A 111,507-nucleotide genomic window follows, 5' to 3' on the forward strand; every position below is an offset into this window, starting at 1 on the left:
CGCCGCGGGCGACTGCTCGACCACCTCGGACCCGGTCGACTCGAGGTACCCCGTCGCCGCGAGCATGATCGTGAGCAGCGTCGCGCCGAGCGCCATGCCGGCCGTCTCCCCCGCCGTCCAGACACCGCCGAAGCTGCCGGCGCGGTCGCGCCCGGTCTGCCGGGCATCGTGCGAGATCACGTCGGGCAGCATCGCCATCGGCAACGACTGCATGCCGGCGTACGCGGCGCCCGCGACCGCCACGGGCAGGTAGACCCAGGGGCCGGGCGCCCAGACGAGCAGGCTCATGCTGAGGGTCGCGACGGCGAACACGACGCTCGCGATGCGGAAGCCGCGCTCCTTGCCGATGCGGCGCGCGAGCCGACCCCAGAGCGGCGCGAACACGAGCGCGGGGGCGATGAGCGCGACGAACAGCAGCGTGACCGCCGCCTCCGACTCGAGCACCCACGTCGCGGTGAACTGGGCCCCGGCGAGCATGAGGCCGGTCGCGAGCCCCTGCAGCACGAAGACGGTCAGCAGCACGCGGAACGCGCGGCTGCGGCGCAGCGCGTCGAATCCCTCGCGGTAGCCGCCCGGCGCGGGAGCGGGGTCGACCGCGGTCACGGGCGCCGGCGGGGCGTCCGCCACGATCGCCGGTGCACCGGCCGGTCGGCTCGCGCCCGAGGCATCCGCCCGCTTCGCCGTGCCCGAGGCGATGATCATGCCGACCCCGATGACGACGCCCGCGACGAGGGCCATCACGAGGTAGCCGAGGGCCTCGTCGTCGAACGCGTTGCGGATCTCTGGGCCGCCGGCGCCGAACAGCAGGATCGCGAACGTGAGCACGACGACGCGCCACGTGAGCAGGCGCGTGCGCTCGTCGTAGTCGGGCGTGAGCTCGGCGGGCAGTGCGATGTAGGGCACCTGGAACAGGCTGAACGCGGTCGCGGTCGCGAGGAACGCGATGAACACCCAGAACCCGGATGCCACGGTGCCGACGCCCGCCGGCACGGCGAACGTCAGCGCGAAGCCGACGGGCAGGGCGATCGCGCCCACGAGCATCCATGTGCGGCGGGTGCCCGTGCGGACGAGGGCGCGGTCGCTGCGCCCGCCGATCCACGGGTCGATCACGACGTCCCAGACCTTGGCCGCCGTCACCACGAGACCCGCGATGAGGGCGCTCACCCCGAGGGTGTCGGTGAGGTAGTACACGAGGACGAGCCCCGGCAACGTCGCGAACCCACCGGTGCCGAGCGAACCGATCGCGTAGCGGGCGACGACGCCACGGGACAGCGCGCCTCGAGAGGGTGGACGCTCCGCTGCGGTCATGGGGGAAGTGTACTCACTCGGCAGCCGACTGGGTCAATTGACCTAGACTGTGCGCATGCCCGCCCAGACCACCTCCTCCGACCTGTTCCGGAGCCTCGTCGACGACGTCGTCGCGAGCGGCTCCGACACGACCGCCGTGCCGACGCCCACCACGGGCGAGACGCTGCACGAACTGCCCCGCTCGAGCGCCGACGACGTGCGCGACGCGGTCGACCGGGCCCGCCTCGCGCAGCTCGCGTGGGCCCGCGCCGGCTTCGCCGAACGCCGCCGCGTGCTGCTGCGAGCGCACGACCTGCTGCTCGAGCGGCGCGAGGAGCTGCTCGACCTCATCCAGCTCGAGAGCGGCAAGACGCGGGGCCAGGGGTTCGAGGAGATCTACCAGGCCGCGTCGGTCACCCGGTACAACGCGATCGCCGCCCGCAGGGTGCTGCGCGGGCGCCCGGTGCGATCGGGCGTGCCGACGGTGGCGACCACGCGCGTGCGCTTCGCACCGAAGGGCGTCGTCGGCGTCATCACGCCCTGGAACTACGCGCTGAGCCTCGCCGCGATGGACGTCGTGCCCGCCCTCGCCGCCGGCTGCGCCGTCGTGCAGAAGGCCGACGACCAGGGCGCGCTGACGATCCTCGCGCTGCGCCGGGCGTTCGTCGACGCGGGGGTGCCCGAGGCGCTGTGGGCCGTCGTGACGGGCGAGCCCGCCGACGTCGGCGAGGCGCTCACCGACACCGTCGACTACATCTGCTTCACCGGCTCGACCGCGACCGGCCGCAGGATCGCCGAGAAGGCCGGACGCCGTCTCGTCGGCGCCTCCCTCGAGCTCGGCGGCAAGAACGCCCTGCTCGTGCTCGACGACGCCGACCCGGCCCGCGCCGCCGCGAACGCCGCGCACGCGTGCTTCTCGGCGATGGGCCAGTTGTGCGTCTCGATCGAGCGGATCTTCGTCGACCGCAAGATCTCGGGCGACTTCGAGCGCGAGCTCGTCGAGCGCCTGCGCACGGCGAAGCTCGGCGCCGCCGTCGGCTTCGGCGCCGACTTCGGCTCGCTCGCGAGCGCCGCGCAGCTCGCGCGCGTGCAGGCCCACCTCGACGACGCCGTCGCGAAGGGCGCGACCGTGCTCGTCGGCGGCCGGGCCCGCCCCGACCTCGGGCCCTGGGTGTTCGAGCCGACCATCCTCACCGGCGTCACGCCCGACATGCGCGTCTACGCCGAGGAGACGTTCGGCGCGATCGCCTCGCTCTACGTCGTGTCGGGCGACGAGGAGGCGGTCCTCGCCGCGAACGCGAGCGAGTACGGGCTCAACGCCGCCGTCTTCACCGGGTCGCCGCGCCGCGGCCACCGCGTCGCCGACGCCCTCGAGGCCGGCAGCGTCAACGTCAACGAGGGCTACCGGGGCTCGTTCGCGTCGGTCGCGGCGCCCATGGGCGGCGTGAAGCAGTCGGGCGTCGGCCGCCGCAACGGCGAGGCGGGCCTGCTGCGCTTCGTCGAACCCGTCACGGTCTCGCAGGCGACGGGGCTGCTGCAGCTGCCGCGCACGTCGGCGGAGTACGAGGCGCAGGCGCCGCTGCTGCTCCTGCTCGCCCGGGCGCTCAAGGCGATCCGCCGGGCCTGACCGGGCCCGACCCGAGGCCCCGCCGCGCGCGCTCTGCGCCCGCTTCACCGCGGCGCCCTGCGCCGCTTCACCGCGCCGCCCTGCGCCACTTCACCGCGCAGCCCTGCGCCACTTCACCGCGCTCCGCGCCACGTGAACTGGCGCAGAGCACGCGCATGTGGCGCAGCGACGAACGAGCACGGCGACGAACCAGCATGGCGGCCGGGATGCCTCGGCCCGAGGCATCCGCCCGATCAGGTCGCTTCGGAGTCGAACGGCGCTGGCTCGCCCGCGCCGAGCGCCTCCCGCTTGCGCTTGCGCTGCAGGTAGGCCGAGTTCTCGTTGACGCCCGCGCGCGCGACGACGGGCGCCGGTGCCGGCTCGTCGGCGAACGGGTCGGCGTCGGTGAGCGCCTCGCGGATGATGCGGCGCGGGTCGTACTGGCGGGGGTCGAGCTTCTTCCAGTCGACGTCGTCGAAGTCGGGGCCCATCTCCTCGCGCATGCGGTCTTTCGCCCCGTTGGCCATGTCGCGCATCGAGCGCACGAGCCGGCCGAGCTGGGCCGCGTAGTGCGGCAGGCGTTCGGGCCCGAGCAGGAAGACGGCGATCACCCCGATGATGAGGAGCTTCTCGAACGTCAGACCGAACACCCCTACAGGATAGTCGGCGGCGAGGCATGCGAACGCCACGCCGCAACGCCCCTAGGCTGGGGTGTCGAGAGAGCCGCCACCAGGGAGCTGAACCGTGTCCGAACACGACCTGAACTGGAAGTACGTCGACGAGTCGGTCGTCGAGTCCGAGCCCATCGCCAAGGCACGCCAGCAGTCGCTCGAACTCGGTGTCGATCCCGTCTCCCCCGCGGTCGGCGCGCAGCTCGCCGTCATCGCCGCAGCGTCGCGGGCCGGCTCGATCATCGAGGTCGGCACCGGACTCGGCGTGTCGGGGCTGTGGATGCTGCAGACCGCGCGGCACGCGATGCTCACGTCGATCGACACCGAGAACGAGTACCAGCAGCACGCACGCCAGCACTTCGCCGACGCCGGCGTCGCGGCCGCGCGCGTGCGGCTCATCGCCGGCCGGGCGAGCGAAGTGCTGCCGCGCATGAACGAGAGCTCGTACGACATCGTCTTCATCGACGCCGACGCCCCGTCGGTCATCGAGTACGCCGAGCACGGACTGCGCCTCGCGAAGCCCGGCGGCAGCGTGCTGGTCGCCCGCGCCCTCTGGAAGGGCCGCGTCGCCGACCCGGCCAAGCGCGACGAGGCGGCGAGCGCGTTCCGGACCCTCATCACGGAGCTCGCGTCGTCGTCGGCCGTCGCGACCGCGATCTCGCCGGCGGGCGAGGGCCTGCTGCAGATCGTCAAGCTCGGCGCCTAGCCCCGTCAACGCAGCGAGCCCCGAGAATGCTCTCGGGGCTCGATCAGTGCGTGTGCGTCTCAGGCAGGGTTCACGACGCCGCCGAGGACGTCGTAGAGCTCCTTGGCCTCAGCGTCGTTCACCGAGACGACGAGGCGCCCCCCACCCTCGAGCGGCACGCGCACGATGATGAGTCGCCCCTCCTTCACAGCCTCCATAGGCCCGTCTCCGGTGCGTGGCTTCATGGCCGCCATTGAGCTCCCCTTTCGCTGCTGAGATTCCATTATCGGACATCCCGAGCGTTGCTGTGAAATCGCCGCGAAGATGTGGATAACCGGTCGCACCGGATTCGCCCGGTGTTCACCGGGCTTCGCGCCACCGAATGGTCAGGATTCCTGCCCCGATCAGGGCGGCGTCCAGTCGTAGTCGTCGACGCGCCACACCCCGGCGATCCACCAGTACTGCAGCGCCACGAAGAGCAACACGATCGACCATCGGTACCATCGCGACCTCGGCACGGCGAGGGCACCCACGATCGGGAACATCGGCGCGAGGATGCGGAACGTCGACGACTGCGGGAAGAACACCGCGAACAGGTACAGGCCGTAGCTCGCGAGCCAGAACCGGATGTCGACGCCGAGCCGCCGCACCGCCGGCAGGAAGAGCATCGCGGCGAACGCGATGGCGAGCAGGGCGACCGCGACCATGCCGAACCAGGCCGGCAGCCCGTTCCAGGTCGCCCACCACGCCCCGCCCTGGAACCACGGCGTGAGCGGTACGAGCTCCTGTCGGCCGATGTACGCCGAGCGCCAGGCGAGCTCGGTCGCCGTGTAGCCGTCGAACTGCCCCGTCACGCCCCACACGATGAGCGGCCAGGCGAACCCCGCGACGGCGGTGAAGAGGCCCACGCCGATGACGAGCCATCGCTCGCGCACGGGGAACGGGTCCCGGTCGCGGTGCCACCACCGCCACACGAAGTGCATGCCGAGCGTGAGCGCGAAGGCGAGCGCCCCCGGGCGGGTGAACGCCCACGCGATGACGACCGGCACGAGCCATCCGTACCGTCGGTCGACGAGCAGCAGCAGTGCGATCGCGAGCCAGAGGAAGCCGAGCGATTCGGCGTAGCCGAACTGCATGATCGGCGAGACCGGCGCGATGCAGAACAGCACGACCGCGAAGAGCGCCCGGTCGGGCTCGAGTAACCGCGACATGAGCCGGTGCAGCACGAGCGCGGCGCCGTAGCCCGCGGCGACCGCGACGATGACGGCCGCGAGCTTCCAGGGCACGCCGAGCAGGGTCATCGCCTCGGTGGTGCCCGGGTAGAGGGGCAGGAACGCCCACGCGTTCTCGCCGATGTAACCGTCGTCGGTGAGCGGCAGCTCGCGCGGGTAGCCGCCGATGCCGATGATCTCGTACCAGCGGGCGTCCCACAGGTTCGCGAAGTCAAGGTAGCCGGGCTTCGCGCCCGTCCAGGCGTTCGGCCCCTGATGGCGCGCCACCTCGAGCACCATGATCGTCGTGAGCACCCGGGCGCCCGCGTACACGAGGGTGACCTTCAGCCACCACGGCAGCAGCCGCCAGCGCACGCGCGGCGACCGCCGGTTCGCCCGGAACGGGTCGGGCTCGCGCACGACCGGCCCCGAGTCCACGGGGCCGGCGCTCATGCCCCGGTGAGCCAGGCGCGCAGCGCCCGCTCGGTGTCGAGGATCTGCGCGACCTCGACCCGCTCGTCGTCGGCGTGCGCCTTGAGCGGGTCGCCCGGGCCGAAGTTCACGGCGGGGATGCCGAGGGCGCTGAAGCGCGCGACATCCGTCCAGCCGTACTTGGGGCGCGCCTCGGCGCCGACCGCGGCCACGAACTGCTGCGCGAGCGGCGCGTCGAGGCCGGGGCGCGCGCCCTCGGCGCTGTCGACGATGTCGACGTCGAAGCCCTCGAACACCTCGCGCACGACCGCGGAGGCCTCGGCGACGTCGCGACTCGGCGCGAACCGGTAGTTCACGGTGAGCACGGCCGCGTCGGGGATGACGTTGCCCGCGACCCCGCCCTCGACGAGCACGGCGTTGAGGCCCTCGCGATAGGCGAGCCCGTCGACCACGACCGTCTCGGCCTCGTACTCGGCGAGGCGGGTGAGCGCCGGGGCGAGCTTGTGGATCGCGTTGTCGCCGACCCAGCTGCGCGCGGAGTGCGCCCGCAGCCCGCTCGTGCGCACCTCGGCGCGCAGCGTGCCGTTGCAACCGCCCTCGACCTGGCCGTTCGAGGGTTCGCCGAGGATCGCGAAGTCGCCCTCGAACAGGTCGGGCCGGTTGCGCGAGAGCCGGCCGAGGCCGTTGAGCGACGCGGCGACCTCTTCGTGGTCGTACCACATCCACGTCAGGTCGACGATGGGGTCGGTGAGCTCGAGCGCGAGCTTCAGCTGCACCGCGACCCCGGCCTTCATGTCGACGGTGCCGCGGCCCCAGAGGTACTCGACGCCGTCGATCGTCTCGAACCGGGTCGGCAGGTTCTCGTTGATCGGCACCGTGTCGATGTGCCCCGCGATGACGACCCGGCGCTCGCGACCGAGGTTCGTGCGCGCGACGATCGTGTCGCCGTCGCGAATCACCTCGAGGTGGGATGCCCCGGCCAGCGCCCGTTCGATGAGATCGGCGAGCGGGGTCTCGTCGCCCGACACGCTCGGAATGTCGCAGATCGCCCGCGTGATGGCGACCGCGTCGGCGGTGAGGTCGAGCGAGGCGGGGATCGCGGAGGGCATTCCCCGAGTCTATTCGCGGGTGCCGGCCGCCACGGCGAGCCGTCGCGCGTCGATGACGAGCGCGAGCCCGGTGAGCGCCTGCCCGACGCCGAGGTGGATGACGAACGCGAGCCACGCGGTCGAGTCGAGCCCGCCGCCGCCGATCAGCACCACGCCGACGACGGTCATGGGCCAGCTCGCCGTGAGGAACGGCAGTGCCCGGGCAGGTCCGCGCCAGCGCCCCGCGGCGAGGATGCCGACGGCGGCGAGCCAGAAGACGCCGAGGGTGAGGGGCGAGATGACCTGCTCCGCCCGCTCGAGGCTCGCGGCGGGCATCAACGGACCGACGGCGAGGAACGCGGTGGCGCCGACGAGCGCCGCCAGCGCGACGGCGCCGACGGTCCGCCACGCGCGGCCCCTCCCGAAGGCGCTGCTCCGAACCGCGATGGCGATCACCGCGGCGAGGCTGGCCGAGTAGGCGACCGCCGCGATGTCATCGCCGAGGTAGGCGTCGCCGTCGGCCGGCCAGGGCAACGCGGTGAACAGCACGAACAGGGCCAGCAGCGCGAGGCTCGCCCCGCCGGCGATGCGGAACTGGGTCGGCGTGACGCGCGGGGTCGCCGCGACGGCGATCGGTCGGGTGTCGGTGCGCACGACTGGCGGGTTCTTGACGGTCGACATGGGTCGTCCTTCCTGGTTCGGTGACGGCACCGCATCCGATGCCGGTCCGAGCGTCTCGAGCGATCGTCCCGGGCGCCAAGGGCGCCCGTGCCCGGCTTCGACACGAGGATGTCCCGGGCGAATCGGGACACCGGCCCGGAGACAGACGGTGCCCGCCCTGCCACGATGGAGCCATGCGCCAGGGCCGACGACTCACCGCGGCGCGCGCGACCGCCGTCGCCGCGTTCGTGGTGATCGTCGTGTGCGCGGTCGCCGCGCTCGCACTCGACGTCCTCACCGACCGCACGGGCATCGAGATCCCGGCCGCGCCCGGATGGGTGGCCGCCTGGCGCGGGCTCGTCGTCGGCACCACGGGATGCCTGCTGCTCGCACGCCTCTCGTGGCATCCTGTGCCGCTGCTGCTCACCGCCGGCGGCCTGCTCACCGCCGTCGACGGGCTCGCGCTCGCATGGCTCAACCACGGCGTGCTGCTCTGGCCGGACGCGCCGCTGCTGGGCGCCGCGTTCGTGTTCACGCAACGGCTCTCCGTCGTCGGCTACCTCGCCGTGCCGATCGCACTCATCCTGTTCCCCGACGGGCGACTGCCGCGGGGGCCGATCCGCATCGTGGCGATCTTCGCGCTCGCCCTGAACCTCGGGATCGTCGCCGCCGACCTCGCGATGCCGTGGCCGGTGGCCCATTGGCTCATCGGGAGCCCCGACCCGCGGCTCATGCACTGGGCGCGCGGCGAGTGGGGTGTGATGCTGCCGACGTCGATCTGGCAGTTCATCGGCTCGGCGTGGATGCCGGCGATCATCATGAGCGTCGTGCTCACGGCGATGGTACTGCTCGGCCGAATGATCGGCGCCGACCACGAACTGCGCCGGCAGCTCAAGTGGATCGTCTGGGCCGGCATCGTCTACGCCGCCCTGTTCGCGGTCGCGGCCATCGCCCTGCCCTACCATCTCGGCCAGGTGATCGTCATCGTGGGCACCGCGGTGATCTGCGCGTCGATCATCGTCGCGATCACGCGGCACGGGCTCTACCGCATCGACCGGCTGCTGAGCTGGACGGTCGTCTACGCGTTCTTCGCGGTCGCCGTCGTCGTCGTCGATGTTCTGCTCGTGGCCAGCGTCGGCCGGCTGGTCGAGCACGAGGTCATCGCCGGGGCGTCCATGCTGATCGTCCTGTTCGCCTACCTGCCGCTCCGCAACCGTATGCTCGCCCTCGCGAACCGGCTCGTGAACGGGCGCCGAGGCGATCCGTACGGTGTCGTCTCGACGCTCGCCGCCCGGCTCGAGGTGTCCGCCGACGCGGGCGACCAACTGCACTCGCTCGCCGCGTCGATCGCGGCGGCGTTCGCTTCGCCGTACGTCGGCGTGGAGGTCGAGGCGCTCGATGGCGGCAGCCTGGTCGCGCGCCACGGAACACCGCGCGACGACGTCGAGTCGATCCCCCTCGTCTACCGCGGTGAGCGCATCGGCCGCCTCGAGATGTCGCCCGGCCGAGGTGCGCGCCTCTCGCCCGGCGACGAGCGGCTGCTCGCCGACCTCGTGCGGCACGCCACCTCGGCGGTGCGGGCGAGCACCCTGAGCGCCGAGCTCCAGCAGATCCGCGTCGAGCTCGTGAACGCGCGCGAGGACGAGCGGCGGCGGCTGAGGCGGGAGCTCCATGACGGGCTCGGGCCCGACCTCGCCGGGGTGCAGCTGCGCATCGAGGCCGCCCGCAACGTCGGTGCGGCCGACCCCGCCCAGGCCGATCGGCTGCTCGCCTCGGCCGCCGACGACCTGCGGCTCGCGGTCGGCGAGATCCGCCGACTGGCCCACGACCTCCGGCCGCCGAGCCTCGACGACGTGGGACTCGCGGGCGCGATCGAGCAGCTCTGCCGGCGCTTCGGCGGCGAGTTCGAGGTCGCCTCGACGAGCGACATCCCAGAACGGCTGCCCGCCGCGGTCGAGGTCGCCGCCTACCGCATCGCCGCCGAAGCCCTCGTGAACGTGCAGCGTCACGCGCAAGCTCGGCATGCCTGGGTGCGGCTCTCGCACGATCATGGCCGCCTGCTCGTCGACGTCGATGACGACGGCCGTGGCGTCGCCCGCGACGCACCGGCGGGGGTCGGCCTGCTCTCGATGCGCGAGCGCGCGGTCGAGCTCGGCGGTTCCCTCGAGGTGACCGACCGCCCCGGCGGTGGCACGACCGTCCACGCCGCACTCCCCCTCCCCAGTCCCGTCGAGCCCGAGGTGAGCGTCGATGCATGAGTCCGTCCCGCCGGAACCCGCTGCTCCCGAGCGGCCGCGCACCGCACCCTCCGACGCCGCACCCCTGATCCGGGTGCTGCTCGTCGACGACCACCCCGTCTACCGCGACGGCCTCGCCGTGCTGCTGCGCTCGATCGAGGGCATCGACGTCGTCGGCACGGCCGCCGACGGTCTCGAGGCGATCGCCGCCGCAGCGGCACTCGAGCCCCGGGTGATCGTGATGGACGTGCAGATGCCGCGCCTCGACGGCATCGAGGCCACCCGCCGCATCGTTGCGCATCGTCCCGACATCGGCATCATCGTGCTCACCATGTCGGAGTCCGACGAGACCGTGTTCGATGCGATGCGCGCCGGAGCCCGCGGCTACCTGCTGAAGGGCTCCGGCCAGGACGACATCTCGCGGGCCATCCGCGCCGTCGCCGGCGGCGACGCCATCTTCGGCCCGCGCATCGCCGCCCGCGTCGCCGAGTACTTCGCACGGCCGGTCGTCGCGACCGACGCCGTCGCGTTCCCGCAGCTCACCGTTCGCGAGCGGGAGATCCTCGAGCTCGTCGCGGCCGGCCGCTCGAACGGCGACATCGCCCAGTTCCTGTTCCTCTCCCCGAAGACCGTGCGCAACAACGTGTCGAACATCTTCGCGAAGCTGCAGGTCTCGGGGCGGGCCGAGGCGGTCATCGCCGCACGGGAGGCAGGGCTGGGCCGCAGGGCCGACGACGACCCGCCACGTCACACGCCCGGCGCCCCTCGCTACCCTTGAGACATGCCCGCGAACGACGACGCCATCACCCCTGCCCGCACGGCCTCCGCCGCCGGGCTCACGACGATCGCCGGCGACGGCACGGTGCTCGACGCCTGGTTCCCGAAGCCGGCGCTCGGCGCCGAGGCATCCCCCCTCGCCCCCGAGCACGCGGGGCTCGCGGGCGACGACGCGCGCCGCAACGTGCGGGTCGAGCTCGTCGAGCTGACGATCGACCTCGATGCCGCCCCCGCGGGCACCGCCGACGCGTACCTGCGCCTGCACGTGCTCTCGCACCTGCTCGCGGCCCCGAACACGATCAACCTCGACGGCGTCTTCGCGCACCTGCCCGCCGTCGTCTGGACGAACGCCGGCCCCGTGCACCCGGCCGACTTCGACCGGCTGCGTCCCGCGCTGCAGCGCGCGGGCATCCACGCGACGGGGCTCGACAAGTTCCCGCGGCTGCTCGACTACGTCACGCCCGAGCGCGTGCGCATCGCCGACGCGTCGCGGGTGCGCCTGGGCGCGCACCTCGCGCCCGGCACGACCGTCATGCACGAGGGCTTCGTCAACTTCAACGCGGGCACGCTCGGCACCTCGATGGTCGAGGGCCGCATCTCGCAGGGCGTCGTCGTCGGCAACGGCAGTGACATCGGCGGCGGGGCATCCATCATGGGCACGCTCTCGGGCGGCGGCACCCAGCGCATCGAGATCGGCGAGCGGGCGCTGCTCGGCGCGAACTCGGGCATCGGCATCTCGATCGGCGACGACTCGGTCGTCGAGGCGGGACTCTACGTGACCGCGGGCACGAAGGTCGTCATCGTCGGCGACGGCGGCGACGAGCGCACCGTGAAGGCGGTCGAGCTCTCCGGCCAGCCGGGCCTGCTGTTCCGCCGCAACTCGCTGAGCGGCCGCGTCGAGGTGCTCGCGCGCGACGGGCACGGCATCGTGCTCAACTCGGCGCTGCACGCGTAAGGCGCGGGCCCCGAACGCGGGTTTCGAGACGCGTCGACTTCGTCGGCGCTCCTCAACCAGCGGCGGGCGACGGCGGGTGGGTCATGCGCCCCACTCGCTCGGGGTACAGTGGTGCTTCCGAGGCCGCCGCGTGGCGGCCTCGTCATGTGCATCACGAAGGAGTGACGTGGGTACCGACGCCCCGAGAACCCGACGCCGTACGGGCCTGCGACTGCTCATCGGACTGCTCGTCACCGTCCTCGTGCTCGGCGTCGTCGGCGTGGGCGTCGGCTGGTGGACCGTGCAGCGCTCGTTCCCGGCGACGAGCGGTCGCATCGACGTGCCCGGGCTCACCGCGAACGTCACCGTCTACCGCGACGACGCCGGCATCCCCCAGCTCGTCGCCGAGACGAACCACGACCTCTTCTTCGCCCAGGGCTTCGTGCACGCACAGGACCGCTTCTGGGAGATGGACTTCCGGCGCCACGTGACGGCGGGCCGGCTCTCCGAGCTGTTCGGCGAATCGCAGGTCGGCACCGACACGTTCATCCGCACCCTCGACTGGCGCGGCATCGCCGAGCAGGAGTACGAACTGCTCGACGACGAGTCGCGCGCGTACTACGACGCCTACGCCGACGGCGTCAACGCGTACCTCGCCGAGCGCGAGGGCGCCGACCTCTCGCTCGAGTACGCCGTGCTGGGGCTGCAGAACCCCGGCTACTCCCCCGAGCCGTGGACGCCCGTGGACTCGATCGCGTGGCTCAAGGCCATGGCCTGGGACCTCCGGTCGAACCTCGGCGACGAGATCGACCGGGCGCTGCTCTCGACCGAGCTCACGCCCGAGCAGGTCGCGCAATTGCACCCCGACTACGCGTGGGGCGCGATGCCGACGATCGTCGGCGGCCCGATCGCCGCCGCGCCCGCGGCGACCGAGGTCACGCCGCTCGACGCCGACGGCGCGCCGATCGCCGCCGCCGCAGCAGGCACCGCCCCGGATGCCTCGATGCCGGCGTACGCCGCACCGCTCGGCGCGCTCGCGGCGACCCTCGACGACCTTCCGCACCTGCTCGGCCCCGACGGCGGCGACATCGGCTCGAACTCGTGGGTCGTCTCGGGCAGCCTCACCGAGAGCGGACAGCCGCTGCTCGCGAACGACCCGCACCTCGGGCCCGCGATGCCCTCGATCTGGGCGCAGATTGGTCTGCACTGTGCCGAGATCTCGAAGGACTGCGCCTTCGACGTCGCCGGGTACACCTTCTCGGGCCTTCCGGGCGTCATCATCGGCCACAACGAGCGCATCGCGTGGGGTTTCACGAACCTCGGCCCCGACGTCGCCGACCTCTACCTCGAACGGGTCGAGGGCGACTCGTACGAGCTCGACGGCCAGCTGGTGCCGCTCACGCTGCGCGAGGAGGTCATCGAGGTCGCCGGCGGCGACCCCGTGACGGTCACGGTGCGCTCCACGGGGCGCGGCCCCATCGTCACCGACATCGGGAGCGACTTCGCAGCCGTCGCGGATGCCGCGGCCGCGGCATCCCCCGATGACGGCGCCGACCTGCAGGTGTCGCTGCAGTGGACCGCCCTCACGCCCGGCACGACCGCCCAGGCGATCTTCGCGCTCGACCGCGCCCGCGATTGGGAGGGATTCCGGCGGGCGGCCTCGCTCTTCGACGTGCCCGCCCAGAACCTCATCTACGCCGACGGCGAGGGCAACATCGGGTACCAGGCACCCGGCAAGATCCCGGTGCGCAAGGCCGGCGACGGCACCGTGCCGCTGCCCGGCTGGACGAGCGCGAACGGCTGGAGCGGGATGCTGCCGTTCGACGCCCTGCCGAGCATCGAGAATCCGGCCGCGGGCTACATCGTGACCGCGAACAACGCGGCGGCCGGGCCCGACGGCCCCCTGCTGACGAAGGACTGGGACTACGGCTACCGCGCCACCGGCATCGACACCCGCCTGCGCCAGGCGCTCGAGGGCGGTGCGAAGCTCACGGCCGACGACATGACCTCGATCCAGCTCGACACGGCCGACGCGAACGCCGCCCGCTTCCTGCCGGTGATCGCCGAGCTCGACCTCTCGGGCGACGCCGCGCGCGGGGCCGAGCTGCTCGAGGGCTGGAACGCCCGCGCCGACGCCGACAGCGCCGAGGCCGCCTACTTCAACGTCTTCTGGCGCAGCCTGCTCGACGACCTGTTCGGCGACCTGCCCGAGCAGACGCGGCCGGTGGGCGGCGACCGCTGGTTCACCGTCGTCGGGACCCTGCTCGGCGAGCCGGACTCGGCGTGGTGGGGCGAGGCGGGCGGCGACGGATCGGCGCGTGACACGGCCATCGCGCGCGCCCTCGACGAAGCGTGGGGCGAGGCATCCGAGCGCATGGGCGAAGACCCCGACGGCTGGCGCTGGGGCGACCTGCACACGCTCACCCTGACCAACCAGAGCTTCGGCGAGTCGGGCATCGGCCCGATCGAGTGGCTGTTCAACCGCGGACCGTACGAGCTCGGCGGCGGTTCGGCGATCGTGAACGCGATCGGCTGGGACGCCTCGCAGGGCTACGGCGTCGACTGGGTTCCGTCGATGCGCATGGTCGTCGACCTCGCCGACGTCGACCGATCGACCTGGATCAACCTGACCGGTGCGTCGGGTCACGCGTTCAACGCGCACTACGACGACCAGGCGCCCCTCTGGCAGCGCGGCGAGACCCGGGCGTGGCCGTTCACGCACGAGGCGATCATGGACGCCGCGCGCGACACGCTGCTGCTCCGGGCGGTCCAGCCGGCCGAGTAGATGCTCAGATCCGGATCGAGTTGATCGCGAGCCCGAGCACCCGTGCGCGCTGGGCCTCGTCGTCGAACGACGAGACCGCTGCGACGCCCGAGACGAGCTTCACGACGTCGCCGACCGTGATGTCGGCGCGCACGACGCCGGCGGCCTGCGCCCGCTCGAGCAGCGGTTCGCCCGCCCCGAGCATGATCGCGCGGCACTCGCCGAGCACGGGCGACTCCCGGTTGAGGCCGTCGAGCAGGGCGTGCTTGGTGCCGACGTACGACACGAAGCGCTCGAGCCAGGCCTCGAGGGCGGGCCACGGCTCGAGGTCGGCGACCTCGTCGGCCGACTGGGCGAGCGCCTCGACCTCGCCGAGGTAGAGCGTCTCGATCAGGTCGTCTCGGGTCGGGAAGTTGCGGTACAGGGTGCCGATGCCGACACCCGCACGGCGAGCGATGTCCTCGAGCGACGCCGACGAGCCGTCCTCGGCGAAGGCCTGCCGGCCGGCCGCGACGAGCGCGTCGAAGTTGCGGGCGGCATCGGCGCGACGGGGCCTCCGGGCCTCGAGGGTCGGCACTCGCAGCACTTCGGACATGCGTTCGCGTTCCTCTCCTGCCCTCTCGTCGCGGGTCGCGACCCGTCGATGAGGGAAATCCCGATGCGGCCCTTGCAAAGCGGAGGCCCCCTCCGGTAGTGTCGTCGATGTCACAACCGGAGGCTTCCTCCACTCGGAGCCATACTCCACTTTACCTCGCTCCCCGTGTTCACGCACCTGACCGAAGGGTCCGCCGTGTCAACCACCTCACGCGCCGCATTCGCGGCCATCGCCGTGAGCGTCGCCTCGCTCGCGCTGCTCCAGAATCTCGTCATCCCAGTCATCCCGACCATCGCCGCCGACTTCGGCGTCGGCGCCGACACCGCCTCGTGGACGAACACCGCGTGGCTCATCGCTGCGGCCGTCGCCACTCCCCTGCTCGGCCGCGTCGGCGATCTCCGCGGGCGCCGCACCGCGTTCCTCGCCGTGCTCGCGGTCGTCGCCGTCGGCGACATCGTCGCCGCGGTCGCCCCCGACCTGACGACGCTCATCGTCGGCAGGGTGCTGCAGGGCATCGGCGGCGCACTGTTCCCGCTCGCCTTCGGCCTGCTGCGCGACGTCATGCCGCGCGAACGGCTCACCGGGTCGATCGGTGCGACGAGCGCCATCATCGGCATCGGCGGCGCGGCGGGCAGCGTGCTCGCCGGCCCCATCGCGACCGCACTCAGCTGGCGCGCGATCTTCGCCGTGCCCCTCGTCACCGCGATCGCGGGCATCGTGCTCGTGACCCTCCTCGTCCCCGCGAACGGCGCACGGGCGACCGGCCGGGTGAACGTGCTCGCCGGCGTGCTGCTGTCGGGCTGGCTCGTCGCGCTGCTCGTGCCGCTCAGCTCGGGCGCCCGCTGGGGCTGGGGTTCGCCGCTCACGATCGGCCTGTTCGCCCTCGCCGCACTGCTCATGGTCGCGTGGGCGGTCGTCGAGCTGCGGTCGGCCGAGCCGCTCGTCGACCTGCGGCTGCTCTTCGCCCGCGAGCTGTGGCCGGTCAACGCGGCGGCCCTGCTCATCGGCGCCGCGGCGTTCGGCTTCTGGGGCTACCTCCCCCAGTTCCTCGAGACGACCGCCGGCTGGGGGCTCGGGCTCGACGTGCAGAGCGCGGGACTCGCGCTGCTGCCCCTCCTCGTCGGGATGTCGGGCATCGGCTTCGCCGCCGGTGCGCTCAGCCGCGTCATCCCCCTCCGCCTCATGCTCGCCGGCGGTGCCCTCCTGATCGCCGTGGGCATCGGCTACGCGGTGCTCGACCACGACGCCGCGTGGAAGCTCGCGGTCGCCGGCGGCGTCTTCGGCGTCGGCATCGGCCTCGCGTACGCATCGGCGGCGAGCATCGTCGTCGAGAGCGTGCCCGCCGACCGCACGGGCGTCGCCACCGGCGTCAACGCCAACCTGCGCACGATCGGCTCGGCGATCGGCTCGGCACTCGTGAGCGCGATCGTGTTCGGCGCGGGCGGCAGCGCGTCGGCACCGACGCAGGCCGGGTACGACATCGCGTGGCTCACCGTCGCGCTCATGGCCGTGCTCGCCGGGGCGATCGTGCTCGTCGTCGGCCGCCCGGCGCGCACCGCGCGCGTCGTCGACCTGGCGGCCTCGCCCGCGACGGAACTCGTCGACGCCGCCTGAGCTCGGCGCTCGGCCGCACTCGGGCGACAGCGAACGTGCACTCGCCGCCCTGTTCCAGGGCGGTGAGTGCACGTTCGACGTGTTGAACGCGCCGGAGCTCAGGCCCCCGGATACCGGCGCTCGGCGGCGCCCGTGTAGAGCTGCTGCGGGCGGCCGATCTTCGTCTGCGGGTCGAGGTTCATCTCGCGCCAGTGGGCGATCCAGCCGGGCAGGCGGCCGATCGCGAAGAGCACGGTGAACATGCGCGTCGGGAAGCCCATCGCCTTGTAGATCACACCCGTGTAGAAGTCGACGTTCGGGTAGAGACGACGCTCCTTGAAGTAGTCGTCCTGCAGGGCGAACTGCTCGAGCTCCTTCGCGATGTCGAGCAGCGGGTCGTCGATGCCGAGGCTCTCGAGCACGGCGTCGGCCGACTCCTTCACGATCTTCGCGCGCGGGTCGTAGTTCTTGTAGACGCGGTGCCCGAAGCCCATGAGCTTCACGCCGTCTTCCTTGTTCTTGACGCGCTCGACGAAGCGGGCGACGCCCTCGCCCGACTCCTGGATGCGGCCGAGCATCTGCAGCACGGCCTCATTGGCGCCGCCGTGCAGCGGGCCCGACAGCGCCTGGATGCCCGCCGAGATCGACGAGTAGAGGTTCGCACCGGTCGAACCGACGAGGCGCACGGTCGAGGTCGACGCGTTCTGCTCGTGGTCCTCGTGCAGTATGAGCAGCCGGTCGAGCGCCTTCGCGAGCGTCGGGTCGATGCGGTACGGCTCGGCCATGTTGCCGAAGTTCAGCCGCAGGAAGTTCTCGACGAAGTTGAGCGAGTTGTCGGGGTAGAGGAACGCCTGGCCGACGCTCTTCTTGTGCGCGTACGCGGCGATGACCGGCAGCTTCGCGAGCAGGCGCAGCGTCGTCAGCTCGACGTGGTCGGGATCGTGCGGGTCGGACGAGTCCTCGTAGTAGGTCGAGAGCGCCGCGACCGCGCTCGAGAGCACCGACATCGGGTGCGCCGTGTGCGGCAGCGCCGAGAAGAAGCGCTTGAGGTCTTCGTGCAGCAGCGTGTGCCGGCGCACCTTCTCGTCGAAGTCGGCGAGCTGTTCGCCCGTCGGCAGCTCGCCGTAGATGAGGAGCCAGGCGACCTCGAGATAGGTCGAGTGCTCGGCGAGCTGCTCGATCGGGTACCCGCGGTAGCGCAGGATGCCCTGCTCGCCGTCGATGTAGGTGATCGCCGACCGCGTCGACGCGGTGTTGACGAAGCCGTAGTCCAGCGCGGTGAGCCCGGTCTGGCGGGTCAGCGTCGACAGGTCGATGCTCGAATTGCCCTCGACCGCGGGCCGGACGGGGAACTCGGCGGTGCCGCCGGGGAAGCTGAGGGTCGCGGTCTCGGGGTTCTGCCCCGCCGCGGGGTTCACGACGTCGCTCACGGCGCCTCCTGTGATCGTCACTTGCGCGGTCACCTGCCTTTCGGGCTCGCGACGTAGGGTTGGCCACGGCCCGACCTACAGCCTAGACGTGCCGGAGGCACACTGTCGCATCCGCCAAGAGATCGCTGTATACATTGGCGGCACCTGACACTGCCCAGCGCCCGGTGCGTGTGGGGATGCTACGAGCCGGCCGCCGCGCGCAGGCGCGACGCCGCCGCCGCGATGCGCTCATCGGTCGCCGTGAGCGAGAGCCGCACGTGCTCGGGGTGGTGCACGCCGTAGAAGTGACCGGGGCCGGCGATGATGCCGAGGTCGGCGAGCCTGCCGATCGACTCCCACGCGTCGCGTCCCTCGGTCGCCCAGAGGTAGAGGCCCGCCTCGCTGCGGTCGATGCGGAACCCGGCCGCCTCGAGCGCCGGCTTGAGCTCGGCGCGACGCGCGCGGTAGCGCTCCTTCTGCTCGGCGACGTGGGCGTCGTCGCGGAGCGCCGCGAGCATGGCCTGCTGCAGCGGCTGCGCGAGCATGAGCCCCGCGTGCTTGCGCACGTTCGTGAGCCGGCCGACGACCGTGCGGCAGCCCGCGATGAAGGCCGTGCGGTAGCCCGCCATGTTCGACTGCTTCGAGAGCGAGTAGGCGACGAGCGTGTTGCGGCGGCTGTCGCCGACGACCCGCGGGTCGAGGAGGCTCGGCACCGGGGTCTCGGCCCAGCGGCCCTCCCAGCCGAGCTCGGCGTAGCATTCGTCGCCGACGATGATCGCATCGAGTTCGAGTGCGCGCTCGCGCGCCGCGCGGAGCTCGTCGATCGTGAGCACGCGCCCGTCGGGGTTGCCGGGGCTGTTGAGCCACACGAGCTTCGTCGCCTCCGGCCACTCGGCGGGGTCGTCGCTCGCCATGGCCGTCGCCCCGGTGAGCACGGCGCCCATCTCGTAGCTCGGGTAGGCGGCCCTGGGGTGCACGACGACGTCGCCCTCGCCGAGCCCGAGCAGGAACGGCAGCAGCGCCACGAGCTCCTTCGAGCCGACCGTGGGCAGCACGTTCTCGCGCGCGAGCCCCGTCACCCCGCGACGCCGGGCGAACCACGCGACGATCTCGTCGCGCAGCACGTCGGAGCCGACGGTCTGCGGGTACGCATGCGCGTCGGTCGAGGCGGCGAGCGCCTCGCGCACGATCGCCGGCGTCTCGTCGACGGGTGAACCGATCGAGAGGTCGACGACGCCGTCGGGGTGCGCCGCCGCGCGCTCGCGGTACGGGACCATGAGGTCCCACGGGTAGTCGGGCAGCTCGCCCCGCGCCACGTCGTCGACCGCCGGCTAGTGGGCCTGCGGCGGGAGCGCGGCGATGATCGGGTGGTCCTTCGGGATGACGCCGACCTTCGCGGCGCCGCCGGGCGAGCCGATCTCGTCGAAGAACTCGACGTTGGCCTTGTAGTAGTCGGCCCACTCGTCGGGCAGGTCGTCTTCGTAGTAGATCGCCTCGACCGGGCACACCGGCTCGCACGCCCCGCAGTCGACGCACTCGTCGGGGTGGATGTAGAGCGAGCGCTCACCCTCGTAGATGCAGTCGACGGGGCACTCGTCGATGCACGCACGGTCTTTCACATCGACGCACGGGAGGGCGATGACATAGGTCACGGTGGTTCGTGCTCCTTCGGAGAGGCTGGATCTTCAGTCTATGCGCGGGCGGGGGCTCGTGACGGCAGCTCGGGCCACGCGACCACGAGCACGCCGATGAGCGCCGGCGCGAACGACCAGACGGTGCCGAGCAGGTCGCCGACGACGAGCACCGATCCGCCCGGGCCGGGCAGGTAGGTGAGCACGGCGATCATGACGACGAGGCCGGCCGCGGCCGCGGCGGTCACCGCGCGCCCGTGGGTCAGGAGCCGGAAGCCGACGAGCAGCGCGGCGACGCCGATGAGCGCGACGACGAGCCCCCACGGGATCACGGCGTCGCCGATGACGAGCACCTGCCGGTGGCCGACCGTCGCGACGGTGCCGTAGACGGCGCCGACGAGCGCGGCGACGAGGAGCGTGCCGACGCGGCCGGCGAGGGAGGTGGCCATGCGCCGAGTCTACCGGGGAGGCTCGCCGCCGATGCCGCCCGCCCGCCGCGCCCGACCGCCCGGTCGCCACTGCGGGCGGCCCCCGCTCCGCCGCCGTCGCGAGCCGGCCCGATGCCGTAGCGTGGACCGCACGCGACCGACGCACGAGAGGATCGACGATGACCGACGCCCCGACCGCGACCCCCGACGACGCTCCCGAGGTGCGCGTCGAGCGCGACGGCGACCTCGCGGTCGTGACGATCGACCGGCCGAAGGCGCTCAACGCCCTCTCCCCCGCCGTGCTCGCGGCACTCGAGTCGGCCTTCACCGGACTCGCGGCAGACGTCGCCGCCGACGGCACGTCCGTGCGCGGCGTGCTGCTCACCGGCGCAGGCGGCCGGGCGTTCATCGCGGGCGCCGACATCAGGGCGATGTCGGGACTCACTCCCGAGGAGGGCGAGGAGGCCGCGCGCGCCGGCCATCGGGTCGCGGCGGCGATCGAGGCCCTGCCCGTGCCGGTCATCGCCTGCGTCGACGGCTTCGCGCTCGGCGGCGGGCTCGAGATGGCGCTCGCCTGCGACCTCATCTATGCGACGGATGCCTCGGCCTTCGGCCAGCCCGAGGTGCACCTGGGTCTCATCCCGGGCTTCGGCGGTACGGTGCGGCTGCCCCGCGCGGTCGGCCTGGCCCTCGCGAAGGAGCTGATCTACACCGGCCGGCGCATCGGCATCGACGACGCCGTCGCCGCCGGACTCGTCGCCCGCCGGTTCGCCGACCGCGAGTCGATGTTCGCCGGCGCGCGCGAGACCATCGCCCTCGTCGCGCAGAACGCCGCACCCGCGGTGGGGCTCGCCAAGCGCGTGCTCGTCGCCGCGACGGGCACGCCGACCGCGACGGCCACCGAGCTCGAGATCGCCGGGTTCGGCGACGCGTTCCGCACCGACGACATGCGTGAGGGCGTCGCCGCGTTCATGGAGAAGCGCGAGCCGCGGTTCACGGGCGCGTAGGCGCGATCATCCGATGTGCGCGGCGAGCCAGGCGAACCCGTCGAAACGCACGCCGTCGGTGCCGAACATCTCGAGGTGCAGGTGCGGGCCGGTCGACTGGCCGGTCGTGCCGACGACGCCGAGCTGCTGACCCGCGGTCACGCGCTGACCGACCGAGACGGCGATCGAGCCGTACTGCATGTGCGCGTACGAGCTCGTGATGAGCTCGCCGCCGATGTTGTGCTCGACCTCGACGTTGACGCCGAGTCCGCCGCCGTTCTCGGTCGCCTTCACGACGACGCCGTCGGCGATCGACATGACCGGCGTGCCGTTGCCCGGCGTGAAGTCGACCCCGTCGTGGAAGGTGGAGCAGCCCGCACAGGGGGCGTCGCGCGGCCCGTACCCGCCGCTGCGGCGGTCGGGGCTCTGCACCGGCCAGACGACGGCATCGGACTCGATGATCGACACCGAGCCGAGCCCGGCGACCTGGGCGACGACGGGCGGCGGCGCCTTGACGACGTCGTACGACTCGGCCGCGAGTTCGGCCTCGACGGCGTCGGCGCCGACCTCGACGTGCTGCGGCGTGAAGGTCACGGTGTCCTCCACGGGCGCGTACACCGAGGCGCGGGCCTCGGCGTCGGTGGCCGTCACGGCGAGTGCGGGCACGCTCGTCGCGACGAGCATGGCGCCGACGAAGCCCATCGCGAGGGTCGAGAGCGCCTGGCGGGCGGACGGCGTGCGTCGTGCCGGTCGGGTGCGGGCAGGGGCGGGGATGGCCGCGCGGCGGCCGTGCTGGGGGGAAGTCATCACGCGTTACGTATCGAGGGGGTCGGGTTTCGTGGCAGAAACGGAAAACGTCTCGATGTCGAGACGATCTCAAGAACCGTACGCAGCGATTCTGGGAGAAACCTCCGATGCGCATGCAGAGAACCCGTGCGTGGTGATCACGCTCTCTCCCCGTGGGGTCGCGGAGACGACGACGCGGATGCCGCGGGGTCGACCCCGCGGCATCCGCGTCGTGTACTGCCGAGCGGTGCTCAGCCCTGCTTCTTGAGCCGCGACGCCGCGCGGGCGCGCGCCGTGGCGTCGAGCTCGACCTTGCGGATGCGAACCTTCTCGGGGGTGACCTCGACGCACTCGTCCTCGCGGGCGAACTCGAGGCACTCCTCGAGCGTCAGCTGGCGCGACGGGGTCATCGACTCGAAGGTGTCGGCCGTCGACGAACGCATGTTCGTGAGCTTCTTCTCCTTCGTGATGTTGACGTCCATGTCGTCGGCGCGCGAGTTCTCGCCGATGACCATGCCCTCGTAGACCTCTTCGGTCGGGTTCACGAAGAAGGTCATGCGCTCCTGCAGCGCGATGATCGCGAACGGCGTCACGACGCCGGCGCGGTCGGCGACGATCGAGCCGTTGTTGCGGGTCGTGATCGCGCCCGCCCACTCGTCGTAGCCGTGCGAGATCGCGTTCGCGATGCCCGTGCCGCGCGTGATCGTCATGAACTCGGTGCGGAACCCGATGAGACCGCGGCTCGGCACGATGAACTCCATGCGCACCCAGCCCGTACCGTGGTTCGACATGTTGTCCATGCGGCCCTTGCGGGCGGCGAGCAGCTGCGTGATCGCGCCGAGGTACTCCTCGGGGGCGTCGATCGTGAGGTGCTCGTACGGCTCGTGCGTCTTGCCGTCGACCTGCTTCGTGACCACCTGCGGCTTGCCGACGGTGAGCTCGTAGCCCTCGCGGCGCATCTGCTCGACGAGGATCGCGAGCGCGAGCTCGCCGCGGCCCTGCACCTCCCACGCGTCGGGGCGGCCGATGTCCTCGACCCTGAGCGACACGTTGCCGATGAGCTCGCGGTCGAGGCGGTCCTTGACCATGCGCGCGGTGAGCTTGTGCCCCTTGACCTTGCCGACGATGGGCGAGGTGTTCGTGCCGATCGTCATCGAGATGGCGGGGTCGTCGACGTGGATCGCCGGCAGCGGACGCACGTCCTCGGGGTCGGCGAGGGTCTCGCCGATCGTGATGTCCTCGATGCCGGCGACGGCGATGATGTCGCCGGGGCCGGCCTCTTCGGCCGGGAAGCGCTCGAGCGCCTTCGTCTTCAGGAGCTCGGTGATGCGCACGTTCGAGTGCGTGCCGTCGTGGCGCACCCAGGCGACCGTCTGGCCCTTCTTGATCGTGCCGTTGAAGACGCGCAGCAGCGCGAGGCGGCCGAGGAACGGCGACGCGTCGAGGTTCGTGACCCAGGCCTGCAGCGGGGCCTCATCGTCGTACGACGGCGCGGGCACGTGCTCGAGGATCGCGCCGAACAGCGGCTCGAGGTCGTCGTTGTCGGGCAGGGCGCCGTTGTCGGGCCGGTTGAGCGAGGCGCGGCCGGCCTTGCCCGAGGCGTACACGACGGGCACGTCGAGGAGCGCGTCCACGTCGAGGTCGGGCACGTCGTCGACGAGGTCGGAGGCGAGACCGAGCAGCAGGTCGTGGCTCTCCTCCTCGACCTCCTCGATGCGGGCGTCGGGACGGTCGGTCTTGTTGACGAGCAGGATGACCGGCAGGCGCGCCTCGAGCGCCTTGCGCAGCACGAAGCGGGTCTGCGGCAGCGGGCCCTCGCTCGAGTCGACGAGCAGCACGACGCCGTCAACCATCGAGAGGCCGCGCTCGACCTCGCCGCCGAAGTCGGCGTGGCCCGGGGTGTCGATCACGTTGATCGTGACGGGACCGTCGGTCGCGTGCACGCCGTTGTACTCCACCGCGGTGTTCTTCGCGAGGATCGTGATGCCCTTCTCGCGCTCGAGCTCGTTCGAGTCCATCGCGCGGTCGTCGACGTGGGCGTGCTCGGCGAACGAGTGGGTCTGCTTGAGCATCGCGTCGACGAGCGTCGTCTTGCCGTGGTCGACGTGCGCGACGATCGCGACGTTGCGCAGGGAGTTGCGGGTGGCCTTCGCCATGGATTTCGTCCTCGCGGTGAGGCATCCGCCGGTCTCGGCCGGCCGGCCCGGAAACGGGCTCGCCCGGGCCGCGCGGATGCGCTGGATGGGAGTCTGTGGGAGCGCGGACGACCGTGGATCGACGGTTCGCGCCATGTCAGCCTACCGTGCGCAGCCGTGTGAATGCCGAACGCCCGGCATCCGAGGTCGGATGCCGGGCGTTCGAGCGCTTTCAGGGCGGTGCGGATGCCGCGTGGCGGCCTTACGCTCCCAGCTCGATGTTCGCGCCGGGGATGGCGGCGAGCAGGTCGCGCGTGTACTGCTCCTTCGGGTTGCCGAAGACCTCGTCGGTCGTCGCGGCCTCGACGATGCGACCCTTCTGCATCACGCTGACGTGGTCGGCGATGACGCGCACGACCGCGAGGTCGTGGGTGATGAAGAGGTACGTGAGGTTGAGCTCGGACTGGAGCTCCGCGAGGAGGCGGAGGATCTGCGCCTGCACGAGCACGTCGAGCGCCGAGACCGCCTCGTCGAGGATCACGATCTCGGGCTTCAGCGCGAGTGCGCGCGCGATGGCGATGCGCTGGCGCTGGCCGCCCGACAGCTCGTTCGGGTACCGGCTCACGAGCGTGCGCGGCAGCGCGACCTGGTCGAGCAGCTCGAAGACGCGCTCGCGGCGCGACTTCGCCGTGCCGACCTTGTGCGTCTGCAGCGGCTCGGCGATCGTGTTGCCGATGTTGCGCAGCGGGTTCAGCGAACCGTACGGGTCCTGGAAGACCGGCTGCATGCGGCTGCGGAGCTCGAAGAGCTCCTTGCCCTTCGTCGCGGCGAGGTCCCTTCCGCCGACCACGATCTTGCCGCTCGTCGCCTCTTCGAGCTTCAGCAGCATCTTCGCGACGGTCGACTTGCCCGAGCCCGACTCGCCCACGAGCGCCATGGTGGTGCCCTTGGGGATCTGGAACGAGACGCCGTCGACCGCGGTGAAGTCACCGGAGCCGCGGATCTTGAACACCTTGGTGAGGTTCTCGACCACGATCGCCGGCGGCTGCGCGGCAGCGGCCTCGAGGGCCTCCGCGCGCGCCTCGGCGGTCGCGATGAGGTCGATCGCCTCGCCCGCCGCCGACGACGCGTCGCTCGCGATGGCCGTCTCGGCCGCCGAGATGCTGCCGGTCGCCTGGATTCGACGCGAGGCGAGGCTCGGCGCCGCGGCGACGAGGCGCTGCGTGTACGGGTGCTGCGGGTTCTGCAGGATCTCGCGCGACGGGCCCGCCTCGACGACCTGGCCCTTGTACATGACGAGCAGCTGCTCGGCACGCTCGGCCGCGAGGCCGAGGTCGTGCGTGATGAACAGCAGGGTCGTGCCGAGCTCGCGGGTCAGCGACTCGAGGTGGTCGAGGATGACGCGCTGCACCGTGACGTCGAGCGCCGAGGTGGGCTCGTCGGCGATGAGCAGCTGCGGGTTCGCCGCGAGGCCCATGCCGATGAGCACGCGCTGGCGCATGCCGCCCGAGAACTGGTGCGGGTACTGCTTGAGGCGCCGGTCGGCGTCTTGCAGGCCGGCCTCCTTCAGCACCTGGATCGCGCGGGCCTTGACCTCCTTGCGGCCGCTGGCGATGCCGTTCGCACGGATCGCCTCCTCGACCTGGAAGCCGATCGACCACACGGGGTTCAGGTTCGACATCGGGTCCTGGGGGACGAAGCCGATCTTGCGACCGCGGATCTGCTCCATCTCCTTCTGCGAGGCCTTGGCGAGGTCTTCGCCGTCGAGCAGGATCTGCCCGCCGGCGATGTGACCCGTGCCGGGCAGCAGGTTGATGATCGCGTGGGCGGTCGTCGACTTGCCCGAGCCCGATTCGCCCACGATCGCGAGGCTCGAGCCCCGGTCGAGGTTGAAGCTCACACCGCGCACGGCCTCGACGACGCCGTTCTGGGTGCGGAAAGCGACCTTGAGGTCTTTGACTTGCAGCAGGGGGGTGCTCATCGCTGTGCCCTCGCCTTCGGGTCGAGTGCGTCTCGCACGACTTCACCGAGCATGATGAACGAGAACACGGTCAGGGAAAGCGCGATCGACGGGTAGATCAGCACCTGCGGAGCGGTGCGGAGCGTCGTCTGCGCCTGGGCGATGTCGTTGCCCCAGGACATGATGTTCGTCGGCAGGCCGACACCGAGGAACGACAGGGTCGCCTCGGCGACGATCGCACCGGCGAGCGAGATCGTCGCGATGACGATCACGGGGGCGATCGAGTTCGGCACGACGTGGGCCCAGAGGATCTTGAACCGCGAGACGCCGATCGCCGTGGCGGCGGTGACGAAGTCGGAGTTCTTGACCCGCAGGATCTCGGACCTCAGCACGCGGGCTGTCGCCGGCCACGCGAAGATACCGATCGCGAGCGAGATGACCCACACGTTGCGGTAGTTCGCGAGCACCGACATGATCACGACGGCCGCGAGGATGTAGGGGATCGAGAAGAAGATGTCGCCGACGCGCGAGAGGATGCCGTCGGTCCATCCGCCGTAGTAGCCCGCGAAGGCGCCGAAGATCACGCCGAGGGTGAACACGAGGATCGTCACGATGATGCCGACCGACAGCGAGGTGCCGGCGCCGTGCACGATTCGCGACCACACGTCGCAACCCTGGCGGGTGAACCCGAGCGGGTGCCCGGCCTCGGGCGCGCCGTTGCTGTTGGCGAGCTGGCAGCCGTGGCTCGGGTCGACCGAGGTGAACAGGCCGGGGAACAGCGCGATGAACACGATGATGAGGATCAGCACGGAGGAGATCCAGAACATCGGTCGGCGACGCAGGTCGGCCCACGCGTCGATCCAGAGGTTCGACGGCTTGCCCTCGGTCTTGACCGAGTCGATGGCGCTGAGCGGCGTCTCCTCCAGCGGGGCGACGTAGTGCTCGATGGGGAGCTTCGATGAAGACTGGTCAGGCATAGCGGATCCTCGGGTCGAGCACGGCGTAGAGAAGGTCGATGAGGAGGTTCACGATGAGGTACAGGAGCACCATGATCGTGACGAAGGACACGACGGTGGGCCCTTCTCCTCGGATGACCGCCTGGTAGAGCGTGCGGCCCACACCCGGCACGTTGAAGATGCCCTCCGTGACCGTCGCGCCGACGAGCAGCGTGCCGAAGTCGGTGCCGAGGTAGGTGACGACCGGGATCAGCGAGTTGCGCAGGATGTGCACGGGCACGATGCGACGACCCGAGAGGCCCTTGCTGTACGCGGTGCGCACGAAGTCGAGCCCCTGCGTCTCGATGACCGACGAGCGCGTCAGTCGCGAGATCTGCGCGAAGCTGATCGTCGCCAGCACGATGGCGGGCAGGATCAGGTCTTCGGTCGGAGCGCCGGCGCCCACCGTCGGGCTGAACCAGCCCCACTGGATGCCCATGAAGTACTGCGCGACGAAGCCGAGCACGAAGATCGGCAGCGAGATGAGCACGAGGCTCACGCCGAGGCCGGTCGCGTCGAAGATGCCGCCCTTGCGCAGACCGCTGATGAGGCCGACGGCGATGCCGGCGACCATCTCGAAGAAGATCGCGAGGAGCGCCAGGCGGATCGTCACGGGGAAGGTGCGCGCCAGGACTTCGCTGACCGGCTGTCCCGAGTAGGTGACGCCGAAGTCACCCTGGAAGATGCCGGCGAGGTAGTAGAAGTACTGCACGATGAACGGTTCGTTCAGGTGGTACTGCTCGCGGAGCTGTTCGATCACACCGGGCGCCGGTGGCCGGTCGCCGAAGAGCGCCGCGATCGGGTCTCCTGGCATGGAGAAGACCATGAAGTAGATGAGGAAGGTGGCTCCGAGGAGCACGGGGATGATTTGGAGGAGTCGCTTTCCGGTGTACCAGAGCATCAGCGCTCCTCAGTGTCTAGTGCTGAGAGCATTTTGGGCCGCAATCACAGAGTTGTTCGGATATCAGCATGATGTCCGGGGCGGCGACGCCCCGGACATCATGCTAGACGGGATTATAGACGAGGTGTCGTCTTAACCCTGCGCCTTGGTGATCTCGTGGTACAGCGGAACCGAGTCCCAGCCGAACTCCACGTTGTCGACCGTGTCGGCCGAAACGCCGGTCACGTTCGAGTACCACAGCGGGATGGCGGGCAGGTCCTGCAGGAGGACCTCTTCAGCCTTCTGGTAGGTCGCCGTGGCGTCCTCGGGCGTCGCGGCGGTGGCGCCCTCCTTCAGGAGACCGTCGAACTCCTCGCTCGAGTAGCCCTCGTAGTTCGACCCGGCACCGGTCTGGTACAGCGGCGCCAGGAAGTTGTACATCGAGGGGTAGTCGCCCTGCCAGCCGGCGCGCGTGCCACCGGTCAGCTTCTTGTTCTCGCGGTCGTCGAGGGCCGCGGCGAACGTCGGGTACGGCTTGCCCACGGCCTGGATGCCGAGGGTGTTGGAGATCGAGTTCACGACCGCGTCGACCCAGGCCTGGTGGCCGCCGTCGGCGTTGTACGCGATGTCGAAGACCGTCTCGCCGTAGGGCGAGATCTTGTCGGCCTCGGCCCAGAGCTTCTTGGCCTCCTCCGGGTTGTACTGGAGCACGTCGGCGCCCTCGAGGCTGTCCGACCAGCCCGCGATGACCGGCGAGGTGAAGTCGCTGGCCGGGGTGCGGGTGCCCTGGAAGATCACGTCGGTGATCTCGTCGCGGTTGATCGCCATCGAGATGGCGGCGCGACGGAGCTTGCCCTCGTCACCGCTCCAGTGCTCGAGGTAGTACGGCATGTTGAAGCCCTGGAAGATGGCAGCCGGCTGGTTGACCGCACGGTCGCCGAACTCGTCCTCGTAGGTCGCGAACGCCGAGTCGGGCACAGCGTCGAGCACGTCGAGGTTGCCGGCCTGCACGTCGGCGTAGGCCGCGTCCTGCGAGGCGTAGAAGACGATCGTCAGACCGCCGTTCTTGGCCTTGCGAACACCGTCGTAGTCGGGGTTCGTGACGAGCTTGATGTTCTCCTCGTGGGTCCAGGCGTCGTCACCGTCGAGCATGTACGGACCGTTGCCGATCGGGTGCTCGCCGAAGGCCTCCATGTCGTCGAACGCCGACGCGGGGAGCGGGTAGTAGGCCGAGTAGCCGAGGCGCAGCGGCCAGTCGGCCTCGGGCGCGACGAGGTCGACCGTGAAGGTCTTGTCGTCGACGACCTTGAGGCCGGTCAGCTCCGAGTCCTCGGTGTAGCTGAAGCCCTGGATGTCGTCGAAGAAGTACGAAGCGCTCTGCGCGTTGCTGAACTTCGCGCCGTAGTTCCAGGCGTCGACGAACGACTGCGCGGTGACGTCGGTGCCGTCGGTGAACTTCAGGCCGTCCTTCAGGGTGACGGTCCAGTGCTGCTTGTCGTCGGACTCGATCGACTCGGCGGCGTCGTTCTCGATCTCGCCCTCAGCCGTGTACGACACGAGGCCCGAGAAGATCGAGGTGACGATCTTGCCGCCACCGGTCTCGGTGGTGTTCGTCGGGATCAGCGGGTTCTGGGGCTCGGAGCCGTTCGTCGTGATGATCGCGGTCGGGTCGCCGGCGGCCTCGGTGGACTCGCCCCCGCCGCCGCTCGTGCAGCCGGTGAGCACCAGTGCGCCGGCAGCAGCAAGAGCAATGGCGGCAGCGCCGATTCTCTTGTTCTTCAATGTTCCTCCTGTGAGATGTGCGCGGAACGGCACGGCTCTTGGCCGGGCTGTGCGCTTCGTGGTGCCAGACTACGAATCGTTCCCTGAGATGCAAAGTCGAGACGGAAACCGTTACCGAGGCGCAACCTAGCGACCGGGGAGGCGGCATATTCCGCCACGATCACGCACGATCGTTGCGCGACGACCGCCCGTGCGATGATTACGGCATGTCGGATGCACGACCACTGCACAGCCCGCATGCAGGCGAACCCAAGGTTCGTGGTCTCCGCGCCCGTTGGGCGTTCCGTCTGCGGGTCGAGATCGCGATCGTGCTCGGGCTCTCGCTCGGGGCGTCAGCGGTCTACTCGATCGTGTCGATCGTCGCCCGCATGACCGACGAGACCCCCCTCGCGAAGCAGTCGGCCGCCATCAACCAGTCGCGTTCGAGCCGCGAGTGGCTCGACTTCACGTACCAGTTCCTCGACGTGTTCTTCGGGCTGTTCGTCGTCGCGCTCGCGCTGTACCTGCTGTGGCAGCCGACCCGCAGCGGGTTCCGCCGGATCGGCTTCGACCTCACGCGGCCCGGGCGGGACGCGGCATCCGGTCTCGCGCTCGTGCTCGTGATCGGCGTGCCCGGCCTCGCGCTCTACGCCCTCGGCCGGGCGGCGGGCATCACCGTCACGGTCGTGCCGTCACCGCTCGACACGCACTGGTGGACGGTGCCCATCCTCGTGCTGGCCGCCCTCAAGGCCGCGCTCACCGAGGAGGTCATCGTCGTCGGCTACCTGTTCACGAGGCTGCGCGAACTCGGCGTCGGCCCGTGGGCGACGATCGTCTCGAGCGCGCTCCTGCGCGGCACGTACCACCTCTACCAGGGCTTCGGCCCGTTCGCGGGCAACGTCGCGATGGGCATCGTGTTCGGCTGGTGCTACACGCGCTGGGGACGCACGATGCCGCTCGTCGTCGCGCACTGGGTGCTCGACATGGCGTCGTTCATCGGGTATCCCCTGGCGGTCGCGTGGTGGCCGGGGCTCTTCGCTCCGCCCGCCTGAGCACCGGGCGCGCGCCGTGTGCGCGACGCCGCGTGACGATCAGGGCGCGGATGCCTCCGGCGAGCCGCCTGCGCGCCGCTGCGCGCCTCGGGGCGAGGTGCCGGCCCGTCGGGCCGGGAGGCGCCTCGGCGACGACGACGGGCGCGTCGACGACGGCCTCCGCCCGCTGCGTCGTCCGCTCGCGCGGCGACGGCGTCGACTCGGACTCGAGGTCGCCGGACAGGCTCATGCGACGGGACGGCGTGCACACGACGCCGAGGTAGCCGCCGCGCGCGTAGTCCATCACGTCCTGCGCATGACGCATGGCCTCCGCCGACTCGCCGACGCTGCCGCGGCGACGGATGCGCTGTTCGATTCCGGCCGTGTCGGCCGTCGCGACGCTCACGATGACGAAGGTCGCGATGATCGCGATGCCTGCGATGACGTCGATGCCCGGCATGCCGCACCTCCCCGTGCGAGTCCTTCGCGGGCCGCCCGAAACGAGAGGTCCGAGAGATTCTCAGTGTACTCCCGGGGCCCGCGTTCGGGAGGGCACTGATCCGCCGGGTCGCGCTGCCGACGAGCATGGGCGAACGCCCCGGCACGGGGCTCCCGCCGGCGCAGCCGGCCCGAGAGAGGAACCGAGAACCATGAGCATCGCCGCAGCCTTCGCCGCCGGCCGCCTCGCCGCCCGCGCGACCGACCGTCGCCACGGGGCGACCGAGGCCGAGGTGCGAGCCGCCGAGCGGCGCGTCGCCGCACGACGCGCCGCCGCCGCGCCGTCCGCCCGCGCGGGGCGCGAACTCACGGAGCGCGGTCGCCACCTGGCGCCGCGCCCCGCGTGAGCACGGCTCAGCCGCTGATCTTGTCGCCCGCCGGGCTCAGCACCCACCAGACGCCGCCGACGCCCTGGCCGTTCACGTCACCCGCGGCGCCGTCGCCCGCGTACGTGTAGAGCGGCCACCCGTTCAGCGTCACCTGCGTGGAGCCGTCGACACCCGTGATGGTGCCGACCTCGCCCGTGACGCCCTCGACCTCGGGCGTCGCCGAGTCGGTCGTCACCGCCGGCCAGTTCGTCGCGCACTGCCCTTCGCAGCTGCTCGAGTCACCGCCCTGCGTGTCGGTGTCGAACATGTAGACGGTCATGCCCTTCCCGTCGACGACGATCTCGCCGAGCGAGGAGTCGGCGGTCGCGAGCGCGGCCCCCGACGAGGCCGCCCCGGTGTCGGGCGCCTCCGTCTCGGTCTGGGCCGGAGTGGCGTCGCCGCCGTACATCGACCCGCCCGAGTCGGAGCCCGAACCCGTGCATCCGGCCAGGGCGGCGACGAGGCCGACGGCGGCGATTGCGGTCACGATGCGCAGTTCCATGCGGAGTCCCTCTCTCATCCGATCGGCCGCTGACGCGGCTCTCCCCTGAGCACGAGACGGAGCCGGGAACGGTTCACCACGGCGCCGTCCGCGCTCGCGCACCGGCGCACTCGAGCGCCGGCCGCACTCGAGCACCGGCCGCACTCGAGCGCCGGGCTCACTCGACGGCGCCGCGCATGAGCACGTCGCCGCTCCCGATCGCCCGGATCTCGAGCGAGGCGATCTCGTCGAGGTCGAGCGCGGCGCCCGCCGACAGCCGGGCGTCGGCACCCGGGCTCGCCTGCCAGCTCGAGACGTCGGCCCGTTCGCCGTCGCGGCCGACGACGACGAGGGCGTACGGCCAGCGATCGGTCGAACCGCCCGACGCCTCGGTCTCCGCGTAGCGGCAGTCGAGCTCGATCCTCGTGCCCCACGCGACCTGCGTGAGCTTCGCCGTCGCGACGAGCGGAACCTCGGCGACGGGTTCGAACGCGACCGACTCCGACGGGGCCGGTGCGCGGGTGAGGGCGACCGGAACCGCGATCGCCGCGACGAGCACGACGGCCGCGGCCGCCGACGCGAGCCACCACGTGCGGGCGCGGCGGCGCCGCCTGCGGCGGTCCTCGAGCCGGACGACGTCGAGGAGGTCGTCGCGGGGGCCGGATGCCGCGAGGCCGCCGGGGCCGTCGTCGAGCAGCGCCCCGGCCCGGTCGGGCGAGAGGCGTGCGAGCAGACCCGGCATCGGCGCGAGCTCGGCGACCGCTCGCCGGCATTGCTCGCACGACTCGAGGTGCTGCTCGTACTCGGCGCGCTCGGCGGGCGAGAGCGCGCCGAGCACGTACGCGGAGTCCCAGTCCGCGAAGCGCTCGTGATCCGGGTTCATCGCGTCACCCCCTTCTCCTGCAGCGCGAGGCGCAGCGCCCGAAGCCCGTAGTGCAGGCGGGACTTCACCGTACCCTCCGGGATGCCGAGGCGCCGGGCGACCTCGGCCACGCTGCATCCGCCGTAGTACGCGTGCACGATGACCGCCCGGTGCTCGAGCGACAGGGTCACGAGGGCCTCCTCGATCAGGAGGCTCTCGAACAGTGCGTCGGTCGCATCGCGCCCCGTCGGCTCCGGCGTCTCGGGAGCCTCGGCGACGCCGACCTCGTGTCGGCGTCGTGCGCTGCGCGCCTCGTCGATGACGAGGTTGCGGGCGACCGTGATCATCCACGACCTGGTCGACGCCGGCTCCTGGGCGAGGATGCGGGGCGTCCGCCAGGCGCGCAGCAGCGTCTCCTGCACGATGTCGTCGGCGCCGGCGGCGTCGCCCGTGAGATGCACGACGTAGCGCCACACCGACGGCCCGTGCGCCTCGTAGAGCGCGACCAGCCGGTGGTCGTCGTCGAGCGGGTCCTCGCCGGGTCGCATCCGTCACCTCCTGCCTGCTGCAGGAAGAACGAGACCGCGCACCGATCGGTTCACCGCGCGCACCGATGAACCCGTCGGCCGCGCACGACGTGTTCTCGGCATGGATCCCACCGCCGTCGCACCGCTCGCCGCACCCGTCGCCGCCGACGACCTCATCCAGGTCGCCGGCCTCCCGCTGCATCCGCTCGTCGTGCACGCGGTGGTGGTGCTCACCCCGCTCACGGTACTCGCACTGCTGCTCGGCACGTTCTGGCCGCAGGCCAGGCGCCGCCTCGGCGTCGTCACCGCGATCGGCGCGGCGATCGTGCTCGTACTCGTGCCGATCACCGTGCTCGCGGGACGCTCGCTCGCGGCTCGGCTCGGCCCGATCCCCGCGGTCGCCCGGCACCAGCAGTTCGGCGAGATGCTGCTGCCGTGGGCGATCGCGCTGTTCGTCGTCGCCGCGGGCCAGTGGGCCTGGTTCCGCTTCGCGGACGAACGCGTGCGGCGGGACTCGCCCGGCGCCGCACGCGCGGTGCGCATCGCACTCGCCGCGGCATCCGTGATCGTGGGCGTCGGCACGCTCGTGCTGCTCGTGCTGATCGGCGACTCGGGAGCCCGCGCCGTCTGGGGCGGGCTCACGAGCTGACCGATTCTCACTCGCGCGCGTGCGCGCGCGAGCGCTGCACCCGCGCGGATGCAGCGGGTGCAGCGCTTGATGCGGCGCTTAGGCGAAGGCCTCCACCGGCGGGCAGGCGCACACGAGGTTGCGGTCGCCGTACGCCTGGTCGATGCGGCGCACCGGAGCCCAGTACTTGTTGCGCGCGAGCGAACGCACCGGGTACACGGCCTGCTCGCGGGTGTACGGGTGGGTCCACTCCCCCGCGATCGCCGACTCGGCGGTGTGCGGGGCGCCCCGCAGCGGGTTGTCGTCGGCCGGCCACTCGCCTCGGCCGACCGCGTCGGCCTCGGCCTTGATCGCGACCATCGCCTCGACGAAGCGCTCGAGCTCGGCCAGGTCCTCCGACTCGGTGGGCTCGACCATGAGCGTGCCCGCGACCGGGAACGACATGGTCGGCGCGTGGAAGCCGTAGTCGATGAGGCGCTTCGCGACGTCGTCGACCGTGACGCCGGTCTCGGCCGTGAGCGGACGCAGGTCGAGGATGCACTCGTGCGCCACGAGCCCGTTCTCGCCCGTGTACAGCACGGGGAAGTGCTCGCGCAGGCGCGACGCGACGAAGTTCGCCGCGAGCACCGCCGAGGCGGTCGCCTGCTTGAGGCCCTCCGAGCCCATCATGCGCACGTAGGCCCACGAGATCGGCAGGATCGACGGGCTGCCGTACGGCGCGGCGGAGACCGGTCCGCCGCCGTGCACGAAGCCGCCGGCGTGGTCGGCGCGCTGGGCCATCGGGTGGCCGGGCAGGTACGGCGCGAGGTGCGCCTTCGCCGCGACCGGACCGACGCCGGGGCCGCCGCCGCCGTGCGGGATGCAGAACGTCTTGTGCAGGTTGAGGTGCGAGACGTCGCCGCCGAAGTCGCCGAACCGCGAGTAGCCGAGCAGGGCGTTGAGGTTCGCGCCGTCGACGTAGACCTGGCCACCGGCATCGTGCACCGCCTGGGTGATCGACTTGACCTCGTGCTCGTAGACGCCGTGGGTCGACGGGTACGTGATCATGAGGGCGGCGATGGATGCCGCGTGCTCGGCGATCTTCGCGCGCAGGTCGTCGAGGTCGACGTTGCCGAGCTCGTCGGTCGCGACGACGACGACGCGCATGCCGGCGAGCACGGCCGAGGCCGCGTTCGTGCCGTGCGCGCTCGACGGGATGAGGCACACGTCGCGCTCGCCCTCGCCGTTCGCGCGGTGGTAGCCGCGGATCGCGAGCAGCCCCGCGAGCTCGCCCTGGCTGCCGGCGTTCGGCTGCAGCGAGACGGTGTCGTACCCGGTGACCTCGGCGAGCCACGACTCGAGCTGCTCGACGAGCCCGAGCGAGCCGACGACGTCGGCCTCGGGCGCGAACGGGTGCAGGTTCGCGAATGCGGGCCAGGTGACGGCCTGCATCTCGGTGGCGGCGTTGAGCTTCATCGTGCACGAGCCGAGCGGGATCATGCCGCGGTCGAGCGCGTAGTCGCGGTCGGCGAGCAGCTTGAGGTAGCGCATCATCTGCGTCTCGGAGTGGTGCGTGTTGAACACGGGGTGCTCGAGGTACGGCGACGTGCGCCGCAGCGCCTCGGGGATCGCCGTCTCGCTCGGCACGCGCTCGGCGGCCGCGTCGGTCGTCGGACGCTCGTCGGGACCGCCGAAGGCGCGTGCGACGAGGTGCAGGTCGGCGAGGGTCGTCGTCTCGTCGACGGAGACGTACACCGTCGCCTCGTCGGCCTCCCAGAGCAGCACGCCGAGGTCGCGACCCCGGTCGACGACGTTCTTCGCGAGTCCGGGCACGTGCACGGCGAGCGTGTCGAAGTACGCGTCGTGCGCGACGTGCTGGCCCAGCTCCTCGAGCCAGCCCGCGAGCAGCCTCGCCTTGGCGGCGGTCTGGGTCGCGATCGCCCGGATGCCGCGCGGCCCGTGGTACACCGCGTACATCGACGCCATCACGGCGAGCAGCACCTGCGCGGTGCAGATGTTCGACGTGGCCTTCTCGCGGCGGATGTGCTGCTCGCGCGCCTGCAGGCTGAGCCGGTACGCGGGGTGGCCCGCGGCGTCCTGCGAGACGCCGACGAGGCGGCCCGGCATCTGCCGCTCGAGGCCCTTGCGCACCGCCATGTAGCCGGCGTGCGGACCGCCGAAGCCCATCGGCACGCCGAAACGCTGCGAGGTGCCCACCGCGACGTCGGCGCCGAGCTCGCCCGGGCTCGTGATGAGCGCGAGCGCGAGCAGGTCGGCGGCGACCACGGCGAGCGCGCCCTGCGCCTTCGACGCGGCGATGACGTCCGCCGGGTTCCAGACGCGCCCCGAGGCGCTCGGGTACTGCACGAAGATGCCGAAGTGCTCGCCGAGGGCGGAGACGTCCGTGCCCTCGGAGAGCTCGACCTCGAGGAGCTCGATGCCGACCGCCTCGGCGCGCGAGACGAGCAGCGCCTTCGTCTGCGGCAGCGCGTCGGCGTCGACGACGAAGCGGTTCGACGTCGACTTCGAGCCGCGGCGCGCGAGCAGCATGGCCTCGACGACCGCGGTGCCCTCGTCGAGCATCGACGCGTTGGCGATGTCGAGGCCGGTGAGGTTCTCGACCATCGTCTGGAAGTTGATGAGCGCCTCGAGGCGGCCCTGGCTGATCTCGGGCTGGTACGGCGTGTAGGCCGTGTACCAGCTCGGGTTCTCGAGCACGTTGCGCTGGATCACCGCGGGCGTCACCGTGCCGTAGTAGCCGAGGCCGATCATGGGCGTGCGCACGGTGTTCTGGCCGGCGAGCGCCGCGAGCTCGGCGAGCGCGTCGCGCTCGGTCGCCGCGGCCGGGATGGCCGAGTTCAGGACCTCGCCCATGCGGATCGACGACGGCACCGCCGCCGACATGAGCGCGTCGAGCGAGTCGTAGCCGAGCTCGGCGAGCATGAGCGAGTGGTCGCTCGGAGTGGTGCCGATGTGGCGGCGCCCGAAGGCGTCGAGATCGAAGGCCGACGAAGGCGAAGTCATCCGGGTGGTTCCTTACTCTCCGGTGAGGGCGACGTACTCGTCGCGGGTGAGCAGCTTCGGCAGGTCGCCGACCTTGACCTTGACGAGCCAGCCCTCGCCGAACGGGTCGCTGTTGACGAGCTCGGGCGCGTCGATGACGGCCTGGTTCGCCTCGACGACCTCGCCGTTCACCGGCGCGAACAGCTCACCGACCGACTTCGTCGACTCGATCTCGCCGACGACGGTGCCCTCGGTGATCGCGGTGCCGGCCGACGGCAGGTCGACGTAGACGACGTCGCCGAGCTTCTCGGCGGCGTAGTCGGTGATGCCGATCGTCGCGACGTCGCCGTCGACGACGACCCACTCGTGCTCTTCGGTGTACTGGAGGGCGTTGAGGTCGGTCATGGGGTGCTCCTTGTGGTGTCGGATGACTCGGGGTTGCGCCGCACGCCCACTCGGGCCGGCGGCGCCGGGATCAGGACGCGCGCTTGTAGAACGGCAGCGCGACGACGGTGGCGGGGATGCGCGTTCCGCGCACGTCGACGAAGAGGCCGGTGCCCTGCTCGCTCGAGGCGGGGTCGACGAAGGCCATCGCGACGGGGTGGCCGAGCGTCGGCGACAGCGCGCCGCTCGTGACGACGCCGACGCGGGTCGCGTCGGGCCCGGCTCCGTCGTAGACCTCGTAGTCGGCGCGGGCGGCACGGCGACCCTCCGCGGCGAGGCCGACGAGCACGGGGGCGCCGTCGGCCGGCCCCTGCTCGATCGCGGCGCGGCCGACGAAGTCGCCCTCCTTCGAAAGGGCGACGACCCGGCCGAGGCCGGCCTGCACGGGCAGGATGTCGCGGCTGAGCTCGTGGCCGTAGAGCGGCATGCCCGCCTCGAGCCGGAGCGTGTCGCGGCTCGCGAGGCCGCACGGCACGACGCGCGGGCCGCCGGTCTCGGTGAGCGCGTCCCACAGGCGCGAGGCCAGTTCGGGCGCGACGTAGAGCTCGAAACCGTCTTCGCCGGTGTAGCCGGTGCGCGCGACGAGCACCGGCTGGCCCTCGAACGTGGCCGGGAAGGCGCGGTAGTACTTGAGCGCGGCGATCTGCGCGTCGAAGTCGTCTTCATCGTTGCCGGGTCCGTCGACGCCGAAGCCCGGCGTCTCGAGCAGCACCGCGCGCGCGTCGGGGCCCTGCAGGGCGACGAGGGCGATGTCGTCGCTCTCGTCGGAGACGAGCGTGTCGAAGCCCGCGGCGCGGGTGCGCAGCTCATCGGCGACGACGGCCGCGTTCGACGCGTTCGCGACGACCATGTACCGGTCGTCGCCCGTGCGGTAGACGACGAGGTCGTCGATGATGCCGCCGTCGTCGGCGAGCAGGAGCGAGTACTTCGCCTGGCCGACCTCGATCGCCGACAGCTTGCCCGCGAGCGCGTGGTCGAGCGCGGCGGCGGCCTCGGGGCCGACGAGCACGATCTCGCCCATGTGCGAGAGGTCGAAGATGCCCGACGTGGTGCGAACGGCGTGGTGCTCGGCGAGATCCGACGAGTAGCGCACCGGCATCTGCCAGCCCGCGAAGTCGGTGAAGCTCGCGCCCGCCGCGCGGTGCACGGCGTCGAGCGGGCTGCGGCGCTCGTCGGCGGGGGTGGTGGTACCGGGGTCGTTCGTCACGAGTTCTCCAGACTGGCCGACGGGCGGTGTCGGCGCGGTCGCGATTCGTGCGGCGGATGCCGCATGAGAACTCCCCCTCTGTCATGAGCCTGAGAGTTTCACGCGATGACGCGCTTTCACCGTGGGCGGCCCCGCGCGCAATTCAGAGATCTCGAGACGCGTCGCCTGCGGCGGCGCTCGATCTGCTCCGCGCTCCGCGCGGAGCACTTTTCAGAGCGGCCTCGTCATCGCGGTGTGTGACCTGAGAGATTGGCAGGGAGGCTTGCTCCTTCGGTGCCGGGCGGCCTGTTCGATCGAACTGAACGAGGCTCCGGCTCTCCCGCGACGCGTCGATGGCCCGGTATGAGGTTGTACCGAGATCCTAGCAGCGACGGGCACAGCCGACCGATGCTGTCCCCCGCCGTCCCCCGTACGCGGTACGGACGGCCGAGGGCGCCGGGCGATAGCCTCATCGCAAAGGGCACGGTCGAGCTTGGGCGGGTGATGCTGGTGGCGCAGGAACGTGCGCGCGCGACGATCGAGGGCGACCGGACGGAGGTCGACCTCGAGGCGGCGCGCCCCGCTTGGCCCGGCATCGGCGACGGCACGTGGAAGCGGACCGCTCGCACGCTCTCGCTCCTCGCCGCCGTGCTGCTCATCGCGGTCGCGCTCGCCGAGCTCGATCGACTGATCGCGAGCGTTCCCGACCACCAGGGGCACAGCCACTCCCTGAACCTCCTGCTCGGCCCGCTCGGACCGTTCCAGCTCGACAGCTGGGCCGCCTGGGCCCGCATGCCCTGGCACGCCGATCTCGGCGGGTGGATCATCCTCTCCGCCGTGCTCGACCTCGTCATGGTCGCGGCCTACGCCACGCTCCTGCGCGGCCTCGTCCGGAAGGCGCCGGCGGGGGTGCGCGTCGTGCCGACGGTGGCGCTCTTCACGATCGTCGGCGCCGAACTGCTCGAAGACGTCCTGCAGATCGTCGCCGGCATCACCGTCGCGAACGGCCTGCAACCCGCTTCCGCCGCGGTCGGTTCGGTCATGGTCTGGGCGACGGCGCTCAAGGTGCTCGGGTTCGTCGTCTTCACGGTCGCGGTGCTGCGCATCCCGGCCTACCGCCGATGGCTCGGGAGCCGGACGGCACGGCTGGGCCGCGCGATCTGGGTGCACCGGCTCGCCGCCCTCGCGATCGTCGTGCTCCTCGTGCTCGCCTGCATCCCGGCGGCCGACCTCCTCGACCAGCTGCCCGACGTGCAGCGCCAATGGGCCGACGGTGCGGTCGGCGCATGGCACGCGTTCGCCGCGATCGTCGCGATGCTCGTCACCGGCGCCCTCGCGCTGGCGCTCGGCCGGCGCCGCACCCGGTACATGATCGAGACCCGTGTGCACGGCTGGGTCGGCCGGCCGACCCCGAAGCCGTTCGACGCTGCGCTCCCCTGGCTCATCGCTCCCATCGCGCAGGTCGGTCTCGCGATCACGACCATCGCGATCGTCGGCCCGATCGATCCCGACGGCGGGTTCTCCGTGCACCCGCCGACCTTCATCGCGGTGCTCGTGATCGAGCTCGCGATCGCGGCGTCGGCGGCGTTCGGCGCCCGCTGGGTCGACCGGCGACCGGAGCAGCCGCGCCCCGCCTCGGTCGAGCGCGCCGCCGACAGTTGGATCGTCGGCGACTCGCTCGCCGCCGTCGTGCTCGTCGTCGGCGCGGTCGGCGTCGTCCGTTCCTTCCTCGTGCCGCTCGTGCTCGGCGGCTCGGCGGCGGGGCTGCTCGGCTGGGCGCTCGTGCCCATGTCGGCGGGCGTCGCGGTGCTCGCCCCCTTCGCCGTGATCGCGTTCGCCGATCGCTCGGCGTTCGGCCGGAAGGCGATGCGCATCGGCCGGCTCGATCCGACGGTCCACCGGCCCGCGGGCGAGGGCCTGGTGTCGCGCGCCGGGCTCGTCGAGTGGATCGCCCTGATCTCCGGCTCCGCGGCGCTCGTCGCCGCGATGCTCTGGCCGGCTCAGCTCGGGGCGGCGCTCGGCGCCGTCGCGGTCGTCCTCCTCGCCCTCGGGGCATGGGTCGCAGTGCTCGGGGCGTTCACGCTGATCCTGCAGTCGCGCACGCTCGTGTTCCCCTTCCGGGTGCTCAACATGAAGGCGAGCCCCGTCATCGCGCTCGCGCTCGTGATGCCCCTCGCCGTGAACGTGGCCCTCTCCGCCGTGCCGTGGGGCTGGTCGGACACGGCGCTGCATCGCGTGCACGTGTCCGACGACGACCCCGACCCGAATCCCGTGAAGGCCGATGCGCTGGCCGCAGAGCTGCGCGCCATGCGCGCCGACACCGGGTGCGTCTACGTGGCCGAGGACGGCACGCGCATCAGGCCCGTCTTCCTCATCGCCGCCGAAGGCGGAGGCATCCGCGCCGCCTACTGGACCGCATCGGTGCTCGATGCCCTGCCCGGGTGCGCCGCGAAGTCGGGACTCGTCGCGAGCGGCATCAGCGGGGGCTCGGTCGGGCTCGCCCTCGCGAGCTCGGCGGGCACGAACCCGACCGGCACCGACTCCCTCGTCGACTCGGCGGCGCGGCTGTCGGCGCCGGGCGCCGTCTCGACCGCGGCGCTCGCCCTCGTCGTCGGCGACGCCGTGGCGGGCGGGTGGGGCGTGCACATGCCGTCGTACCTCGCGCCGTCGGACACCGAGGACGACCCCGGCTGGCGCTGGCGCGACCGGGCGGCGCTCATCGAGTCGTTCTGGGAGCAGGGCACGGCGCTCGGCGAGCCGTTCTCCAACACGATCGACCCGCGCACCGGGGCCCTGCTCATGAACTCGGCCGACGTCGTCACGAAGTGCCGGCTGCTCGTGCAGCAGGCACCGGTCACGGCCGAACGCGCCGCATCGGATCTCGCCCCCGCCGGCGGTGCCGTCATCGGGCCGTGCGACGGGACGGGCGGGCTGCCGTCGATGCTGCAGTTCGGCGAACTCCCCGGCGTCGCGGGCGCGAAGGACGCCGCGAAGTGCCTCGCCGGCCTCGACTGGTCGACGGCCGCGATGCTGTCGGCCCGGTTCGCGGTCATCACCCCGACGGGGAGCATGCCCGGGACGGGGCCGTGCGCCAAGGTCGGCGGGCGGGCGGGCGCCCAGTTCGTCGACGGCGGGTACGTCGAACCGACGTCGCTCGCGACGATCGCCGACATCGCCCCGGCACTCATGAAGGTGTTCGAGGACGTGAACGCGCAGTCGTCGTCGAGCACGAAACTCGTGCCGGTGCTGCTCTATCTCCGCAACTCGCAGGGCTACGACCTCGTCACCGACGTCACGCGCGCCGAGGCCGAGCCGCTCGCCCCGATCACCGGCAACGCCGCCCGCGTCCGCCTCACGGCGCAGGACGCCTGGATCCAGCGCATCGCGCTCACCCTTCCCGAAGCCTGCCCCGAGGACGACGACCGATGCCACGCCGCCGTCGACGCGCTGATCGGCGAGAAGGGCCGCATCGACGGCGGCGTCGTGGTCGTCGCACCCGCCTCCGAGCCCGCCGTGGTGCCCCCGCTCGGCTGGGCGCTCTCCAAGGCGAGCCGCGACCGGTTCACCGAGGCGCTCAGCACGGCGGCGCACTGCGGGCAGGACTCGGCCGGCGAACGGGCCGCCGCGAGCAGCCACTACCCCGGTCTCGACAAGCTGCCGCGGCTCTTCGAGAGCGACGACTCCGCGGCCGAGCTGGGAGCGGAGATGTGCGAGCGCATCGACGCCCAGCGAGTGACTTCCGCTCCCGGCGAGTGAGCGGCGGGCCGCGGCATTCGCGATCGAAGCCCGCCCGCGTCGCTCACTCCGGGCGGTTGCCGTGCGCGTCGTGCTCGAACGGGCTCGTGACTCCCGCGTAGGCGAGCGTCATCATCATGCCCTCGGCCGCGTGCTCGAGGTTGTGGCAGTGGTCCATCCAGATGCCGGGGTTGTCGGCGACGAGGAGCACCTGCCACACCTCGCCCGGCCGCACGTCGACCGAGTCGAGCCACAACGGTGCGCCGCTCGCGGCGACGCCGTCGCGCGAGAGCACGAGCACGTGGTGCCCGTGCACGTGCATCGGATGCGGTTCGAAGCCGCGGTTCACGATCGTGAGGCGCACGACGTCGCCCTCGTGCACGGCGATCGGGTCGATGTGCGGGAACACCCTGCCGTCGACCGTGTACGCGTACCTCGGAGCACCGCCGACGAAGCGCGGCAGGCGGTCGAGCACGAGCTTCGCGTCGACGTCGGGCGCCGTCGCGGCGAGGCGCGCGGCCTCCGGGTCGGGTTCGCCGTAGCCGAGCAGGTCGAGCTCGGGCACGGCCGACGGCACGGGCAGCGCACGGTCGGCGTCGCTCGCGGCCGACGTCGTGTCCGCGGCATCCGCCTCGCCGGGGACGAAGACGAGGCCGGCCTCGGCCGAGCGATCGATGCCGAGCGCGACGCGCGCGTCGGGCATCGTGAACTCGAGGTCGATGCGGCCGCCCGCCGGGAGCCGCAGCGAGCGGTCGGCGACGTCGACGCCCCCGGCCAGGTCGCGGCCGTCGACCGCGACCACCCGGAACGGCGCGCCCGCGAGACGGACCGCGAGCGGCTCCAGGTCGGTGTCGGCGATGCGCACGCGCACGCGGGTCCCCGGCGCGACCGTGCGCGACGGCGCGAGCGCGTGCTCGCCGACGACGACGTGCGATCCGAAGGTGTGCACGGGTGCCACGACGTCGAGCACGTCGGCTGCCGCGCCGTCGGCTCCGGCTGCATCGTCTCCGGCCCCGTCGGCCGAGCCTGCGGCGGCGCCGGCGGGTTCGACGACGAGCATGCCGTAGAGCCCCTTGCGCACGCCCTCGGCCGAGCCCTGGTGCGTGTGGTACCAGTAGGTGCCCGGTACGTCGGCGACGAAGCGGTACTCGAACGAGTCGCCGGGCATGACGGCGTCCTGGGTGACGCCCGCGACGCCGTCCTCGCCGTTCGGCACGTCGACGCCGTGCCAGTGCAGCGTGGCGCCGGCGGCGATGTTCTCGTTGCGCAGGGTGACCTCGACGAGGTCGCCCTGCCGCACGCGGAGCTCGGGGCCGGGCACCTGCCCGTCGAACGTCCACGCGTCGACCGTCGAACCGTCGTCGAGCACGACGAGCGAGCGCTTCGCGGTGAGCGTGAAACGGTCGGTGCGTCGGTCGGGCTCGGCGGGCGTGCGCAGGTCGGCGACCGAGACGGATGCCTCGCCCGGGGCGCCGCCCACGGCGCCGGTGCCGTCCGACGCGCCGGCGGCGAGTGCGTGGTGGCCCGGCGCGGCCTCGAGCGTCGGCGAGGCCGTGTCGGCGAGCCAGACCCAGCCCAGCGAGCCGGCGACGGCGATCGCGCCGAGTCCGGCGAAGCCGGCGATCGCACGTCGATCGCGCCGGGCCTCGACGGCCCAGGTCGTGCCGATCGCGAACGCGACGACGACGAGCAGCACGAGCGTCGGCACGACGCGAACGGGGCCGCCGACGAGCCACGTCTCGGCGGCCGCGGCGGTGGTCGCGATGACGGCGCCGATCAGTGCGACGCGCGCAGCGACGTCGTCGGCGTCGCGGCGACGACGCGCGAGCCCGATGACGCCCGCGACGCAGCCGGCGACCGCGAGCGGCAGCCCGACGAACAGCTTCTCGTCGGCGAACGCGAGGTCGCGCAGGGCGAGTGCGACGGCCGGCGCGACGGCGAGCGCGACGGCGAGGCATCCGCCGAGTGCGAGCCATCGCGGCGCGCGACCGCCGGTCGTCGCGGCGGCCGCCCACAGGCCGGCCGCCGCGATGATCGCGATGCCGTACAGGGCGAGGAGGGCTGCCGTGGTCATCGGGCATCCCTCCTCGCCGTGGTGGTTCCGCGGGTCAAGCGACGCTCGAGGCCGCGGACTCGGTCTCGGTCGCGGTGTCGGCGGCGGGCAGCGACGGCTGCGACGGCGAGCCCTCGCGGACGAGCTTGCGGGCCCGGAAGAACAGGGCGACGCCGAGCACGATGATGAGCGCGCCGTTGAGGCCGTGGAGGCTCACGGTGAGGATCGCCGGAAGCGGCACCGAGGAGCTCTCGGGCCCGACGCCGAAGATGACGCCGGTCAGGATGAAGATGAGCAGCTGCAGCACGGTCAGCAGGAAGACCGTGACGGCCATCCAGACGGTGCGCTTGCCGGCTCGCGCGAGCGCGGCGAAGACGATCAGGGCGAGGGCGAGCACGCGGAGCACGATCTGCCCGTTGATCGCGTGCAGGCCGAACGCCTCGTCGTCGCCGGCCTCCATGCCGAAGGTGCCGAACGCGGCGAGGTAGACCTGCAGCATCGCATCGACGACGAACAGGACGGTGGTCACGAGGAACGCCTTCTTCATGGCGCGCCTCCTTTCGGGTTGGGTGGGGTGGTTGATGGGACGCCTCGATCGTGCTCGCGCTGCGCCGGCCGGACATCAGTGCCGACCCCGAGTCGCGGTCAGCGGCGTCACCGAGTTCGCCTTCTGGTCAGATTGACTGTAAGCTGGCGTCGAATCGGGTTCGAGTCATGCTGACCTGAACCCGCCGATGCCGGGAGGGAGTGACCGCATGCCCCACGCGAACGACGCTCCGACGCGCCTCGCCGTGTCGACCGTGATCTTCGCCCTGCGCCCCGATGCCTCGGGCGGGGCCGTGCTGTGGACGCCGCTCGTGCGCCGTACCCGCGAACCGCAGCTCGGGCTCTGGGCACTGCCGGGCGGATGGCTCCCGGTCAACGAGGAGCTCGAGGTCGCCGCCGCCCGCACCCTGCGGGCGACCACCGGACTCGCGCCCAAGTACCTCGAGCAGCTCTACACGTTCGGCGAGGTCGACCGCTCCCCCGACGCCCGGGTCGTCTCGGTCGTGTACTGGGCACTCGTGCAGAGCGACGAGGCGGCCCGCGCCACCGCGGGACCGAACGTGCGCTGGGTGCCCGCCGACACGCTGCCCGGGCTCGCCTTCGACCACAACCGCATCGTCGAATACGCCCTGTGGCGGCTCCGCACGAAGGTCGAGTACACCGAGATCGCGCACGCGTTCCTCGGCGAGACGTTCACGCTCGCCGAGCTGCGCGAAGTGTACGAGGCGGTGCTGCAGCGGCCGCTCGACCCCGCGAACTTCCGCCGCACGATGATCGCATCGGGCCGGCTGCGCGAGACCGGCGAGCTGCTCGCCGGCGCGGCCCACCGGCCGCCGAAGCTGTACCGCTACGTCGCCTCGCCCCGAACGGGCGAGGCCCGAGAACCGTTCCAGAGCGAGAGGCCCGCCTCATGACCATCACGACACCCGACACCCGCCGCGCGGCATCCGTCGACCGCAGCCTGCAGCTCATCGCGACCGGTGCCGCCCGGGGAGCCAGCTGCGCGCCCGAGCTCGCGAAGGGTCCGTGGGAGTTCGACGCGGGCCCCGCCGGCTACGGTCCCGGCGCGTCGATGGGCGACGTCATCCCCACCGGGTCGCCGCGCCAGGGCGCCCTTCCCGAGGCGTACCGCCGGGCCTCCGACGAGGAGCTGCACGAGCGCATCCGCGCGGCGAAGGCGACGCTCGGCGACCGCGTCGTCGTGCTCGGCCACTTCTACCAGCGCGACGAGGTCGTGCAGCACGCCGACTTCGTGGGCGACTCCTTCCAACTCGCGAACGCCGCGCTCACGCGGCCCGACGCCGAGGCGATCGTGTTCTGCGGCGTGCACTTCATGGCCGAGACCGCCGACCTGCTGTCGCGGCCCGACCAGGCGGTCATCCTGCCGAACCTGGCCGCGGGCTGCTCGATGGCCGACATGGCCGACCTCTCGAGCGTCGAGGAGTGCTGGGAGCAGCTCGAGTCGGTCTACGGCCCGCTCGACGTCGAGGACGCCTCGGGACGGGTGCCCGTCGTACCCGTGACGTACATGAACTCCTCGGCGGCCCTCAAGGGCTTCGTCGGCCGCCACGGCGGCATCGTGTGCACCTCGTCGAACGCCCGCACCGTGCTCGAGCAGGTGTTCGAGCGCGGGCAGCGGGTGCTGTTCTTCCCCGACCAGCACCTCGGCCGCAACACCGCGAAGGCGATGGGCGTGCCGCTCTCGCAGATGCCGATGTGGAACCCGCGCAAGCCGCTCGGCGGCTCCTCGGCCGAGGAGCTCGCCGACGCCCGCGTCATCCTCTGGCACGGCTTCTGCTCGGTGCACAAGCGGTTCACGGTCGACCAGATCGCCGAGGCCCGGGCGACGCACCCCGGCGTGCAGGTCATCGTGCACCCCGAGTGCCCGATGCCCGTCGTCGACGCGGCCGATGCCGCCGGCTCGACCGACTTCATCGTGAAGGCGATCGCGGCGGCCCCGGCGGGCACGACGTTCGCGATCGGCACCGAGATCAACCTCGTGCAGCGCCTCGCCGCCGAGCACCCCGAGCACACGATCTTCTGCCTCGACCCGGTCGTCTGCCCCTGCTCGACGATGTACCGCATCCATCCGGGCTACCTCGCCTGGGTGCTCGAGGAGCTCGTCGCGGGGCGCGTCGTCAACCGCATCACGGTCCCGTCCGACGTCGCGGAGCCGGCGCGGCTCGCGCTCGAGCGCATGCTCGCGGCGAAGCCGCCGGCCGCCGCGCCCGCCCCGACGCCGGCGACGCCGGTCGAGACCGGAGCCTGAGATGACTCGCGTGCTCGTCGTCGGCGGCGGCATCGGGGGCCTCTGGGCCGCGGTGCGGGCCGCCGACGCCGGGGCGACGGTCGAGCTCGTCACGAAGACCGAGCTCGCCGAGACGAACACCCGCTACGCCCAGGGCGGCATCGCGGCTGCGCTGTTCCCCGACGACTCGGCCGATCGCCACCTCGCCGACACGCTGGCCGCCGGCGCCGGGCTCGCCGACCCCGACGCGGTGCGGGTGCTGTGCGACGAGGGGCCCGCGCGGGTGCGCGACCTCATCCGGTTCGGCGTCGCGTTCGACCGCGGCGAGTCCGGGCTCTCGCGCGGCCTCGAGGCGGCCCACTCGCGCGCCCGCATCGTGCACGCCGGCGGCGATGCGACCGGCGCGGCGATCGAGGCCGCGCTCGTCGCGACCGTGCGACGACGGGCCGTGCGCATCGACGAGCGCACGATGCTCGTCGACCTGATCGTCGAGCCGGGCGACGACGGCCGCCGCACCGTCGTCGGCGCCCGCCTGCTCGGCGTCGACGGCTCGATCGTCGAACGCCGTGCCGACGCCGTCGTGCTCGCCACCGGCGGCAGCGGGCGCCTCTACCGCCACACGACGAACCCCGACGTCGCGACGGGCGACGGTGTCGCTGCGGCCCGGCGTGCCGGGGCGGCCGTCGCCGACCTCGAGTTCACCCAGTTCCATCCGACGGCGCTCGCCGCGCCGGGCACGCCCCTCATCTCCGAGGCCGTGCGCGGCGAGGGGGCGGTGCTGCGCGACGCATCCGGGCGTCGCTTCATGCTCGACGTGCACCCCGACGCCGAGCTCGCGCCGCGCGACGTCGTCGCCCGCGCCGTCTGGCGTCGGATGGCCGGGCAGGGCGGTGAGCCGGTGCGCCTCGACGCCACCGCACTCGGCGCGACGTTCCTCGCCGCGCGGTTCCCCGGCCTCGACCGGGTGGTGCGCGAGGCCGGGTTCGACTGGGGCCGCGAGGCCGTGCCGGTGACGCCCGCTGCGCATTACGCCATGGGCGGCATCGTGACCGACCTCGACGGCCGCTCGAGCCTGCCGGGGCTCTACGCCGTCGGCGAGTGCGCCCGCACGGGCGTGCACGGGGCGAACCGCCTCGCCTCGAACTCGCTGCTCGAGGCTGCGGTGTTCGGCGAGCGCGCCGCGCGCGCGATCACGTCGAGCGAACCGCTGGGCGCCGGCCCTGTGCCGTCCGTCGGCACTCCGGGGCGCCTCGCCGAGCCGGCGCCGGTCGCGTCCGGCGTGTCGCGCCGCGGTGCCGACGGCGTGCACGGGCCCGTCGACCGCGCCGCCCTGCAGGAGCTCATGTGGAGTCGCGTCGGGCTCGAGCGCGACGCACGCGGACTGGCCGCGGCATCCGCACAGCTCGACGCGTGGACCGCACCCGCGCCGGTCGACCGCCGCACCGCCGAGGACCGCAACCTGCTCGACCTCGCCCGCCTGACGGTCGCCGCCGCGCTCGCGCGCCGCGAGAGCGTCGGCGCCCACTTCCGCACCGACGACCCGACCGCGGGCACCACGACCGCCGACGCCCCGGTCGCCACCGCCGCTCCGACCAGCCCCGCCCTCGAGGAGGCCGCCTGATGACCGACACCCGCGAGATCGACCGCATCGTCACCGCCGCCCTCGACGAGGACGCGCCCTGGGGCGACCTCACGGGCGAGACGCTCATCCCGACCGACGCGACCGCGACGGCCGAGCTCGTCGCGCGGGAACCCGGCGTGCTGAGCGGCATCGAGGTGTTCGCGGCGGCGTTCCGGCTCGTCGACGCGCGCATCGCGGTCGAGCCCCTCGCGCACGACGGCGAGCCGTTCGCCGCGGGCGCCGTGCTCGCCCGCGTGCACGGACCGGCGCGCGGCATCCTGCGCGCCGAGCGCGTCGGGCTCAACCTGCTGCAGCGCATGTCGGGCATCGCGACGCTCACCTCGCGCTACGTCGCCGCCGTCGTGGGCACCCGTGCGCGCATCGTCGACACGCGCAAGACCACGCCGGGCCTGCGCAGCCTCGAGCGCCAGGCCGTGCGCGACGGCGGCGGTCGCAACCACCGGCGTTCCCTCTCCGACGCGATCATGGCGAAGGACAACCACCTCGCCGTGCTCACCGCGGGCGGAGTCGACCTCGCGACCGCGCTGCGGGCGGCTCGAGACCGGATGCCGCACACGGCGCACCTCGAGGTCGAGGTCGACCGCATCGACCAGATCGCGCCCGTGCTCGACGGCGGGGCCGACACGATCATGCTCGACAACTTCACGATCGAGGCGCTGCGCGAGGGCGTCACGCTCATCGGGGGGCGTGCCGTCGTCGAGGCCTCTGGCGGGGTGAACCTCGACACGGTCGTGGCGATCGCGGCGACCGGGGTCGACGTCATCTCGGTCGGCGCGCTCACGCATTCGGTGCGATCGCTCGACCTCGGGCTCGACGTCGTCGTGGAGACGGGGGCCGACGCCGTCGCCCCGTCGGCGGGCGACGCGAACTCCGGCGCGATCGGCGTGGCTGCGGGGCATCCGTGATCTTCCTCGATCACGCGGCGACCACGCCCGTGCGCCGCGAGGCGCTCGAGGCGATGTGGCCGCACCTGACGGGGTCGTTCGGCAACCCGTCGAGTCGTCACGGACTCGGCGATGCGGCGGCGCGCGCGCTCGCCGACGCCCGAGCGACGGTGGCCGAGGTGCTCGGCTGCCGGCCGGGCGACGTCGTCTTCACGAGCGGCGGCACCGAGGCCGACAACCTCGCGGTGAAGGGGCTGGCGCTCGCGAACCCGCGCGGACGGCATCTCGTCGTCTCGCCCGTCGAGCACGAGGCCGTGCTCGAGTCGGCCGCGTACCTCGCACGACAGCACGGCTTCGACGTCGACGAGGTCGCGGTCGACGACCGCGGCCGCGTCTCGCCCGACGCCCTCGCGGCCGTGCTGCGACCCGACACGACGCTCGTGTCGGTGCAGCTCGCGAACAACGAGGTCGGCACGGTGCAGCCCGTCGCCGAGCTCGCCCGGCTCGCCCGCGGCGTCGGGGCGCTCGTGCACACCGACGCGGTGCAGGCCGCGGGCCGCCTCCGCCTCTCGCTCGACGCGCTCGGCGTCGACGCCCTCTCGCTCGCCGGGCACAAGATCGGTGCGCCGAAGGGAACGGGTGCGCTCGTCGTGCGCGGGCGGCTGCCGCTCGAGCCGGTGCTGCACGGCGGCGGCCAGGAACGCGGCCGGCGCTCGGGCACCGAGAACGTCGCGGGAGCCGTCGCGTTCGCCACCGCCCTGCGCCTGGCCGAGGCCGAGCGCGAGGAGGCCTCGGCGCGCATCGGGGCGCTGGGCGCCCGGCTCGCCGCGCGCGTGCTCGCGGAGGTGCCCGAGGCCCGGCTCACCGGCGACCCCGACGATCGCCTCCCCGGCACCGTCTCGTTCGTCTTCCCGGGCACGGGCGGCGAGGCCGTGCTGCTCGAGCTCGAGCGCGATGACGTGATCTGCTCGAGCGGCTCGGCGTGCGCGGCCGGCCGTGACGATCCGTCGCACGTGCTGACCGCGATGGGGATTCCCGCCGAGGTCGCGCAGACGGCGGTGCGCTTCACGCTCGGCTCGGCGACGACGGCGGCCGAGATCGAGGATGCCGCGGCCGCGGTCGGCCGCGCGGTGTCGGCGGTGCGCGCTATCGTGGGATCATGAGCGATTCCACTCCGACCCCTGCCGCCGACGACGCCGCCCGCGACCGCAGGCTCGAAGCAGAGCTCGCGCCTGAAGAGTCGCTCCTCGAGGGCTGGCTGCCCCGCGCCACGCCGACCGATGGTCCGGCCCCGGCTCCCTGAGCCGCGGTTCCGACACCTCACGAAACACGGTCGCCGAGCCGACCGTGTTCCATGCGTTCCGATCGATCTCGGCAATCGGGAATAGCGCGTCGCCCGCTGCGGGTTGACCCACCTGTTCCGTTTCTTCCGCACCTTCTCCGTCTCGACGCACGTTCCGGTGCTGCTCCAGCGCCGATCCCGATTGGAACCTTTGTGACCGAACGCGCCGTATCCGACCTCGACCCCTCGACCGCCTCCACTCCGGCGGTCGCCGCCGACGCCGCCGCCCAGGACGCCGCGGTCGTCGCCCACCAGCCCGCCCACGGCGCGAACAACACGCGCGTCATCTGGCTGCTGCTCGCCGCGACCTTCGTCGTCTTCCTCAACGAGACGATCATGGGCGTCGCGATCCCGCACCTCGTCGACGACCTGCACATCACCCTCTCCGCGGCGCAGTGGCTCACCACCGCGTTCATGCTGACGATGGCCGTCGTCATCCCGATCACGGGCTTCCTGCTGCAGCGGTTCCCGACGCGACCGATCTTCATCACGGCGATGAGCCTGTTCTCGGCCGGCACGCTCATGGCCGCGCTCGCGCCCGGTTTCGAGGTGCTGCTCGGCGCCCGCGTCGTGCAGGCGACGGGCACGGCGATCATGATGCCGCTGCTCATGACGACGCTCATGACGCTCGTCGCCCCGAGCGACCGCGGCCGGCTCATGGGGCGCGTCTCGATCGTCATGTCGGTCGCCCCCGCGATCGGCCCGACGATCTCGGGCCTCATCCTGAACTACCTGACGTGGCGCTACATGTTCTGGCTGGTGCTGCCGATCGCGCTCGTCATGCTCGTCATCGGCATCCGCAAGGTCGAGAACGTGAGCGAGACGCGTGAGCTCCCCATCGACGTGTTCTCGGTGATCCTGTCGGCCTTCGGCTTCGGCGGGCTCGTCTACGGGCTCAGCCTCGTCGGCGGGGTCGTGAGCGGTCGCAGCGCGGCCGACGCCCCGGCGATGTACATCGCGCTCGCGGTCGGCGTCGTCGGCATCGCCGCGTTCATCGTGCGCCAGCTGCTGCTGCAGCGGCACGACCGCGCACTGCTCGACCTGCGCACCTTCACGTCGCGCAACTTCGCGCTCTCCGTCGCGCTCATGGTCGTCATGATGGCGGCGCTGTTCGGCACGATCATCTTGCTGCCGATCTACCTGCAGGACGTGCTCGGGCTCGAGCCGCTCTACACGGGACTCCTGCTCCTGCCCGGCGGCCTCATCATGGGCCTGCTCGGCCCGACCGTCGGGCGACTGTACGACCGCTTCGGGCCGACGCCGCTGCTCGTGCCCGGCTCGATCGTCGTGTCGGGGGTGCTGTGGAGCCTCACCCTCGTGACCGACACCACGTCGCCGTGGCTCGTCCTCGTCGCGCACGTCGTCATGTCGGCCGCGCTCGCGTTCATGTTCACGCCGCTCTTCACCTCGGCCCTCGGTTCGGTGGAGCCGCGGTTCTACTCGCACGGCTCGGCGATCGTCGGCACCGTGCAGCAGGTCGCCGGCGCCGCCGGCACGGCGCTGTTCATCACCGTCATGACCTCGCGCACGGCCGTCGCCGAGGCGAACGGCGCCTCGATCGTCTCGGCCAGCGCGACCGGCATCAGCTCGGCCTTCATGGTCGGCGCGATCCTCTCGCTCGTCGCGATCGTCGGCGCGTTCCTCATCCGCCGACCCGCCGACATGGAGCACGGCGCGCCGGCCGGCCACTAGTCGACGCACCACGACGGAGGGCGAGGGAGCTGCTGCTCCCTCGCCCTCCGTCGTCAACGGCCGGTCGTCCGCTCAGCCGCAGTTCGGGCGGCAGCTGCGCTGCGACAGCGCGTCGACGAGCACGGTCGACAGGTCCTCGGGCTCGGTCGCGGAGTACGCGGCGCCCTTCGTGACCTGGGCGATCTTCTGCATCGCGGCGAGGTCGGTGTCGGGCCCGAAGCCGATCATGATGACCGGCACGGGCTTCGTCGGGTCGTCCATCTTCTTCAGCTCGGCGAGCAGCGTGTCGAGGTCGATGCCGTTCTCGTCCTCGTTGCGCCCGTCGGTGATGAGCAGCACCGAGTTGACCTTCTCGGGATCGTACGACTCGCGCACGCGCTTCACGGCCGCGAGCGTCGTGTCGTAGAGTCCGGTGGCCCCGCCCAGCCGCGACGGCAGCGACTGGATGATGCCCGCGATCTGCTGCGTGTGCGCGGCGTCGGCGAGCGGCGCGATCGGCGAGACGTCCTCGTAGTCGAGTTCGCCGTTGCGGGCCGTCGAGAACAGCCAGACGCCGAGCTCCACCTCGCCCGAGAACTTCTGCATCGCGCCCATCGCCGCCTGCTGGAAGACGTCGATGCGGCGCAGGCCGTTCGCCGCCGGCTCCTCCATCGATCCCGAGACGTCGATGACGGTGAGCATGCGCGAGCGGAGGGTCAGCACGCTCCAGGCGCGCAGGATCTCGAGCTGGGCCGCACCGTCGCGCGCGGGCTCGGCGCCGGGCCCCGAGGTGCCGACGCCGGCGAGGTCGAGCTTGCCGCCGCCGTCGGGGTCGCGGAAGCCGTGCGCCGCGAACGTCTCACGTGCATCGGCCAGCGCCTTGCCGAAGTCGGCGAGCAGCTTGCGCTTGTCCTTGTCGAGCGTGAGGTGCACGAAGGGGTAGTCGAGTGCGACGGTGCCGTCGGCCGGGTACGCGGCGACGAGCGGCTCGGGCGGGTCCTCCTGGTTGTACGCCGCCACCTGCGCCTCGGTCGTGATGACGACCGCGGGGGCTTCGCCGACGCCGAGCGAGCCGAAGGCGGCGCTCGTCGAGGCGGGGATCGACTTGCCGAGCGCGAGCATCGCGCCGGCGAACTGGCGCGGGTCGTCGGGCGAGGAATGACCCCGCAGCGCGAGCAGGCCGGCGAGGCTCGCGGCGGACGCCTCGGGGTCGGGCAGGATCGTCGGCAGCGCGCCGCGCAGCACGCGCGACCAGCTGACCGGCTCACTGGCGAGCGCCGTCGCGTCGGTCGCCGCTGCCGCGAACACGATCGGCGTCGAGGCCACCGAGTCGCCGGCGTCCACGACGGGCGCGGACTGGCCGAGCGAGGCGGCGGTCGCGTTCATGCGGTCGAGCCAGACGCTCGACTCGGGCACCCAGGCGTCGGCGTCGACGGCACCCGAGGCGAGCACGGCGGACGTGTCGGCCGAGTCCTGCGGAGTCACCTCCGTCGTGACGCATCGCTTCGCGGAGCGGTCGAACTGGTCGGCGACCTCGGCGACGGCGGGCGCGATCGACCGGTCGGCGACGACGACGAGCTGCTGCGGGGCGGTGCAGCCGTCCTCGGCCGAGGCGAGCACCGGATCGAGATGCCCGCCGATCCAGAGGAAGGCGCCGGTTCCGACGATCGCGACCACCGCGACCGCCCCGACGATGGACATGACGAATTTGCGGGCCGGCTTCTTCACCTGCACCGCGACGGTATGACGTCCCACGGGCTCTCCAAGCAGACGGGGTTGGGGGCCCGCCGAATCCTTGAACGGGTTCCCACGGGCCGGTGAGCCCGGGGGAAGGATTTGCACCAGTGTAAGCGACGCTTCGGAAAACACGAAGCCCCCTCGTCTTTCGGCGCCTCGCAACGGGGGTTGACGCCCCCGGCGCACCGGACTATCCAAGGAGTGAAGACACCGCCACGAGGCATCCGAGCCGTTCGTCATGGAGCACTTCGCGAATCGCATCGAAGCGGGCCGGCGACTCGCCGCCCGACTCCTCGAGGCGTCGCGCGCCGGCGCGGTCGATCCGCTCGACGCACCCGTCGTGCTCGGTCTGCCGCGCGGCGGCGTTCCCGTCGCGGCGGCCGTCGCCGAGGCGTTCGACGCGCCGCTCGACGTGCTCGTCGTGCGCAAGCTGGGCGACCCGGCCCGGCCCGAGCTCGCGATGGGCGCGATCGGCGAGGAGGGCGCGATCGTGCGCAACGACGACGTGATCGCGCTGTCGCGGGTCGATCGCCGCACGTTCGACCGGGTGCTCGCCCGCGAGCGGGCCGAGCTCGACGCGAGGGTCGCACGATTCCGCGGCGACGCCCCGCCCGTCGCGATCGGCGGACGGCTCGTGATCGTCGTCGACGACGGCATCGCGACCGGCGCGACGATGCGGGTCGCGTGCCGCGTCGCCCGTGCCCGCGGCGCCGAACGGATCGTCGTGGCGACGCCGGTCGCGTCGCCCGAGAGCCTCGCCGACCTGCTCGACTCGCCCGACGTCGACGAGCTCGTGTGCCTGTCGGCACCGCCGGGGTTCATGGCGGTCGGCATGCACTACCTCGACTTCACGCAGACGAGCGACGACGAGGTGGTCCGCCTGCTCGGCCGGCACCGAGGCGGCTGAAGCGGCCGCCGCGCCCGGCGGTGCCGCCCGCGGCCGCGTCAGGCGCGTGCGCGCCGCCCGACCACCACGATCGTGTCGTCGTCGAGGTCGTCGTCGGACACGAACCGCGGCTCGAGGCCGCCGGCGCGCATGAGTGCCGTGGCCGCCTCGGCCTGCCCCTCGCTCGTCTCGATGAGCAGGACTCCCCCTGGCGCGAGCCGGTCATGGGCGGATGCGACGACCCGGCGGTGCACGTCGAGGCCGTCGTCGCCGCCGTCGAGCGAGAGCGACGGCTCGTGCTCGCGCGCCTCGGGCGGCATGAAGGCGATCTCGGCGGTCGGCACGTACGGCGCGTTCACCGCGAGCACGTCGATGCGCCCCGAGAGCCCGCGCGGCAGCGCGTCGTAGAGATCCCCCTCGAACACCCGGCCGCCGCGCGGCTCGAGGTTGCGCCGTGCCGCGCGCACGGCGACGGGGTCGAGGTCGGCGGCGTAGAGCTCGACCGCGCCCGCGGTCTCGGTGACGACCGCACCGATCGCCCCGACGCCGCAGCAGAGGTCGACGACGACCGCCGGTCGGCCGAGCGCTCGCGTCGCCGCGCGCGCGAGCCGTGCCGCCTCCGCGGCGAGCAGCTCGGTGCGACGCCGGGGCACGAACGCACCGGGCTCGACGACGAGGCGGAGCCCGGCGAACTCGGCCCAGCCGAGCACGACCTCGAGCGGCTCGCCCGCGACCCGGCGCGCGACGAGCGACTCGAGCACGGCGCCGTCGCCGGCCGCGGCCGTCGACAGCAGGTCGGCCTCGGCCTCGGCGAACACGCAGCCCGCCGCGCGGAGGCGCGCCACGAGGTCGGGGTCGCTCGGCATCCCCGAATCGTAGTACGAGCGCGCAATCGGCGCCGCGCGATCAGGCGGGTTCGATGTCGCCCGGCTTCCACGACCCGTCGAACCACGTCTCGAGCGGGCCGTAGAGGCGCAGCAGCACGAACCAGCCCTTGCCGGCCACCGTCTGCACCCAGTTCGAGGCGAGCTCGGCCGGCTCCTCGGGGCCGAACACGAGGTCGACCGAGCCGTCGTCGTTGTACTGCAGCGCGTCGCGCTTGCTGTTGCGGCTCGGCAGCGGCTGGCCCGTCTGGAGTTCCGAGCGCGTCTGCGGGTCGTAGGCGACCACCGACCAGAAGTCGGCTGCTGGGGCATCGGCCGGCAGCCGCAGTCGGTACTGCTTCGCACCGTCGAGCGGCGTACCGTTCGCATCGAGCGCGGCGAACGCGTACTGCGAGCCCTTGCCGACCATCTTCAGCGCCATCGCCGGGGTGTTGACGGTCGCGACGTAGAAGAACGTGGTGCGCGCGTCGAGGAACCGGCCGCCGTTGCCGCCGTCGCGCCGGAACTGGTAGTCGCCGCCCGGCATCGGATTCATCCACTGGCGGTCGTCGTAGAGGAAGAACGCCCGCTCGCGACCGTGGAACGCCAGCGAACGCGCCGTGCCGTTGCCGACGGCGACGGCGTCGGTGAGGATGCCGCGCATGCGCTCGTCGGGCGCGAACGGCGTGCCCTTGACGATGCCGATCGACGCGAGCAGGCCCCGCGTCTCGTCGTCGACGACGCCGAGCGGCTCCTTCTGGATGACGTGGTCGACCTCCTCGTAGAAGCTGAAGTCATTGGCGTGGACCGTGTTCATGACCTCGCCCGAGAGCGACGTCCACTCCATCGCGGGCGGGTTCTCGCGCGTCGAGAACGGGTAGACCCTGACGCCCGACTCGAACAGCCGGGTCGAGTGGTCGGGCTTGCCGTCGACGAGGAAGCCGCGGATGATCACGAGGTTCACGGCGCTCGGGGTCTCGGCGACGAACCAGCCCTCGGGGCGCTCGCCGTCGTAGCCCGGCGGGACGATGAGGTACGTGCCGCCGGCACCGCGATCGGGCCCGGGCGCACCGAGGTCGACGACGAACCGGAACCAGGCGTCGTCGACGGTGCCGGGGCCGCACCCCGGCGGCACCTCGATCACGGTGGGGCCGTCGCGCTCGATGTCGAGCATCGAGATCGCGTACACCGTGTCGGTGTTGCCGGTGAGGAACAGCGGGTTCGCATCCATCAGCCGATCGGTGATGCCGCCCTTGTGGGCGGCATCGACGCCCTGGTCGGCGAGGCCACGACGGATCCCCTCGAGCGAGGCCGCGGGCACCGCGTTCAGGAACGCCTCGACGCCGCGGATGAAGTCGAGGTGGTCGTAGAGCTTCGCGGCCGTGTCGAGCGTGGGCACCCCGTCGACGAACTGCAGTTCGCCGAGGCGCGTCGAGACCCGGTCGGGCGTCGTGATCTTGGCGGGAATCGGCGTGTTGTAGCCGGGCTTCGCCTGTTCGTTCATGCTCTCCTCGTTTCTGCCGGACTCGTCGAGTACGCGGGACGCGAGCCCCCATCATCGATCGAACCTGCTCGAGTGCGTCTCGGCATCACGCCGATCGCGTGATTCGTCCCGCGCCGGCTCGCGGGCCTCCCCCGCGACCTCGTGAGTCGTCGCACGGTGGCGCGCCGGCGCGCGATGCCGTAGGGTGCTCGGCATGACCGCGTCGAACCGCAACTGGTGGCCCGCCTCCTAGGCGGCCCGCGTTTCGACGACTCACGACCGCCCGAGGGCGGTCGTTCCGTGTCTGCGGAGGGTCCATCCGAGGGCCCGACCCGGAGACACCCATGACGAGACTCCTCACCGCACTCACCGACGCGGGCGAGCCGCCCGCGTTCGCCGTCGTCCGGCGCGAGCACGACCTGACGCTCGACGTGCTCGTCGGCGACGTCGTCGACGTCGAGCGCCTCGCCGACATCCCCCTCGACGGCGCCGAGGTGCTCGCGCTCGTGCCGTTCCGGCAGGTGCGCGAACGCGGCTTCGCCGCCCACGACGACGATGCGCCGCTGCGCTGCCTCGTGGTGCGCGATCGCGAGACGGTGCCCGTCGACGACGCGATCGGGCTGCTGCCGCGGCATCCCGTCGTCGTCGACGACCTGCGGGTGGACGTCGACGACGCCGAGTACGCGGCCGTCGTGCGACGCGTCATCGACGAGGAGATCGGACGCGGCGAGGGCGCGAACTTCGTGATCCGGCGCGAGTTCACCGGTTCGACCGGCGAGCCCCCGGCGACGGCCGTGCTCGGCTGGCTGCGGGCGCTGCTCGAGCACGAGGCGGGCGCGTACTGGACCTTCGCGGTGCACACGCCCGGCCTGTCCGCGGTGGGCGCGACCCCCGAGCGCCACGTGTCCAGCGTCGACGGGCTCGTGACGATGAACCCGATCAGCGGCACCTTCCGCCACCTCGACGGGCCGCCCGACGACGACGCGCTCGCCGCATTCCTCGCCGACGTCAAGGAGCGCGAGGAGCTCGTCATGGTCGTCGACGAGGAGCTCAAGATGATGAGCGCCGTCTGCCCCGACGGCGGCCGCATCCGCGGGCCGTTCCTCAAGCGGATGTCGCGGCTCACCCACACCGAGTACGTGCTCGAGGGTCGCAGCGTGCTCGACCCGCGCGAGGTGCTGCGCCGCACCATGTTCGCGCCGACCGTGACCGGCTCGCCGATGGGCAACGCGTGCACCGTGATCGCCCGCCGCGAGACGACGCCTCGCGGGTACTACGCGGGTGTCCTCGCCCGGTTCACGCCGACCGGCGCGGGCTACGACCTCGACGCGCCGATCCTCATCCGCACGGCCTACCTCGACGGCGGCGGCGCGGTGCGGGTGCCGGTCGGCGCGACGCTCGTGCGCCACTCCGACCCCGACGGCGAGGTCGCCGAGACCCACGCGAAGGCGGCCGGCGTGCTCACGGCGCTCGGCGCGATCCCCCGGCAGGGCGACAGGCCGGGTGGATGCCTCGGAGCCGACGCGCGGTCCGATGCCGGCGCCGTCGGCGCCGACCCCGGGCCATCCGCCTCGATGTCGCTCGCGGCACGCAACGCGCACCTCGCACCGTTCTGGATCTCGCCGCAGCCCGGCGCCGCGCCGCGCGGGGTCTCCGCACTCGTCGTCGACGCCGGCGACGACTTCACGACGATGCTCGCGCACCAGCTGCGGCACCTCGGCATCGCGACGCGCATCACGTCGTGGGAGACGGCGCCGCTCGTGGCCGACGAGGACCTCGTGGTGTTCGGTCCCGGCCCGGGCGACCCGCGAGAGACGGGCGAAGCGCGCATGTTCCGGCTGCACGAGCTCGTCGCCGCGCGGCTCGAGCAGCGCGCCCCGGCACTGGCCGTCTGCCTCAGCCACCAGGTGCTCGCGCGACTCTCGGGCCTCGCCGTCGCACCGCTCGCCGCCCCGCAGCAGGGCGTGCAGCGCGAGGTCGGGGTCTTCGGCGCACGGGCGACGATCGGGTACTACAACACGTTCACCGCGTACGACGCCGGGCTCGGGACGACACCGCGTCATGGGCTCGAGATCGCCGCCGACCCGCGCACCGGCGCCGTGCACGCGCTCCGCGGTGCGGGCGTCGCCTCGGTGCAGGGGCACCTCGAGTCGGTGCTGTCGGTCGACGGGCTCGCGACGCTCGAGCGCCTCGTCGACGGGGTGCTCGGCACGAAGGGGGTCAGCCGCGAGAGCGCCGCGGCTCGAGGTGCAGCCTGACCATCGGGATCTCGGGATCGGCCTCGCCGGTCGCGTCGACGATCGCTCGGTGCAGTGCGGCCCACGCCTTCGGATACCGGGCGGCGTAGCGATCGAGCAGCGCGCGGCTCTCGGTCGCGCCGAGCAGCTCGGCGCGCGCCGGCACCCGGCGGCGCCACCCGACGCTCACGCCGCAGCGCGGCTCGGCCTCGAGGTTGCGGTACCACTGCGCCGACCGGCCGAAGCCGGAGGCGACGACGATGCGGTTGCGGGACTCGTGCTCGGCGGCCTCGATCACGACGTACCGGCGTTCACCGCTCACGCGTCCGCGGTGCTCGAGCATGAGCAGCCGACCGAAGAAGACGAAGCCGAACCCGGCTTTGAACAACGGGATCGGCAGCCGCACCGCCCAGCGGGTGGTCAGGATCTTCGCGCCGAGGTCCATACGGCTCCTTCCGTCGAGAGGTCAGCTCGCGACGGCGCGATCGCCGGTCGCCGGCTCGGCGAGTCGGTTGGCGCCCCGCTCGGCCGCCCGCCGCTCGCGCCACTCGTCGGCGAGGATCGCGTACGTGTACCCGTCGATCCAGCCGAGCTCGGCGTGCCACGAGTCGCGCACCCCGTGCTGCTCGCGCCGCATGCCGAGCCGCTCCATGACCTTCCACGAGGCGATGTTGTCGGCGAAGCAGCCCGCGGTCACGCGGTGCACGCCGAGCTCGTCGACCGCGAGGTCGATGAGTGCGCGGGCGATCGCGGTCGCGTAGCCCCGGCCGGCGTGCTGCGGGGCGACGCCGTAGCCGATGCCCGCCTCGGCCCGGACGTACTCGTCGGGGTCGCCGTGCGTCTGCCCCATGGCGTCGGTGAGCCACAGCGAGCCGGTGCCGACGACCTCGTCGCCGAGCACGGCGATCGCGGAGTGGTCGAGCGGATCGTCGATGCCGTCGAGCCAGTGCTTCGTGAACGCCTCGGGCTCGACCACGGTGCGCAAGAGCCACCGGGTGTTCTCGGGGCGGTTGCGCCACACGAGCACCTCGTCGAGCAGTTCGCGGGTCGGCAGGCGCAGTTCGAGCGGACCGGCCGGTCGCGGCCAGGTCACGTCGGGAGTCGTCATCACTCCTGCCTACCGCAGTCGGCCGCCGCGCGCCACCGACCCGGCGGCCCACCGCTACTTCACGAGTCGCGACAGCACCCGGTCGGCGAGCGGCTTGCCGCCCGTCTGGCACGTCGGGCAGTACTGGAAGGTCGAGTCGGCGAAGATCACCTGCCGGATCGTGTCGCCGCAGACCTCGCACGTCTCGCCGGTGCGGCCGTGCACCCGCATCGCGCGCCGCTTGGCGTCTTTCAGCTCGGCGGGCGGGCGACCGGATGCCACGGCCACCGCCTCCGCGAGGGTATCTCGCATCGCCCGGTAGAGCCCTTCGGTCTGCTCGGGCGTGAGCTTCGCCCCGAGCAGGTACGGCGAGAGCTTCGCCGCGTGCAGGATCTCGTCGGAGTACGCGTTGCCGATGCCCGCGAACACCGACTGGTCGCGCAGCAGCCCCTTGATCTGCGTGCGCCGCCCGGCGAGGATCGCGGCGAAGTCGTCGAGCGTGAAGCTCTCGGCGGTGGGGTCGGGACCGAGCCTCGCGATGCCAGGCACCTCGGCCGGGTCGCGCACGACGTAGACCGCGAGCGACTTCTTCGTGCCGGCCTCGGTCAGGTCGAACCCTGCGCCGTCGTCGAGCCGTGCTCGCAGCGCGAGCGGCGACCTGCCCGGCTTGACGGGGGTCTTCGGCACCTCGTCGTACCAGCGCAGCCACCCGGCCCGCGCCAGGTGGAACACGAGGTGCTCACCCTGCGTCTCGACGTCGATGAACTTGCCGTGGCGGCGCACCCGCTCGATGCGCTCGCCCTCGAGCGACGACAGCGGCGGGTCGAAGGTCTTGAGCGCCGAGATGGCCGCGACGCGCAACGACGCGAAGGCGTGGCCGGCCAGCCGCTCGTCGAGGAAGGCGACGAGCGCCTGCACTTCGGGAAGCTCGGGCACAGAGGCATCCTGTCACCGACGGGCGACATCCGCACCCGTCGGGGACGCGCGAGGCCGCCGCGCGCTCAGCGCCGCCAGACGTACGGGGTCGTCGTCGACACCTTCACGAGCCCCGACCGTTCGAGGATCGGCCGCGAGAACTCGGTCGAGTCGCTGTTGATGTAGCGCTTGCCCAGCGCGAGCGCCGACCGGGCCCGGGCCGCCGTCAGCGCGCGGTAGATGCCGCGGCCGCGCCACTCCTCGCGCGTCGCGCCGCCCCAGATGCCGGCGAACTCCGAGCCGTCGACCGGCTGCAGCCGCCCGGCGCTCACGATGAGCCCGTCGACCTCGGCGATCCAGAGCTCCGTGCCGTCGTCGGCGGTGAGGCGCGCCACGAGGTCGTCGGCGCGCTCGACCGAGACCGGGTCGCCGAACACCTCGTCCTGCATGGCGCACATCGCCCGCACGTCGCGCTCGTCGAGGGCCCGGCGCACCACGACACCGTCGGGCAGCGGCACGTCGGCCACGAGCAGCGCCGCCTCGCCGATCATGATCGACTCGGGCTCCTCGGGCGCGAATCCGTGCGCGAGGAGCGACTCGACGAGGCCGGGCGCGTGATCGTGCCCGCGTGTCTTCCACTCGACCGCCGTGATCGCCGGGTCGGGCTCGAACCGCGCGAGCACGTCGCCGACGAGTCCGTCGATCGCCTCGGCGTCGAACCCGTCGAGGTCGCGGTAGCTCACGAAGCCGTACCCGCCCGCGAACACGGCGAGCCGCAGCGGGCCGCGACGCTCCGCCGAGACGGCGTTCGCCGTCTCGGCGTCGGTGCGGAGTTGGTCGTCGTAGGCGCGCAGCAGGGCGGTGGCGTCGGTCACCGTCCCATGATGTCGCATCCGGGCCGGCTCGATGCGAGGCATCCCGGTGGATGGCCGGCGGCGCCGCGCCCGGCCCGCCCGCAGCGGTCGTCAGTGCCCGACGTGCTCGGCGACCGCCGGGTCGGCGGCGACGAGGTCGACCGGCTCCCGTCGGATGACGAGTGCGACCGCGACGGCGAACGCGACCGCGATGACCGCCATGAGCGCGAAGCTCGCCCCCCAGCCCCCGGTGGTCTCGTGCATGACGCCGACGAGCAGCGAGCCGGCACCCGCGATCGCATAGCCGCCGCCCTGCGCGATCGCCGAGACGACGCCGGCCGACGCCGTGTTCGCCGACATCGAGACGATGAGGGTGATGCCGAGGCCGAACGCCGCGCTCTGCACGGCGCCGAGGAGCCCGACGACGAGGACGTACTGGTCGCCCGATGCGAGGGAGAGGGCACCGAGGCCGACGACGACCGCGAGGCCGAGGCCCGGCCCGAACCAGCGCAGCACCCGCGGCCTGCGGGCGAGCACGGGAGTCACGAGCGTCGGCACGAACCCGGCGACGCTGAACCACGCGAGCAGCGCGCCGCGCACGGCGGGCGGCTCGCCCTGATCGGCGAGGAACTGGGGCAGCCATGCGGTCACGGCGAAGTAGAGCAGCGCCTGCAGCCCGAAGACCGCGGTCACGAGCCCGATCGTGACTCCCCCGCGCCTCGGCACCCGGAGGCGCGGCGGCTCGGCCGGTCCACGACGCTCGCCGCCGCGTCGTGCCGCGACCGCCGTCGCTGCGGCGGCGGCGACGGCGACGAGCGCCCACCCGCCGAGCGCGATCGGCGCCGAGCCGCCGCTCGCCGTGTAGGCCGGCACGACCAGCCCCGCGCCGAGGGCCGCCCCCACCCCGAACGACATGCTGCTGAGGCCGATCCACAGGCCCGACGCGCGCAGCTCCTTCAGGTACTGCGGCAGCAGGGTTCCGGCCGCCATGATCGCGACGCCCGCGAGGAAGGTGCCGGGCAGCAGCAGCGCCGACGCGACGACCCGCACGACCAGTGCGGCCGCGAGCGCGGCCATCGTCCAGGCGAGCGCACGGGCGACGCCGAGCCGGCGGGCGAGCCAGGGCCCGATCGGTGCCGTGAGTCCGAACGCGATCACCGGCAGGGTCGCCAGCACGGTCGCATCGGCGCTGCTCAGCCCGAACGCGACCCGGGTCTCGTCGAGGAGCGCTGCGACGCCCGTGATGGCGGGTCGGAGGTTGACCCCGATCAGGAGGGCGGCGACGAGGCCCGCGGTGCGACCGGCGACGCGGCCGCCGGTCGCACCCGTCCCGCGGCCGCGGTCACGCCCGGCCCACCGCTCAGCGGCCGACGACACGGAGGCCATCGGCGACGACACGACCGTCGTGGATGACGGTGCGGTCGCGGCCCCGGTCCATGACTGCGCTCGTCGGGGTCTCGCCGTCGACGAGCACGAGGTCGGCACGGTCGCCGACCGCGACGCCCGGGTGATCGCCGACCCCCGCGACGCGCGGCGACTCGTGCGACATGATGCTCGCGCCGCCCATGGTCGCCACGGCGAGCGCGAGCTCGATGTGGTCGTCGCGGCGGAACCCGTTGACGAACGCGAGCTGCCAGGTGCGGTCGAGCATGTCGCAGTTGCCGTAGGGGCTCCAGTAGTCGCGCTGGCCGTCTTCACCGAGGCCGACGCGCACGCCCGCCTCGGCGAGCGCGACGAGCGAGAGGTGGTTGCTCGTCGACGGCGCCACCGTCGCCATGGCGATGTCGAGCTCGGCGAACTCATCGATGAGACGGCGGCTGACGGCCTCGGACACGGCACCGAGCTCGTACGCGTGCGACATCGTGACCTTGCCCTGCATGCCGAGCGCCCGGGTGCGCTCGAGGACGAGCTCGGTGCTGAAGACGCCGAGCTCGCCCGGCTCGTGCAGGTGGATGTCGATCTCGACCTGGTACTTCTCGGCGAGTCCGAAGACGATGTCGAGGTGCTTGGCGGGGTCGCGGTCGAGCTGGCTCGGGTCGATGCCGCCCATCACGTCGGCGCCCTGCTTGAGCGACTCCTCGAGGAGCTCGACGGTGCCCGCCTCGCGCAGGATGCCGGCCTGCGGAAACGTCATGATCTGCACGTCGGCGTGATCGGCGAACCTCTCCTTCGCGGCGACGACCGAGTCGAACTTCTCGAGCCTGCAGTCGACGTCGACCTGCGCGTACGAGCGCACCCGCGTCGTGCCCTTCGCGATCATCTGCTCGAGCGTGCCGGCGACGATCTCGGCGTGCGGCACGTCGGTGTCGCGCCAGTTCTCGCGGTCGTTCATCATCATGCCCCAGACGCCCGGGCGCCCCGTGTGCTCGCGGAACGGCAGGCCGATGCGGCTCGAGTCGAGGTGCACGTGCACGTCGCTGAACGCGGGCAGCACGAGGCGGCCCCGACCGTCGACCGCGTCGGCGACCGCTGCGGTGGCGTCGTGGGGCCGGATCTCGCTGATGCGCGAGCCCTCGATGACGAGGTCGACGGAGTCGCCGCCCCAGGGGCGGACGTCACGGATGAGCATGGACGGTGTTCCTTTCGGCAGGGTCGACGACGCCGGCCGCGAACGCGGCGGCCTCATCGGGATGGTGGCACGCGTTGGGCCCGGTCGGCACGACGTCGATGCAGCTGCGCCGACGGTCCTCGTCGAGCAGCGCGAAGACCGGGCAGCGGGTGCGGAAGACGCAGCCGCTCGGCGGGTTCGACGGGTGGGGCAGGTCGCCCACGAGCCGGATGCGCCCCGACCGGTCGGCGGTCGGGTCGGGCTTCGGCACCGAGCTGAGCAACGAGCGCGTGTAGGGATGCCTCGGCGAACCGAACACCTCGTCGGCGTCGCCGTGCTCCATGATGCGGCCGAGGTACATCACGGCGATGTCGTCGGCGAAGTGCTTGACGACCGACAGGTCGTGCGCGATGAACACGTACGAGATGCCGGTGTCGGCCTGGATGTCCTGCAGCAGGTTGATGACCTGCGCCTGCACCGACACGTCGAGCGCCGAGACGGGCTCGTCGCAGATGACGACGTCGGGCTCGAGCGCGAGTGCCCGCGCAATGCCGACGCGCTGCTTCTGGCCGCCCGAGAACTCGTGCGGGAATCGGTTGTAGTGCTCGGGCCGGAGGCCCACGCGGTCCATGAGCGACTGCACGCGGCGCTTCATGCCCTCGGGCGGCGAGATCTTCTGGGCGAGGAGCGGTGCGGCGATGACCGCGCCGACCGTCTGGCGCGGGTTGAGCGACGACGCGGGGTTCTGGAAGACCATCTGCACGCGCCGGCGGAACTGCGCGAGGTCGCGGCCCCTGAGGTTCGTGACGTCGGTGCCGTCGACGACGATGCGGCCCGAGGTCGGCTCGAGCAGGCGCATGAGCAGACGACCGGTCGTCGACTTGCCGCAGCCCGACTCGCCGACGAGTCCGAGCGTCGTGCCCCGTTCGAGCGTGAACGACACCCCGTCGACGGCCTTGACGACCGACCCGCGGCGGAAGAGCCCGCCGCGCTTGCCGAAGTACTTCGTGAGGCCCTCGACCTCGAGGATCGGCGTGCTCATACGAGGACCCCTTCGTTCAGGTGGCAGCGCGACCGGTGGCCGTCGCCGTGCAGCTCGGGCCGCTCGGTGAAGCAGCGGTTGCCCGGCACGAGCTGCGCGACGGGGCAACGGGGTGCGAAGAGGCATCCGCCGGGGAGATCGAGGAGCGAGGGCGGGAAGCCCGGGATGGGCGTGAGGCGCCCGGCCTCGTCGGCCATCGACGGCATCGAGGCGAGCAGGCCCTTCGTGTACGGGTGCGCCGTCTCGAAGAACGCGTCGTGCACGTCGGCCTGCTCGACGCACTGGCCGCCGTACATGACGACCACGCGTTGGCACACCTCGGCGACGACGCCGAGGTCGTGGGTGACGAAGATGACCGCGGAGCCCGTCTCGGCCTGGAGCGATGAGATGAGGTCGAGGATCTGCGCCTGCACGGTGACGTCGAGCGCGGTGGTCGGCTCGTCGGCGATGAGCAGCTCGGGCTCGCAGACGAGGGCCATCGCGATCATCGCGCGCTGGCGCATGCCGCCGGAGAACTCGTGCGGGTAGGCGTCGTAGCGCGACACCGGGTCGGGGATGCCGACGCGGGCGAGCATGTCGATCGCGGTCGCCTTCGCCTGCTTCGCGGTCACCCGGTTGTGCACCCGGTAGGCCTCGGCGATCTGCTTGCCGACCGTGTAGAAGGGATGCATCGCCGAGAGCGGATCCTGGAAGATCATGCCGATCTTCTTGCCGCGGTAGGCGCGCATCTCGCGCTCCTCGAGGGCGACGAGGTCGACCCCCTCGAACATGATCCGGCCGCTGATCTGCGCGCTCGTGCCATTGAGCAGCCCCATGAGCGCCTGGCTCGTGACGGTCTTGCCCGAGCCCGACTCGCCCACGATTCCGACGGTCTCGCCGCGGCGGAGCGAGAGGTCCATGCCGTTGACGGCGTGGACGAGTCCGTCGTCGGTCGGGAAGGCGACCTGCAGCCCCTGGATGTCGAGGAACGGTTCGGTGGTCATCAGCTGATCCTCACTCGCGGGTCGACGGCCGCGTACGACACGTCGACGATCACGTTGGCGATGATGATGAAGAAGGCGGCGAGCATCGTGATCGCCATCGTCACGGGCAGGTCGCCCGAGGTCGCCGCGCGGACGGCGGTGAAGCCGAGGCCCGGAACCGAGAAGATCTGCTCGGTGAGCACGGCGCCGCCGAGCAGTGCGCCGATGTCGAGGCCGAGCATGGTGATGATCGGGATGAGGCCGGCGCGCACGCCGTGCGTGAAGGTGATCCTGCGGCGCGAGAGTCCCTTCGCCCTCGCCGTGCGCATGTAGTCCTCGCCGAACGTCTCGATCATGTTGTTGCGGGTGATGCGGATGTACTGGGCGCTGAACAGGATCGCGAGCGCGACCCACGGCAGCAGGTAGTTGGCGAACCACGCGCCGGGGCCCGCGGGACCGAAGGGCGACGAGATCGTGTTGCTCGTGAACGGCAGCACGCGCAGCGTGCTCACGAAGACGAGGAGCAGGAGCAGGCCCGTGACCGGCACGGGCAGCGAGACGCCGATCGATGCGGCGCCGACGATGAGCTTGTCGGTCGGCCGGCCCTTGCGGAGCGCGGCGAGCAGGCCGAGCCCCACGCCGAAGATCGTCCACAGCACGACGGCGCCGATCGCGATCGAGATCGTGTACGGGAGTGCCCGGGCGATGACGTCGGTCACGTTCTCGTTCGTCTGGAACGACTTGCCGAGGCAGGGCCAGCTGCACAGCTGCTCGGCGCCGGGGGCGCCGATCATGCGGTCGCCGACGAAGCCCGAGAGGTAGTCGACGTACTGCACGAAGAAGGGCTGGTCCATGCCGAGCGCGACGCGCGCCTCGGCGATGCGCTCGGGGGTGCACTCCTGGCCGCACGCGGCGGCGGCGGGGTCGGCCGGGCCGAACTGGAACAGCGTGAACGTCACGAAGCTGACGACGAGGAGCAGGGCGAGGAGGGCGACCGACCTGCGGGCGAGGAATCCGAACATCACTGGGCCTGTGCGGGGCCGGCCTGCGCGGCCGGCCCCGCCCTTTCATGCGTGAGTGGAGCGCGTCGTTACTGCTCGACGCCGACGGTGGAGAGGTCGATGCTGCCGAAGAAGTAGCCGACCTGGGCGTTGCGGATGTCCGATCCGACGACGCTGTTCGTGAACGTGCGGATCAGCGGCACGATGGGGTAGCTCTCCATCGCCTCGTTGTAGAGCTCCGACCAGGCGGTGTTGATCTCCTCGGAGGTGCCGTTCGTGTCGCGCAGTTCGTACATCTTCTGCGAGATCCCGGGGTCGTGGAACCGCGAGATGTTGCTGAAGCCGTAGGTGGTGCCGTCGAGGCTCGGCCCGATGTTCGGGTCGACCGTCGTGCGGGTCGAGCCCGACGCCGCGCCGCCGCACCATCCGGCACGGGCGATGTCGGGCATCTCGTCGCTCGCGAGCACGGTGTAGTAGTTCGCGGCGGGGATCGCGGTCATCTGCAGGTCGATGCCGAGCTCCTTGAAGTTCTGCTGCAGCACCGTGCCGAGGTTCTTGTACCGGTCGGTCGCGTTCGAGTACCCGTAGGTGAGCGTCGCGGGGACGTCCTCGCCCTCGAGCAGCGCCTTGGCCTCGTCGAGCTTCGCGGCGCCCGCGGGGTCGAGGTCGGTGGTCTCCTCGACGTAGCCGACCTGGCTGTCGTTGAGGTACGAGTTGGTGATCTTGCCGAAGCGGGCGCCGCCGTACTGCACCTGGATCGCCGCTCGGTCGATGGCGAGCGCGAGCGCCTTGCGCACGTCGGTGTCGGTGATCGTCTCGGTGTTGAAGTTGAGCACGTCGGTGCAGCCGAGGATGCCGGCGGCCGTGCGCTCGGCGATGCCGGCCTCGGTCAGGCGCGCGGTGTCGGACGCCTGCAGCGCGCCGTTCGAGTCGAGCGTGATGGCGGTCGGGTCGGTGTCGGCGAGCAGCTGCTGGCTGATCGTCGCCTGCGCCGTCGACAGCGAGAAGGTGAACGTGTCGGGCAGCGCCGTGCGGTTCTCGTCGGTCGCCGGGTCCCACTCGGGGTTGCGCACGAGCTTCAGCTCGCGGCCTCGGTCGTAGCTCTCGATCATGTAGGGGCCCGACGAGATCGGGTGGTTCGTGTAGTCGAGCTTCGTGTCCTTCGCCTCGGGCACGGGCGCGGTGTTCGACCGCGAGACGAGCGCCGGGAAGTCGGGGTTCGGCTGCTTGAGGTGGAAGACGATCGTCTGCTCGTCGGGCGTCTCGACCGCGGTGAGCTCGCCGCCCGAGTACGGACCCGTATAGTCGTCGGAGTCGAGCGCCGAGTTGAGCTCCTGCGGGGCCTGCGTGTAGACGTCGCGGGCGTAGGTGCGCTCGATGCCGTACTTGACGTCGGCCGAGGTGATCGGCGTGCCGTCCTCGTACGTGAGGCCGTCCTTGAGCGTGTACGTCCAGGTGAGGCCGTCCTCCGACACGCTGCCCGTGTCGGTGGCCATGTCGGCGACGATGGCCGGCGGCTGCCCGGCGGTCTCCTTCGCCATGGTGAGCGTGCGGTAGTACAGCTGGCCGACGTTGGCGGTCTGCACGTAGTTGCTGTTGCCCGGGTCGAGCGTCATGAAGTCGCTCGACATGAGCACGTTGACGTTGCCGCCGGGCTCGGTGAAGCCGGGCTCGACGATGCGCGCGGCGTACGGGTCGTCGCTGCTGCCGGCGGACGGCTGGCCGCTCGGCGCGCCGCCGGCGGTGCAACCGGTGACGGCGAGCGCCACGGCCATCGTGGCCGCGACGATCAGGGAACTGCGGAACTTCATGACTCTCCTTGCGTGGGTGGTGCGGTGCGGGACGGGAAACGGTGGTGGAGCCGGCCGGGGAACGCGCTCAGTCGCGCGACGCCTTGGGGTCGAGCGCGTCGCGGACGGCGTCGCCGAGCAGGTTGAACGCGAGCACGGTGATGACGAGCGCCGTGCCCGGGACGATGAGGAACCACGGGTCGCTGAGGTACCAGTTGCCGGCCTGGGCGGCGTTGAGCATCTGGCCCCATGAGGGGGTCGGGTCCTTGACGCCGACGCCGAGGAACGAGAGCGCCGCCTCGGCCGAGATGTTCGCGGGGATGAGCATCGTCGCGTAGACGAGCACGACGCCGAGCACGTTGGGGATGACCTGTTTGAAGATGATCGAGCGGTACGAGGCGCCGTAGGAGCGCGCGGCCTCGATGTACTCCTGCTCGCGGATGCTGAGCACCTGGCCGCGGACGACTCGGGCGAGGTACGCCCAGCCGAAGAAGCCGAGGATGAGCACGAGCGAGGCGATCGGCACGAAGCTGCCGGTGCCGAAGGGGGTGTCGCGCAGTCGCGAGGCGAGGATCGGCGTGAGCGACAGCACGAGCAGCAGGTGCGGGAACGCCAGGAAGAGGTCGATCGTGCGGCTGATGATCATGTCGACCTTGCCGCCGAAGAACCCCGCTGCCGCACCGAGCACGGTGCCGAGCACGACCGACACGAGCGTCGAGAGCAGGGCGATCACGAGCGAGACCTGGGCGCCGTAGGCGAGCCGCGCGAAGAGGTCGCGGCCGAGCCCCGGCTCGACGCCGAGCCAGTGCTCGGCGGACGGGAACATGTAGCCCGGCAGCGGGAGCCCCGGGGTCATGAAGTTGTCGAGCACGTCGGGCCCGGTGCGGGTCGTGAACGGGTCCTGCCCCTCGATCGCGACGAGCACGGGGGCGAGCACGGCGAAGAGCACGATCGCCACGACGACGCCGAAGGAGGCGAGTGCCACCGGGCTCCGCTTGATGCGCAGCCACGCCGTGCCGAGCAGTGTGCGCCCGGTCGCGATCTCGGCCTTCGGCTCGCCGTCGCGCGGCGCGGCGGGTGCCGGTGCGCCGATGAGCGCCTGGGGGTCGCTGCCGGCGGTCTGCGCGGTCGGGGTCGCCGCCACCTGTGTATCCGTCACGATCATCCTTGAAGGGTCGGGGTTCGGTCGGCAAAACTGTATACCAAATCTGACGGAGCGCAAGCCCGGTGGAATATCACGTTCCACATCCGACCCACTTTCAGGGGCCATTTCGGCCGTGAACTCGCCGGTCAATGCTGAATTCGGCGCGGATGCCTCGTCGGCGACGAAAACTTCGAACTTGCCGCTGCCGTGACGACTCGGTAGTTTTTGGATACCAAATGTTCACATTCCTGCGAAAGGGAACCCGTGCGCACGCTGATCACCGCCGATCACCTGCTCGCCTTCGACGGCACGAGCCACGTCGAGATCCGAGACGGCGCCGTCGTCGCCGACGACGCTCGCATCGTCTACGCCGGCGCCGCCGCCGGCGCCCGGGACCTCGGGTTCGACGAGCGCATCGACCTCGGCGAGAGCCTCCTGATGCCCGGACTCATCGACCTCGATGCCCTCACCGACATCGACCACCTGATCCTCGACTCCTGGTCGAGCGGCGAGGACGGTCCGCGGCTCCAGTGGTCGAGCGAGTACTTCGGCCGCCGTGCGCACGTGTTCACGGAGGCCGAGCGCCGCCGGATCCGCGAGATCGCGCTCGTGCAGCTCGCGCTGCACGGCATCACGAGCTACATGCCGATCGCCTCCGAGGTGCACTCGGCCTGGGCCGAGTCGGCCGACGACTTCTTCGCGATGGCCGAGTTCTCGAGCCGGATCGGCATGCGCGGGTTCCTCGGGCCCTCGTACCGGTCGGGCGTGCCCGTCGTCGACGAGGCCGGCGCCCGCGACATCCGCTTCATCGAGGAGGAGGGTCGAGCGGGCCTCGCCGACGCGATCCGGTTCGTCGACCGCATCCGCGAGCTCGGCGACCCGCTGCTGACCGGCGTCTTCCTGCCGTGCCGCATCGAGACCCTCTCCCCCGAGCTCATGGAGGCCACGGCCGCCGCGGCCGACGAGCGGAATGCGCTCGTGCGCATCCACGCGCTGCAGGGCGAGTTCGAGCGCGAGTACGTCATCGCGCACCACGGGCACACGCCGCTCGACCACCTCGAGGCGCACGGGCTCCTCCACGACCGGGTCATCGTGCCGCACGGCGTCGTGATCGACGTGAACCCCGGCGTGCACGGCGAGGACCGCGGCGACCTGGCGCGCCTCGTCGAGGCCGGGGTCTCGATCGTGCACTGCGCGCTCACGAACGCCCGCTACGGGGCCGAGCTCTGGGACTTCGCGCACTACCGCGACGCGGGCGTCAACTTCGCGCTCGGCACCGACTCGTTCCCGCCCGACCTCATCCGCGGCATCGACACGGGCGTGTCGGCGGCGAAGGTGCAGCACGGCGACCTCTCGAAGGGCGACCTCGCGGCCTACGTCGAGGCGGCGACCCTCGGCGGCGCACGTGCGCTGCACCGACCCGACCTCGGACGCATCGCGGTCGGCGCCACCGCCGACCTCACGGCGTTCCGGCTCGACGACGTGCGCATGGGGCCGGTCGAGGACCCGATCCGCACCCTCGTGCTCAACGGCACGGCGCGCGACGCGTGCCTCACGATGGTCGGCGGCCGGGTCGTCATGCGCGACGGCAGCCTGCCCGGCGTCGACCTCGACGCCGTGCGCGCCGACACGAAGGCCCTGTTCGCGAAGTTGCGCGCCGGCTACACCGACCGCGACGCACGGCACGGGTCGCCCGACGAGCTGTTCCCGCCGGTGTTCCCGGTCGCCGGCTGAGGCCGCCGCCGACGCGGCATCCGCCATCGCCCGACCGCCCCGAGATCGCGCACCCTCGCAGCGACGACCCGAGAACGACCCGCCATGACCCACCGCACCGATGAAGCGCTCGCCGACGTCGTCTACCGGGCGCTCCTGCAGGCGATCATCACCGGCGACCCCCGCCCCGGCAGCCGGCTCATCGAGCGCGAGCTGTCGGACCGGTACGAGGTGTCGCGGGTGCCCGTGCGACAGGCGTTGCAGCGGCTCGAGTCCGAGGGGTTCGTCGTCACCGAGCCGCGCCGCGGGGCGGTCGTGCGGCTGTTCACGCGCGCAGACCTCGAGGAGCTCTTCGACGCGCGGCTCTGCATCGAGCCGTTCGCGACGGGGCGGGCCGCGCGGCGCATCGAGCAGGGGCTCGCCGTGCCCGACCGGCTCGGCCGGCTCCTCGAACAGTCGCAGAAGCGGTTCTCGGCCGGTGACGAGCCGGCGGGCGTCTCGGCGAACCTGCGCATCCACGCCGAGATCGTGCGCCTCTCGGGCAACGGGCTGCTCGTGCGCGGCCTCGAGCCGATGCTCGGCCGGATGGAATGGGTCTTCCGGCTGACGCACGAGGCGCGCGACGAGGAGCAGACGCACGAGCACGAGCGCATCCACGACGCCCTCCTCGCGGGCAACGCGGCGCTCGCGGCATCCCTGGCCTACGCCCATATCGAGCTCGGGCGGGCGCCCATCCTCGCGGCGCTCTCCGACGTACTGACCGACTGACGGCGATGTCGGTGGGTGCTGAGAACATCTCAGCATGGAGGTCACAGAACTGCGGCAGACCCGCGAGCTGCACGTCGGCGACATGCTCGTGAGCTCCGCCGACCGCGCCTACGAGGTGACGAAGATCACGCGCGTCGGGCGCGGCATCCGCGTGCAGTACCTCACACCCGACGGCCGGCCGGGCCGGTTCACCGCGGCCCCCGAGGCGATCAGCCGGGTGCGGGTGGGCGGCCACGCACCGCTCGCCGCCTGACGCGCTGCTCCGCGGTCGCCGCCGTCACCCGAGCGTGATGCCGCGTTGCCGCATGAACGGCACGGGGTCGATCTGCACGCCCTTCTGGTACACCTCGAAGTGCAGGTGGCAGCCGGTCGCCGCACCCGTCATGCCCGACCAGCCGATCTGCTGGCCGGCGCGCACGAGCTGCCCCACCTTGACGAGCACGCCGCCGTTCACGAGGTGCGCGTATCCCGTGTCGATGCCCGAGCCGTGCGCGATCTTCACGAAGTTGCCGTACGTGCCGACCCAGGCCGCCGTGCTCACCCGTCCGCCGGAGGCCGCGTAGATCGGCGCGTTGCATCCGGTGCCGATGTCGACGCCCCGATGGATCGACTGGGTGCAGCCGCTCGGGGTGCAGATCGGGTCGCGCGGACCGAACACGTCGGTGATCCGCCCAGAGGCGGGTTTCGCCCAGACGATCGCGCACGGCGTGTTCTCGGCGACCTGCTCGCCGACGACGGCCGTTCCGCCGATGATCACGCGCGTGGGCGGGGCGAGCTGCCCGAGGGCCACCCAGACCGGGTGCGGGATGCACGTGCGCTGCGTGAGGTACATCGGATCGCCGGTGACGCCGGCGAGGGTCGCACCTGCGAGCGCATCGGCGAAGTCGGCGCCCGTGGCGAGGTAGGCGTCGCGCCCCGAGGTCGGGCTCACGCCGAACACCGCCTCGTTGATCGCCGCCGCCGTCAGGTAGCGGTCGGCGCCATCGTGTCGCACGACGCCGAACCCGTTCGCGGCGAGCTGCTTCGCGATGCCGGGGCTGACGGCGCCCGTCCCGCCGGCGATGCGGACGGTGCCGGCACCGAGCTTGTGCAACACCGAGGCCGTCGAGGCCCTCAACGTCGTCGCCATGCCGTCGACGAGCAGCACGGGCGCGCCGATCGCCCCGCCCGCCGCCGACGCGGCCAGTGCATCGGGGAAGTCGCGTCCGGTCGCGACGAACGCCTGCCTCGCGGTGCCGAACGCATCCGCGGCCAGCCGCTCGCCGGTCTCGTAGCGATCGCGCCCGCTGACCCGTGCGATGGCCGGCGTGAGCTTCGCGAGTTCGCGGTAGACCGCCGCACCGACTGCGGCGTCGCCGCCCGCGACCACGATGCGTTTCGGAGCGAGCCGCACGAGCTCGGCGCGCACGACGGACGGCAGCGCGTCGGGGAGCGTCAGGAGGAGCGGTCCGCCGAGGTGGGCGGCCGCCGCAGCCGAGCTCAGCGCGTCGGCGAATCCGGTGCCCGTCGCGACGTAGACGACGGGCACGTTCGGCTCGAACCGGTTCGAGACGGCGACCGCGGTCTCGTAGCGGTCGGCGCCCGCGAGGCGCTGCACGCCCGTGGGGAACGGCACGACCGAGGTCGCGGCGGCTGCCGAGAACCGATCGGATCCCTCGGGCTGCGGGGCGTCCGTCGGTTCGGGCTGCTCGACCGGCGCCTCCGTCGTCGGCGGCTCGGTCACCGGCGGCTCCGTCGCGGGGGGCTCCGTGACGGGCGCTTCGGTCGCCGGCGGCGCGGTCGCGGGCGGCTCGGTCACCGGCGGCTCGGTCGCGGGCGGCTCCGTCGCCGGCGGATCGGTCGACGGCGAGTCGGTGGCGGGTGCCTCGGTGGCCGGAGCCGGCGTCGCCGGCACCGCGGTCGATGGCACGTCGGTGCCGGGAACGGCCTCGCGAAGACCACTCCCGGCGAAGGCGGGAGACACCCCGCCGAGGATCACCGAAACGGTGATCGCCAATCCGGCCGTCAGGCCCCATGCGTTCCGGACCATGCGACGTCCCCCTCCCCGGTCGCGAGGACGTCATGTTGCGACGGCGTCCCCCGACCGACGTTCGCACCTCGCAGTCTATGAGGACTGGTCGGTCGACGGAAGGTCGAGGACAGCCCGTGCGGCTACCCGCCGGAGCGCAGCGGCAGCATCTCGCCGCCGGTCTGGCACGTCGGGCAGTACTGCGCCGTCGTGCTCGCGAAGGTGAAGTCGCGGACGGTGTCACCGCACACGGGACACTCCTCGCCCGCCCGGCCGTGCACGCGCATCGCGGCGACCTTCTCGGCCTTGAGCCGGTCGATCGGCACGCCGCGCCTCGCGTCGATCGCACCGATCACGACCCCGACCGTGCTCGCGTAGAGGTCGTCGAGGGCGGCCTCGTCGAGCGCTGCGGCATGCCCCACCGGCGACAGCTTCGCGGTGTGCAGGATCTCGTCGGAGTACGCGTTGCCGATCCCTGCGAGCGACTCCTGCTCCTGCAGGACGGCCTTCACCTGCTTGCGGCGCCCGGCGACGGCCGCGTCGAAATCTGCGCGCGTGAACTGCTCGTCGGCCGGGTCGGGGCCGAGCTTGGCGACCGCGGGCACCGCCACCGGGTCGTCGACGACCCACAGCCCGAGCGAGACCCAGTCGCCTGCGTCGGTGAACTCGAGCACGGTGCCGTCGTCGAACTCGAGGATCGCGAGCGCCGGCGGGCGGTCATCGCCCGAGGCATCCGCCGGCTCGTCGGACGCGTAGCGCGCCCAGCCGTGCCGTCCGAGCGAGACCACGAGGTGCGCACCGGTCAGTTCGACGTCGAGCAGCTTGCCGTGGCGGGCGACGCCGGCGACGCGTTCGCCCACGAGCGCCGACGGCGGCTCGGTGCGCGTCTTGACGGTGCGGAACTCGACGACGTCGACCGCCGTGACCTCGTGACCGCGGAGTCGCTCGTCGAGTTCGTCGGCGAGCGCCTGCACCTCTGGCGACTCGGGCATGCGCCCAGCCTTGCACGCCGAAGGGGCGGCCCGCCAGCATCGACTGCCGCGGGCCGCCCTCGATCGAGCCGGCCGCTACTCGGCGGAGAAGTCGAGCTCCGCGTCGGCGACCGCGATGATCGACCAGGTTCCGCCGTCGGCGTCGGTGAACTCGTACGCCGGCACCACGAGCACACTGCCGTCGGGCTGCCACTGGCTCGCGAGCCCCAGTCGGGCGTCGACGATCTCGACCTCGTTCACCGGCCACGAGACGGCCGTGCCATCGGCCGGGGTGGCGGGCGGTTCGGTCGGCGGCACGTACGGTTCGGGCGCCGCGACCGAATCGCTCGTCGCCGAATCGCCCTCGGCCGCCAGGTACGGCATGGCCGTCATCTGGGCGCCGAAACGGGGGTCGGAGAGACGCTCGAACGCCTCCTGCTCGCTCACGACGTCGTACTCGCCGAGGCTCACGATCGGTGCGAGGGCGCCGCTCGCGCTGTACGTGCCCTGGTTCGTGACCTCGATCGACCACGCCTGGTCGAGGCGCTGCCCGTCGACGACCGGCCACGCCTGCGCGGATCGGGTGAACGCACCCTCGACGTCGTCGTCGCTCGTGAACTCGAAATCGCCGGGGTCGCGACCCACCGAGCCGATGAGCGCACGCAGCGCATCGATCGCGGCCGCGTCGCTCGGCAGGTCGGGCACGGCGGGTTCGCACGGCTCGACCGGTGCAGCCGGCTCGGTCGTCGCCCCCTCGAGGAGCTTGTTGCACTCCGCCCAGGGGTCGAGCACCGGATTCATGAACCAGAAGCTCAGCGTTCCGTCGAGGCCCACCGACACCGACGGCCCCGTGCCGTCCTGCGGCCCGACGACCCACGAGCCGTCCTTGAGGTCGGGGGTCCCCTCGACACCGAGCGCCGCGGCGAGCGCGCCGACCGTCTCGGCGTTCGAGACGGAACGGGCGTCGTACCCGTAGCCGCCCGCGCTGCCGGCCTCGGTCGCGAGCCCCGATGCGCTGAAGACGTTGCGGCCGAACCCGAAGCCGTACGGGTACGACGCGTCGGCGGCCATCTTGCCGGTGGCGTCGAACGTGCCGCCCGCCGCCGGCATCTGCTCGGTCATCGGCCGGTCGGCGGCTCCGGTCGATTCATCTCCGCCTCCTCCGGGCAGCGAGATGGGCGGCGCGGCGGCACCGGCGAGCGTCGAGGGGCCGTTGAGCCCTGCGCCGGCGGCATAGCCCGCGCCGCCGACGATCGCGAGCGAGGCGGCCACGGCGGCGATGGCGATCCATTTCGGCCTGCGGCGCGAACGTTCGGCATCGAGGTCGGTGACCGCGGCGGCATCGCCACGGCCGGGCGCGGCGTCCCCTGCTCCCGCGGCGGCGACGACCGGCTCCGAGGTGTCGGCCAGCACGCCGGCTACGACCTCGTCGGCGAAACCCTCGCGCGGGTCGATCCCCGCGGCAGGGTCGGCTGCGCGCAGCAGTGCCACGGGGTCGGATGCCTCGCCGGCCGGCACCTCGCGCTCGAGGGCGCCGTCGGGCCCGCGCTCGTCAGCGCTGTTCGGGTCTCGTTCGCGGTCGTCGTTCATGTCGCTCAGCCTCCGTGGTGGGTACACATCGGATATGTCGCCGCCCCGCCGGACCTTGCACCGCGGGCACCGCGGTCCGCGATCGGCGCCCGTCTCAGAACGTCAGCCGCTCGCCCCACGCCTCACGGAGGCGCTTGCGAGCGCGTGAGAGCGCAGCATCCGCGCCCGACCTGGAGATGCCGAGCACCTGCGCGAGCTGTTCGCCGTCGAGCCCCTCCCACGCGTGCAGCAGCAGGATGCGCCGGTCCCGCTCCCCCACGCTCGCGAGCGCGCCGCGCAGCTCGGCGTCGAAGAGCGCACTGAGCTCGGGGTCGTCGGCGACGCGGGCGGCACCGGCCTCGGGTACGTCCTCGACCGGGAGGTCGACGTGCTTTCGACGGTGGTTCGCGAGCGTGAATCCGGCCGTGCGGTAGAGCCACGGCAGCTCGGCGCCGCGCGGCACGTCGTCGCGCCGTCGCCACGCGGTCGCGAACACCTCGGCGGCGAGGTCCTCCGCGTCCTGCCGCGGGCCGCGGCGGGCGAAGTAGCGCACGAGCGCGGTCGAGTGCTCGCGCACGAGTCGGGTGAACCATGCGGCATCGTCGCGGGGGGCGTCCGCGGGAGGCGCGTCGTCGGGTGTCGCATCCGTGTCGGCGCTCAGAGGCATCGGCACTCCCTCGGTCGGGTCGGCATCGACGACGGCGTTGGTGTTCTCCACATCCGGTATGTGTCGCCGCTGCTGCGAGTCTTGCACGCTCGGATCGACTCGCGCCCTACTCCGTGGCTCGGAGGTATTCGAGGTACGATTCCGCGATCGCGATCACCTCCCACTCGCCTCCGTTCGCATCGGTGAACTCGTATCTCGGGACGAGCATCGTGCGCCCGTCGATGAGGGTCTCGGTGCCGAGCACGAGCCGCACGCCGACGATCTCGACCGCTTCGACCGGCCAGTCGATTACGGTGCCCGGGCGCGGCAGCGCGGGCGGCTCGGTGCGCGGCATCCAGTTCGCCGGCCCTTCGTGCACGACATGCGGCGGCCGCGGCGGGATGACGGTGCGCTCGGGACCGAATCGCGGTTCGGCCAGCCGTTCGAGCCCCTCCTGCTCGCTCACGATCTCGACCTCGCCGAGGAGGTCGACCGGTGCGAGTGCGCCCCAGGCGCTGACGATCCCGTCGAAAGTGAACTCGATGTGCCACGATCGGTCGGTGGCCCGGCCGTCGACGACGAACCGTGCCTCGGCCGAGCGGGCCATCGCGCTCTCGCCGTCGGAGGTCACCGAGTCGAACTCGAAGTCCTCCGGGTCCCGGCCCGTCGAGACGACGAGAGCGCGCAGCGCATGGATCGCGTCGCGCGCGGTGGGGATGTCGCCCGTCGGCGCGCACGGAATCTCGATGCCGTCCTCGTCCGGGCAGGAGTACGGATCGATGAGCGGGTCGACGTAGGAGAAGCCGGGCCAGGTCCCGTCGTCGACGGTGAGGCGGGGCCCGCTCTCGTCGTCGGGGCCCACGACCCACACACCGTCGTGCGGCCGCGGTTCACCGCTGAGGCCGAGCGCGCTCGCGAGCGCGGCCACGCCGTCGACGCTCGTCTCGGCCCCGCTGTCGTTGCCGTAGACGGGCGCCTCGCCAGCCTCCGGCGAGAGGATCGACGAGCCGAACGAGAGCCGTGCGCCGCCGTAGGGTGGTCCGTACGTCGTGACGAAGTCGTCGGCGGCAGGTTCGCCGACCGCGCGGCCTGCCGTCGTCGAACCCGCCGACACGCCGAGTGAGATCGGTGCCGCGGCGGGGCCGAGGCGTCGTATCGCCTCTGCTCCGGGCCCCTCACCGGTGGTCGCCTCGATGCCGCGCTGCCGGACGTCGTCGTCGTAACCGCCGATGCCGCCGCAGCGTCCCGCGGCCATGGCGGCCGCGAACCAGATCACGAGGGTGGCCGCAACCACGGCCCTCATGATCCATGCCTTCCCGGCTCCGCGCACATCCTGCTTGTGTCGTGCGCCTCGTCGGTCTTGCATCCCTGCGCGGCGCTCGTGGCCGCCTCAGGCCTCGGCGACCCGCCCCGCGTCGACGTGCCAGCGCCGGTCGAGGTTCACGTGCTCGAGCATGCGGCGGTCGTGGGTCACGAGCAGCAGCGTGCCGTCGTAACCCTCGAGCGCCTGTTCGAGCTGCTCGATCGCGGGCAGGTCGAGATGGTTCGTGGGCTCGTCGAGCACGAGCACGTTGACGCCGCGCGCCTGCAGCAGCGCCATGCCAGCGCGGGTGCGCTCGCCGGGCGACAGGTCGTCGACGGGCCGCAGCACGTGGTCGGCCTTGAGCCCGAACTTCGCGAGCAGGGTTCGCACCTCGCCCGAGCTGAACTCGGGCACGAGGGCCTCGAACGCGTCGGCGAGCGGCGTCGGGCCCGCGAGCTGCGAGCGTGCCTGGTCGATCTCGCCGATCGCGACCGACGAACCGAGGCTCGCACGGCCCGCGTCGGGGGCGATGCGGCCGAGCAGCAGGCCGAGCAGGGTCGACTTGCCGGCGCCGTTCGGCCCCGTGATGCCGATGCGGTCGCCCGCGGAGACCTGCAGCGAGACCGGCCCGAGGGTGAAGTCGCCGCGGGTGACGGCGGCCGCGTCGAGCGTCGCCACGACCGACGACGATCGCGGCGCCCGCCCGATGGTGAACTCGAGCTTCCACTCCTTGCGCGGCTCCTCGACCTCGTCGAGGCGGGCGATGCGGCTCTCCATCTGACGCACCTTCTGCGCCTGCTTCTCGCTCGACTCCATCGAGGCCTTGCGCCGGATCTTGTCGTTGTCGGGCGACTTCTTCATCGCGTTGCGCACGCCCTGGCTCGACCACTCGCGCTGCACCCTGGCTCGCGCGACGAGGTCGGCCTTCTTGGCGGCGAACTCCTCGTAGTCCTCGCGCGCATGGCGGCGCACGGTCTCGCGCTCCTCGAGGTAGGCGTCGTAGCCGCCGCCGTAGACCCGGTTCGAGTGCTGGGCGAGGTCGAGCTCGAGCACCTTGGTGACGGTGCGCGCGAGGAACTCGCGGTCGTGGCTCACGAGCACGACGCCGCCGCGCAGGCCCGCGACGAACGCCTCCAGCCGGGCGAGCCCGTCGAGGTCGAGGTCGTTCGTGGGTTCGTCGAGCAGTACGACGTCGAAGCGCGAGCAGATGAGCGCGGCGAGTCCGACCCGGGCGGCCTGCCCGCCCGAGAGGCCGGTCATGAGCGAGTCGGCGGTGATCGCGTGGCCGGCGCCGGCCTCGCGATCCGACGCGTCCCCGTCGCCGACCGCGAGCCCGAGCTCGGCGAGCACGGCGGGCAGCCGCTCGTCGAGGTCGGCGGCGCCGGAGGCGAGCCACCGTTCGAGGGCGACCGAATACTCCTCGGCCGGGTCGACTCCGGCGGGCGGGGAGGTCGCGGCGAGCAGTTCTGCCGCGGCATCCAGGCGGGCGGATGCCTCGGCGCAACCCGTGCGCCGGGCGACGTACTGCGCGATCGTCTCGCCCTCGACGCGCTCGTGCTCCTGCGGCAGCCAGCCGACGAACGCGTCGGACGGCGCGAGCGAGACGGTGCCCGCGAGGGGCGTGATCGCCCCGCCGAGGATGCCGAGCAGCGTCGACTTGCCTGCGCCGTTCGCGCCGACGACGCCGACGACGTCGCCCGGTGCGACCGTGAGGTCGAGGTCGTCGAACAGCGTGCGATGGGCGTATCCCCCGGCGAGGCCCTGGGCCACGAGTGTTGCGGTCACCGGACAACCCTAGTCAGCCGCACGACCTGCGACCGCATGCCGCTGGGGCCATATGCGATCGCATACGGTTGCGGCATGCTGCGTCGCCTCGTCTCCCGCGTCTACTGGGCCGTGAGCCGGTGGACCTTCCGGAGCGAGCCCGCTCCCGACCGTCCCTCGGTGCTCATCGGCGCGCCGCACACCTCGAACTGGGACTTCGTGCTCATGCTCGGCATCGCCTGGCGCCTCGGCATCGACGTGCGCTGGCTCGGCAAGAAGAGCCTGTTCGCCGGCTGGCGCGGGCCGATCATGCGTGCGCTCGGCGGCATCCCCGTCGATCGCGCCGACCCGAGCCGGGTCGTGGCCGAGGTCGTCGAGCGGGTACGCGCGGGCGAGGTCTTCGGCCTCGTCGTCACCCCCGACGGCACCCGCGGTGCGCACGAATACTGGAAGTCGGGCTTCTACCGCATCGCCCGCGAGACCGGCATGCCCGTCACCCTGGGCTACGTCGATCGCACCACGATGACGACGGGCCTCGGCCCGACGATCGACCTGACCGGGGATGTCGCGGCCGACATGGACCGCATCCGCGAGTTCTACGCCGACAAGTCGGGCGTGCGCCCCGATCAGCGTGTCGAGCCGCGCCTCCGCGAGGAGGCGGCGCTCCGCGTCTGACGGTCGCGCGACGCCGACCGCTCCCCCTGCGCCCTACCCCTGCCCCTGCGCCCGCCGCCACTCGTCGGCGAGCAGACCGAGGATCACCTCGTCGGCGTGTTCGTCGACGACCCACGCCGACGAGCGCAGCACGCCCTCGCGCACGAAGCCGTTGTGCTCGGCCGCGCGCAGCATCGCGTGGTTGTCGGCGAGCGTCTCGATCTGCAGCCGGTGCATGCCGCGGAACGCGAAGCCGTACGTGCAGAGCGTCGCCACGACGTCGGTGCCGTACCCCTTGCCGCGCGTCGACGGCAGCAGTCCGAGGCCGAGATGGGCCATGCGGTTGTGGTTGTCGATGCCCCAGAACGTCGCAGACCCGATCAGCCTCTCGCCCTCGACCTCGACGACCGAGAACTGCACCAGGCCCTCGGCCGACTCGTCGACGACGAGCCGGCGGTCCTTCGTGCCGGGCGTCAGCGGTCGCCACGGCCGGCCCTCCGCACGGGCCGCGTTGATCGGGTCGTCGTAGAGCTCCGCCAGCAGGACCGGGATGTCGTCGTCGTGCCGGGCCCGGAGCCCGATCTTCGCGCCTCGCAGCATGACTCCCTTCCTATCCGGTCGCGCGCATCGACGGCAAGGCCGGCGGGCGAGTCCCCGACGAGCCCGAGGAGCGCCCGCCGGACGGTTGACGTACCCTGAACACGGCCGCGTCGTCGCGCGGACGAACAAAAGGCTCCCCGTGAACGTCACCCTGCTCCGGCGATTCGTCGCCGTCGCCGAGGAGCTGCACTTCCCGCGCGCCGCCGAGGCGCTCGGCATCCCGCTCGCGTCGCTCTACTCCTCGATCGAGAAGCTCGAGACCGAGCTCGGCGGCGCCCTGTTCACGCGTCAGAACCCCACCCGTCTGACCGAGCTCGGAGCAGCCTTCCTGCCCGAGGCCCGCGCCGAGATCGACGCGGCGCCGGCACCCGCGGCGCAACCTCGCGCGAAGGCCGGTGGCAAGGCGAAGGCTTCGAAGGGCAAGGGTCGCGCCCCCATCGTGAAGGGTCAGCCGAAACCGTACAAGAAGCGGCAAGGACGCTGAGCAGCGGGGCTCAGCGCCGCCGAGCGAGGATCGCGCCGTACGGCCGATGACCCGGGTCGGTGCGGGTATGGGTCTCGACGACGTCGAAACCCGCCGCGTCGAGGGCTTCGGTCATCTCGGGCACGGGCCAGAAGTACGCGGTGACCACGGCGTGGTCGAACGGCTCGAGCCGCGGGCCCTCGAAGAAGCCCATCAGCAGCGTTCCGCCGGGCCGGATGCCGCGTGCGAACTCCGCCAGGATCGCGGGCACGCCCTCGGGCTCGGTGTGGATGACCGAGTACCAGGCGAGGATGCCGCCGAGCGAGGCATCCTCGACCGGAAGCGACCCCAGCTCGCCGAGCCGGAACGACACGTCGGGGAATCGGCGCGCGGCTCCGTCGACGAACGCGGGCACCAGGTCGACGCCGACGGCGTCGACCCCGTGCTCGTGGAGGAACTGCGTCCAGTGCCCGGGGCCGCAGCCGGCGTCGATGGCCGGACCGTCGACCGCTTCGGCCCAGCGCGCGATCAGGTCGCGGTCGGGTGCGGCCATGTCGTCGATCGACCCCAGGAGCTCGGTGTACTCGCGCGCCCGCGCGGCGTAGCGCGCTCGTACCGTCGACGTTCCCATGCGACCTCCTCCGTCCAAACCTAGGGGGCGACGCAGACATCGGCGTTCGGCACAACCCCCTGCCGCCGGAGCACGCCGGACCGTTGAATGGTGCTGTCGCCGGAAGGGTGGAACGCACTCATGGATACGAGCATCTGGATCTGGATCATCGTCGCGATCGTCGTGATCGCGATCATCGTGGCGGTCGTCGTCTGGGCCAACTCGCGGCGCCGCGAGCAGGCCAAGGCCGACGCCGATCGCCGGCGCGCGGCGAAGCTGCGGGAGAAGTCCGAGGAGACCGAACGCATCGCCCGCGAACAGGCCGCCGCGGCCTCGCAGGCCGACGCCGACCGGCTCGCCGCCCAGGCGAGCGCCGCCGAGGCGGAGGCATCGGCCGAGCGCGCACGCCTCGAGGCGGAGCGACTCGAGCGCGAGGGAGCCGAACGGGCCGAACACGCGGCCGCGTTCCAGGAGAAGGCCGACGCACAGGCGCGCAAGGCGGCCGAGGTCGACCCCGACGTGCCCGCGGAGGCGATGCGCGGGCGGCACGCGGACGGCGATGCGGAGGCCGGTCGTCGTGATCGGTCCACCGTGCGAGATGATCGGGTCGCCGGACCGACCGGGGATGCGACCGCGGCGGACGAGGAAGCGCGCCCGGCCACAGCGGGCACGACCGACGACGACACTCGACGCGACGCCGCCCCGCGCGACGGCACCACGGTCTGACGCGCGCGGGTGACGCGGGGCGCCCGCTGTCACCCAGCCGCTCAGGGTTCTCACCGCGGGCGCACAGCATCGCCGCACGCAGGCACGTTACGGTCGACCGCAGACAGATCGGAGAACCGTACGTGACCGCGAGCGACGACCCTGCCCTCGGCCTCACACTGAGCGGCGGCGCCGCGTTCGGTGCAGCGCATATCGGTGTCCTGCACGAGCTCGCGGACCGCGGCATCCGCCCCGGCATCGCCGTCGGTACGAGCTCGGGCGCCCTGATCGCCGCCGCCTACGCGGCGGGCTTCGACCCGGCCGAGATCGAACGCGTCGCCCTCGCGTTCCGCTGGCGGGAGATCGCCCGCTGGTCGTTCGCCCCGCGACTCGGCCTGCTCGACTCGCGCGCGATCGACGACGGCGTGCGACGCGTGTTCGGCTGCGATCCGCTCATCGAGCAGCTCCCGCGCCGGTTCGGCGCGGTCGCCACCGACCTCCGCTCCCGTCGCGCGGTGACCGTCGATCACGGGCCGCTGAGCGTCGCGCTGCGGTCGACCATCGCGGTGCCGGGCCTGCTCGCACCCGTGCGTCGCCACGGCGCCCTCCTCGCCGACGGCGGAATGGTCGACAACGTGCCGTTCGCCGCTGCACGCGAGCTCGGCGCGTCGCGGGTCATCGTCGTGCGCCTGCACGCGAAGTTCGAGAACGTGCGCATGATGCGCACGGTCAGCCGCACCGCCGACCTCGTGCGCGATCCCTCGGTCGTGCTCGTCCAGCCCGAGATGGAGGGCATGGCGCAATGGACGATGTCGGACGCCCCGCGCCTCATCGCCGAGGGGCGCCGTGCCGCGGCCCTCGCGCTCGACGCGGCGTCCGAGCTCGCGGCCGCCTGAGCCGCCTCGCCGCTCGCGCGTTCAGCGCTCCCAGTCGCGCCGCAGCAGGCCGTACACCCACGTGTCGGACACGTCGCCGTTGACGATGCAGTCCTCGCGCAGCGTGCCCTCGCGCTCGAAGCCGAGCTTCTCGAGCACCCGGGCGGAGGCCACGTTGCGGGTGTCGGTCTCGGACTGGACGCGGTTGAGGTCGAGTGCGTCGAACGCCCACCCGAGCAGCGCTCGGGCCGACTCCGTCGCATACCCGCGCCCCCACGACGACTGCCTGAAGCAGTAGCCGAGGGACGCGCTCTTGAAATCGGGATTCCAGCTGTTGAACGTTGCCCAGCCGACGAAGGCGCCGTCGTCCGTGCGCTCGATCGCGACGCGTGCGCCGCTGCCCTCCTCCGCCATCCGCCGGCAGCCGGCCATGAAGCGCTCGATCGACGATCGGTCGGTCCACGGCGGGGAGTCCCAGTAGCGCAGCACGTGCGCATCGCTGTTCAGGGCGAAGAGGTCGTCGGCGTCGGCCTCGGCGAAGGGACGCAGTCGCAGTCGTTCGGTGTGCAGGGTGGGCGTGGGCAGGGTCACCTCGACATGGTCGCACGATTCCCGTGCCCGTGCCCGTGCACGTGCTCGGCTCAGACCTCGGCGAGGAACGCCTTCACCCGCTCGGCGAGCAGCGCCGCCGCCTCGGGGTCGTACGCGTCGAGCGAGGAGTCGGCGAAGAGGTGCTGGTCGCCGGGGTAGACGAACAGCTCGGCCTCGCTCGTCGCGGCGACGAGTTCGCGCGTGGCCGGCAGGTCCTCGTCGAAGAACTCGTCGCCCTCCTTGCCGTGGATCTGCACCGGCACACCCTCCGGCCACGCTTCCCCGAACTCGTCGACCGGGAGGCAGGAGTAGATGAGCAGCGCCCCGCGGGCACCCGGACGGGTCTGCGCGAGCCGCTGTGCGATCGTCACGCCGAACGAGAACCCGGCGTAGACGAGTTCGGGGCCGAGCTCCGCGGCCGCGGCCGCGCCGCGCTCGCGGATCACCTCGAAGCCCGTCTCGCGGGCGTACGCGAATCCCTCCTCGATGCTGTCGAAGGTACGACCGTCGAACAGGTCGGGCGCGTGCACCGTGTGGCCGGCCCGCCGAAGGTCCTCGGCGAAGGCCTCGACCCCATCGGTCAGGCCCTGGATGTGGTGGTACAGCAGTACTTCGGCCATGTCAGCGGCGCCCCTCGTCGATTGATCGAATGTTCTGGATCATTCGAGAATGCTAGTCTGTTCGGTCATGGCGGACAACCCTCCGGACTACGAGCTCGCCGATCGCCTGGCGCTGACCGAGCCGGCGCAGGTGCGCGCGATCGGCCACCCGCTGCGCACGACGATCCTGCAGCTCATGCACGAACGCGCTGCGACCGTGACCGAGCTGGCGACGGCCGTCGGGCGCCCCAAGAGCACGGTGGCGCACCACGTCGACGTGCTCGTCGACAACGGCCTGCTGCGGGTGGTTCGCACGCGCCGGGTGCGCGCGATCGAGGAGCGCTTCTACGGGCGCACCGCGCGCATGTTCTTCGTGGCGGCCGAGCCGACGTCGGCCGGCGCCGAGGCACCCCGCGACTTCAACGACTTCGAGGTCGCCGCGCGCGAGTCGGCGACGGCGTTCGAGCAGGGCCGCCTGTGGGGGTTCATCCGGCACGCGCGCATCTCGGAGCAGCAGGCCTCCGAGTTCTGGCGCCGCATGGCCGAGCTGGTCGACGAGTTCGACCGGCTGCCGCGGTCGGGCGAGACGGTCTACGGGTTCGCGGTCGGCGTCTACCCGAGCGACCACCCGGCGCTGCCGGCCGCCGAGTGACGGCCGCCCGCGACGCGCTCGGCGCGCGTCAGACCTTCTTGACGACGCTCGACTTCAGCTGCAGCTGACCGAAGCCGTCGACCTTGCCGTCGAGGTCGTGGTCGCCGACGCCGTCGACGAGCCGGATCCCGCGCACCTTGGTGCCGACCTTGATGGTGCCAGATGCACCCTTGACCTTGAGGTCCTTGACCACGGTGACGGTATCGCCGTCGGCGAGCACGTTGCCGACCGCGTCCGTGATCACCCGCGCGTCGGAATCGGCCGAGGCATCCGCATCGACGTCGCCGGGCGCCCACTCGTGCCCGCACATCGGGCACACGAGCAGCGCCCCCATCTCATAGGTGTGCTCGCTCGAGCACTCGGGGCAGCGGGGCAGGGTGTCGGTCATGAGGTCCTCTCTGCGAACATTCGTCCGCGCATTCGTCCGCCGCCGATTCGCGCGGGGTACCGTGAGCATATGCACGGTCGCCCCGGCCCTCTCGACGCTGAGTTGATCGTCTATATCGACCACGCGAACGTACACGACGGTCGCCTCGATGAGCTCAAGGCGGGAGTCGAGCGGCTCGTCGGCGTCATCGAGCGGCTCGAGCCGCGCCTCATCGCATACGGTTTCCATTTCGACGAGGGCTCGGAGCGGATGACGGTCACCGCCGTACACCCCGACTGCACCTCGCTCGAACTGCACCTGGAGGTCGGCCGGGAGGAGTTCCGCAGGCTCGCGGAACTGATTACCCTTACGGGCATCGAGGTCTACGGGTCCATCAGCGATCGCGCCCGCGAGATGCTCGAACAGAAGGCCGCGATGCTCGGAGGCGCCGGTGTGCTCGTGGTCGAGCGGTTCGCCGGGTTCGCACGGACTCCCCCGGCGAGCGACTGACCGAACAACCAGCCGGACGGCCTTCGGCACGGCCTGGCTCAGACCTTGAAGCGGAACTCCATCGAGTTACGTCGGCGTTCGGCATTCCGCTTCAGCTTGCAAGGGCGGCGTTCAATCTCACGTCAGTGTCGGTCGACGCTTCCAGTTCGTAGAAGCGGTTATCGCAAGCGTCGAGTTCTTCATCCAGCCCAAGTTCGTCCAGCAACTCCTCACGTCGCGCCTGCTCCTGAGGGTAGGTCGGACCGAGAAGCGCCATGGCGTCCTTGAGAAGGAGCATCCACTCCGTCCCCAGAAGGGCTTCGAGGCCGCTCAGTGCGATTGGGGCGGTGTTGCCGCCCCAATAGCGGAAGTAGACATCGAAGCCACCTGAGTTGACTTCCTGCCGCAGATCGCACACCGCCGCGACCGACTGCTCCAACGGAGACAGATCACTCCGATCGCTGTCACCGAGCGATTCGTAGAACGACCAAACATCAGCCTGGACCATGGCGCAAGAGTAGTCAATCCACGCTCAGCCGCAGATGTCTTGAGCCCTACCGCAGCATGCGGTGTCGACCCGTTGGCACACCTGACGGCGCTGAAACTTATACGTTGAAGCGGAACTCCACGACGTCGCCGTCCTGCATGACGTAGTCCTTGCCCTCCATGCGGGCCTTGCCCTTCGCGCGCGCCTCGGCGACCGAACCGGTCTCGACGAGGTCGGCGAACGAGATGACCTCGGCCTTGATGAAGCCGCGCTCGAAGTCGGTGTGGATGACGCCCGCCGCCTGCGGGGCCTTGTCGCCCTTGCGGATCGTCCACGCCCGCGACTCCTTGGGGCCGGCCGTGAGGTAGGTCTGGAGGCCCAGCGTGTCGAAGCCGACGCGCGCGAGCTGGTCGAGGCCCGACTCCTCCTGACCCGTCGAGGCGAGCAGCTCGGCCGCCTCCTCGGGGTCGAGGTCGATGAGCTCCGACTCGATCTTCGCGTCGAGGAACACGGCCTCGGCGGGTGCGACGAGCTCGGCCAGTGCGGCCTTCTTCGCCGCGTCGGTGAGCACCTCCTCGTCGACGTTGAAGACGTAGATGAAGGGCTTGGCCGTGAGCAGGCCGAGCTCCTTGATGGGCGCGAGGTCGACCTTCGAGGCCGAGAGCGGGGTGCCGGCCTGCAGCACCTCCTTCGCCTCCTTCGCCGCGGCGAGCACCGAGGGGTCGAGCTTCTTGCCCTTGACCTCCTTCTCGTAGCGCGTGATGGCGCGCTCGAGGGTCTCGAGGTCGGCGAGGATGAGCTCGGTGTTGATCGTCTCCATGTCGGCCTTGGGGTCGACGGCACCGTCGACGTGCACCACGTCGGAGTCGCTGAACCCGCGCACGACCTGCGCGATCGCGTCGGCCTCGCGGATGTTCGCGAGGAACTTGTTGCCGAGCCCCTCGCCCTCCGACGCGCCGCGCACGATGCCGGCGATGTCGACGAACGACACGGCGGCCGGCAGGATGCGCTCGGAGCCGAAGATCGCGGCGAGCTGCTCGAGGCGCGGGTCGGGCAGGTTCACCACGCCGACGTTGGGCTCGATCGTCGCGAACGGGTAGTTCGCCGCGAGCACCTGGTTCTTGGTGAGGGCGTTGAAGAGGGTCGACTTGCCGACGTTCGGGAGACCGACGATTCCGATGGTGAGTGCCACGGGGGTCTATCGTACCGGTCCCGAGCCGACCGCTTCATGGGTGCGAGGCGGGGCGGATGCCGCGCGCCCGCGCCGAACGCCCGACAGACACCCTTGCGGTCGTATTTGGTAAGTAGTAACTTACGGTTCGTGGAGGCTTACCAAGTGTTGGACGCCCTCGGCGACACGACCCGGCGGCGCATCGTCGAGCTGCTGGCGACGGCCGGGCCGCTCTCGGTCGGCGAGCTCGCGGAGCGACTGCCCGTGAGCCGGCCTGCCGTGTCGCAGCACCTGCGCGTGCTCGCGACGAGCGGGCTCGTCGCGCACGACGCGCGGGGCACGCGCAACATCTATCGCCTCGACGACCGCGGCGCCACGGCGCTGCGGGGCTGGCTCGACGAGTTCTGGTCGGCCGCACTCTCCCGCTTCGCCGAGGCGGCGGAACGCGAATCGAAGGAGTCATCGTGAACGAGACAGCCGACCTGGACCAGAACGGCATCATGGACGGGACCGACCCGTACGACGACGCGATCGTCAAGACCGTGCACGTGCCCCTCGCGCCCGACCGGGCGTTCGAGCTGTTCACCGAGCGCATCGTCGAGTGGTGGCCGCTCGCGACGCATTCGACCGGCCACGAGGATGCGGTCGGCCTCGCGATCGACGGCCGGGTCGGCGGGCTCATCGTCGAGACGCAGCGCGACGGCACCACGAGCGTGTGGGGCACGCTCACCCGCTGGGATCCGCCGCACGGGCTCGCGTTCACGTGGCATCCCTCGCTCGGCCCCGAGGAGGCGACCGACGTCGCCGTCACGTTCGCGGCCGAGGGCGACGGGTGCACGCTCACGCTCGTGCACACGGGGTGGGTGAAGCGCCGCGACGGCGACGTGCGCGACCGCTACGTGACCGGATGGGAGTTCGTGCTCGGCAGGTTCGCGGCCGCGGCGGCCTGATCGCCGCGAACGGCGCCGGCCATGAGGCATCCGGCCGCAGCGATGCGCGTCAGGCGAGCCGCGCGCGGAAGCAGCGGGTCAGGTACGGCACCTCGAGCTCGTCGCGGCCCTCCAGATCGGGATGCCGCGCCAGCAGCTCCTCGAGCCTCGTGATCGTGTCGCGCTGCTCGTCGGGGCTCGCCGTGATGAAGTACGAGCGCGAGCGCACGAGGTCGAGGAACCGTTCGCGGCTCATCGTCGCCGACCAGGCGACCGTGCGCTCCTCGATCGGGCCGAACGGCGCGCCGATGCGCACGTAGCCCTCGAAGCTCGCGCTCGCGTCGTGTCGCTCGTGCATGATCTCGCCCGCCTCGTGCAGCCAGCCGACGCTCGTGTCCCGGCTGTTCCAGACGAGGCCCAGCACGCCGCCGGGGCGCAGCACGCGTGCGATCTCGGGCACGGCACGTTCGGGGATGAACCAGTGCCACGCCTGCCCCACCACGACCGCGTCGACCGCGTCGTCCTCGATCGGGATGTCCTCGGCCGTGCCCAGGATGCGCGGCACCCCGGGCACCGCGATCTCGAGCTCGTCGAGCATCTCCTCGACGGGATCGACGGCGATCACCTCGCGGTCGAGCTCCACGAGCACCTGGGTCAGCTTGCCGGTGCCCGCCCCGAGGTCGAGCACGCGCCTCGCATCGCCGACGAGCCAGGCGACGGCCTCGGCCGGGTACCCGGGCCGGGCCGCGTGATAGACGGATGCCGCGGAGCCGAACGATCGCGCGGCATGCTCGTTCTCCGGTCCGAGGGGATTCATGGTCCCCATTCCATGCCCGCGGCGAGGCATCCGTCAACCGTCGGCGGGCCGTGCGACGATGCCCGCATGCCCGTGGACTTCACCGCCATCGATTTCGAGACCGCGAACTCCTCTGGCGCCTCGGCCTGTTCGGTCGGCCTCGTCAAGGTGCGCGACGGACGGGTCGTCGACCGGGCGTACTGGCTGCTGCGGCCGCCGTTCCCGCACGACGAGTTCAACGAGTGGAACATCCGCATCCACGGCATCACGCCCGAGATGGTCGCCGATGCCGCGAACTGGGCGGCGCGCCTCGACGAGTTCCGCGACTTCACGGGCGACGACTGGCTCGTCGCGCACAACGCGACGTTCGACATGGGCGTCATCGCCAAGACGAGCGAGGCGTTCGAGCTCGAGACGCCGGCGCACCGCTACCTCTGCAGCCTGCAGGTCGCCCGCAAGACCTACCACCTCGACTCGTACCGACTGCCGTCGGCCGCCATGGCCGCGGGCTTCGAGGACTTCTCGCACCACAACGCGCTCGACGACGCCGAGGCGTGCGCAGCGATCATGGCGCACGCCGCCAAACGCCACGATGCGGGCGACCTCGAGGCCCTCGCCCGCATCACGGGCGTGCGGGTCGGCGTGCTCGGGCCCGTGCGGCCGGTACCCGCTCCGGTCGCCCGGGCGGTCGGGTAGGCGCGGGCGTTCCGGTCGGTCGAGTAGGCGCGCGGGGTGTTCCGGTCGGTCGAGTAGGCGCGAAGCGCCGTATCGAGACCACCGGCCGACTGTCCCCGAGACCCCGCTCCCCCGAGCGCCTCACCCCCGATGTCGGCGGCCCCTGCGACACTCGGTGACATGGAGATCCTGCTGCTCATCATCGGCCTCGTCGTCGGCATCGCGCTCGGCGCGCTCGGCGCCTGGTTCCTCGCGCAGCGACGTGCGTCGGCGTCCCCCGCCGATGCGACGGTCGTCGAAGATCCGGCACTCGTCGCAGCCCGCCACGAGGCCGAGATCGCGAGCGTCCACGCGGCGCACGCCGCCGAGCAGGCGCAGCTCCGCGCCGACGAGCAGCGCATCCAGGCCGAGCTGCGCGCCGAGCTCGCAGCGGTCGACGCGACCACGACGGCGCTGCGCGAGCAGATCGAATCGGCGCGGGCCCAGTACCTCGAACTCGTCGAGCGTCATCGCGCCGAACAGCGCGAGCGCGAGACGCGCGAGGCGGCCGAGAGCAAGGTCCTCCAGGCGCTCGCTCCGGTGAAGCAGACGCTGACCGAGATGCAGTCCAAGGTGTCCGAGCTCGAGACGCAGCGGCATCGGCAGCACGGCGAGCTGAGCCAGCAGCTCAAGATCGCCGCCGAGAACGAAGAGCGACTGCGGTCGACGGCCGAGTCGCTCGCCTCGGCGCTCCGGTCGAACAGCACGCGCGGCGTCTGGGGCGAGACGCAGCTGCGAAGCGTCGTCGAGGCGGCCGGGTTGATGGAGCGCGTCGACTTCGACACGCAGCACTCGATCACGACCGACGCCGGCGCCGGCCGGCCCGACATGGTCATCCACCTGCCGGGGGGCAAGCACATCGCGGTCGATGCGAAGGTGCCCTTCAACGCGTACCTCGAGGCGAGCCAGATCCCCGCGACCGCGTCCGGCGCCGACGCGACGCGGCGCGACGGTCTGATGAAGCACCACGTGAAGGCCGTGCGCGATCACATCACCGCGCTCGGCGGCAAGACCTACTGGGAGGGGCTCGGTGCCTCGCCCGAGATGGTGATCGCGTTCATCCCGAGCGAGTCGCTCATCTCGAGCGCGCTCGAAGCCGACCCGGCGCTGCTCGAGTTCGCCTTCTCGAAGCGGGTCGCCCTCGCGTCACCCGTCACGCTGTGGTCGGTCCTCAAGACCGTCGCGTTCAGCTGGCAGCAAGACGTGCTGACGAAAGAGGCGAAGTCGCTCTTCGACCTCAGCCGCGAGCTGTACGCCCGTCTCGCGACGACCGCGGGCCAGATCGAGAAGCTCGGCCGAACGATCGAGCGCACCGTGAAGGATTACAACGCGTTCGTGGGCTCGCTCGAGTCGCGCGTGCTGCCGACGGCCCGCAAGCTCAAGGCGCTCGACGAGACGAAGGTGCTCGCGACGCTCGAGGGCATCGACGAGAGCCCCCGCGAGATCACGGCATACGAGTTCACCGAGGCGATCTCGGCAGAGGCGCACGACGAGCCCGAAACCGACGACGTGAGCGCGATCGATGCGTCGACCGCGCTCCCACTGGAGATCGACGAAGCCATCGAACACGGTGATCTCGGCGCGGATATCGACCCCGCCATCCGGGCGGGTCTCCGTCACGACGACTGACGCATCCGGCCGAAGCTCGGCGTACCGCGCGGCGAGACGTCGACGACCGCCGCACGTCTACGGCTGGAGCACGCTCAGCACGTTGCCCGCGGGGTCGCGGAACCAGCAGATGTCGGGCCCCATTCCGGTGGCACGGCCGTGCGCGATCCCGCGCTCGTCGGTGCCGAAGTCCTGGTCGCCGCGGTAGATCTTGGTCTCCACACCGGCGGCGTTGAGTTCGTCGACCGCGACGTCGATGTCGGCGACGACGAAGTTCAGCACCGTGAAGCCGGCGGGTTCGTGATCGGGTTTGCCGTAGACGAAGAGCGTCTGGCCCGACGGCAGGGTGAGGCGAAGCGCACCCATCTCATCGGCGACGTCGAGCCCGATCACGTCGCGGTAGAACGTGCGCGCCGCCTCGATATCGTCGACCGCCAGGCCCGGAAACGCGTCCAGCATCTGCACCATTGCCACCCTCGATTCGGGATGCACTCCGAGTGTCGGCACCCTGCGCCCGAGCCTCGCACCTCTCGCGGGCTGCGGCAATGCCGCCGACGAAGCGCGCGGCTTCCGGGGGTGCTTTTCCGCCAGTCCGAGCGCTGACACGCCGGAGAGCTGGCGGAAAAGCACCCCCGGAACGAGACGACCGGCGAGGCGAGCTTCGAACTCGGCGCGAGAATGTCCGGGATCTCAGACGGTCGGTCGTGCGACGATCTTGTCGCGCTCGCATCGCCGCGACGAGACTGGGGCGACGCCCGGCAACGCGGCCCGGCGACCCCGACGGGGAGAGCGGCATGGCAACACTCAGAGAACAACTCCTTCGGCGCAAGCCCATCATCGTCCAGCACCGGCACCATCCCGGCGAAGAGCTCGCGCGACGGATCGGCACGTTCCAGCTCATGATGTTCGGCGTCGGCGCCACGGTCGGCACCGGCATCTTCTTCGTGCTGAGCGAATCGATCCCGAAGGCCGGGCCGGCGGTGATCATCTCCTTCATCGTGGCCGCGGTCTGCGCCGGCCTCTCGGCGCTCTGCTACGCCGAGCTGTCGTCGGCGATTCCGGTCAGCGGCTCCACGTACTCGTACACCTATCACGCGCTCGGCGAGATCTGGGCGGTAATCATCGCGGGCTGCGTGCTGCTCGAGTACGGCGTCGCGGTCTCCGCGGTCGCGGTCGGCTGGAGCGGCTACTTCAACGAACTGCTGCAGAACACCGTGGGCGTCCGGCTGCCTGCAGAGCTCTCGGTGTCCTTCATCCCCGGGCCGGACGGCGCAGCGACGGGCGGCATCATCAACCTGCCGGCCGTCGTGCTCGTCGTGCTGTGCATGCTCCTGCTCATCCGGGGCGTCGCCGAGTCGGCGACCGTCAACACGATCATGGTGCTCATCAAGCTCGGGGTGCTGCTGCTCTTCATCGTGCTCGGCTTCACCGCCTTCAACGCCGACCACTTCGAGAACTTCTTCCAGTTCGGCGCCGCGGGCGTCAGCGCAGCAGCCGGCACGATCTTCTTCTCGTTCATCGGCCTCGACGCCGTCGCGACCGCGGGCGAAGAGGTGCGCAACCCGCAGAAGGCGCTCCCCCGGGCGATCATCGGCGCCCTCGTCATCGTCTCGACGGTCTACATCCTCGTCGCCGTCGCGGGGCTGGCCGCCGAGCCGGTCGAGTTCTTCTCGACCGAGGAGGCGGGCGAGGCCGGACTCGCGAAGATCCTCGAGAACATCACGGGAACGCCGATCTGGGGCACGATCCTGGCGGCCGGGGCCGTCATCTCCATCTTCTCGGTCACCCTGGTCACGCTGTACGGCCAGACCCGCATCCTGTTCTCGATCTCGCGAGACGGCTTCGTGCCGCACAAGTTCCAGCGGGTCAACCCGAAGACGCTGAGCCCGGTCTACAACACGATCGTCGTCTCGGTCATCGTGGCGGTCATCGCGGGCTTCGTGCCCTCGGACTACCTGTGGGACACGGTCTCGATCGGCACGCTGATGGCGTTCAGCGTCGTCGCGCTCGCCGTCATCGTGCTGCGTCGCACGCAGCCCGGACTCGAGCGCCCGTTCCGCGTGCCGCTCTACCCGGTCGTGCCCATCCTCACGATCGCCGCGTGCGTCTACATCCTGTCGGGGCTCGCAGCGGTGACGTGGGCGATCTTCGGCACCTGGATCGCGATCGTGCTCCTGTACTACTGGTTCTACGGGCGCCGGCACGCGACGCTCAACGACTACACCTCCGACGAGGAGATCTCCGAGCCGATCCACCCCGAGGAGGAGGTATGACGCTCCTGGTGGGCTACGGCCCGCACAACAACGATCGAAGTGCGGTCGAACTCGCCTGCCAACTGGCGGCGAGCCGTCCCGAGCCCGTCGTGGCCGTCTCGGTCGTGCCGAAGGGCTGGGGCACCCCCGTCCCCGGCGGGGTGGATCGCGAGTACGAGACTTGGGCCGCCGAGGAGGGCCGGGCGAGCGCCGACGCCGCGATGGACGACTTCGGGCGGCATCCCGGCGTCGACGCGTCAGCCGTCTGGGTCACCGGGCGATCCGTTCCGCAGGTGCTCCTCGAGCAGGCGCTCGAACGCGACGCGTGGATGCTCGTCGTCGGCTCGGCCGGCGACGCCGAGCCGGGCCTCGTGCGATTGAGCTCCAAGACCGATCGCCTCCTGCACTCGTCGACGCTGCCCGTCGCGATCGCACCGCGCGGGTATCGCGCCTCCGGCGCGGTGCAGCGCATCACGGTCGGGTTCCGAGACGACGACGCGAGCTGGACGCTGCTGGGCCGCGTGGCCGAGATCTGCCGGCTCATCGGGGCGAGGCTGCGCGTCGTCACGTTCCTCGTCGAACCGCCGAGGCGACCCGTCACGACCACGGTGAGCCACGCCCAGACCCAGGTGCTCGACCTGTGGACCGCCCAGGTGACGGCGGCGCAGCAGGAGGCGGCGGTGCACCTCGAGTCGCTCGGCTTCTCGGCCGACGAACTCTCGTTCGGCATCACCGCCGAGAGCGACTGGCGAACCGCGGTGTCGGCCGTCGGCTGGTCCGACGGCGACCTCCTCGTCGTCGGGTCGTCGTCGACGCACCGGCTCGCGCAGGTCTTCCTCGGCTCGAGCGCCTCGCGGATCCTGCGCAACTCCCCCGTGCCGGTCGTCGTGGTGCCCGGATCGGTCACCGACTAGCCTGACGGCGCGAGAACGCGTTGCGGGGGTGCTTTCGCGACAGATCGAGCGCGGACACGCCGCGAATCCGTCGGGAAGGCACCCCCGCAACGAGCGAGACGGGCGACTCAGGCCTCGTCGTGCCACTTCGAGGCGAGGTGTTCCGCCTGGATGCGGCGCAGCGTGCCCGACTTCGAGCGCAGCACGACCGACTCGGTGACGATGTAGTCGCCCTTGCGCTTGACGCCGGCGACGAGTGCGCCGTCGGTCACGCCGGTCGCGACGAAGAAGGTGTTGTCGCCGCGCACCATGTCGTCGATCTCGAGCACGGCGTCGACGTCGAGGCCCGCGGCGATGCCGCGCTCGCGCTCGGCGTCGTCCTTCGGGGCGAGGCGGCCCTGCATGAATCCGCCGAGCGCCTTGACCGCGCAGGCCGTCGTGATGCCCTCGGGGCTGCCGCCGATGCCCACGCACATGTCGATGCGGCTGCCGCTGCGTGCGGCGTTGATGCCGCCGGCGACGTCGCCGTCGAGGATGAGGCGGGTGCCGGCGCCGGCCGCGCGGATGTCGGCGATGAGCTGCTCGTGACGGGGGCGGTCGAGCACCGCGACGAGGATGTCGCCCACGTCCTTGCCGAGCGCCGCGGCGAGCGCGCGGATGTTGTCGCCGATGGGCTTGCGGATGTCGACGACGCCGTGCCCGGCCGGGCCGGTCACGATCTTGTCCATGTAGAACACGCTCGAGGCGTCGAGCATCGTGCCCCGGTCGGACACCGCGAGTACCGACAGCGCGTGCGACCGGCCGGCGGCGGTCAGCGAGGTGCCGTCGATCGGGTCGACGGCGATGTCGCACGCGGGGCCGTTGCCCGAGCCCACGCGCTCGCCGTTGAAGAGCATCGGCGCCTCGTCCTTCTCGCCCTCGCCGATGACGATGACGCCGTCGAAGTCGACGGTCGAGAGGAAGGCGCGCATCGCGTCGACGGCCGCACCGTCGGCGGCGTTCTTGTCGCCCTTGCCGATCCACGGCTCCGCCCGGATCGCCGCAGCCTCGGTCGCCCGCACGAGCTCGAGCGCGAGGTTGCGATCGGGGTGGAACAGGCTGTCGTTGCTCATGAGCGGGGTCCTCCAGGACGCGTCTGCGCCGCAGTCGTGCCCCGGCGCGCCGATCGGCGGTGATTCCGCCGCTTCGAGCCTAGCCAGCCGATCGCGCGATCCGCCGAAGTTCGACGCGTCGTGACGGGCAAGTTCTTCGATTCTTAACGCTCGGGCAAGTCGACCCACGCGACGGCCCGGTGCGACGCCGACCAGTGGTGCACCCGTGTCCCGCCCGGCATCGCCCGCACGCCCGGAACGGCGACGCCGAGCTCGCAGTCCGTCACCGCGGCGACGAGCAGATCGACGCCACCGGTCGGCCCAGGGCACAGCTCATCGAGATCTGCGACGGCCTCGATCGACCGCCGCGCTCCGAGGCGCAGGTGCGCGAGCACGCGCTCGCGCTCCGGCTCGGACTGCGGAGCGAACCGCGCGAGCATCGAACCGCCGAGCACGCGCACCCCGGCCGCGACGATGACGCCCTCCGGCGCCCCGCCGATGCCGACCACGGCGTCGAGGCCCGCGATGCCGCGCCGCTCGCCGTCGGCGCGCGCGGGGCCCGCCTCGCCGTGCAGCGCCCGGATGCTCCGCTCGACGTCGCCGTGCTCGAACAGCTCGACGCGACCGCCCGCCGCGTCGACCGCCTCCACGTACGGCCGGTTGCGCGGCCGATCCTGCACCGCGATCCGCACCTCGCCGGGCGTCACGCCGCGCAGGTCGGCAGCGGTCGCCACGAGCGAGGCGATCACGCCCGGGATGCCTCGCGCCGAGGCATCCCGGGCGGTGATGCCGGGCACCCAGGTGACGAGCTTCTCGAGGTAGTGCGCGGGGCCGAGGTCGAAGAGCCCGCCGCGCGGCGCCACCGCGACGACGGCCATGGCGCCGGGCAGCCCGGCCGCGGCGAGCCGGGTGCCGTCGACCGGGTCGACGGCGAGGTCGATCGCCGGGTCGCCGACCTGCGCACGACCGAATCGCTCGCCGAGGTGCAGCATGGGCGCCTCGTCCTTCTCCCCCTCGCCGACGACGACGCGTCCGTCGAACGGCACGTCGGCGAGTGCGGCGCGCATCGCGGCGACGGCGGCGGCATCGACCGCATGGCCGTCGCCCGAACCGACGAGCGGAAGGCACGCCGCGGCGGCTCCGACCACCGCGGGCCGGAGCGGGTCGGCAAGGGCATCGACATCCTGCGAAACGATCACGCCCTTCATCCTGCCGTGGCGCGACGCCACAGCTGAGCCTTGCTCGCGAGTCGTTAGACTCGTGCCGAACCCGCCGTCGTATCGAAGGAGCACCATGCCCATCGCAACCCCCGAGCAGTACGCCGAGATGCTGGACACCGCGAAGGCCAAGGGCTTCGCGTTCCCCGCCTTCAACGTCTCGAGCTCGCAGACCCTCAACGCGGTGCTGCAGGGCCTCACCGAGGCGGGTTCCGACGGCATCATCCAGGTCACGACGGGCGGCGCCGACTACTTCGCCGGCCACACCGTGAAGGCCCGCGCGACCGGCGCCCTCGCGTTCGCCCGCTTCGCCCACGAGGTCGCGAAGTCGTACCCGATCACCGTGGCCCTCCACACCGACCACTGCCCGAAGCCGGCCCTCGCCGACTTCGTGTTCCCGCTCATCGAGGCCTCCGAGGAGGAGGTCAAGGCGGGCCGCAACCCGATCTTCCAGTCGCACATGTGGGACGGCTCGGCCGTGCCGCTCACCGAGAACCTCGAGATCGCGAAGGAGATCCTGCCCCGCATGAAGGCGATCAGCGCGATCCTCGAGGTCGAGATCGGCGTCGTCGGCGGCGAGGAGGACGGCGTCAAGCACGAGGGCTCGAACGAGGCGCTCTACACGACGCTCGACGACGCGATCTCGACGGTCGAGGCGCTCGGCCTCGGCGAGCAGGGCCGCTACATGGCCGCCCTCACCTTCGGCAACGTGCACGGCGTCTACGCGCCCGGCAACGTGAAACTGCGCCCGGCGCTCCTGAAGGAGATCCAGGACGGCCTGCAGGCGAAGTACGGCACCGGTGAGAAGCCGCTCGACCTCGTCTTCCACGGCGGCTCGGGCTCGACCGACGCCGAGATCGCCGAGGCGGTCGCGAACGGCGTCGTGAAGATGAACATCGACACCGACACGCAGTACGCGTTCACCCGTTCGATCGCGGGCTACATGTTCCAGAACTACGACGGCGTGCTCAAGGTCGACGGCTCGGTCGGCAACAAGAAGCAGTACGACCCGCGCGCGTGGGGCAAGGTCGCCGAGTCGGCGATGGCGGTGCGCGTCGGCGAGTCGACGCGCCAGCTCGGCTCGGCCGGCCAGTCGATCACCGCGTAAGGCACCGGATGACGCACGACGAGGCCGCTCGACCGGACGGGGCCGGCGACGCCGGCCGCGACGCCGCGGCGGCGCAGCCCGCGACCCCGAGACCCGACGAGCGGCCCCGTCCGCGCTACGGCGAGTACGCCCCCGAGGGGTGGACGTGGACGCCGCCGGCCGACGACCCGTACTCGGGCACGTCGCGCGTCGACCCCGATGCCGCGACCGAGGCCGCGGCATCGGCGAGCGATGCCGCGCCGAGCGGGACGAGCGCGTGGGGCGGCGCCGCGACCGGGACGGCGGGTCTCGCCGGAGCCGCCGCCCCGGCCCGACCCGCCGACCGCGCGTGGACCATCGCACTGCTCGTGCTCGGCGCCCTCGGAGCGATCTACAACTGCCTCGTGATCGTCTCATTCCCGGGCAACGTGCTCGAGTCGGCGAAGCTCACCGCCGAGATGCTCGGCACGCCCGCCCCGACCGAGTTCACACCCGGCCCGGGCGTGCCCGTCGCGATCGCGATCGGCGTGATGGCGCAGCTCGTGCTCTGGCTCGCGGCGTTCCTCTGGTCGCGCGCCCGCATGCGCGCCGGGGCGACCTCGTGGTGGATTCCGCTGCTGGCCGGCGTCGTCGCGTTCGTCGTCATGATGATCGTCAGCATGGTCGTGCTCGCGAGCGATCCGGCGCTGCTCCAGCTCCTGCAGTCGACGGGCACGTCGGCCCCCTGACGCCGACGACGTCGCACGCACGAGAGCGGGGCCGGGCGATTCGCCCGGCCCCGCTCGGCGTTCGCGAGGTGCGGCGCGCCGCGGCGGCTCAGGCCGCCGCGCCCCCTTCCGCGTCGGCGTCGACGGGTGCTGCGAACTGCGCCTCGTAGAGCCGCGCGTACGCGCCGCCCGCGGCGAGCAGGCCCGCGTGCGTGCCCTGCTCGACGATGCTCCCGGCCTCCATCACGAGGATGAGGTCGGCGTCGCGGATCGTCGAGAGCCGGTGCGCGATCACGAACGACGTGCGGTCGGCCCGCAGCGCGTTCATGGCGTGCTGCAGCAGCAGCTCGGTGCGGGTGTCGACCGAGCTCGTCGCCTCGTCGAGGATGAGCACGGCCGGCTGCGCGAGGAACGCCCGCGCGATGGTCACGAGCTGCCGCTCGCCCGCCGACAGGTTCGAGGCCTCGTCGTCGAGCACCGTGTCGTACCCGTCGGGCAGGGTGCGCACGAACCGGTCGACGTACGTCGCACGGGCCGCCTCGAGGATCTCCTCCTCCGTGGCATCCGGCCGCCCGTAGGCGATGTTCTCGCGGATGGTTCCCGAGAACAGCCAGGTGTCCTGCAGCACCATGCCCATGCGGCCGCGCAGCTCGTCGCGCGTCATGCGCGTGATGTCGACCCCGTCGAGGGTGATGCGTCCCGAGTCGAGCTCGTAGAACCGCATGATGAGGTTCACGAGCGTCGTCTTGCCGGCGCCGGTCGGCCCGACGATCGCGATCGACTGGCCGGGCTCCGCGGTGAGCGAGAGGTGCTCGATGAGCGGCTTCTCGGGGTCGTAGCTGAACGACACGTCGTCGAACACCAGGCGACCGGATGCCTCGCCGGGAGCGGTCTCGGGAGCCTCGGGCTCGGCGGGGTCGGCCACCTGCTCCTCGGCGTCGAGCAGCTCGAACACGCGCTCGGCGCTCGCGACGCCCGACTGCAGCAGGTTCGCCATCGAGCCGAGCTGGCTGAGCGGCTGGGTGAACTGCCGCGAGTACTGGATGAATGCCTGCACGTCGCCGAGCGAGATCGATCCGCCGGCGACCATGAGCCCGCCGACGACGGCGATCGCGACGTAGACGAGGTTGCCGACGAACATCATGGCGGGCATGATGATGCCGCTCACGAACTGGGCGCCGAAGCTCGCCTGGTAGAGCTCCTCGTTCTTCTCGTCGAACGACCGCTCGACCTCGCGGCGGCGGCCGAACACGCGCACGAGGGCGTGGCCCGAGTAGGCCTCCTCGATGCGGGCGTTGAGGGTGCCGGTGTGCGTCCACTGGGCGATGAACTGCTTCTGCGACCGCTTCGCGATGATCGTCGTGATGAGCAGCGTGAGCGGGATCGTGATGAGCGCGATGACCGCGAGCAGCGGCGAGATGACGAACATCATGACGAGCACGCCGACGACGGTGAGCAGCGACGTGAGCAGCTGGCTCATGGTCTGCTGCAGCGTCTGCGAGATGTTGTCGATGTCGTTCGTGACGCGCGAGAGCAGCTCGCCGCGCTGCATCTTGTCGAAGTACGACAGCGGCAGGCGGTGGATCTTCTCCTCGACCTCGCGACGCAGCCGGTAGACCGTGCGCTGGGTGACGCCGTTGAGCACATAGGCCTGGGCCCAGCCGAACAACGAGGCGAGCACGTAGAGCAGCAGCACCAGTCCGAGCACCGCGGCGAGCGCGGCGAAGTCGATGCCCTGCCCCGGCACGATGTTCTGCATCGAGGCGATCATGTCGGCCTGCTGGGTGTCGCCCGAGGCGCGCAGCTGGTCGACGACCTGCTGCTGCGTCACGCCCGACGGCATCTGCAGCGAGACGAACCCCTCGAAGATGATGTTCGTCGCCTGGCCGAGGATCTTCGGGCCGAGCACGCTGAACACGACGCTCACGACGCCGAGCAGGATGACGAACACGACGAGCGTGCGCTCGGGCTTCAGCCGCCCGATGAGGCGCTTCGCGCTCGGGCCGAAGTTCATCGACTTCTCGGCCGGCATGCCCATGCCGCCCATGGGGCCGCCGCCCATCGGGCCGCGGCGGACGGGCGGGCGCGGGGTGACGGCCGGCGTCGCCCCGGTGGTGGTCCTCTGCTCGCTCACGCGGCCGCCTCCTCTGCGCTCAGCTGGCTCTCGACGATCTCGGCGTACGCCTGCGAGGTCTCGAGCAGTTCGTCGTGGGTGCCCCGGGCCGTGATGCGGCCGTCCTCGACGACGAGGATCTGGTCGGCCCCCGTGATCGTGGCCACGCGCTGGGCGACGACGATCATGGTCGCGTCGGCGACCTCGCGGTCGAGCGCCGCGCGCAGCCGCTGGTCGGTCGCGGTGTCGAGCGCCGAGAACGAGTCGTCGAACAGGTAGATCGGCGGCCGTTTCACGAGCGCTCTCGCGATCGACAGGCGCTGGCGCTGCCCGCCCGAGACGTTCGTGCCGCCCTGCGCGATGGGGGCGTCGAGCCCGCCGGGCATGGCCTCGACGAAGTCGCGGCCCTGGGCGGTCCCGAGCGCGGCCCAGAGCTCGTCGTCCGAGGCATCCGGATCGCCGTACCGCAGCGTCGACCCGACGGTGCCGGCGAACAGGTACGGCTTCTGCGGCACGAGCCCGAACTGCGCGTTGAGCACGTCGGGGTCGAGGTCGCGCACGTCGACGCCGCCGACGAGCACGCTGCCGCTCGTCGCGTCGAAGAGGCGCGCCGCGAGGTTCACGATGGTCGTCTTGCCGACGCCCGTCGAGCCGATGATGGCCGTCACCTCGCCCGGCCGGGCGGTGAAGCTGAGGTCGTGCAGCACGGGCTCCTCGGCGCCGGGGTAGGCGAAGCTCACCCCGCGGAACTCGAGCGTGCCGGGCGCGGTGAGCGCGGTGACCGGCTGCTCGGGATCGTGCACGGTCGACTCGGTCTCGAGCACCTCGCCGATGCGGCCGGCCGAGACGACGGCGCGCGGCAGCAGGAACGCGATCATCGTCGCCATCATGACGGCCATGAGGATCTGGATGAGATAGCTGAGGAACGCGGTGAGCGAGCCCACCTGCATCGACCCGTCCTCGACGCGGAACGCGCCGAACCACAGCACGGCGATGCTCGAGAGGTTGAGCACGAGCATCACGATCGGGAAGACGAGCGCGAACAGCCGGCCCGCCTTCAAGGCGGTGTCGGTGAGCGCGTCGTTCGCGTCGTCGAACCGCTCGGACTCGACGCCCTCGCGCACGAACGCGCGGATGACCCGGATGCCGGTGAGCTGCTCGCGCAGCACCCGGTTGACGCCGTCGATCTTGCGCTGCATCGACTGGAACAGCGGCACCATGCGGCTGATGATGAGCCCGACCGAGATGAGCAGCACGGGCACCGCGACGACCATGATCCACGACAGCGCCAGGTCCTCCTTGAGCGCCATGATCACACCGCCGATCGCGAGGATCGGCGCCGAGACGAGGATCGTGCAGCTCATGAGCACGAGCATCTGCACCTGCTGCACGTCGTTGGTGGAGCGCGTGATGAGGCTCGGCGCGCCGAAGCGCGACACCTCCTGCTCGCTGAAGTCGGCGACGCGGCGGAACACCGAGCGGCGCACGTCGCGACCGAGTCCCATCGCGGTCTTCGCGCCGAAGTACACGGCGGTGATCGAGGCGGCGACCTGCACGAGCGTGATGCCGAGCATGAGGGCGCCCGTCGACAGGATGAAGCCCGTGTCGCCCGTGGCGACGCCGTCGTCGATGATGTCGGCGTTGAGGCTCGGCAGGTACAGCGAGGCGATCGACTGCACGAGCTGGAAGAAGATGACGGCGACGACGAGCCAGCGGTACGGGCGCAGGTACGTTCGCAGCAGTTTCAGGAGCATGGTTCGGTTCCCCTCGGGGCGGTGGGCGGGGTGGCGGTGCGGGGCGTCGGCGCCGCGTCGGTGCGCGTCGTCGGCGGGGCGGATGCCTCGGCGTCGGCGCCGCGTCGGCCGACGATGCCGTGCACGATGAGGTCGGCGAGCCGGTCGGAGTCGAGGCCCGTCGTCTGGGCGAACTGCGGCATGGCCGACGAGAACGCGATGATGCGCACGAACGCGAACACGTCGGCGGGCGGCACGCGGAGCCGCTCGAGCTCGGGGGCGAGCAGCTGCTCGAAGATGCCGATGATGACACCGGGGTCGATCGAGGCCGGGGGCCGCGGGCGCGCGCCGAGCGCGGCGAAGACGCCGAAGATGCCGCTGAACCGGTCTTGGAACCGATCGATGACGAGTCGCATCTTGAGGTCGAGCGGCAGGCTCGGGTCGATGCGGCGCAGTGCCTCGCGGAAGGGCTCGGGGTCGAGGAACACCTCGACGGCGGCGTCGATGATCGCCTCCTTGCTGTCGAAGACGCGGAAGAGCGTGCCCTCGGCGACGCCCGCCGCCTCGGCGATCTGCCGTGTCGTGACGTCGCGGCCGTACCGCGAGAGGAGCGGCACGGTCGCTGCGGCGATCGCCGCGCGCCGGTCGTCGACGGACATGGGCTTGGCGCGGCCCTGCCGGGTCGGCGGGGTGGGCGCCGGGGTCGGAGTCACGGTGGACATGAGCGCGAGCGTAGCACTGAGTGAGCGCTCACTCATCGCCTGTTCGCCCAGGGCGAGCGACCCCGGCGGCTCCCCTGCGCTACCGTGGCGATCGTGCCGAGCCGCGACCTCCCCGCCGACCGCATCGCCCGCATCGCCTCGCGGGTCTCGACGGTCGAACTGCTCTTCGATCTCGTCTTCGTCTTCACGATCAGCCGCGTCGCGGAGATCGTCATCCATCGCCCCGACGCGACGGGCATCGCACAGGCGGCCCTCGTGCTCGGACTCGTGTGGTGGATGTACGACGCCTTCGCCTGGCTCACGAACCAGGCGGCCCCCGACACGACGTTCGTGCGCATCGCGCTCATCGGGGCGATGGCGGCCTTCCTCGTCATGTCGCTCGCGATCCCCGAGGCCTTCGGCTCGACCGGCGTGCTCTTCGGTGCGAGCTACATCGTCGTCGCGGTCATCCACGCCGCCCTCTTCATCCACCGCGGCGGGCGCGCCGCCGCGCGGCGCATGCTCGTCGTCGGGCCGTCGAACGTGCTCGTCGGCGTGCTGCTCGTCTGCTCGGGGTTCGTCGAGGGCCCGCTCGACTGGGTGCTCTTCGGCCTGCCGTTCGTGCTGTTCCTCATCTCGGCGGCGCTGAGCGCGCGCGGCGGCTTCGACCCCGGCGCGACGCACTTCGTCGAACGGCACGGCCTCGTCATGATCATCGCCTTCGGCGAGTCGATCGTTTCGGTGGGCGTCGGCGCCACCGGACATGAGATCGAGCCGGCCCTCATCGTCGGCGCGGTGCTCGCCGTCGGGCTCGTCGCTGCGCTCTGGTGGTGCTACTTCACGGGCGACGACGAGCGAGCCGAACGGGCGATCGCCGGGGCGCCGGTCGAGGCGCGCACGCGCCTCGCCCTCGTCGCGTACTACCTCGAGCACCTCGCGATGATCTTCGGGCTCGTGCTCCTCGCCGCGGGCCTGCACGAGGTGCTCGGCCACGCGTTCGCGCCGGTCGAGGCATCCGGCGCCTGGCTCGTCGCGGGCGGCACCGCCCTCTACCTCGTGGCCGACGCGACCTACCGGCGCACGCTCGCGCTCGGCCCGGTCGCATGGCGCATCGCCGCGGCCGCGGCGGCGCTCGCCACCGCACCGGTCGGCACGGTGCTCTCGGGCGCGGCGCAGCTCGCGGCGGTCATCGCGATCGTCGCCGCGGCGCTCGTCGTCGAGACCGCGTCGGCGGGCCGCCGGACGTCAGTCGTGGAGGCCGCCGCCTGATCGACCCCGTCGGCTCCCGCGGGTGTCGGCGTCGGTCGTCGTGGTCAGGCCTCGGCGGTGCGGTTGCGACCCCCGAGCGCGCGCGCGTCGCGGTTGCCCTGCAGGTCCTTGCGGAGCTCCTTCGGCAGCGAGAACATGAGGTCCTCCTCGGCCGTCTTGACCTCGTCGACCGCGCCGTAGCCGGCGTCCGCGAGCTCGAGCAGCACCTCTTTCACGAGGCCCTCGGGCACCGAGGCGCCGCTCGTGACGCCGACCGTCGCGACGCCGTCGAGCCACTCCTGGCGGATCTCCGACGAGTAGTCGACCCGGTACGCCGCCTTCGCGCCGTTCTCGAGCGCGACCTCGACGAGGCGCACGCTGTTCGACGAGTTCGCCGACCCCACGACGATCACGAGCTCGGCCTCCTGCGCGACCTTCTTGATCGCGACCTGGCGGTTCTGGGTGGCGTAGCAGATGTCGTCGCTCGGCGGGTCCTGCAGGTTCGGGAAGCGCTCGCGCAGTCGCCGCACCGTCTCCATCGTCTCGTCGACCGAGAGCGTGGTCTGCGAGAGCCACACGACCTTGTCGGGGTCGCGCACCTCGATGTTCGGCACGTCGTCGGGGCTGTTCACGAGCGTCACGTGGTCGGGCGCCTCACCCGCGGTGCCCTCGACCTCCTCGTGGCCCTCGTGGCCGATGAGCAGGATCTCGTAGTCGTCGCGCGCGAAGCGCACGGCCTCGCGGTGCACCTTCGTGACGAGCGGGCACGTCGCGTCGATCGCGTGCAGGCCGCGATCGGAGGCCGCGTTGACGACCGCCGGGGAGACGCCGTGCGCGCTGAACACGATGTGGGCGCCCTCGGGCACCTCGTCGACCTCGTCGACGAAGATCGCGCCCTGCTTCTCGAGCTCGGTCACGACGTGGATGTTGTGCACGATCTGCTTGCGCACGTACACCGGGGCGCCGTAGTGCTCGAGGGCCTTCTCGACCGCGATCACGGCCCGGTCGACGCCGGCGCAGTAGCCGCGGGGCGCCGCGAGCAGCACCCGCTTGGGTCGGTCCACCGGGTTATCCTTGAGCCGGCCGCGCACGCTCGGGATTCTGGGCATGCCAAGGCCGACCCGCGGGGCATCAGTCAAGCTCGTCACGATGCCGAGTCTACGCGGCGCACGCAGGCGGGCGGCTGGGAGGCCATGGTGACGGATGCTCCGGCGACACGTGACGCGCCGTGGCCGGTGTCCCTCCTCTCGACCAAGCTCAAGCAGTACCTCGACCGTCTCGGCACGGTCTGGATCGAGGGCGAGCTCACGCAGTGGGGCGTCTCCGGCGGCAACGTCTACGGCAAGCTGAAGGACCTCGACGCCGACGCCACCGTGTCGTTCCAGATCTGGTCGTCGGTGAAGGCCCGGCTCGGCGAGGAGTTCACGCAGGGCGACCGGGTCGTCGCGCTCGTCAAGCCGAACTGGTGGGTCAAGGGCGGCTCGCTCTCGATGCAGGTGTTCGAGATGAAGCACGTCGGCCTCGGCGACCTGCTCGAGCGCCTCGAGCGGCTGCGCGCGCAGCTCGCCGCCGAGGGGCTCTTCGACCTCGATCGCAAGCGCCGGCTGCCGTTCCTGCCGGGCGTCGTCGGGCTCGTCACCGGCAAAGACAGCGACGCAGAGAAAGACGTGCTGCGCAATGCGCGCCTGCGCTGGCCCGCCGTCGAGTTCCGCGTCGTGCATGCCGCGGTGCAGGGCGACCGCACCGCGAGCGAGGTCGTCGCGGCGATCAGGCGCCTCGATGCCGACCCCGAGGTCGAGGTCATCATCGTCGCGCGCGGCGGCGGCGACTTCCAGAACCTGCTCGGGTTCAGCGACGAGCGGGTCGTGCGCGCGGCCGCCGAGGCGACCACCCCGATCGTCTCGGCCATCGGGCACGAGGCCGACCGGCCGCTGCTCGACGAGGTCGCCGACCTGCGCGCCTCGACGCCGACCGACGCGGCCAAGCGCGTCGTCCCCGACGTCGGCGAGGAGCTGCTGCGGGTCGAGCAGGCGCGCGCACGCATCTCGCTGCGCCTGCGCACGCTCGTGGCGCACGAGATCGACCGCATCGGGCACCTGCGCTCGCGGCCCGCCCTCGCCGACACCTCGTGGATCGTCGATCGGCGCGCCGAAGAGCTGACCCGTTGGGTCGCCCGCGGCGCCGAGCTCGTCGAGCGCACGATCGAGCGCCAGACCCATCGCGTCGGCGAGCTCCGCGGACACCTCCGCGCACTCTCGCCGCAGGCGACCCTCGACCGCGGCTACGCGATCGTGCAGGGCGACGACGGCCACGTCGTGACGGCACCCGCCGCAGCGCCCGCCGGCACGTCGCTCGTCATCACGCTCGCCGAGGGCGCGCTCGCCGCCCGTTCGGAGGGCGAGCCGCACGACTGAGGCCCCAGGCGGGAACCGTCGGCGACGCCGAATAGAATGGGGCGCATGCCCTCCTCCCCTGATGTCGCCGAGCTGAGCTACGAGCAGGCGCGCGACGAGCTCGTGCGCGTCGTCGGCGAACTCGAGCAGGGCTCGGCCACGCTCGAGCAGTCGCTCGCACTCTGGGAGCGCGGCGAGGCGCTCGCGGCTCGCTGCGAGGAGTGGCTCATCGGTGCGAAGGCCCGGCTCGAGGCCGCCCGTGCGGGCGCCGCGGCATCCGCATCGGGCCGCGGGCCGGCCGAAGGCGACGAGCGCTGATGGCGGCACGCGAACCCCGGGTCGTCGCCGAGCTCGGCCGCCCCGAGACACCCGAAGAGACCGCGGCCCGCAAGGCCGACGCCTCGCTCAAGCACCGGCAGCGGCAGACCCTCAAGAACCTCGTGCTCGCGCTCGGGGCGAGCCTCGCGATCGTCGTCGTCATCGTGCTCATGGTGCCGCGCAGCGACACCCCGCTCGACCGCGACGTCGACGTCGCCGGCGTCGCCGAGCAGGTGCAGGCGGTGCGCGACGAGCCGATCGCCGTGCCCGAGCTGCCCGAGGGCTGGCGGGCGAACGCCGCCGAGCTGCGCACCGACAAGACCGACGGCGTCACCGCCTGGTACGCGGGCTACCTCACGCCGAGCAACGAGTACCTCGGGCTCTACCAGGGCTTCGACGCGAACCCGACATGGGTCTCGAACCTGCTCGCCCGCACCCTCGCGACCGGCACCGTGAACATCGACGGCGTCGACTGGACGATCTACGACAACCGCAAGACCGACGCCGACGTCGGCAACGCGCGGTACGCCTTGACCACCGAGTCGGGCGGCAGCACCTTCGTGCTGCTCGGCACGGCCACCCCTGAAGAGTTCGCCACCTTCGCCACGGCCATCACGCCGACCATCGAGGCGCAGGACTGACCACGAGGAGCCACGTGACCGAGCAGACGAACGACGCGCCCACCGCCCGCCCCGAGTCCCCGGCCGCCACGTGGCGCGAACTCCGCCGGGGCAACGAACGCTTCATCGCGGGCAAGCCCGAGCACCCGCGTCAGGACATCGACCGCCGGACCTCGCTCGCGCACGCGCAGCGCCCCATCGTGGCGATCTTCGGCTGCAGCGACTCCCGCCTCGCCGCCGAGATCATCTTCGACGTCGGCCTCGGCGACGCGTTCGTCGTGCGCAACGCCGGCCAGGTCGTGACGCCGTCGGCCCTCGGTTCGATCGAGTACGCGGTCGGCATCCTCGACGTGCCCGTCGTCATCGTGCTCGCGCACGACGAGTGCGGCGCGGTGCGCGCCGCGATCGACTCGCAGGCCGCCGACGCCGCGCCGCTGCCCCCGCACATCGCCGGGCTCGTCGAGAAGATCGTGCCCGCCGTGACCAAGGTCGCGGGCGAGGCCCCGGTCGAGCCGAGCCACGTCGACGCCGGCTTCGTCGGCCGCGAGCACCTGCGCAACACCGTGACCGAGCTCGTCGAGAGCTCCGAGATGATCAGCGACGCGGTCGCAGCGGGTACGCTGGCTATCGTCGGCGCGAACTACCGCCTGTTCGAAGGTCGCGTCGAGACCGACATCGTCATCGGTCGCATCTGACGCCGCCGCGAGCGGCATCCGCCGAGCCGGCCGAAGGCCGCCGACCCGGCATCGCAGCCGGCGAGTCCGGCATCGCAGAACCGAAGGGGAAACACACCGTGGTGGACAACGCCGCCGACTACCGCATCGAACACGACACGATGGGCGAGGTGCGGGTTCCCGCGCGGGCCCTGTACCGGGCGCAGACGCAGCGCGCGGT

Annotated in this window: 105 protein-coding genes and 1 riboswitch (2 of these 106 only partly in view); of the genes, 44 read left to right on the forward strand and 61 right to left on the reverse strand. The window is 71.9% G+C overall.

What is annotated here, in order from left to right; all coding sequences use genetic code 11:
- Positions 1 to 1,308, reverse strand: the 5' portion of a protein-coding gene (locus AC3RJ6_RS17705; RefSeq protein ID WP_491428448.1) for an MFS transporter. It extends 210 nt beyond the left edge of the window; the window shows 1,308 of its 1,518 coding nt (coding positions 1–1,308); the start codon lies at positions 1,306 to 1,308; the stop codon falls past the left edge of the window.
- Positions 1,309 to 1,363: 55 nt separating this feature from the next.
- Here AC3RJ6_RS17705 and AC3RJ6_RS17710 point away from each other — a divergent pair, with 55 nt between their 5' ends.
- Entirely contained in the window at positions 1,364 to 2,914 is a 1,551-nt protein-coding gene (locus AC3RJ6_RS17710; RefSeq protein WP_491428449.1) for a succinic semialdehyde dehydrogenase, read from the forward strand.
- A gap of 233 nt (positions 2,915 to 3,147) precedes the next feature.
- On the opposite strand, the gene AC3RJ6_RS17715 is transcribed toward AC3RJ6_RS17710, so the two are convergent.
- Positions 3,148 to 3,543 carry a sec-independent translocase gene (locus AC3RJ6_RS17715; protein WP_491428450.1) on the reverse strand — a complete coding sequence of 132 codons (396 nt, stop codon included), beginning with the start codon at positions 3,541 to 3,543 and terminating at the stop codon, positions 3,148 to 3,150.
- Positions 3,544 to 3,637: 94 nt separating this feature from the next.
- Here AC3RJ6_RS17715 and AC3RJ6_RS17720 point away from each other — a divergent pair, with 94 nt between their 5' ends.
- Positions 3,638 to 4,270 (forward strand): O-methyltransferase, encoded by a 633-nt coding sequence (locus tag AC3RJ6_RS17720; protein ID WP_491428451.1) that lies wholly within the window; start codon positions 3,638 to 3,640, stop codon positions 4,268 to 4,270.
- Between the two features lie 59 nt (positions 4,271 to 4,329).
- On the opposite strand, the gene AC3RJ6_RS17725 is transcribed toward AC3RJ6_RS17720, so the two are convergent.
- From AC3RJ6_RS17725 to AC3RJ6_RS17740, 4 genes are all read right to left on the reverse strand, one after another.
- The gene (locus tag AC3RJ6_RS17725; protein WP_067875042.1) at positions 4,330 to 4,503 is read right to left on the reverse strand and encodes a DUF3117 domain-containing protein; all 174 of its coding nucleotides are present in this window, start codon (positions 4,501 to 4,503) and stop codon (positions 4,330 to 4,332) included.
- A gap of 150 nt (positions 4,504 to 4,653) precedes the next feature.
- Entirely contained in the window at positions 4,654 to 5,913 is a 1,260-nt protein-coding gene (locus AC3RJ6_RS17730; RefSeq protein WP_491428452.1) for a hypothetical protein, read from the reverse strand.
- Positions 5,910 to 7,001, reverse strand: coding sequence for a succinyl-diaminopimelate desuccinylase (dapE, locus tag AC3RJ6_RS17735; RefSeq protein WP_491428453.1), 1,092 nt, complete (start codon positions 6,999 to 7,001; stop codon positions 5,910 to 5,912). The genes AC3RJ6_RS17730 and dapE overlap by 4 nt, the downstream gene beginning before the upstream one ends.
- A 9-nt stretch (positions 7,002 to 7,010) precedes the next feature.
- Positions 7,011 to 7,661 (reverse strand): hypothetical protein, encoded by a 651-nt coding sequence (locus AC3RJ6_RS17740; protein ID WP_491428454.1) that lies wholly within the window; start codon positions 7,659 to 7,661, stop codon positions 7,011 to 7,013.
- Between the two features lie 173 nt (positions 7,662 to 7,834).
- Between AC3RJ6_RS17740 and AC3RJ6_RS17745 the strand changes: the two genes are divergently transcribed.
- From AC3RJ6_RS17745 to AC3RJ6_RS17760, 4 genes are all read left to right on the forward strand, one after another.
- Entirely contained in the window at positions 7,835 to 9,898 is a 2,064-nt protein-coding gene (locus AC3RJ6_RS17745) for a sensor histidine kinase (RefSeq protein WP_491428455.1), read from the forward strand.
- Positions 9,891 to 10,655 (forward strand): response regulator, encoded by a 765-nt coding sequence (locus AC3RJ6_RS17750; RefSeq protein WP_491428456.1) that lies wholly within the window; start codon positions 9,891 to 9,893, stop codon positions 10,653 to 10,655. The genes AC3RJ6_RS17745 and AC3RJ6_RS17750 overlap by 8 nt, the downstream gene beginning before the upstream one ends.
- A gap of 3 nt (positions 10,656 to 10,658) precedes the next feature.
- Positions 10,659 to 11,609: a 2,3,4,5-tetrahydropyridine-2,6-dicarboxylate N-succinyltransferase gene (gene dapD, locus AC3RJ6_RS17755; protein WP_491428457.1), complete on the forward strand. Its 951-nt coding sequence runs from the start codon at positions 10,659 to 10,661 to the stop codon at positions 11,607 to 11,609.
- 166 nt (positions 11,610 to 11,775) lie between these two features.
- Positions 11,776 to 14,373: a penicillin acylase family protein gene (locus AC3RJ6_RS17760; RefSeq protein WP_491428458.1), complete on the forward strand. Its 2,598-nt coding sequence runs from the start codon at positions 11,776 to 11,778 to the stop codon at positions 14,371 to 14,373.
- A gap of 4 nt (positions 14,374 to 14,377) precedes the next feature.
- On the opposite strand, the gene AC3RJ6_RS17765 is transcribed toward AC3RJ6_RS17760, so the two are convergent.
- Entirely contained in the window at positions 14,378 to 14,947 is a 570-nt protein-coding gene (locus tag AC3RJ6_RS17765) for a TetR/AcrR family transcriptional regulator (RefSeq protein WP_491428459.1), read from the reverse strand.
- A 165-nt stretch (positions 14,948 to 15,112) separates the two neighbouring features.
- Between AC3RJ6_RS17765 and AC3RJ6_RS17770 the strand changes: the two genes are divergently transcribed.
- A complete protein-coding gene (locus AC3RJ6_RS17770) occupies positions 15,113 to 16,561 on the forward strand; it encodes an MFS transporter (RefSeq protein ID WP_491428460.1) in 1,449 nt (482 codons plus the stop codon).
- 98 nt (positions 16,562 to 16,659) lie between these two features.
- Here the strand turns inward: AC3RJ6_RS17770 and AC3RJ6_RS17775 are convergent, their stop codons facing one another.
- From AC3RJ6_RS17775 to AC3RJ6_RS17790, 4 genes are all read right to left on the reverse strand, one after another.
- The gene (locus AC3RJ6_RS17775; RefSeq protein ID WP_491428461.1) at positions 16,660 to 17,970 is read right to left on the reverse strand and encodes a citrate synthase; all 1,311 of its coding nucleotides are present in this window, start codon (positions 17,968 to 17,970) and stop codon (positions 16,660 to 16,662) included.
- A 179-nt stretch (positions 17,971 to 18,149) separates the two neighbouring features.
- Entirely contained in the window at positions 18,150 to 19,265 is a 1,116-nt protein-coding gene (dapC, locus tag AC3RJ6_RS17780) for a succinyldiaminopimelate transaminase (protein WP_491428462.1), read from the reverse strand.
- 15 nt (positions 19,266 to 19,280) lie between these two features.
- Positions 19,281 to 19,601: a ferredoxin gene (gene fdxA / locus AC3RJ6_RS17785; RefSeq protein ID WP_491428463.1), complete on the reverse strand. Its 321-nt coding sequence runs from the start codon at positions 19,599 to 19,601 to the stop codon at positions 19,281 to 19,283.
- Between the two features lie 38 nt (positions 19,602 to 19,639).
- Positions 19,640 to 20,029: a hypothetical protein gene (locus AC3RJ6_RS17790; protein WP_491428464.1), complete on the reverse strand. Its 390-nt coding sequence runs from the start codon at positions 20,027 to 20,029 to the stop codon at positions 19,640 to 19,642.
- A gap of 158 nt (positions 20,030 to 20,187) precedes the next feature.
- Here AC3RJ6_RS17790 and AC3RJ6_RS17795 point away from each other — a divergent pair, with 158 nt between their 5' ends.
- Positions 20,188 to 21,015 carry an enoyl-CoA hydratase/isomerase family protein gene (locus AC3RJ6_RS17795; RefSeq protein WP_491428465.1) on the forward strand — a complete coding sequence of 276 codons (828 nt, stop codon included), beginning with the start codon at positions 20,188 to 20,190 and terminating at the stop codon, positions 21,013 to 21,015.
- Between the two features lie 6 nt (positions 21,016 to 21,021).
- On the opposite strand, the gene AC3RJ6_RS17800 is transcribed toward AC3RJ6_RS17795, so the two are convergent.
- The 6 genes from AC3RJ6_RS17800 to AC3RJ6_RS17825 form a co-directional block, all read right to left on the reverse strand.
- Positions 21,022 to 21,801: a M23 family metallopeptidase gene (locus AC3RJ6_RS17800; RefSeq protein ID WP_491428466.1), complete on the reverse strand. Its 780-nt coding sequence runs from the start codon at positions 21,799 to 21,801 to the stop codon at positions 21,022 to 21,024.
- Positions 21,802 to 22,031: 230 nt separating this feature from the next.
- Positions 22,032 to 23,936, reverse strand: coding sequence for a translational GTPase TypA (typA, locus tag AC3RJ6_RS17805; RefSeq protein ID WP_491428467.1), 1,905 nt, complete (start codon positions 23,934 to 23,936; stop codon positions 22,032 to 22,034).
- 241 nt (positions 23,937 to 24,177) lie between these two features.
- Positions 24,178 to 25,896, reverse strand: a complete 1,719-nt coding sequence (locus AC3RJ6_RS17810) for a dipeptide ABC transporter ATP-binding protein (protein ID WP_491428468.1) — start codon at positions 25,894 to 25,896, stop codon at positions 24,178 to 24,180.
- A complete protein-coding gene (locus AC3RJ6_RS17815) occupies positions 25,893 to 26,852 on the reverse strand; it encodes an ABC transporter permease (RefSeq protein WP_491428469.1) in 960 nt (319 codons plus the stop codon). The genes AC3RJ6_RS17810 and AC3RJ6_RS17815 overlap by 4 nt, the downstream gene beginning before the upstream one ends.
- The gene (locus tag AC3RJ6_RS17820) at positions 26,845 to 27,771 is read right to left on the reverse strand and encodes an ABC transporter permease (protein ID WP_491428470.1); all 927 of its coding nucleotides are present in this window, start codon (positions 27,769 to 27,771) and stop codon (positions 26,845 to 26,847) included. The genes AC3RJ6_RS17815 and AC3RJ6_RS17820 overlap by 8 nt, the downstream gene beginning before the upstream one ends.
- A 132-nt stretch (positions 27,772 to 27,903) precedes the next feature.
- A complete protein-coding gene (locus AC3RJ6_RS17825; RefSeq protein ID WP_491428471.1) occupies positions 27,904 to 29,532 on the reverse strand; it encodes a peptide ABC transporter substrate-binding protein in 1,629 nt (542 codons plus the stop codon).
- A 206-nt stretch (positions 29,533 to 29,738) separates the two neighbouring features.
- On the opposite strand from AC3RJ6_RS17825, the gene AC3RJ6_RS17830 reads away from it, so the two are divergent.
- The gene (locus AC3RJ6_RS17830) at positions 29,739 to 30,563 is read left to right on the forward strand and encodes a CPBP family intramembrane glutamic endopeptidase (RefSeq protein ID WP_491428472.1); all 825 of its coding nucleotides are present in this window, start codon (positions 29,739 to 29,741) and stop codon (positions 30,561 to 30,563) included.
- Here AC3RJ6_RS17830 and AC3RJ6_RS17835 read toward each other — a convergent pair.
- On the reverse strand, positions 30,505 to 31,002 hold the full coding sequence (locus AC3RJ6_RS17835; protein WP_491428473.1) for a hypothetical protein: 498 nt from the start codon (positions 31,000 to 31,002) through the stop codon (positions 30,505 to 30,507). The genes AC3RJ6_RS17830 and AC3RJ6_RS17835 overlap by 59 nt on opposite strands.
- Before the next feature lie 190 nt (positions 31,003 to 31,192).
- Between AC3RJ6_RS17835 and AC3RJ6_RS17840 the strand changes: the two genes are divergently transcribed.
- Positions 31,193 to 31,387, forward strand: coding sequence for a hypothetical protein (locus AC3RJ6_RS17840; RefSeq protein WP_491428474.1), 195 nt, complete (start codon positions 31,193 to 31,195; stop codon positions 31,385 to 31,387).
- A gap of 7 nt (positions 31,388 to 31,394) precedes the next feature.
- Here AC3RJ6_RS17840 and AC3RJ6_RS17845 read toward each other — a convergent pair whose 3' ends face one another.
- The 3 genes from AC3RJ6_RS17845 to AC3RJ6_RS17855 form a co-directional block, all read right to left on the reverse strand.
- Entirely contained in the window at positions 31,395 to 31,910 is a 516-nt protein-coding gene (locus AC3RJ6_RS17845) for a COG4315 family predicted lipoprotein (protein ID WP_491428475.1), read from the reverse strand.
- Between the two features lie 157 nt (positions 31,911 to 32,067).
- On the reverse strand, positions 32,068 to 32,772 hold the full coding sequence (locus tag AC3RJ6_RS17850) for an anti-sigma factor family protein (protein ID WP_491428476.1): 705 nt from the start codon (positions 32,770 to 32,772) through the stop codon (positions 32,068 to 32,070).
- On the reverse strand, positions 32,769 to 33,299 hold the full coding sequence (locus tag AC3RJ6_RS17855) for a sigma-70 family RNA polymerase sigma factor (RefSeq protein ID WP_491428477.1): 531 nt from the start codon (positions 33,297 to 33,299) through the stop codon (positions 32,769 to 32,771). The genes AC3RJ6_RS17850 and AC3RJ6_RS17855 overlap by 4 nt, the downstream gene beginning before the upstream one ends.
- A gap of 100 nt (positions 33,300 to 33,399) precedes the next feature.
- On the opposite strand from AC3RJ6_RS17855, the gene AC3RJ6_RS17860 reads away from it, so the two are divergent.
- Positions 33,400 to 33,927: a DUF2231 domain-containing protein gene (locus AC3RJ6_RS17860; RefSeq protein WP_491428478.1), complete on the forward strand. Its 528-nt coding sequence runs from the start codon at positions 33,400 to 33,402 to the stop codon at positions 33,925 to 33,927.
- Positions 33,928 to 34,005: 78 nt separating this feature from the next.
- On the opposite strand, the gene gcvP is transcribed toward AC3RJ6_RS17860, so the two are convergent.
- From gcvP to gcvT, 3 genes are all read right to left on the reverse strand, one after another.
- A complete protein-coding gene (gene gcvP, locus AC3RJ6_RS17865) occupies positions 34,006 to 36,909 on the reverse strand; it encodes an aminomethyl-transferring glycine dehydrogenase (RefSeq protein WP_491428479.1) in 2,904 nt (967 codons plus the stop codon).
- A 12-nt stretch (positions 36,910 to 36,921) separates the two neighbouring features.
- Positions 36,922 to 37,293 (reverse strand): glycine cleavage system protein GcvH, encoded by a 372-nt coding sequence (gene gcvH, locus AC3RJ6_RS17870; protein WP_491428480.1) that lies wholly within the window; start codon positions 37,291 to 37,293, stop codon positions 36,922 to 36,924.
- A gap of 70 nt (positions 37,294 to 37,363) precedes the next feature.
- Positions 37,364 to 38,539, reverse strand: coding sequence for a glycine cleavage system aminomethyltransferase GcvT (gcvT, locus tag AC3RJ6_RS17875; RefSeq protein WP_491428481.1), 1,176 nt, complete (start codon positions 38,537 to 38,539; stop codon positions 37,364 to 37,366).
- Positions 38,540 to 38,759: 220 nt separating this feature from the next.
- Positions 38,760 to 38,871, reverse strand: a riboswitch (glycine riboswitch).
- 157 nt (positions 38,872 to 39,028) lie between these two features.
- Here gcvT and AC3RJ6_RS17880 point away from each other — a divergent pair.
- On the forward strand, positions 39,029 to 42,274 hold the full coding sequence (locus AC3RJ6_RS17880; RefSeq protein WP_491428482.1) for a hypothetical protein: 3,246 nt from the start codon (positions 39,029 to 39,031) through the stop codon (positions 42,272 to 42,274).
- Between the two features lie 43 nt (positions 42,275 to 42,317).
- Here the strand turns inward: AC3RJ6_RS17880 and AC3RJ6_RS17885 are convergent, their stop codons facing one another.
- The gene (locus AC3RJ6_RS17885) at positions 42,318 to 44,327 is read right to left on the reverse strand and encodes a multicopper oxidase family protein (RefSeq protein ID WP_491428483.1); all 2,010 of its coding nucleotides are present in this window, start codon (positions 44,325 to 44,327) and stop codon (positions 42,318 to 42,320) included.
- Positions 44,328 to 44,361: 34 nt separating this feature from the next.
- Positions 44,362 to 44,853, reverse strand: coding sequence for a DUF6220 domain-containing protein (locus AC3RJ6_RS17890; protein ID WP_491428484.1), 492 nt, complete (start codon positions 44,851 to 44,853; stop codon positions 44,362 to 44,364).
- A gap of 208 nt (positions 44,854 to 45,061) precedes the next feature.
- On the opposite strand from AC3RJ6_RS17890, the gene AC3RJ6_RS17895 reads away from it, so the two are divergent.
- From AC3RJ6_RS17895 to AC3RJ6_RS17925, 7 genes are all read left to right on the forward strand, one after another.
- Positions 45,062 to 45,766: an NUDIX hydrolase gene (locus AC3RJ6_RS17895; RefSeq protein WP_491428485.1), complete on the forward strand. Its 705-nt coding sequence runs from the start codon at positions 45,062 to 45,064 to the stop codon at positions 45,764 to 45,766.
- Positions 45,763 to 47,121, forward strand: coding sequence for a quinolinate synthase NadA (gene nadA / locus AC3RJ6_RS17900; RefSeq protein WP_491428486.1), 1,359 nt, complete (start codon positions 45,763 to 45,765; stop codon positions 47,119 to 47,121). The genes AC3RJ6_RS17895 and nadA overlap by 4 nt, the downstream gene beginning before the upstream one ends.
- A gap of 1 nt (position 47,122) precedes the next feature.
- A complete protein-coding gene (gene nadB, locus AC3RJ6_RS17905) occupies positions 47,123 to 48,721 on the forward strand; it encodes an L-aspartate oxidase (protein ID WP_491428487.1) in 1,599 nt (532 codons plus the stop codon).
- Positions 48,721 to 49,647 carry a carboxylating nicotinate-nucleotide diphosphorylase gene (gene nadC, locus AC3RJ6_RS17910; RefSeq protein WP_491428488.1) on the forward strand — a complete coding sequence of 309 codons (927 nt, stop codon included), beginning with the start codon at positions 48,721 to 48,723 and terminating at the stop codon, positions 49,645 to 49,647. Before nadB ends, nadC begins: the two co-directional genes overlap by 1 nt.
- A complete protein-coding gene (locus AC3RJ6_RS17915) occupies positions 49,644 to 50,789 on the forward strand; it encodes a cysteine desulfurase family protein (protein WP_491428489.1) in 1,146 nt (381 codons plus the stop codon). The genes nadC and AC3RJ6_RS17915 overlap by 4 nt, the downstream gene beginning before the upstream one ends.
- Entirely contained in the window at positions 50,786 to 50,929 is a 144-nt protein-coding gene (locus tag AC3RJ6_RS17920) for a hypothetical protein (protein ID WP_491428490.1), read from the forward strand. Before AC3RJ6_RS17915 ends, AC3RJ6_RS17920 begins: the two co-directional genes overlap by 4 nt.
- A 192-nt stretch (positions 50,930 to 51,121) precedes the next feature.
- On the forward strand, positions 51,122 to 52,660 hold the full coding sequence (locus AC3RJ6_RS17925; RefSeq protein ID WP_491428491.1) for an MDR family MFS transporter: 1,539 nt from the start codon (positions 51,122 to 51,124) through the stop codon (positions 52,658 to 52,660).
- A 72-nt stretch (positions 52,661 to 52,732) separates the two neighbouring features.
- On the opposite strand, the gene AC3RJ6_RS17930 is transcribed toward AC3RJ6_RS17925, so the two are convergent.
- Entirely contained in the window at positions 52,733 to 54,394 is a 1,662-nt protein-coding gene (locus AC3RJ6_RS17930) for a VWA domain-containing protein (RefSeq protein ID WP_491428492.1), read from the reverse strand.
- Positions 54,395 to 54,614: 220 nt separating this feature from the next.
- Here AC3RJ6_RS17930 and AC3RJ6_RS17935 point away from each other — a divergent pair, with 220 nt between their 5' ends.
- Positions 54,615 to 55,283 carry a phosphoribosyltransferase gene (locus AC3RJ6_RS17935; protein ID WP_491428493.1) on the forward strand — a complete coding sequence of 223 codons (669 nt, stop codon included), beginning with the start codon at positions 54,615 to 54,617 and terminating at the stop codon, positions 55,281 to 55,283.
- Positions 55,284 to 55,321: 38 nt separating this feature from the next.
- Here AC3RJ6_RS17935 and AC3RJ6_RS17940 read toward each other — a convergent pair whose 3' ends face one another.
- Both AC3RJ6_RS17940 and AC3RJ6_RS17945 read right to left on the reverse strand, forming a co-directional pair.
- The gene (locus tag AC3RJ6_RS17940; protein ID WP_491428494.1) at positions 55,322 to 56,128 is read right to left on the reverse strand and encodes a putative protein N(5)-glutamine methyltransferase; all 807 of its coding nucleotides are present in this window, start codon (positions 56,126 to 56,128) and stop codon (positions 55,322 to 55,324) included.
- A gap of 40 nt (positions 56,129 to 56,168) precedes the next feature.
- Positions 56,169 to 57,629, reverse strand: a complete 1,461-nt coding sequence (locus AC3RJ6_RS17945; protein WP_491428495.1) for a DUF1254 domain-containing protein — start codon at positions 57,627 to 57,629, stop codon at positions 56,169 to 56,171.
- 323 nt (positions 57,630 to 57,952) lie between these two features.
- On the opposite strand from AC3RJ6_RS17945, the gene AC3RJ6_RS17950 reads away from it, so the two are divergent.
- On the forward strand, positions 57,953 to 59,866 hold the full coding sequence (locus tag AC3RJ6_RS17950) for a chorismate-binding protein (RefSeq protein ID WP_491428496.1): 1,914 nt from the start codon (positions 57,953 to 57,955) through the stop codon (positions 59,864 to 59,866).
- Here the strand turns inward: AC3RJ6_RS17950 and AC3RJ6_RS17955 are convergent.
- The 11 genes from AC3RJ6_RS17955 to AC3RJ6_RS18005 all read right to left on the reverse strand — a co-directional run bounded on the left by AC3RJ6_RS17955 (position 59,829) and on the right by AC3RJ6_RS18005 (position 71,203).
- Entirely contained in the window at positions 59,829 to 60,290 is a 462-nt protein-coding gene (locus AC3RJ6_RS17955) for a nitroreductase family deazaflavin-dependent oxidoreductase (RefSeq protein ID WP_491428497.1), read from the reverse strand. The genes AC3RJ6_RS17950 and AC3RJ6_RS17955 overlap by 38 nt on opposite strands.
- A 21-nt stretch (positions 60,291 to 60,311) precedes the next feature.
- Positions 60,312 to 60,953, reverse strand: coding sequence for a GNAT family N-acetyltransferase (locus AC3RJ6_RS17960; RefSeq protein ID WP_491428498.1), 642 nt, complete (start codon positions 60,951 to 60,953; stop codon positions 60,312 to 60,314).
- A 54-nt stretch (positions 60,954 to 61,007) separates the two neighbouring features.
- Positions 61,008 to 61,868, reverse strand: a complete 861-nt coding sequence (locus AC3RJ6_RS17965) for an Fpg/Nei family DNA glycosylase (protein WP_491428499.1) — start codon at positions 61,866 to 61,868, stop codon at positions 61,008 to 61,010.
- Positions 61,869 to 61,933: 65 nt separating this feature from the next.
- On the reverse strand, positions 61,934 to 62,740 hold the full coding sequence (locus AC3RJ6_RS17970; protein ID WP_491428500.1) for a GNAT family N-acetyltransferase: 807 nt from the start codon (positions 62,738 to 62,740) through the stop codon (positions 61,934 to 61,936).
- Positions 62,741 to 62,812: 72 nt separating this feature from the next.
- Complete coding sequence (locus AC3RJ6_RS17975) at positions 62,813 to 64,078, reverse strand: MFS transporter (protein WP_491428501.1); 1,266 nt, start codon at positions 64,076 to 64,078, stop codon at positions 62,813 to 62,815.
- Positions 64,062 to 65,270, reverse strand: a complete 1,209-nt coding sequence (locus tag AC3RJ6_RS17980; protein WP_491428502.1) for an amidohydrolase family protein — start codon at positions 65,268 to 65,270, stop codon at positions 64,062 to 64,064. Before AC3RJ6_RS17980 ends, AC3RJ6_RS17975 begins: the two co-directional genes overlap by 17 nt.
- Positions 65,257 to 66,291 (reverse strand): ABC transporter ATP-binding protein, encoded by a 1,035-nt coding sequence (locus tag AC3RJ6_RS17985; RefSeq protein WP_491428503.1) that lies wholly within the window; start codon positions 66,289 to 66,291, stop codon positions 65,257 to 65,259. Before AC3RJ6_RS17985 ends, AC3RJ6_RS17980 begins: the two co-directional genes overlap by 14 nt.
- Positions 66,288 to 67,274, reverse strand: coding sequence for an ABC transporter ATP-binding protein (locus tag AC3RJ6_RS17990; RefSeq protein WP_491428504.1), 987 nt, complete (start codon positions 67,272 to 67,274; stop codon positions 66,288 to 66,290). The genes AC3RJ6_RS17985 and AC3RJ6_RS17990 overlap by 4 nt, the downstream gene beginning before the upstream one ends.
- Positions 67,274 to 68,275: an ABC transporter permease gene (locus AC3RJ6_RS17995; protein WP_491428505.1), complete on the reverse strand. Its 1,002-nt coding sequence runs from the start codon at positions 68,273 to 68,275 to the stop codon at positions 67,274 to 67,276. The genes AC3RJ6_RS17990 and AC3RJ6_RS17995 overlap by 1 nt, the downstream gene beginning before the upstream one ends.
- A gap of 68 nt (positions 68,276 to 68,343) precedes the next feature.
- Complete coding sequence (locus AC3RJ6_RS18000; protein WP_491428506.1) at positions 68,344 to 70,065, reverse strand: ABC transporter substrate-binding protein; 1,722 nt, start codon at positions 70,063 to 70,065, stop codon at positions 68,344 to 68,346.
- Between the two features lie 67 nt (positions 70,066 to 70,132).
- The gene (locus AC3RJ6_RS18005; protein WP_491428507.1) at positions 70,133 to 71,203 is read right to left on the reverse strand and encodes an ABC transporter permease; all 1,071 of its coding nucleotides are present in this window, start codon (positions 71,201 to 71,203) and stop codon (positions 70,133 to 70,135) included.
- Between the two features lie 249 nt (positions 71,204 to 71,452).
- Between AC3RJ6_RS18005 and AC3RJ6_RS18010 the strand changes: the two genes are divergently transcribed.
- The 3 genes from AC3RJ6_RS18010 (at position 71,453) to AC3RJ6_RS18020 (ending at position 73,922) form a co-directional block, all read left to right on the forward strand.
- Entirely contained in the window at positions 71,453 to 72,922 is a 1,470-nt protein-coding gene (locus AC3RJ6_RS18010) for a chlorohydrolase family protein (protein WP_491428508.1), read from the forward strand.
- 84 nt (positions 72,923 to 73,006) lie between these two features.
- Positions 73,007 to 73,669 (forward strand): GntR family transcriptional regulator, encoded by a 663-nt coding sequence (locus AC3RJ6_RS18015; RefSeq protein WP_491428509.1) that lies wholly within the window; start codon positions 73,007 to 73,009, stop codon positions 73,667 to 73,669.
- Positions 73,670 to 73,703: 34 nt separating this feature from the next.
- On the forward strand, positions 73,704 to 73,922 hold the full coding sequence (locus AC3RJ6_RS18020) for a hypothetical protein (protein ID WP_491428510.1): 219 nt from the start codon (positions 73,704 to 73,706) through the stop codon (positions 73,920 to 73,922).
- 24 nt (positions 73,923 to 73,946) lie between these two features.
- Here the strand turns inward: AC3RJ6_RS18020 and AC3RJ6_RS18025 are convergent, their stop codons facing one another.
- From AC3RJ6_RS18025 to AC3RJ6_RS18050, 6 genes are all read right to left on the reverse strand, one after another.
- Entirely contained in the window at positions 73,947 to 75,698 is a 1,752-nt protein-coding gene (locus tag AC3RJ6_RS18025) for a cell wall-binding repeat-containing protein (protein ID WP_491428511.1), read from the reverse strand.
- 122 nt (positions 75,699 to 75,820) lie between these two features.
- Entirely contained in the window at positions 75,821 to 76,669 is an 849-nt protein-coding gene (locus AC3RJ6_RS18030) for a DNA-formamidopyrimidine glycosylase family protein (protein ID WP_491428512.1), read from the reverse strand.
- Positions 76,670 to 76,744: 75 nt separating this feature from the next.
- Entirely contained in the window at positions 76,745 to 78,238 is a 1,494-nt protein-coding gene (locus AC3RJ6_RS18035; protein ID WP_491428513.1) for a hypothetical protein, read from the reverse strand.
- Positions 78,239 to 78,332: 94 nt separating this feature from the next.
- Positions 78,333 to 78,935, reverse strand: coding sequence for an RNA polymerase sigma factor (locus AC3RJ6_RS18040; RefSeq protein ID WP_491428514.1), 603 nt, complete (start codon positions 78,933 to 78,935; stop codon positions 78,333 to 78,335).
- Positions 78,936 to 78,990: 55 nt separating this feature from the next.
- Positions 78,991 to 80,166 carry a hypothetical protein gene (locus AC3RJ6_RS18045; RefSeq protein ID WP_491428515.1) on the reverse strand — a complete coding sequence of 392 codons (1,176 nt, stop codon included), beginning with the start codon at positions 80,164 to 80,166 and terminating at the stop codon, positions 78,991 to 78,993.
- 87 nt (positions 80,167 to 80,253) lie between these two features.
- Positions 80,254 to 81,951 carry an ABC-F family ATP-binding cassette domain-containing protein gene (locus AC3RJ6_RS18050; RefSeq protein WP_491428516.1) on the reverse strand — a complete coding sequence of 566 codons (1,698 nt, stop codon included), beginning with the start codon at positions 81,949 to 81,951 and terminating at the stop codon, positions 80,254 to 80,256.
- A 75-nt stretch (positions 81,952 to 82,026) separates the two neighbouring features.
- Between AC3RJ6_RS18050 and AC3RJ6_RS18055 the strand changes: the two genes are divergently transcribed.
- Positions 82,027 to 82,605 (forward strand): 1-acyl-sn-glycerol-3-phosphate acyltransferase, encoded by a 579-nt coding sequence (locus AC3RJ6_RS18055; RefSeq protein ID WP_491428517.1) that lies wholly within the window; start codon positions 82,027 to 82,029, stop codon positions 82,603 to 82,605.
- A 33-nt stretch (positions 82,606 to 82,638) separates the two neighbouring features.
- Here AC3RJ6_RS18055 and AC3RJ6_RS18060 read toward each other — a convergent pair whose 3' ends face one another.
- Positions 82,639 to 83,184 carry a GNAT family N-acetyltransferase gene (locus tag AC3RJ6_RS18060; RefSeq protein ID WP_491428518.1) on the reverse strand — a complete coding sequence of 182 codons (546 nt, stop codon included), beginning with the start codon at positions 83,182 to 83,184 and terminating at the stop codon, positions 82,639 to 82,641.
- A gap of 139 nt (positions 83,185 to 83,323) precedes the next feature.
- Between AC3RJ6_RS18060 and AC3RJ6_RS18065 the strand changes: the two genes are divergently transcribed.
- The gene (locus tag AC3RJ6_RS18065; RefSeq protein ID WP_491428519.1) at positions 83,324 to 83,668 is read left to right on the forward strand and encodes a LysR family transcriptional regulator; all 345 of its coding nucleotides are present in this window, start codon (positions 83,324 to 83,326) and stop codon (positions 83,666 to 83,668) included.
- A 10-nt stretch (positions 83,669 to 83,678) separates the two neighbouring features.
- On the opposite strand, the gene AC3RJ6_RS18070 is transcribed toward AC3RJ6_RS18065, so the two are convergent.
- Positions 83,679 to 84,278 (reverse strand): class I SAM-dependent methyltransferase, encoded by a 600-nt coding sequence (locus AC3RJ6_RS18070; RefSeq protein ID WP_491428520.1) that lies wholly within the window; start codon positions 84,276 to 84,278, stop codon positions 83,679 to 83,681.
- A gap of 120 nt (positions 84,279 to 84,398) precedes the next feature.
- On the opposite strand from AC3RJ6_RS18070, the gene AC3RJ6_RS18075 reads away from it, so the two are divergent.
- Both AC3RJ6_RS18075 and AC3RJ6_RS18080 read left to right on the forward strand, forming a co-directional pair.
- Positions 84,399 to 84,983 (forward strand): hypothetical protein, encoded by a 585-nt coding sequence (locus AC3RJ6_RS18075; protein WP_491428521.1) that lies wholly within the window; start codon positions 84,399 to 84,401, stop codon positions 84,981 to 84,983.
- A 122-nt stretch (positions 84,984 to 85,105) separates the two neighbouring features.
- Positions 85,106 to 85,858, forward strand: coding sequence for a patatin-like phospholipase family protein (locus AC3RJ6_RS18080; RefSeq protein ID WP_491428522.1), 753 nt, complete (start codon positions 85,106 to 85,108; stop codon positions 85,856 to 85,858).
- Between the two features lie 21 nt (positions 85,859 to 85,879).
- On the opposite strand, the gene AC3RJ6_RS18085 is transcribed toward AC3RJ6_RS18080, so the two are convergent.
- Together AC3RJ6_RS18085 and AC3RJ6_RS18090 are read right to left on the reverse strand one after the other, a co-directional pair.
- The gene (locus AC3RJ6_RS18085) at positions 85,880 to 86,428 is read right to left on the reverse strand and encodes a GNAT family N-acetyltransferase (RefSeq protein ID WP_491428523.1); all 549 of its coding nucleotides are present in this window, start codon (positions 86,426 to 86,428) and stop codon (positions 85,880 to 85,882) included.
- 50 nt (positions 86,429 to 86,478) lie between these two features.
- Positions 86,479 to 87,048: a dienelactone hydrolase family protein gene (locus AC3RJ6_RS18090; RefSeq protein WP_491428524.1), complete on the reverse strand. Its 570-nt coding sequence runs from the start codon at positions 87,046 to 87,048 to the stop codon at positions 86,479 to 86,481.
- A gap of 67 nt (positions 87,049 to 87,115) precedes the next feature.
- Here AC3RJ6_RS18090 and AC3RJ6_RS18095 point away from each other — a divergent pair, with 67 nt between their 5' ends.
- Positions 87,116 to 87,679 (forward strand): ArsR/SmtB family transcription factor, encoded by a 564-nt coding sequence (locus AC3RJ6_RS18095; RefSeq protein ID WP_491428525.1) that lies wholly within the window; start codon positions 87,116 to 87,118, stop codon positions 87,677 to 87,679.
- Positions 87,680 to 87,707: 28 nt separating this feature from the next.
- Here AC3RJ6_RS18095 and AC3RJ6_RS18100 read toward each other — a convergent pair whose 3' ends face one another.
- Complete coding sequence (locus tag AC3RJ6_RS18100; protein WP_491428526.1) at positions 87,708 to 88,067, reverse strand: zinc ribbon domain-containing protein YjdM; 360 nt, start codon at positions 88,065 to 88,067, stop codon at positions 87,708 to 87,710.
- A gap of 69 nt (positions 88,068 to 88,136) precedes the next feature.
- On the opposite strand from AC3RJ6_RS18100, the gene AC3RJ6_RS18105 reads away from it, so the two are divergent.
- Positions 88,137 to 88,556 (forward strand): hypothetical protein, encoded by a 420-nt coding sequence (locus AC3RJ6_RS18105; protein WP_491428527.1) that lies wholly within the window; start codon positions 88,137 to 88,139, stop codon positions 88,554 to 88,556.
- Between the two features lie 91 nt (positions 88,557 to 88,647).
- Here the strand turns inward: AC3RJ6_RS18105 and AC3RJ6_RS18110 are convergent, their stop codons facing one another.
- Positions 88,648 to 89,043, reverse strand: coding sequence for a DMP19 family protein (locus AC3RJ6_RS18110; RefSeq protein WP_491428528.1), 396 nt, complete (start codon positions 89,041 to 89,043; stop codon positions 88,648 to 88,650).
- 97 nt (positions 89,044 to 89,140) lie between these two features.
- Positions 89,141 to 90,214 (reverse strand): redox-regulated ATPase YchF, encoded by a 1,074-nt coding sequence (gene ychF / locus AC3RJ6_RS18115; RefSeq protein WP_491428529.1) that lies wholly within the window; start codon positions 90,212 to 90,214, stop codon positions 89,141 to 89,143.
- Positions 90,215 to 90,358: 144 nt separating this feature from the next.
- Here ychF and AC3RJ6_RS18120 point away from each other — a divergent pair, with 144 nt between their 5' ends.
- Both AC3RJ6_RS18120 and AC3RJ6_RS18125 read left to right on the forward strand, forming a co-directional pair.
- The gene (locus AC3RJ6_RS18120) at positions 90,359 to 90,661 is read left to right on the forward strand and encodes an ArsR/SmtB family transcription factor (protein WP_491428530.1); all 303 of its coding nucleotides are present in this window, start codon (positions 90,359 to 90,361) and stop codon (positions 90,659 to 90,661) included.
- Positions 90,658 to 91,143 (forward strand): SRPBCC domain-containing protein, encoded by a 486-nt coding sequence (locus AC3RJ6_RS18125; RefSeq protein WP_491428531.1) that lies wholly within the window; start codon positions 90,658 to 90,660, stop codon positions 91,141 to 91,143. The genes AC3RJ6_RS18120 and AC3RJ6_RS18125 overlap by 4 nt, the downstream gene beginning before the upstream one ends.
- 49 nt (positions 91,144 to 91,192) lie before the next feature.
- Here AC3RJ6_RS18125 and AC3RJ6_RS18130 read toward each other — a convergent pair whose 3' ends face one another.
- Complete coding sequence (locus tag AC3RJ6_RS18130) at positions 91,193 to 91,939, reverse strand: class I SAM-dependent methyltransferase (protein WP_491428532.1); 747 nt, start codon at positions 91,937 to 91,939, stop codon at positions 91,193 to 91,195.
- Positions 91,940 to 92,005: 66 nt separating this feature from the next.
- On the opposite strand from AC3RJ6_RS18130, the gene AC3RJ6_RS18135 reads away from it, so the two are divergent.
- Entirely contained in the window at positions 92,006 to 92,614 is a 609-nt protein-coding gene (locus tag AC3RJ6_RS18135) for a 3'-5' exonuclease (RefSeq protein WP_491428533.1), read from the forward strand.
- A 159-nt stretch (positions 92,615 to 92,773) separates the two neighbouring features.
- Entirely contained in the window at positions 92,774 to 94,261 is a 1,488-nt protein-coding gene (locus AC3RJ6_RS18140) for a DNA recombination protein RmuC (protein ID WP_491428534.1), read from the forward strand.
- 57 nt (positions 94,262 to 94,318) lie between these two features.
- On the opposite strand, the gene AC3RJ6_RS18145 is transcribed toward AC3RJ6_RS18140, so the two are convergent.
- The gene (locus tag AC3RJ6_RS18145) at positions 94,319 to 94,708 is read right to left on the reverse strand and encodes a VOC family protein (protein WP_491428658.1); all 390 of its coding nucleotides are present in this window, start codon (positions 94,706 to 94,708) and stop codon (positions 94,319 to 94,321) included.
- Between the two features lie 326 nt (positions 94,709 to 95,034).
- Between AC3RJ6_RS18145 and AC3RJ6_RS18150 the strand changes: the two genes are divergently transcribed.
- Positions 95,035 to 96,513: an APC family permease gene (locus AC3RJ6_RS18150; RefSeq protein ID WP_491428535.1), complete on the forward strand. Its 1,479-nt coding sequence runs from the start codon at positions 95,035 to 95,037 to the stop codon at positions 96,511 to 96,513.
- Positions 96,510 to 97,406, forward strand: a complete 897-nt coding sequence (locus AC3RJ6_RS18155) for a universal stress protein (protein ID WP_491428536.1) — start codon at positions 96,510 to 96,512, stop codon at positions 97,404 to 97,406. The genes AC3RJ6_RS18150 and AC3RJ6_RS18155 overlap by 4 nt, the downstream gene beginning before the upstream one ends.
- Before the next feature lie 107 nt (positions 97,407 to 97,513).
- Here AC3RJ6_RS18155 and glpX read toward each other — a convergent pair whose 3' ends face one another.
- Positions 97,514 to 98,497: a class II fructose-bisphosphatase gene (glpX, locus tag AC3RJ6_RS18160; protein ID WP_491428537.1), complete on the reverse strand. Its 984-nt coding sequence runs from the start codon at positions 98,495 to 98,497 to the stop codon at positions 97,514 to 97,516.
- Between the two features lie 143 nt (positions 98,498 to 98,640).
- Positions 98,641 to 99,675 (reverse strand): fructose-bisphosphatase class II, encoded by a 1,035-nt coding sequence (locus AC3RJ6_RS18165; protein WP_491428538.1) that lies wholly within the window; start codon positions 99,673 to 99,675, stop codon positions 98,641 to 98,643.
- 94 nt (positions 99,676 to 99,769) lie between these two features.
- Between AC3RJ6_RS18165 and fbaA the strand changes: the two genes are divergently transcribed.
- Together fbaA and AC3RJ6_RS18175 are read left to right on the forward strand one after the other, a co-directional pair.
- Positions 99,770 to 100,801 (forward strand): class II fructose-bisphosphate aldolase, encoded by a 1,032-nt coding sequence (gene fbaA / locus AC3RJ6_RS18170; protein ID WP_491428539.1) that lies wholly within the window; start codon positions 99,770 to 99,772, stop codon positions 100,799 to 100,801.
- 8 nt (positions 100,802 to 100,809) lie between these two features.
- Positions 100,810 to 101,508, forward strand: coding sequence for a DUF6264 family protein (locus AC3RJ6_RS18175; RefSeq protein ID WP_491428540.1), 699 nt, complete (start codon positions 100,810 to 100,812; stop codon positions 101,506 to 101,508).
- An 88-nt stretch (positions 101,509 to 101,596) separates the two neighbouring features.
- Here the strand turns inward: AC3RJ6_RS18175 and AC3RJ6_RS18180 are convergent, their stop codons facing one another.
- The 3 genes from AC3RJ6_RS18180 to AC3RJ6_RS18190 all read right to left on the reverse strand — a co-directional run bounded on the left by AC3RJ6_RS18180 (position 101,597) and on the right by AC3RJ6_RS18190 (position 106,055).
- A complete protein-coding gene (locus tag AC3RJ6_RS18180; protein ID WP_491428659.1) occupies positions 101,597 to 103,549 on the reverse strand; it encodes an ABC transporter ATP-binding protein in 1,953 nt (650 codons plus the stop codon).
- 68 nt (positions 103,550 to 103,617) lie between these two features.
- On the reverse strand, positions 103,618 to 105,354 hold the full coding sequence (locus AC3RJ6_RS18185) for an ABC transporter ATP-binding protein (protein ID WP_491428541.1): 1,737 nt from the start codon (positions 105,352 to 105,354) through the stop codon (positions 103,618 to 103,620).
- Positions 105,345 to 106,055, reverse strand: coding sequence for a TetR/AcrR family transcriptional regulator (locus AC3RJ6_RS18190; RefSeq protein WP_491428542.1), 711 nt, complete (start codon positions 106,053 to 106,055; stop codon positions 105,345 to 105,347). The genes AC3RJ6_RS18185 and AC3RJ6_RS18190 overlap by 10 nt, the downstream gene beginning before the upstream one ends.
- Positions 106,056 to 106,148: 93 nt before the next feature.
- Here AC3RJ6_RS18190 and AC3RJ6_RS18195 point away from each other — a divergent pair, with 93 nt between their 5' ends.
- On the forward strand, positions 106,149 to 107,303 hold the full coding sequence (locus AC3RJ6_RS18195) for a low temperature requirement protein A (protein ID WP_491428543.1): 1,155 nt from the start codon (positions 106,149 to 106,151) through the stop codon (positions 107,301 to 107,303).
- Positions 107,304 to 107,347: 44 nt separating this feature from the next.
- Here the strand turns inward: AC3RJ6_RS18195 and AC3RJ6_RS18200 are convergent, their stop codons facing one another.
- Complete coding sequence (locus AC3RJ6_RS18200; protein ID WP_491428544.1) at positions 107,348 to 108,391, reverse strand: 4-hydroxy-3-methylbut-2-enyl diphosphate reductase; 1,044 nt, start codon at positions 108,389 to 108,391, stop codon at positions 107,348 to 107,350.
- 84 nt (positions 108,392 to 108,475) lie between these two features.
- On the opposite strand from AC3RJ6_RS18200, the gene xseA reads away from it, so the two are divergent.
- From xseA to AC3RJ6_RS18225, 5 genes are all read left to right on the forward strand, one after another.
- A complete protein-coding gene (gene xseA / locus AC3RJ6_RS18205; RefSeq protein ID WP_491428545.1) occupies positions 108,476 to 109,696 on the forward strand; it encodes an exodeoxyribonuclease VII large subunit in 1,221 nt (406 codons plus the stop codon).
- A gap of 36 nt (positions 109,697 to 109,732) precedes the next feature.
- Positions 109,733 to 109,993, forward strand: coding sequence for an exodeoxyribonuclease VII small subunit (locus AC3RJ6_RS18210; RefSeq protein WP_491428546.1), 261 nt, complete (start codon positions 109,733 to 109,735; stop codon positions 109,991 to 109,993).
- Positions 109,993 to 110,634 (forward strand): DUF4245 domain-containing protein, encoded by a 642-nt coding sequence (locus AC3RJ6_RS18215; protein ID WP_491428547.1) that lies wholly within the window; start codon positions 109,993 to 109,995, stop codon positions 110,632 to 110,634. Before AC3RJ6_RS18210 ends, AC3RJ6_RS18215 begins: the two co-directional genes overlap by 1 nt.
- Positions 110,635 to 110,648: 14 nt before the next feature.
- Positions 110,649 to 111,308: a carbonic anhydrase gene (locus tag AC3RJ6_RS18220; protein WP_491428548.1), complete on the forward strand. Its 660-nt coding sequence runs from the start codon at positions 110,649 to 110,651 to the stop codon at positions 111,306 to 111,308.
- A gap of 98 nt (positions 111,309 to 111,406) precedes the next feature.
- Positions 111,407 to 111,507 carry the beginning of a class II fumarate hydratase gene (locus AC3RJ6_RS18225; protein WP_491428549.1) on the forward strand. It continues 1,315 nt past the right edge of the window, so the window shows 101 of its 1,416 coding nt (coding positions 1–101); its start codon is at positions 111,407 to 111,409; its stop codon lies off the right edge, out of view.

The organism is Agromyces cucurbitae (genome assembly GCF_058349945.1).

Excerpts from the sequence above, each read along its gene's own strand:
- AC3RJ6_RS17710 (WP_491428449.1), top strand. The coding sequence starts at position 1,364 with ATGCCCGCCCAGACCACCTCCTCCGACCTGTTCCGGAGCCTCGTCGAC.
- AC3RJ6_RS17725 (WP_067875042.1), bottom strand. The coding sequence starts at position 4,503 with ATGGCGGCCATGAAGCCACGCACCGGAGACGGGCCTATGGAGGCTGTG.
- AC3RJ6_RS17730 (WP_491428452.1), bottom strand. The coding sequence starts at position 5,913 with ATGAGCGCCGGCCCCGTGGACTCGGGGCCGGTCGTGCGCGAGCCCGAC.
- dapE (WP_491428453.1), bottom strand. The coding sequence starts at position 7,001 with ATGCCCTCCGCGATCCCCGCCTCGCTCGACCTCACCGCCGACGCGGTC.
- AC3RJ6_RS17740 (WP_491428454.1), bottom strand. The coding sequence starts at position 7,661 with ATGTCGACCGTCAAGAACCCGCCAGTCGTGCGCACCGACACCCGACCG.
- AC3RJ6_RS17745 (WP_491428455.1), top strand. The coding sequence starts at position 7,835 with ATGCGCCAGGGCCGACGACTCACCGCGGCGCGCGCGACCGCCGTCGCC.
- AC3RJ6_RS17750 (WP_491428456.1), top strand. The coding sequence starts at position 9,891 with ATGCATGAGTCCGTCCCGCCGGAACCCGCTGCTCCCGAGCGGCCGCGC.
- dapD (WP_491428457.1), top strand. The coding sequence starts at position 10,659 with ATGCCCGCGAACGACGACGCCATCACCCCTGCCCGCACGGCCTCCGCC.
- AC3RJ6_RS17765 (WP_491428459.1), bottom strand. The coding sequence starts at position 14,947 with ATGTCCGAAGTGCTGCGAGTGCCGACCCTCGAGGCCCGGAGGCCCCGT.
- AC3RJ6_RS17790 (WP_491428464.1), bottom strand. The coding sequence starts at position 20,029 with ATGGCCACCTCCCTCGCCGGCCGCGTCGGCACGCTCCTCGTCGCCGCG.
- AC3RJ6_RS17795 (WP_491428465.1), top strand. The coding sequence starts at position 20,188 with ATGACCGACGCCCCGACCGCGACCCCCGACGACGCTCCCGAGGTGCGC.
- AC3RJ6_RS17800 (WP_491428466.1), bottom strand. The coding sequence starts at position 21,801 with ATGACTTCCCCCCAGCACGGCCGCCGCGCGGCCATCCCCGCCCCTGCC.
- typA (WP_491428467.1), bottom strand. The coding sequence starts at position 23,936 with ATGGCGAAGGCCACCCGCAACTCCCTGCGCAACGTCGCGATCGTCGCG.
- AC3RJ6_RS17810 (WP_491428468.1), bottom strand. The coding sequence starts at position 25,896 with ATGAGCACCCCCCTGCTGCAAGTCAAAGACCTCAAGGTCGCTTTCCGC.
- AC3RJ6_RS17815 (WP_491428469.1), bottom strand. The coding sequence starts at position 26,852 with ATGCCTGACCAGTCTTCATCGAAGCTCCCCATCGAGCACTACGTCGCC.
- AC3RJ6_RS17820 (WP_491428470.1), bottom strand. The coding sequence starts at position 27,771 with ATGCTCTGGTACACCGGAAAGCGACTCCTCCAAATCATCCCCGTGCTC.
- AC3RJ6_RS17830 (WP_491428472.1), top strand. The coding sequence starts at position 29,739 with ATGTCGGATGCACGACCACTGCACAGCCCGCATGCAGGCGAACCCAAG.
- AC3RJ6_RS17835 (WP_491428473.1), bottom strand. The coding sequence starts at position 31,002 with ATGCCGGGCATCGACGTCATCGCAGGCATCGCGATCATCGCGACCTTC.
- AC3RJ6_RS17840 (WP_491428474.1), top strand. The coding sequence starts at position 31,193 with ATGAGCATCGCCGCAGCCTTCGCCGCCGGCCGCCTCGCCGCCCGCGCG.
- AC3RJ6_RS17845 (WP_491428475.1), bottom strand. The coding sequence starts at position 31,910 with ATGGAACTGCGCATCGTGACCGCAATCGCCGCCGTCGGCCTCGTCGCC.
- AC3RJ6_RS17850 (WP_491428476.1), bottom strand. The coding sequence starts at position 32,772 with ATGAACCCGGATCACGAGCGCTTCGCGGACTGGGACTCCGCGTACGTG.
- AC3RJ6_RS17855 (WP_491428477.1), bottom strand. The coding sequence starts at position 33,299 with ATGCGACCCGGCGAGGACCCGCTCGACGACGACCACCGGCTGGTCGCG.
- AC3RJ6_RS17860 (WP_491428478.1), top strand. The coding sequence starts at position 33,400 with ATGGATCCCACCGCCGTCGCACCGCTCGCCGCACCCGTCGCCGCCGAC.
- gcvP (WP_491428479.1), bottom strand. The coding sequence starts at position 36,909 with ATGACTTCGCCTTCGTCGGCCTTCGATCTCGACGCCTTCGGGCGCCGC.
- gcvH (WP_491428480.1), bottom strand. The coding sequence starts at position 37,293 with ATGACCGACCTCAACGCCCTCCAGTACACCGAAGAGCACGAGTGGGTC.
- AC3RJ6_RS17885 (WP_491428483.1), bottom strand. The coding sequence starts at position 44,327 with ATGACCACGGCAGCCCTCCTCGCCCTGTACGGCATCGCGATCATCGCG.
- AC3RJ6_RS17890 (WP_491428484.1), bottom strand. The coding sequence starts at position 44,853 with ATGAAGAAGGCGTTCCTCGTGACCACCGTCCTGTTCGTCGTCGATGCG.
- AC3RJ6_RS17895 (WP_491428485.1), top strand. The coding sequence starts at position 45,062 with ATGCCCCACGCGAACGACGCTCCGACGCGCCTCGCCGTGTCGACCGTG.
- nadA (WP_491428486.1), top strand. The coding sequence starts at position 45,763 with ATGACCATCACGACACCCGACACCCGCCGCGCGGCATCCGTCGACCGC.
- nadB (WP_491428487.1), top strand. The coding sequence starts at position 47,123 with ATGACTCGCGTGCTCGTCGTCGGCGGCGGCATCGGGGGCCTCTGGGCC.
- nadC (WP_491428488.1), top strand. The coding sequence starts at position 48,721 with ATGACCGACACCCGCGAGATCGACCGCATCGTCACCGCCGCCCTCGAC.
- AC3RJ6_RS17920 (WP_491428490.1), top strand. The coding sequence starts at position 50,786 with ATGAGCGATTCCACTCCGACCCCTGCCGCCGACGACGCCGCCCGCGAC.
- AC3RJ6_RS17935 (WP_491428493.1), top strand. The coding sequence starts at position 54,615 with ATGGAGCACTTCGCGAATCGCATCGAAGCGGGCCGGCGACTCGCCGCC.
- AC3RJ6_RS17940 (WP_491428494.1), bottom strand. The coding sequence starts at position 56,128 with ATGCCGAGCGACCCCGACCTCGTGGCGCGCCTCCGCGCGGCGGGCTGC.
- AC3RJ6_RS17945 (WP_491428495.1), bottom strand. The coding sequence starts at position 57,629 with ATGAACGAACAGGCGAAGCCCGGCTACAACACGCCGATTCCCGCCAAG.
- AC3RJ6_RS17950 (WP_491428496.1), top strand. The coding sequence starts at position 57,953 with ATGACGAGACTCCTCACCGCACTCACCGACGCGGGCGAGCCGCCCGCG.
- AC3RJ6_RS17955 (WP_491428497.1), bottom strand. The coding sequence starts at position 60,290 with ATGGACCTCGGCGCGAAGATCCTGACCACCCGCTGGGCGGTGCGGCTG.
- AC3RJ6_RS17960 (WP_491428498.1), bottom strand. The coding sequence starts at position 60,953 with ATGACGACTCCCGACGTGACCTGGCCGCGACCGGCCGGTCCGCTCGAA.
- AC3RJ6_RS17970 (WP_491428500.1), bottom strand. The coding sequence starts at position 62,740 with ATGCGACATCATGGGACGGTGACCGACGCCACCGCCCTGCTGCGCGCC.
- AC3RJ6_RS17980 (WP_491428502.1), bottom strand. The coding sequence starts at position 65,270 with ATGCTCATCCGTGACGTCCGCCCCTGGGGCGGCGACTCCGTCGACCTC.
- AC3RJ6_RS17985 (WP_491428503.1), bottom strand. The coding sequence starts at position 66,291 with ATGAGCACGCCGATCCTCGAGGTCGAGGGCCTCACGAAGTACTTCGGC.
- AC3RJ6_RS17990 (WP_491428504.1), bottom strand. The coding sequence starts at position 67,274 with ATGACCACCGAACCGTTCCTCGACATCCAGGGGCTGCAGGTCGCCTTC.
- AC3RJ6_RS17995 (WP_491428505.1), bottom strand. The coding sequence starts at position 68,275 with ATGTTCGGATTCCTCGCCCGCAGGTCGGTCGCCCTCCTCGCCCTGCTC.
- AC3RJ6_RS18000 (WP_491428506.1), bottom strand. The coding sequence starts at position 70,065 with ATGAAGTTCCGCAGTTCCCTGATCGTCGCGGCCACGATGGCCGTGGCG.
- AC3RJ6_RS18015 (WP_491428509.1), top strand. The coding sequence starts at position 73,007 with ATGACCCACCGCACCGATGAAGCGCTCGCCGACGTCGTCTACCGGGCG.
- AC3RJ6_RS18020 (WP_491428510.1), top strand. The coding sequence starts at position 73,704 with ATGGAGGTCACAGAACTGCGGCAGACCCGCGAGCTGCACGTCGGCGAC.
- AC3RJ6_RS18025 (WP_491428511.1), bottom strand. The coding sequence starts at position 75,698 with ATGGTCCGGAACGCATGGGGCCTGACGGCCGGATTGGCGATCACCGTT.
- AC3RJ6_RS18030 (WP_491428512.1), bottom strand. The coding sequence starts at position 76,669 with ATGCCCGAGTCGCCAGAGGTGCAGGCGCTCGCCGACGAACTCGACGAG.
- AC3RJ6_RS18035 (WP_491428513.1), bottom strand. The coding sequence starts at position 78,238 with ATGAACGACGACCGCGAACGAGACCCGAACAGCGCTGACGAGCGCGGG.
- AC3RJ6_RS18045 (WP_491428515.1), bottom strand. The coding sequence starts at position 80,166 with ATGAGGGCCGTGGTTGCGGCCACCCTCGTGATCTGGTTCGCGGCCGCC.
- AC3RJ6_RS18055 (WP_491428517.1), top strand. The coding sequence starts at position 82,027 with ATGCTGCGTCGCCTCGTCTCCCGCGTCTACTGGGCCGTGAGCCGGTGG.
- AC3RJ6_RS18060 (WP_491428518.1), bottom strand. The coding sequence starts at position 83,184 with ATGCTGCGAGGCGCGAAGATCGGGCTCCGGGCCCGGCACGACGACGAC.
- AC3RJ6_RS18070 (WP_491428520.1), bottom strand. The coding sequence starts at position 84,278 with ATGGGAACGTCGACGGTACGAGCGCGCTACGCCGCGCGGGCGCGCGAG.
- AC3RJ6_RS18075 (WP_491428521.1), top strand. The coding sequence starts at position 84,399 with ATGGATACGAGCATCTGGATCTGGATCATCGTCGCGATCGTCGTGATC.
- AC3RJ6_RS18090 (WP_491428524.1), bottom strand. The coding sequence starts at position 87,048 with ATGGCCGAAGTACTGCTGTACCACCACATCCAGGGCCTGACCGATGGG.
- AC3RJ6_RS18095 (WP_491428525.1), top strand. The coding sequence starts at position 87,116 with ATGGCGGACAACCCTCCGGACTACGAGCTCGCCGATCGCCTGGCGCTG.
- AC3RJ6_RS18100 (WP_491428526.1), bottom strand. The coding sequence starts at position 88,067 with ATGACCGACACCCTGCCCCGCTGCCCCGAGTGCTCGAGCGAGCACACC.
- AC3RJ6_RS18105 (WP_491428527.1), top strand. The coding sequence starts at position 88,137 with ATGCACGGTCGCCCCGGCCCTCTCGACGCTGAGTTGATCGTCTATATC.
- AC3RJ6_RS18110 (WP_491428528.1), bottom strand. The coding sequence starts at position 89,043 with ATGGTCCAGGCTGATGTTTGGTCGTTCTACGAATCGCTCGGTGACAGC.
- AC3RJ6_RS18130 (WP_491428532.1), bottom strand. The coding sequence starts at position 91,939 with ATGAATCCCCTCGGACCGGAGAACGAGCATGCCGCGCGATCGTTCGGC.
- AC3RJ6_RS18135 (WP_491428533.1), top strand. The coding sequence starts at position 92,006 with ATGCCCGTGGACTTCACCGCCATCGATTTCGAGACCGCGAACTCCTCT.
- AC3RJ6_RS18140 (WP_491428534.1), top strand. The coding sequence starts at position 92,774 with ATGGAGATCCTGCTGCTCATCATCGGCCTCGTCGTCGGCATCGCGCTC.
- AC3RJ6_RS18145 (WP_491428658.1), bottom strand. The coding sequence starts at position 94,708 with ATGGTGCAGATGCTGGACGCGTTTCCGGGCCTGGCGGTCGACGATATC.
- AC3RJ6_RS18150 (WP_491428535.1), top strand. The coding sequence starts at position 95,035 with ATGGCAACACTCAGAGAACAACTCCTTCGGCGCAAGCCCATCATCGTC.
- AC3RJ6_RS18155 (WP_491428536.1), top strand. The coding sequence starts at position 96,510 with ATGACGCTCCTGGTGGGCTACGGCCCGCACAACAACGATCGAAGTGCG.
- glpX (WP_491428537.1), bottom strand. The coding sequence starts at position 98,497 with ATGAGCAACGACAGCCTGTTCCACCCCGATCGCAACCTCGCGCTCGAG.
- fbaA (WP_491428539.1), top strand. The coding sequence starts at position 99,770 with ATGCCCATCGCAACCCCCGAGCAGTACGCCGAGATGCTGGACACCGCG.
- AC3RJ6_RS18175 (WP_491428540.1), top strand. The coding sequence starts at position 100,810 with ATGACGCACGACGAGGCCGCTCGACCGGACGGGGCCGGCGACGCCGGC.
- AC3RJ6_RS18180 (WP_491428659.1), bottom strand. The coding sequence starts at position 103,549 with ATGGGCGGCGGCCCCATGGGCGGCATGGGCATGCCGGCCGAGAAGTCG.
- AC3RJ6_RS18185 (WP_491428541.1), bottom strand. The coding sequence starts at position 105,354 with ATGCTCCTGAAACTGCTGCGAACGTACCTGCGCCCGTACCGCTGGCTC.
- AC3RJ6_RS18190 (WP_491428542.1), bottom strand. The coding sequence starts at position 106,055 with ATGTCCACCGTGACTCCGACCCCGGCGCCCACCCCGCCGACCCGGCAG.
- AC3RJ6_RS18200 (WP_491428544.1), bottom strand. The coding sequence starts at position 108,391 with ATGCCCAGAATCCCGAGCGTGCGCGGCCGGCTCAAGGATAACCCGGTG.
- xseA (WP_491428545.1), top strand. The coding sequence starts at position 108,476 with ATGGTGACGGATGCTCCGGCGACACGTGACGCGCCGTGGCCGGTGTCC.
- AC3RJ6_RS18210 (WP_491428546.1), top strand. The coding sequence starts at position 109,733 with ATGGGGCGCATGCCCTCCTCCCCTGATGTCGCCGAGCTGAGCTACGAG.
- AC3RJ6_RS18215 (WP_491428547.1), top strand. The coding sequence starts at position 109,993 with ATGGCGGCACGCGAACCCCGGGTCGTCGCCGAGCTCGGCCGCCCCGAG.